Below are 115,343 nucleotides of genomic sequence, written 5' to 3'. Positions count from 1 at the left end.
CCGTAACCGGCAGCTCCGGCATCACCGGCTTCCCCCTCGTAATCGGCACTGATACCACCTATAAAGATGATAATATCAGCTTTCTTCGCCTGGGCGGCTACCTGGGCAAAGGAAGGTGCCCCTTCGAGTTTTTGAACGATCCCGACACCGGTAAGCGTATCGATCTGAATACTACTACCGAAACGTTTCTGCAAGCTCTTATACGGGGTAATGATCTCACTCGGCGTACCGAAATAGTTAGCCAACTGCGTACTTCCGTTATCCATATTCGGGCCGATCAGAGCAATACGCTTAATCTTGGAAGCATTCAACGGCAGGATATTCTTGTTATTCTTCAGTAATACCATTGATTTCTGCGCCATCTCATAAGCATGTTTCTTATGGGCATCGCTTTCGATCACTTCCCGGCCGATAGAGGCATAAGGAACCCTACCGGCAGGATCGTACATACCCAGTTTGAACTGTATCTCGAACAGGCGGGCCAGAGAAACATTGATCTCTTTCTCGGAGATCAATCCCTTTTCAACCCCCTGCTGTAATTTTTGATAGAGGTTGCCACATTCAAGGTCTGTACCGTTCAGTACGGCATCGACTACCGCTTCCGTATCGTTGCTATGCGTTTTATGATACTGGGCGAAGTCGCTGACTGCCCAACAGTCGGATGTAACGTAACCGTTAAACTTCCACTGGTTACGGAGAATGTCCTGTAACAGCTCATTGTGACCACAACAGGGAGTTCCCTCAAAACGGTTATAAGCACACATGACACCGTGTACTTTCGCCTTGGTCACCAATTCGCGGAAAGCAGGCAGATAAGTATCCCACAAGTCATACATGGAAACGCGGGCATCATAGGAATGGCGGTTATGCTCAGGGCCGCTATGAACGGCATAGTGCTTGGCACAGGCCACAGCCTTCAGGTAGTACGGATCGTTACCTTCCAGGCCGCGAACGATTGCCGATCCCATTTTGGCCGTCAGATACGGGTCTTCCCCGTAGGTTTCTTGGCCACGTCCCCAGCGGGGATCACGAAAAATATTGATGTTGGGTGTCCAGTAAGTCAGTCCGCGATAAATATCTCCGGTCTTGCCTTCCCGCAAGTCTTCGTTGAAAAGGGCACGGCCTTCCGAAGAGGTCATGTCTCCCATCTTCTGAAGGGCTTCCGGATCGAATGTGGCAGCCATACCGATCGCCTGGGGGAAAACAGTTACTTTTTCTTTTGTACGAGCCACTCCATGCAGGGCTTCATTCCACCAGTTATAAGCAGGGATACCCAAGCGGGGAATAGCCGGGGCGGCATGTTTCATCAACTGGACTTTCTCTTCCAGAGTCAGCCGGGAAATAACATCCTGCACACGTACATCCAAAGGTAATTCCGGATTGCGGAATGGATAGTCATACGTTTGTGCCGTCAGGCCGCCCCAAAAGAGAGCGGCCAGTAACATGATACTTTTCAGTTTGCTTTTCATGTGATTGCCTATTTTATTTGGTTACTTCTACAATAATCTTGCTCTCTTTCAACCCATCCGATACAGCAGTCAATTCGATAGGTTGTCCGGAACAGTCACTGGTGACAAGTACCTGGACATAGCCGTTAAAAGCATTCCGGTGTACATCGCTGCCGGCAGGGAAGACATCCGGTTCCTGACTACAAGGATTACCATTACCCACTCCCAGAATTTTGCCGTTACGGACATCGAAGTGAATTCCGTTTTCAGCAGTAGGCACTACACGTCCTTTGGCATCCAATACTTTAACGGTTATGATTGCCACGTCGTTACCATCACCTTGGATAGAAGAACCGTTTTCACTGACCAGTTGCAGAGAAGCCGGCTTTCCGGTAGTTTCCACCAACTCGGTGTATTTCTTTCCGTTCTTCTTCCCTTTGGCCAACAGCTTACCCGAGGTATATTTAACACGCCAAGCAGGAATATCAAACTTTTCAACCGTCTTTTTGCCCAGGCTTTTACCATTCAGGAACAATTCCACCTCATCCATATTGGTATACAGATGTACATCGACCGAATCCGTACCGATTCCATTCCAATGCGGAAGCACGTGCAACACCGGTTCTTCCGTCCACCAAGCCTTGTAATACCAGAATGCATCTTTCGGGAAACCGCAATAGTCTAATATTCCGAAATGAGAAACTACACCCGGCCAGAAATGCAACTGCGCCTCGCCTCCATAATCGAACCCGGTCCATACGAAAGCACCGGCAACAAACTTGCGTGCATCGACATAACGCATCCATTCTTGTGCACGTGCTCCCCATCCCGGAACATCACGGTCGTAAGCCTGGTGGAAACCTTTCTTTGCATCAGTCTCATAAATACCACGCGTCATCACCGTACTTGCCTCTTCGGTGAAGATACAAGGTAGGTTCGGAAACTTTTCATGTACGGCATCGATATTGCCTATTTTATAATAATTAGAACCTTGTACATCTACGGCATAGGTAAAACCTTCCCCCCAACTACCGTTCATGGCTGCCGTACACGGACGAGTAGGATCCAGTTTGCGCTGGACGGCTTTCATGCGCTCAACAATCATACGCCCCTTCTCTGTTCCCTGTATGGCAGGCTCTTCGTTTCCCAAACACCAAATGATAACAGACGGATGATTCCTGTCGCGGCGAATGATTGTCTTCAGCTGGCTCAGACCTTCATCACTGGAGCTCAATACACGCAGTTCATCCATGACCAGCATACCCAGCGTGTCGCAAGCATTCAAGACAGATTCCGTCGGAGGATTATGGGAGGCGCGGTATGCATTTACTCCATACTCTTTCAGACGGGCGATTCGCCACGCATTCAGCTGGTCCGGAACAGCAATCCCCACACCGGCATGGTCTTGGTGGCAGCATACCCCCTGAATCTGTACTCGTTCGCCATTGAGGAAGAAACCTTCGTTGGCATCGAAACGAATGTCACGGATACCGAAAGAGGTATCGTAGCTATCGACAACTGCCCCATCCAACAAAATATCAGTATGCAACGTATAAAGCGTCGGAGTCTTCAACGACCATAAGTCAACCTGCCGTACATCCATGTATGTTTCCACCTCTTTCGTTTCCAACGAGGGTAAGGTAAGGGTTGTACCAGACTTGTTTACTTCTTTCCCTTGACAGTCGATTATACTGTTTTGCACAATAAGATCAACCGATTTACCACTTTGGTTCGTCACTTCTATCTGTGCCTTCACACGGGCTTCCTTCTTTTGCAGATCCACTTCGCTGGTGACAAACGTCCCCCATTGCGGGATATGCACGGGAGCCGTGCGGGTCAACCATACATTCCGATAGATACCGGCACCTTCGTACGACCATAATTCGGAATGAGTAGCGTCTACACGGACGGAGATCACATTTTCCGCATCCTTTTCATAATTCAGGCATTCCGTTACATCGAAGACCAAAGGCACATAACCGCTCTCACCGCGTCCTAAATAGACACCGTTCATCCATACCTGTGCATCACGGAAGATACCTTCAAACTCCAGCGTATATCGGTCCCCTTTTACCAATTCGGGAGTAAACCGTTTCCGATACCAGCCCACACTGTTTTCGGGTGCACGTCCGCCCAACTTGCGGTATCCTTTCATCTTGAATTGCTCTTGGCTATATCCCAAAGCCATCCCCCAGTCATGAGGCAAAGAGATCTTCTCCCACTTGCTGTCGTCAAACCGTTGCGTATGAGGAATAGCCAAACGTGATTCCTGGTCTGCATCCAACATAGTCGACTCCTGTAAAAAGGCAATCTTAGAGAACGACAATGCCTGCCCATAATTAAAATCCTTATTCGGATCGGCCGCATGCCCTTTAGCAAAAAGCCAATCCTGATTCAACAACTCTTTCTCCCGCTGTGACTGGGCACCCAGCCAAAAGCAGGGGAGTAATAACATCACTGTAAAAATCAATCTTTTCATTTCTCTGATCTATTGTTTCTTAAATGTATTAACGGCATACCTCCACCTGCTCGGTCCGGGTGATGCCATTCTCGTTATAAGTATCTATCGTGAAATAGTAAGTTACTCCATTATTTAAACTACCGATTTCCAGCCGGGTATCTCCCATCACTTGGAAATTTGAATATAGTTTATCTTTAGCGATACCATAGCGGACAATATATCCTTGTGCATGCGGAACTTCATTCCATGTCAGCACCGCTTTACAACCGTCTGTTTCATCACGTCGTACATCAAACTCATTCACCGGGCGCGGCTTACTACCCTGGCCTTTACCAAAGATTCTCAAATCGCGGACAGACAAGTTGGAAGATACGGTATACGCCTTATTCTGTAATTTAATGTACCGGGCTTTGAAGGGTTCTTCAAATTCTATATAGTCGTGGGGAGCATCCGTCTTCTTTGTGCTATAATCCACCACTGTCGACCAGTCTTCTCCATTGGCCGATGCATAGATTATATAACTCTGGTATACACGGGGCACATATCCTTTCTGATCTGCACCGTATTCATCAAAATTAACCTGAATGGCATGGACAGATGAAAGTTGTTGCAGGTCTACCTGTAACCATTCGGTATCGTTGTTCGACTTCGCAACCCAGGATGTGCGTGAATCCTCATCCACGCTGTTTTCTGCCGGATAACCATCCAGCGAGGAAGATGCAGTTATTGTCTTCTTATAAGAAAGTAACATCCAACCGGGTTGATCCATCCCGGAAGTTTGTTCCTTGCCTCCGGGTAAGTACATCGGATAGTCTCCCAGGTAAGTATTTGTGAACATATAACCGTCTTTATCGAAGCCGGCCGGGAAGAAAGAAATCCTCCGTTCGAACATATGCCTGACAGAGATAGAGTTTGTTGCCGCTTTCCAGTAATTTTCATTACCGACGGTAAACAGGCAACCATGTCCGGCTCCTCCTATAAATCCGGTCGGTTTATAAGAGACCGGGCTATTTTCCATATAGGTAAAAGGGCCTGAAGGCGAGGTACTGACATATACTCCGTCCGCATACGATTTCCATTCCGTTCCCGGAGCAGCATATTGTAAATAATATTTACCCTGATGGGCTGTCATCCAGGCTCCTTCGATATAAGGACGACGAGGGAGTTCATTCAATTCGCCGGTTCGTTCCCAGCCCCTGTTTTCCTTATCGCTATTAAAACAGTCGATAATCCCGGATCTTGCATCCAACGTATTCAGATCCAGCACTTGCATACGGATCGGATCGACCGGGGAACAGCCATGATACATATACAGGTTGTCTCCCTCCACATAAAAGGCAGGATCCCAATACGACAAAATTTCCTTCACAGGCTCCCACTCACCTTTTTCGGGCTGGGATGAACGGTACAGCATCCCTTTTCCATGTGTGGAGCCGACATAATACAGGTAGTCATTATGTACAAAAAGACCCGGTGCATAATCCTCTATCGGCAGGACGGAATCGGTTATAAAAACATGTTTCCAATCTGTAAAATCATCCGAATACCAATAACCGGACGATTTGGATGCAAACAGGTAAAATTTGTCTTTGAAGGGAACAACAACAGGGTCAGCAGCTTCACGAATACCCTCACCTCCATCTATTTTCATAAAACGGTAATTCAGGTTAACCGGATTACAAAAAGTTTTAGGAGACTGGGAGATCTTTGCTTTGATCGGATAGGAACCCTGACAACTGATCAATAAAGGAGCAATCATAAAGGTTAGCAATAAACTTTTCATACTTCTTGTATAAATTAAGTCTTATTATTATGTTTTCCAAGTATCTATGAGCGCAAATATACAGACTATCAATTATATAAACAAGAATTTAGTCTATATTTACTGTATACACAACAATATCTATTTCAAAGAAAATAAAACTACTGTGCTAAATACAATAGCACTACTGTGTTAGTAGTTATGGCACAGTAGTGTTACCACATCTGACACAATAGTGCTACCATACTTAGCACAGTAGTATTACTTCTAATAGCCTGCGGCCCGGTGCAGCGGATATGATTCTACTATCTTTCCGTCGACAAGCCTATGTAGTATCCAGCTGTTACCATCTTCTTTTGCTTCCAACCGCCAGTCGTAAGACGGGTCACGCAACAGTTTCTTGATCTCACGGGGGAAAGCGTCGGCATGGCGGGCATCCTCCCAGGTACGGATTGCCTGGAATATCTGTTCTTTCTGCGGACAACTTTCCACGTCTTTCTGGTTGATAGCCAAAAAGTAAGTAGCTCCGTAGCCAACCGATATGGCTTGTACATGCTCATATTGTTCGACGGTAGAGGTGTCCTTTATGGCAAAGTTTCCTCCGAAAGAAACCGGGTAGTAATTGGAATAAGTGACATCGCGCAAGTCTTTTCCCTGACTGGTAGCACTTCCCCATTCGCGGGTATCGATGTCATAGAGGTTACGGCCGCCTCCTACATTCCATACACTCTGGTAATGCCATGAACCTTCCGACAAGGTAGCACCGGAAAAACGGATATAGGGAACTCCCAACTCTTTTGCCCGTTCGAACATTTTCCGGAAGAAACGTTTAGCCGAATAGTACCCGTGACCATTATTGAACAGAAATTCCTGCCCGTCAAAGTCATACAGGGTCACTCCACAATGATAAGCAACATCGGCATAATATTCAGCAATCTTATCCTGAAGGGCCAGATTCGGGATGATACCTTCGTAGCCGTAATTGATGGTCACCTGTAATTTGTAGACTGTATCATTAGCCTTATGCGCAGCCGGTTTAGTTCCCCAATATCCCCTGGTTACATTCTTCAAGGTATAAGGAGCTGTTTCAGATACACCCAGGTAATGGATCAATTCACCGCCTATCTTTACCATATTCAAATCTTTACAATGTCCTTCCCAACTGGCTATTTCTTCCAGATAAGCAGGATCGTCCACGATAATAACGGTATCTTCGGGAGAGAGATCTTTCATCAATAAGCGTTTCTGCTGGTAACACAAGCTGTCGCTCGGGAAAGGGCTGGCATCCATCGTACCCGGTGCCAGCGAGTTTGTTATATTGACACGTCCTAACATGATACCTTTCTCTGCCGCCATGTCGGCAAATTCACGGTGGGATTTGTTACCCGAATTGAAACGGAAAGGTTTCTTTTCCTGATTCCTTCCGTCCAGATAACCTTCATTGGCACGATCGGGACGCAGGAAACCCTGGTCGTAGGCATGGATAGCCGGAAAACCTAACTTTGCCGTATAGGAAATGATACTGTCGTACTGGTTTCCGCTGGTCATTACATCGGGCGAATAGGCGGCCGGATCTTTTATCCATTTACCGTTTACGGTAGGATAAGGCAAACCTTCCGACAGAACGATATTCTGTATCACATCCATCAGGGCCGTACTGTCAGGACTCCCCCAAAGGGCAACGGAAGAACCTATAAAATTGACACCCGGTATGGGTTCCACATCTATATGATTAGGAATATTAGCCGGCATATTCGGGATAAGAGAATAAAATACCTGTCTCTTTTTCGCACGGTCGCGCGAATGATAATTCAGAAAGATACGTCCCAGGCTGTCTACCATAGCAGCATTACCGTACATAATACGGTAATAGGGTTCTTTATTGGCATAGAAAGCTACATCGCTAACTCCGTCACCACCCAGAGAAAACACCTGTCCTTCATGCAAATGATCCGGCAAAGGAAAACGTTTGGCATCAGGCGTATGGATTATATATTGAAACGGCGCTGCATCTCCTTCGAGATCGGATGTCCCGCCCAGCGTATTATCATCCAGGGCAAGCATACCGATACTATAATTGACCACATCGCTGGTATCACGGGCAACACCTATTATTTCACCTAAAAGATTGGTGATATTGGTATAATAGGAGCCCCATTGAATGCCGTCTATACCGTTTCGGGGTTCCAGGCTGTTTAAGGTCAGTCTGAAATATTTACCGGTAGGTTGTAAGGCTACGGTTGCCACCGAACCGTTCGGGTATTCGAGAGTAAAACAATCTGTGTCTGCATTATAAGTAGCCTTTTGAGGAGTATAATACACATTCTTTTCACTATCGTACAACGACATCAGCGGAGAGGGCTTATCGGCAGGACTGAACTCACGGTTCGGAGACACAGTCGTATTCTTCATACTTGTGATATATCCCTTGTTGTTAATACCGATACTGAAGTAGTCGGTCTGGAAATCCCATGTCTTTTCGGTCGTACAGCTGAATAGGATCATAGATGCAGTCAGGAAAGAGAAACTTTTCTTATACATAATTATTTTAATTAATTTGTTTTCAATTTATAGTTCACCGTCTTGCCTGCTTTCACCGTCACCTTATCTTTCCATTGCAGGAAAGCGTTATCCCCCAGGGGCAGGAAAGCCTGTTCGGCATTCTCGGCAAAGATCGTCACAGTGGCGTCATAGACGGTAGGGTTAGTTATTTGTATGACCATCTGCTTGTTGCCGTGCTTCACAACCTTTGCCTCTACATGGTCGAAGATATACAACGAACCAAGGTCGGTACGGACATAAATCCCGGGAATTTCCAAGGCCATCAGTGCACCGTTTGTCTCGTTCCAGCCTGTCTGACCGCCATCGCCACGTGAGCCACGGCTATCGGCGTCACAATAGGTCAGTCGCTCCGTAATTTTTCCATTCGGCTGAATACCTTCGGCATGCGCATGGATTACATCACGTAGCAGTTCGGCATACGAAACATCACCGGTCGAACGATATAGCTTGAACAGGGCATCACCGGACTGGGTACAGAAACCGGGAGCACCATGTTTATTCTGCGTGCTGGCCCATACGGCTCCGGTCAGGTTAGCTCCCAACTTTGCCAACGGAGTATTTTCCGGTAAACGGTAAGGGAAAGAGACTGTCCATGTGGCACACAAGTTAGCCAGGTCAGCCGATCGTTTCAGATATTCATCTGCTCCTGTCACTTCATAAAGGGTCATAAGGGAAGTTGTCAGAGCAATAACCGTTTCCGAATCGGCATTCTGAAGAATATCCCCGCAACCGCCCGAAGTAAACCCGACCAAGGCAAAGTTTGCATAATAATCGATTGCTGCTTCCTGCGCAACTTGCAGATAAAGCGGATTGTCAAAATAAACAGAGGATAAGGCCAGGCCTGCTACTGCCATAGCACCACTTGTCGTATTGTAAACGGCAATATCGCCGGATTCTACGTCCAGGTAATTACCCCATGTCTCATGTTTTTTCCAGGTATTGACAAAGGCATCCGCCAACAAACGCACATTGGTTTCCCATTCCGGATCAATAGCATTTGCCTTACCCTGCGTTTTCAGCAGCATAAACTGTTTAACCATCCAGTATAGGATATCCCCGTTCTTGCGGGTCAGTCCGACTCCCGGATTATTGGCTGCGGCATCCCGGTAAAGGACTTTTCCGTCCGCTCCCAGCACATCATAATAATAACCGCTTTTCCCTTTGGCACGCGGCAAGGCGAAATCGAATGTATTCTTTACTTTCTGCAAATGCTCCGCATCACCCAGAGCCAGTATCGGATAGGTATTCATCAAACCACCGATCCAGCCATACGACATCCAATTGGCATTCTCCGGACAATAGTATTGCCATTGGTCACCAATATAATAGCGGTCATCGATATTCTTCACCATGCGGGTCAATACTTCACTCATCGGCATCAGGTTACGGGGGGCTTCTCCCTGGATATGCGACTTACGTTCTTTCATAAAACGGGCCAACAGTTCGGGAACATCTTTACAGGGAAAAATGACTTCCGTTACCCGGATAACGATCTGATCGCCTTTTTCTACCTGTATCCCCCGATCGGGGCTTTTACTGAAACCGATAAATTCGGGTTTGCGTTCACGTACTCCCGGGGCACTGATTATAAATGAAGCCACACTTCTGTCAGGAGTTTCCTCCACAATCAGGGCATGATCCAGAACCTGGTTATTCCAATCGATTCCCTGGTCGGTCAACAGGAATGTACCTTTTTGTTTCGCCCGGTCCAGGATAGTGATAGCCGGAGTGGCCGTATTACTTACATTCACCTCCAGACGGGAATTGGCTCCATACTCAGGGGATAATTGAGGGATAGGGTTTGAGGTCAATGCCAGGTCTTTCCGGCGATAGTCCGTTTTGTCCAGTCCGGTTGCATATTCACGGTTGACAATACGCTGCCGGTTTCCGTTATATACGGAGGAAGGAATCATAACGTAATTATCGCTCGTCCAACCGTATTGATCAAAAGCCACTGCCACTCCGGCATCTTTCATATCCCGTTTGGCGGTAAAGGTGAAAGTATATGTTTTTCCCTCATTTACAACAGTTTGTTCCATACGGACATCCCAACCTGCAGTTGCACTTATCTCTCTACTTTGTTTCAATTCTGCTTCATTATATGTACACTCCAATAAACGGATACATTTATTCTCATTCTTTATTTCCGGGAGCCACGAAGCCTGTGCAGCAGCAACTGCATGCCCCTCCGGAAAAGATACAAAAAAGACAAACAATGCAACAATCAATTTACTTTTCGAATAAGAGTTCTTCATGTCTTCTAATATAAAAATTAAGAGCAAAAGTCTTTGGGGTATCTTTAAGATCCTATCAGAATTTCACCTTATAAGTTTCAATTGCGTATTTTCCTAGAGTGATATCTTGAACCGGCTCCAGTTCCTCTTCAATCAGATTCGTACGGATTACAGCTTTAGGTTGCACGCCCATTTGTAAACCTACTTTTTCTTCATTAGCCGAACAATTATACATACGAATAATCAGGCTATTGTCATCCTCGCATTTTTTCAGTGCCGTGATTTTCACATTCGGATTGTTTACGAATACGAAAGAATATTCCTCCGGCAAAGAAGCCTTTTGGAAACGCTCCGGATTGTAAACGGCGACCAGAGGAGTATTGGCAGAAACTCCGAATTCTTCCCTGGCCTTATCGCCTGCCGGATGCGAAGTTAACGAGAAATGATAAGAATGGTCTCCCGGTTGGAAAAAATCATTTCCTTTATCATGGCAACTTCTTCGGGAAGCCAATAAGATCGGTTGCAAAACCGGATAGTCGACCGGATCGTTAGTCGGATCGATATAATCGGCAACAGCCACGGAAGAGGATAAAGTTAGCGCACAGTTTTCTCCCGCTGCACTTAACCAGTTGCCAATACCACGCGGATGCTGTTTGCTGTTTTCCACATAATAACGTTCGCCGGCAGCTCCCGGTAACTCGTCTTTTCCGACAGTCAACGCACCGAAAGGTACTTCGTAAGAAACGGCCGATTGTTTGAAAGCGACAGGCCACATCAAACGATATTCACGAAACATGACACCCTCCCAGTTCAGCAGATCAACATCCATATCAATCTTCTTAACCTGATGATAAACCCGTAAGGTCTGTTCAATCACGGCATTACGGATCGGAGTACGCATCTTATAAGAGGTAAAAACCGGACCATTCTCTACCAGTTCCCAGGCAACGGCATGGTTGGATGTCTTATCGAATCCTTCCATATCCGGCTGTTGTACGGCATCGAACTCACCGGCTCCGTTGCCGTAAGAATGCATGGTTATCACTTCACCACCTAAAAATTTCTCCGTATTCAATAAAGGACATCCGGTTGCTTTGTCGTAAATCTGCCGGATGCCGCCATCTACCAGCTCGATTGAATAATAGAAATTCTCCACCAAGGTCGTTTTCCGTGCTTCCGTCAGTTTTTCCATTCCCGCCGGATTCAGATAATAGGTTTTCAATCCCATTGAGGGCATATCAGCGGCAGTAAAGGTAAGACGAGCCTTCTTGATGGAACCATCGCTATAATAGCAAACATCGGACAATTGAGATGCTATATTTTTCCCATGACTATCCTTCAGCTGCAAATACCGGGCATATCCCGGCTGAAAAGCAACATCGACCTGCACGGGAGCAGTTCTGCCGAAAGACAAATTATTAAAGACAACGATCGGATTCCCTTTTTCATTAGAAGTCTTCACAGAAGAGGCCAGATAAAAAGCTTGCTGATCTACGATCTGTTCAGCTCGTGACAAAGCGAATTCATATTTTCGAAGAAAAGTATTGTCCGTCATAACTCCTCCGTTGCCGCCCCATCCATGATCCGGATAGATTTTAGCCTCCCAGGCTTCCTCCAATTCCCGGGACGGATACCGTTCAAATGAGCCGCGAACCATCGCCGAATAAGATGACATTTTCTCTGCATCGGGTAATAAGACATCACCGGCACGGCTGGCAGTCAACGCTTTTTCATGCGAAGGTCCATGAATATATAACCAGACATTCGGACGCTCTCCCTGAACAACCGGCAACGCAGAAGTAGAATGATCCAACGTCTTGAAGAAATCGTCCGCCGTTGCATATTTAAATGAAGGCAAAGATACTTTTGTCTTTTTACCGGTTTCTTCATTTTTTATATAACGAATCCGATTCCATTTATCCATCAATACAGGACAATTTTCAACCGGCTTCCTATCCCACGACAACTCGTAATTCAACATGGCCGGCATCACGGTCGGCACCTTTTTCACATCGTTATATTTAGTATACCATAAGATGGATTCCTTACCGATTTCTTTAATAGCCGCTGTATCTTCTTTTCCCAATACATTGTAAAAATAAATATAATGTCCCGGCGTATATGTCCTGACTTTCGAACCGTCGGGTGACTGCCAGTAGAACAACCCTCTTTCGTGACGACTGATAATCAGGTTGTCGATACCTGCCTTCTTCATTATCTGCGGCATTTGCAACGTGCGCCCCGGTACATCTACATTAAAATAGGACAACGGAGCATAACCGTCAAAATTCTTTTTCAACCAACGACTTCCAAGGTAAAACTGCCGGGCCAATGATTCTCCCGAATACATTTCTTCATAAGGCTGAATAAAAGTACCTCCCACACAAATGCGCCCTTCTTTCATATATTTAGCAAACAAGGGCTGTGTCTCCGGATGACGATGAATATATTCTTTCAGAATAGATGTTTGCTCTATATCCATCCTGAAATTGGGATCATCGGCCAGACGTTTCAGAAACGGAGTAAGCCAAAGCGTATCCCGGTCTGCTATACAGGCATCAAGATGGTTCAGCCAGGCCAGATCCTGGTGCGTCGTGGTGAACACATAAATATTTCCCCGGCTTAACGGCGAATCCGACAAATTCTTCAAAAGTCCATATGATTCATTGTCACATGAATAAGTATCGTTCAGTAGTTGCGCCTTAACAGATAAGGACGACAAAACACATAAAACAGTGAGTACAATTCCTTTTTTCATCGTGGTTACTTTAATACGTCTTCAATTATTGCATACAAACGATTCCTTTGCAAAGGAGTCAAATCCAAATAGGCACAATCCTGTTTATGAGTATCCGATTTTTCAACAATAATGATTTCAACCTCCGGATCCATAGCGATATTGTGCCAGGTTCCTGCCGGAATATTATAAGTGACTCCCGGCTTCATTTTTACACATTCAAAATGAACATCTTTATCGTCAGGTTTTGCCGCTATCAATACAGCCTCCCCTTTAAACAGAATAAAGACTTCATCCGTAGCCCGGTGAACTTCGATCTGGTCGATATCTGCCAAACCGTGTTTTGCCACATGATTCAATTGGGCAACCTGCCACCCTTCCCTGATAAGAAACGGATTATATCCTTCCTTATCGTGATAATATGTTTCTATCATCTCTTCACCTATTGATTCTGTAAACGCATAATTTCCTCATAAGATCCGTATTTACGGGCAGCTGCAATAAAGGCTTCAAAGTTCTCCGCAGGCGTGTTTCTTCCCATAGCACACCCGGAACTGATAATATGGCTTCTACCTCCCGTAGCTTCCACCAGTTTCTTTACTGCGGCATCCACTTCAGCCGGCGTGCCATGTACCAGCGGGAAGCTGGGATCGACATTCCCCATCAGGATTGTCTCCATCGGGACAAGTTTACGTGCCTCTTCCATATCAAGCTTCCAGTCGACTTCCAGAATCCGTGCTCCGGTCTTTCCCATATCCCCGATGATGGCATTCGTATTACCACAGATATGAAGGGACAAAGGTATTCCGTAGGACTGCACCTCCTCCGTCATTTTCTTTTCGGGTTCCAGAGCAAACTGACGATACATATCCGGCGAAATCAGGTTCGGACCAGCCAGAGCATCACCAATAGAGGTGGCATGGGCTCCGGCATCTTTCTGAGCTTTGGCAAAAAGGACACTTGCCTGCCGGCAATACTCGATCACATCGGCTATTAATTTAGGATCTTCCGTCAGCAGGTCCATCATAAATTGAGTAGTGCCCCTTAACATACAAGCAATACTGAATGGTCCTTGATCGGCACGTCCCATGATAAAGACATGATCGCCGATAGCATCGACCAAGGTGCGAGTGGCTTCAAGCCATTCGTTCAGACGCCCTGACTTTAATGGATCCGGCAAAGACAAATCGTAAATATCACGCAAGTTCTTCAGCACAGGTTGTTCTTCATCGACCGTTGCCGGTTCATCTTCCCGGAAAATCACCTTCGCTCCGATCGCTTCGGCAATCGAGGCATCATCGAAATCGATCACACAACCGTCGTATCCATATTTTTCCTGAGACAAGATATGTGCCTGTGCCATCTTCCGTCCGTTCTTGTTCACATCGCTGATTTTCAACCCGGCTGTTTCGACAGCATACATAAAACTTTGAGGTATCACAGGAAGCATATCAGGTACTTCTCCATTCAGAACAGCCATACAACGCTGTAAAGATGTCATTTCTTTCATAATCGTTCTATTTATATAAATATATCATTTACCTCAGATGAATCAGTTGATATACCTTACTCTTATTTTCTTGTGTTTTCATGGAATTAATCTATATTACAAATTCTACAGGAGTATCTTCCCATGTCAGTCCGTAATCTTTAGAGATCCGGAAACCGACAAACGGGCCTAAAGTACCCCAGTTATATCCGCTGGGGTATCCATCCAGGCAATAAGTTCCATAATACCAAATGCCATTGTGCACCAAACTGCCACACGGATAGCGTCCGCCATAAGGAGCCGCCGAACCGGTCGTGGCTCCCAATGGGATTACTTTCAAATTTAACGGGTCATTCCCTACGATTTTGGCCTGACCGGTCATAGCCTTCGGCCCCGTCGCAGAAAAGACCAGTTTCCATATACCCCACGTACCATCTGTAAAAGGCGAATACAACGTATCGTTCGAAGCCCATGAAGGATACCAGGTATCCGCTGCCGTATAACTTACGGACTGTCCTTTAAACTCTGCAGCCACCAAATCTGAAGATTGCCCGACAGGCGGCGTCTCCGGGATTTCATGAGGCCAGAGATAAGGGCCCCACGGACGAGATTCCGGCTTGATCACTTTTGTCTGATAAGATGTTTGTGCCAGCAAAACAGCCTGACACAATACACCACCTAAAAAAACAACCCATTTTCGTTTCATGGCATCAATCTTTAATTTACTATTAGACTCATTGCTAGATATAAGCCATCCAGTCATTAGGTAAAATTGGTTTCGAGCAACACATAAATTATTATTTTAGATTAGGCCATACTTTTATTCGTTTAGAAGAAGGTACATTTTCTATCGGTCCCACAATCGGAGAGGCAGAACGGTCATTGCCGAAAAAGTCTTTCTCTAACTTGAAGGGAGTTCCATCAGGGTTCTCAAACGGGAATCCTGTCAACTGCGTAATACCAAGACGATCCGCATCTATACTCTTTCCTTTAAAAGAAGATAACTCCTGCAAACTGATGTCGCTTACCAGATACACCTCACCTTCAGGGGTTTCCTCTACTCTTAATTTGGGGTTGACTGTTTTCTCCACCCAATCCTGCGTCTTATTCGTCATCGGAAGAGAACCGTTCAGGAACAGATTATTCTCTGCATAAATAGGACGTTGTGACACATCAAATACGATCATACCATATTTTAACTTACTGTTGTCACCTCCAATAAAGATATTATTAAAGAAACGATGGTCACCTTCTGTAATAGTCCGTATCCCTTTCACCTCGGTTGAATGGTTCAAATGATATGGAGTGTAACGTTGGTCGTCCAAACGGTTGATGTCCCCTGAAAAGAGATTATGCAAGTATGCTCCACCATCTGTGTTTTCCTGTATTGTGCGAGGTGAAAGAGAGATGTTGTTATCTACTACATAAGGTCCATGAGACACTTCGAAAAACAAATCCTGTATCAGATTATTGTATAACAGATTGGATGATACCCGTGCACCTTGCGCCATCCAATCCAACCAGATTCCATACTGTCCGGTTTTATGAATCCGGTTATGATGAATATAAGTATCTATAGCACCATGCAATTTGATACCCGCCATTTCGGCTCCGCCAAATTGTTGCTTTACCAGAATATTGTAGATATGATTTCCGTAAATTTCGCTGAACGCTGCCCCCATACTACCACAGATACCGGTTTGCTCACAATCAGAAATGATGTTATTCCGAACGATATGAGATCCTACATTGTCCTTACTCCATCCACGACGTAGAGTGTTAAATATAACTTCTACATAATGTAATGTACCATCGAGGCGTTTGTCGTTACATTCCAGATTATGCCCACTGCTTCTCTCTTTACCTAAAGTAATACCGTTGGCACGGGAATTCTTAATGACATTATTCTCAATAATCCATCCTTTACACCAATGAGTAGCGATCATACCAACCTGCTCGGCTGTAGGAGCAGCCCACTGTGTGGCAGCTTGACTAACGTGAAAACCGCGAATCGTGATATAATCCAATCCCTCGCGTGTCGGATAAAAACAAGTGGGACGAACTGAAACCTCTACCGTTTCCTTATTCGGATCGACAGTACCAAAATTCGCATAAATGGTTGTATTATCCGCATCTACTTCTGCAAACCATACATTCGTACAGCCCTGTGGATCACGAATCGTACGGAGCGTATCCGGTGCAAACACCTTATCCAGACTGAATTCTTCATAAAGCGAAACATCGTTCAAATACACATCTCCCGTATGATGAATCCGTTCAGACCAAAGCCAGTCGCCATACAAACGGTCATTAAACGGATTGTAATTACCAAAGAATGAGTTAGGCAATATCACCTTCCATACCCCTTTCGCTTTCTTTTCTTTTTTCCAGTTTGTGACTAACTCAGAGCCTTTAATCTCCGCTTTTTCACCTTCAGCTACTCGATACAGGATACGTTTACCTTCCCGTTCCCCTCCACTCAACGGATTTACCCATTCACGGTAAGTCCCATCATGTACTGTAACCGTATCTCCCGGCAAAGCTTGCTGGGCAGCCCTATTGATCGTTTTGAATGGAGAAGAAATATCTCCGTTATCAGCATCACTTCCTTTTACTGAGACATGGTATTCTTTAGCAGATAAAACATTTCCACATAAACAGAATATCGAGATTAAGCATAGTACTTTTTTCATGGTTTGAATATTATAAACTATTACACTGATTTAATCACACAAATATAGAAGCAGCTACTCCTATTAAAAATAGCAAATAGCTGCTTATTTCGTGGATTATTATTGCTCCTTTCGGGGAGTAAACCGATAAATTGTCCCCGGAGTCGTTGAAATCTCCAGATATTCTCCGGACATCTCCGTTTGTTTTCCATTGCTATCGACCAAGACATTCATTAATGGCCAGGGATTCTGCAAACACAATTTTCGCCCTTGTTCGCTTTCGATTGTAACCGATGGTATCACTCCGTCCTTCAACTCGGAAGAGACCAGAAAGGCACCTTCTGTCCTCAGATGATAGAATTTAGCATCTTTATCTTTCGGCCAAACAGCAAAGACTCGTATAATATTCTGGTTCCCCATGCATAACATTTGATTGATAGTATTGGGTACTGTACTCCAGTTCTCGATACCATGCGGATTTTGAAATTGAAATCCATTCGGATAAGTATGACGGGAGTATTCATTCAGATGAGCCAGAATACTATCCGGATCATATCCAATCCGGACGGCTGCCGGAAAGAAACTGTTGCTACCATTGAAGTCTATCCAGCGTTGCATTTCCGTAATTGTGTTATGGGCTATCTGCAATAAAGACGAATCACTGGCAAGACCGATCTGGCCGGCCGGATAAATATGCTGAATACCTAACGTATTATCTCCCCACCAATCTACTCCGTTCTCTGTATAGCGAAAGACTGTCTTTCCATTCCGTTCCTGATAGGAGTAATCGGAAAGATGCTCATAAACATCACGCCACTTTGCCTGACGATCCATATCTATTTGCAGGAAGTCACTCATATCGATAGCCGTGTTCATCACCAGACGAACGAGTCCAAGAGACAAGATCGGATTTTTTGTTCCGATTGTTCCTTCATGGATTGCATCATTATAGATGACATAGCGATCTCCTTCTTTCTGCAGATAGTTCTCCCAGAAGGTAGCAACTCCTTTGACAAACGGATAAAGTTCATTAGCAATTTCTTTATCCCAGGTATGATAAAAATACATCGCCATATTTATGACAGCGTAAGCCGAATTACTTTTCTGTCCCATAAAGAATCCCTCATCTTCAACTTCACCGTGGTCGATCCAGCCTTTAAAATAAGTATCCATAAAAAGAGAACGACGAGTCGTTTCAATCCCCAATGGTCCGGCCCCTACAGGAAGTAAAATACCGCCGGGGATACCTGTAACTTTTTCTGAGTAATAATTACCACGCGGTATCTGAGCTAACATCGATTGGATATAGGGGACAGCCTGTTCTAACCGGTTTGCCTGAAAAAGTGCATAATAAGGAGCCATATGGTTATAATTCAAATGATAGTCTCCATTCCAGAAAGGCCATTCCTGTGTAATCCAGGTTCCAAAAATAGAAGGAGGAAAAAGTTCGTCACGACTACAAGAACCCGTGCCATAGAGAGAAACATAATATTGCTTTTCTATTATACTATCGGGAATACTGACATAAGATTTCTCCCAATAAGTATGCCACCAATCCTTATGCCGCTGTTCCGCTTGCTCTAAACTTTTAAGGGAACAGCCCGATATTGTGCGAAGTACCTCTGCCTGACAATTTTCACTTTTAAAATTACTGGAAAAGGCGCAAACAATATGTACCGGCTGACCGTTTTTCAGCGTAAACGTATTATCCCGGCTTTCCTTTACATCCATAGCAACCGCAGCACATGTCTGTATATCGACCGAGTCTTCGAAAGCGCGAGATATGTAGTAAACACCTTCACTCGTTTCTCCTTCTTTCCTGATGTCGGGGAAAACACGCTCCAAAGGCGGTTTATTCAGCATTTCCTTTTCCCCGAGAAGAGATAAGTTGACCTGTCCCTGAAGGGTAGTATCCCCTTCCAAAGTCAGTTCTAAAACGAGTAAATCATCTGAGGCACCGACATAAGTTTTATAGCGGACAGTATAACCGGGTTGTGTGAAACAGCCGGTCGTAATGGCATCATAAAGCGATTGTTCCACCTGATAACCTGCTCCTTTTAAAGCCGGGACAGATAATTCGACCTTTCCCAGGACACAGGGATACGATTCGTCCAGCGCAGATTTCAGACGCCAGAAATCATTCCGGGCCAGATAAAAAGTCTGTGCCTCCGGTTCTCCGGCAATAGTCACTCCGGTATATCCGTTCCCCATTAGAGGAGCGTCCACTGAGGAGCGGGCAGGAATACGCCGTGGCGGAGCGGTAAAATGCACGGTATGTTTACCTACAATATCTGCTACTTCATCTGATAGTTGTTCTTTATTTCCACCACATGAAAGAAAAAAAGAACTCATCAGTACCCAATAAAAAAGTCCCCGGGAACAGGTCTTTCTACACATATCTTACAATTTAAAATAATTATTTCTATATGATCAAATCTTTCAGAAATTCACATCGATAGGATATTGTCCATATTTATTGACCGTATCTATCAAACATCGTACATTATCCGTTGGTATCAGATCATGGATACTATGGTCTGTCGAGATTATATATCCTCCCTCAGTTCCTGCTTCTCTTATGCATTCCAGTACTTCCCGGCGGACATCTTCCGGATTGGAAGAAGCCATTGTTACTTTGTTATTGATATTACCGATAGGTGTCAGCTGACCTTTATACCTTTCCTTTACTTTTTTCAGATCCATACCGGCAGCTCTTTCAACCGGATGAAGTCCATTGATTCCACAATCGACCAGATCATCCAGAACATCCCAGATTCTACCATCGTTGTGCATGATTACCGGCAGTCCCAACTCTTTAATTCCGGCAACCAGGCGTTTGAAGTAAGGGATGAAAAAGGTGCGGAAATCATCCGGAGAGATCAGTAAAGAATTCGTTCCGCCCCAGTCGTCAGAAATCTGTACACAATCGATTCCTCCCTCATCCGCTGCCAAACGAATGGCTTCGAGGGTCCATTTTAATACGGCTTCATTTATTTCATGAACCATTTCCGGATCTGTATACATGGTAATAGCCAGCGTTTCAAAATCCATAATATACCACGACAACATAGTAAACGGCCCCAGAACTCCCAGCATAACAGCCAGATTTTCCGTATTGGCAGTTTTCACATCCTTAAGGATCTTGATCCGGTAAGGAGTATCGACCGGTGGCAAGCTGTATTTTTCCCAGTCTTCACGGCTTTTTACAGGAGTATCGATTTGTGCAATGATCGGCCAACCGTTCTTCTGATAGGTTACCCCCCATTCATCTTTATAAACTTCATTCGGTTCATGAGGTGTTTCTTCGATACCGCAAAAACCGTTAATCGGTGTCCAGATGGCATCGATCCCCAATCGGGTAGCCAACTTTGCCTGTGTTTTTCCGTCATACAAGACGGTTGTATATCCCAATAGTTCCTGCATGAGTTTTAAACTGAAAAGATGTTCCGTTATAGGAATTCTATCGGGTACTCCTCCCGCCAAAGCGATTAAAAAACGTTCTCTCGATGTCATATTAATTTGATGTTAACTGGTTTAAGATTTCTACCAACCGCTGAGGTTCTTCCGTGTAATAATCGACTCCTATTTGCCTGGCAAAATCGCTGCTCACCGGCGCTCCGCCTATAAATGTTTTCACTTGAGGAAATTCAGCTTTTATTGCATTATTTATCGTTTCCATATTTACCATTGTCGTTGTCAACAAAGCAGACATTCCGACAAAAGCATCCGGGTTTTCTCTAACAGCATCCACAAATCTTTCTTCCGGAACGTCTACCCCCAGATCGATAATCTCATATCCGTTACCTTCCACCATCATACAGACAAGGTTTTTCCCTATATCGTGTAAATCACCCTTTACCGTACCAATGATAAGCTTTCCTTTCCGTTTGACAGATCCGTCATTGAAATATTTTTTCAAATGTTGCATTCCTCCGCTCATAGCTTTCGCACTCATCAAGACCTGCGGCACAAACACTTTGTTTTCCTTAAACTTTACACCGATACGATTCATACCTACGATCAAACCTTTTGTTAGAATATCATTCGGAGAATATCCTTCCTCCAAGGCTTTTCGTGTCAATTCATCAGCTCCGTCTTCTCCTTTCATTGCCGGAGGATAAGGTGTTTTTGCATTGATCTTACCTACTTCAACGCAAAGCGCTATTCTTTCTAATGTGTTTTCCATACTATTCTCCTATTTATTTAGTCAATTGTTCTCTTCTTCTTATCTCTTTTACGGCATCGACCATTGCGTAAAATCCTTCTATCTGCATATAATCAGGTATTGAATTACCTGATCCCAGTCCATATCCGTTTGCCTTTTCACGGAACCGGGCACCTTCTTCCAGCACCTTGCTGAAAACCTGATCATACGGATTTAAAATCAGATAGTTCATATCGAATCCTCCGAACAGCCCGATCTTATCTGCATAGTTATCGATCCATTCATCAAAAAGGCATATCTGGTCTTCATTCGAATGCTTGGCATCTATCCCGTTCTTTAGAATATCAGGCATGATCTCCTTGATATTACCGCAACAGTGCAGCAGGAACTTTTTGTTTTTGCGGTGTACTATATCGATCACCTTTTTATGCTGAGGCAAAATGAACTGACGGATCGTATCCGGTTCAAGCATAGTTGCCGTACGGTGTCCCAAATCATCTCCCATGCGATAAAAAACAAAAAGATCGTCATAATCTTCCAGCATTTTAGTCCATAGAGTTTCATACAATTCACCAATCTTACAAAATAAATCAGCAAAAAGTTCCGGATCAAGATATTGCATTACGCAAAGGCTTTCATAGCCAACCAGATCCTGAGCCGTCTCAAAAATTCCGTATCCGCAGCCTCCATAAGCTTTCATTCCGACCGGCATCATTCTCCGGATAGATTCCAGACGAGGACCATATGTTTCCCAGAAAATACGTGGAATATCGTCAAAGGGATATCTTTCAAAATCATCACGAGTCTGGATAGGGCCAAGCATTCCCCCCAAGATAGCACCATGACCAGGTAGGATCTCACAGATAGCAGCTTCATAACTGAATGCATCATAGGTATTTTCCTTCCAGAAGGATATGTATTTACTAAAATATTCATCCAGTTCAGACTGGCTTTTACGCCCATTCAATGACAATTCTTCCCCAATACATTTAGAGACGAAAGGGGCATCGATATTATGCTCGTACAACGGCAGGTAATCTGGTCTCTGATTGTATAAGACCTTCAAAATATTTCTGTAGTCGGGTTCAAATGTATTCATATTTCTCCTTTATTTTAAAATGAAACTAGCAGGGGCATAAGCTCCCAATTCAAACTCTATCTTTCCTGATTTAACCGATACAGGTTCGCCTTTTATCTCTCCCCGTAGATTGACAGGAATTGCCTGGGTCACTTTCAATCCAGCCGGTAAACGAAGTGTCACCCTACCGGATTCACCTGCCTGTTCCCATACACGTAACAGTGTACCTTTATTTCCGTCCGGGTCCTGTCCGAAAGCAGTTACCAATATTCCAGAACGGGATACCTGTATGCCAGACTGTTTATCAGGTAGCACTCCATCACGATTCCCTTTCCCTGCCGTAACAACCAGCAACGGATTACGGGTTTCCATTGCATTTTGTGTAAAAAGGCGAGAATTTTCATCCTGACTTTTCCTTTGATCCAATGTCCAGATACGTACCCGCGAACTCCATGTGCCGGGATACCAATATCGGAAATTAGTATTCCATTGATTGTTATACAGATTAACATATACGACTGGTTTTTGGGGAATAAAATCGTATGTAAATTTCCAACAACCGGGTTCGCCCAAACTGATTAGCGGATGATCCAGCGGACATACTGCAACCCCCGAACCATCCGGATCTGTTATCGTCACTCCATTGCCTACTGTGTATAGGTGACGATTGGCTCCTGGTAGAATATCTGTCGCCGGATTCATAACACCCAAAGAACGATGAACACGAAATTCCGGTTCATTAATTTTGAACGGGAGACAAAGCCAATCCGCTTCCGGCCAGTTATCCCTCGGTTTATCATGAATAGTTACTTCCATATCAACATAAGGTTCACCCTGATATAAAGTAACCCGAAGAGTCGTTTTTACAAGATGGTTGGAAATATCTCCCGGCATTACCAATTCTGCCATTTGCTTATTCCCGACAGTAGAAACAGATAGTTCTCCGTTCCCTGATAAAACGGCCTTGTAAGGGACCTGCTTTTCTGAAACCATTCCAGGTTTATGCAGACCGGGATGCATCCAGTCTTTGGCCCGTCCCAGTTGATAAGCCTTCGTGTAATCCAACGACTGTTCCAATGTAAAACGTTCATTCATATACCGCCCCAACCCTTGGTCTACATCCTTATCCACCCATTCGCGGCCGGTTCGTTTATCAATCAGCGAACTTATTATACCTTTAGCCGGGTCTAATGTTATTTTGAAGAACTCATTTTCTATCGAATTCATATTCGGTATCGTTTTTTTCGGAGAGGACACCGGAATAGGATATGAACGATACCCGCAAGGTGGAACATTTTTCACATCTATTGTCTTCCCCCCTACTTCAACCACACCGGAACGAGCCCACGGCAACGGGTTATAAACAATAACAGAGTTATCCTTTCGCCTGACAGAAGCTGTCAGATATTCCATATTGGCGGCAGAAAGAGAACGGGTTCTTTCCGAAGCATCACAAATATAACCGGTCTTGTCTTCCCAGGATGCCTCCAGATTTTCATATTCCCCGGAGGATAATTCCTCAAAAGCCTTACCATACGCACTAATAGATTTGGAACCTCCCCAGGTATGCTCTCCGTACAAGGCTATCTTTTCATATACATCTGCTACATCCTGTGCTATAGGAGATGTCTCTATTCCCCAGGATTTCAATTGAGTATTCAACACTTCCGTCGATGCGATCCGGGCATTTACCTCTCGGGACAAACGCGAACCTTCAGGGTCACACATGATTCCATGCACCCAGGTATCCGGCATTTCCCCTCTTACTACAGGTATTTCGGGGTTTTCCTTTATAATAGCATTATAAAAATCATCCATAGTTCCCATACGGATTTTTACATCCGGCATTTTTTCCTTTATCTCATTAAATAAGGATTCTATATATTCAGCCGTTGGCGGTCCGGAATTATCCATAGTCACCATTATGGCCGGCCATACCTTGTAAGGCCATTCAATAGGTGGGATTAGATTTTCCCCCAACATATAATCTATCGGACTCAACCAATCAGAACCTCTACCTAAAAAAGTACCATACACCGTTGAATAAAAAGTCAGAACTTTCGACTTATCCGGCCCTTCCCACCAAAATAACCCAGGAGTATTTACAAATGCACTTGGCCAGTTACAACCTATATGCAGAAATTTCACATCCGCATTCGCCAGGACAGTAGCCAAGGCTCCTCCATGGGAAGGGACATCCGTTTGCTTGCCGGAACGAGAAAGTGCAAGACCGTATTTTCGTGTCAATTGGGATGAAAATATCATCCCACGGGCCATACATTCTGCTTCACAAGCATCCGACTCAAATGTAAAAGGCAATGCATGTGTAATAATTTTACCAGACAGGAATTTCTCGTCCAGTTTTTCTTTTCGTTCCTTTGTTTGTCCATTCCAATCTTCCATTGTCTTGTATAGAACCCATCCGGGTAAAGTCCAGGCAAACTGTTGTTCTTCGGGTACATTATCTGAGCTATCCATAATATCCAAAGCCTTATCAATCATAGATGTCCGATAATAATCCACGACTTCATCTACCCGGTGTGTATAGCCAATGTCGAAATGTGTTTTGCAAACAACAATGATCTCCTTTACATTCGGATTGTACCGGCTGACCGACTGCCCCTCTACAACTAAGTTTGAAATACCCAGTAACAAAACCAATGATGTAATCTTTTTCATCGCAGGAATAATATTGATTTTTAATCAGTAAACCAAGTTTACTACTTTGTTAATATGATCGATACAGGTTGATAGGCCTGCAATTCAACAGAGAATTTATTATTTTCAATAGAGAACGGCTTTCCGATTGCTTCCCCCCGTAAATTACAGAATTGAGCAGAACGATATGATTTTCCGGGTAACGTAACTGTGCATTTACCCCTTTTACCAGCCTGTTCCCAAAGTCTCAGTAAGTCACCTTCACCATCTGTATTCGGCCCAAAAGCCGTAACCAAAACCCCTTTTTCTGACAAAGTAACACCCTCGGAAGAGACTGGAAGCTCGCCTCCTTCATTTTCAGTATATGTTGCCATCAAAGGGACACGTGTTTCTTCCATCGGTGTAATCAAGGAAGCCTCATTGGTGTATTTATCGACCGACCATAAATATACCTTTGCAGAGAAACCACCTTCTATCCATTCTGTAAAATTGGTTCCCCACTGATTATTGAACAGGTTGACAAAGACATTAGGCCGTTGCGGAATAAACTCTCCGGAGAAACGGTACAAGCCCGGACGATCCAGACTTACAGCCGGAGCATTCGGTGTATTTAAGCCAAACCCTTTCCCCTGGTCATCGATAACAGCCATTCCTGTGTTCAGAAAGAAATAATCGTGATTAGTATTCTTTACAAAATCGACGGCCGGATCAACAACACCGCCGATTCTACCCAACCTAAATGAAGGATTCGATAAATTGAACGGGAAAGCAAGCCAACCTCCTTCCGGTTGGGGCTCTGCCGGTTTATTTCGTATTCCCCAACAGATTTCCAAATAAGGTGAATTTTCCTCTAAGGTATAAGTTAATGTATAATCATCTCCGGCAACAGTCCGGCAAAATGCGGTAGCACTAACAGAATGGACAGTCTGCAAATATTTGACTTTATTCAATTGCCCCTTTATCATCTCATATTTCAGGTTTGGATTTTCCGGCCGTCCCATTTCCTGATCAGCCCAACCATGATGCCCTGGTTTCACATAACGCGCATTATAGCGGTCGATTTCCTCCTTCCCGAATTTTTCGTGGATATATTCTCCGAATCCGTATTCACTCTTTTCATCGACCATTTCTTTCTGCTGTTGTTTATCCCAAACAGAAAGCAATGCACCGTTTTCCTTGTTTATTTCTATTTTAAAATAGCTATTCTCCAATATTGCATTCGTTTCATCAATACGGGAACTTCGGGAATCTTCAGGAAGCGGAGTTGTCACCAGCGTATATGTTTTATAACCTAGGGAAGGAACTTCTTCTGCACAAAAAGTTAAATAGTTATTGTCGTTGTATGCCGGTATAACTTTCCCTGTCGATTCATCTTTCAAAGCATATACTTCGAAATTCTTCTGATATACTCCCATATGGAAAGAAACCGAACCGGAACGTTTCCAGGGAAGAGGATTATATACCACTATTTTACGACCTTTGAGGACTATGTTCTGAGCAAGTTTTTTCAAGTCCTTTCGTAAAGAAGGAACAACAGAAAGCTCAGTTTGATGTACCCGGCTACTTTTTTCATACCAGGAAGTTTCTATAAAATCGTACTGGCCTTGTGCCCTGGCAATAGTAAAGTCGTCTCCATATTTCCAGGACTCCTGATGACCGTGGCTCATTGCCAGGCCAAAAGTATGTTCATCAAACAATAAAGATTGTTCGATAGCCTTTTCAACATAAGGTTCAACAGGTTCGGAAGTTATATTCCATTGCTTCAGCAAAGTGTTCAACGTTTCCGTATTATAAATGATACGCTGCATGGCCTTATTGGTCTTTACCTCTTTCGGCATCGACATATATCCATGAATCCAGGTATCAGGCATATCTCCCCTTACAACAGGTAGTGATGGATTTTCTTTCATCAAAGTATCATAAAAATCCTCCAACTGGCCGATTCGTATCCGAGCATTGGGGGCTTTTTCACGAGCTTCTCTCAACACGGCTGCGACATCTTCCGGGGTCGGAGCACCTGAATTCTCATGTGTATGTATCATTGCCAGCCAGGTCTTATATTTCCAGGTTGCCGGAGGTAACACACCTGAGCCGTAGTATTCCGCCCAATTAAAGGTTAATAATCTTGAACCATCCGGCCCTTCCCACCAGAACAAGGTTGGTATATCCGGAGATACAGACCCTGGATTACATCCGATATGTAGAATCTTCACACCGGCTTGTGTCAATAACGTCGGTAGTATCCACGAATGACTGGGAACATCAGTCAGTTTAGCTCCCCGCACCAGCGGTTGACCATATTTTCTGTTTATCTGCGAAGAATAAGACATTCCCCGTACCAATGTTTCCAGATCACTCGATTCTGTCTCAAAAGTAAACGGAAGCGCATGAACTTTGAAACGTCCGTCCCGCAAAGCTTTTTCAATTCCGGGTTTATAAGCTTCCGAGGTATTTTCCATAATATATTTCATCGGCCACCCGGGGAGAGTCCAGACAAATTGATCTTCTTTAGGTAACTTCCCTGTTTCCTCTACCGAACGTAATGTTTCATCCATCATAGAGGTAGTATATTTCTGCAAAATAGATTCCGACCAGTCGGTATAACCAATGTCAAAATGCATTTTGAAAACAATGATTATATCTTCTACAGCTGCTTTATCGGCTCCTTTATCCACATCTATAGCTGCGATCTGAGCCTTTAGTGAATATACAGATAGTATGAAGATACATACTGAAAGAATAAATTGTCTTTTCATATTTCATGGTATTATGTTTCTTTTCACACCCAACTTTACCGGTTAAGTGAAAATAGAAAAAAAATAACAGTATCGAGTCAAACAACACATTAAAACACTATATACCAAAAGCATACAGTATTCTACCCATTTAATCGATCTTGTTACTTATTTTGTTTGCAAACATATATGTCTTATCAGAAATAAACAATGACCTTTATTCTGATTTTCTTACACAATCTTACGATTAATGTGTTTTTTAACTGTATGCCGGCAAAATCAGTTTTACCTTTTCATCTTCATTATCAGATGTTTCTAATTTTTCAATTAAAATACGGACTGCTTCACGTCCTATTTCTTTTATAGGCAAAAGTGCTATATGCATATTGGGTGCCAAAAGTTCAAAACTAGGAGTACTATGCAGACACGCCAGACCTATTTTACTGACATCTATATTCCGTTTATAAAAATAACGTAATCCCTCCATACCTAAATAATGCGTAGTAAAATAGAATCCATCAACATCCGGCTCCGTTTCAAAAATAGTATCCAATACACGAATAATATCCGATTCATATTCATTTCGTGATACTTCACCATATAAGTGAGGGGAAATAAAACAGTCATGCTCAGTCAGAGCAGCCTTGTATCCTTCATATCTCAAACTCATGGTAAAGAGTGCTGACGCCGTAGTTATAATAGCAATCTTTTTGCGCCCTTCATTAATCAGTTTATTAACCAGATTGTAACTACATTCAACATTGTCAATAATAATATAATTCGTATTCAATTCCGGAAAAAAACGATCTATTAAGACAAACGGATATTTTTCTTTCATCAAATTCTCCAGCTCCCCTTTGGCATAGTTTGTCGGAGCGATGATTAATCCGTCAATCTTCTTTGATCTTAACATTTGAATTATATTATTCTCTCTTACCGGATTAGACTCTGAACTGCAAAAAGTGACAGTATACCCCAGCTGCTCAGCCACAAGTTCAACTTCCATAGCCACTTGTGCATAAAATGTATCTCCAATAAAAGGAACAATCAGCCCTATAGTTTTAGTTTTACCCGAACTAAGGCTTTTGGCAAGATAGTTAGGCTTATATTTAACTAGCTTAGCATAATCCTTTATTTTTTTCTGTGTAGCCGGACTTATCTTCCGTTCATCGCCATGTCCTGACAAAACCCATGAAACCGTTGTCTTTGAGAGATTAAGAGCTTCTGCAATATCCTTAAGAGATTTTCCCATCTGTTTTTAATTTAGGTCACTTAACCGATTAACTTCGGATACAAATATATCGTTTAATTTGATATTCTCCAATAAAAATAAACGAACCTCTCTCCAAACAGCAAAAAGGAAGTTTCCTCCCGGAAACTTCCTTCCCTTTTTGGTGTGTCCATCAATTATGTTTAAAAATAGGATCTAAAATCCAACTGTAAATAATATTATAAGGTGATTGGTGTTCCGTTATAAAAGTCCAGTATCTTGGCACGGAAGATAAAGTTATACTTCGATTGCGTTTGTTCGGCAAGGCTCTGTGCATACTTCGTCTTCGCTTCGCTATATTCGAAAACCGTACTTTTGCCTGCCCCATAACGCTCTTCCGCATAAGAGAATGCGATCTTACTTGCATCCACCGATTTGTCGGATGACACATATTTTTCCTGTGCTGCCGTTGCATTATAATAAGCCTGCTGGATCTCTTTGTAAAGTGTCTTTTTGCTGTTCTCCATCATCAACTCGCGGTTATGGATATTGATGCGGGCGGAACGAACACTGTTGCGTACCTGAAAACGATTGAAGATAGGAATACTGAGCGAAAAGCCGACCGACTTCTGTCCGTTATTCTTCAACTGATCGCTAAAAGAAGCATTGTTATAATCGCCATCACCGAAATTGTGATAGTAACCATTGCTGTAACCTGCACTGAAATTCAGTTTCGGATAATATCCGGCCTGAGCTACTTTCAGCATCTTCTTTTGGCTTTCGAGCAAATACTCCTGTTCCTTGATCTGTGGTTTGAAACCAACAGCATGATCGTACACCTGATCAGGCGGGATGATACTGCTCATATATTGCTCCACAGCATCGCCTGTTTCCGGTTCCAATATATCGAAATTCTCACCGTCACGTTCCAATTCCAGGCTCTGAGCCAGATCTAGTAATGCCAGTTTTACGTTGTTTTTCGACTCGGTCAGTGTAACCTCATCCTTCGCCAACTGCGCTTTCATGTCGTAAAGTTGAGAAACAGGCACTTTACCGGCATTATAGAGTGCTTCGGTTTTCGTAACCTGCTCCGAACTCAGTGCAACCTGCAACTCGGCGATCTTTAGCATTTCTTTATTATAAAGAGCTTGCAGAAAATAGGAAGCCACGTTTATGGACAGGTCTTCCTTAGCCTTATTCAAGGTTTCGAAAGAAGCTTTCAAATCTAGTTTCCGGGCAGCGATATCGCTGGGGATCTTCAAGTCAAGCAAAGGCATACTCAACTGGATACCGGCCGTCGTATTTGCCGAGTTGCGGTCTACGATCAGACCGTCTTTCGATTCCGAACGGCCGAAGCCGAAGTTTTCACCGACACTGGCATTCAAACTGGGTAACCAGCTATATTTGCTGGTGTGCAGATCCACTTCACGGCTTTGCTGTTCCAGCTCCCTTTGTTTCAGGTCTATATTGTTTTCGATAGCGTAGCGGATACATTCCTCCAGCGACCATTGTTTAGCCGTTTCCTGTGCTCCGGCAGGGAGACAGAAGAGGAAAGATGCCAACGCTACTGATGATATTACTTGTTTCATAGCTTATTCGTTTATTTCTATTACTTATTTGCAGATACAATACCGCCACGGATCTTATCATTTTCCGTCAGACCTTCTTTCACTTCAATCTTGATACCGTCAGACAAACCGACTGTTACAGGACGTTTCTCGAATAACTGTTCCGGCTTTTCCTGTTTTACGATCTGTACGAAAGTGGAATCACCACTGAACTCCACGCAGCTTTCAGGGATGGTCAAGACATCCAATGCACGTTTCAAGACGATCTCAGCATTCGCACTGTATCCGGCACGGATGAAAGCATCTTCCGGCATCTGGACGGCGGCCTTGATCTCGAACAAAACAGCACCGTTTTCTTCCGTACCTTTCGGTGCTACATATTCCAACAGGGCATTGAACGAACGGCTATCCAACGCTCCGACGGTCAACTTGATCGGCATTCCTTCATGGATACGGCCAACTTCGGTTTCATCCACCTTTCCACGGAAGATCATATTATTCATATCTGCCACAGAAGCGATCGTCGTACCGTCGTTGAACGTATTGGACTGGATCACGGAGTTACCTACTTTAATAGGAACATCCAGAATCATACCCGTAATAGTAGAACGCACTTGTGTCGTACTGGATGAAGCAGACCGGCGCGAAATACCTTCGCGGATAATCTCCAATGCATCCTGTGCATTTTCGGCTTCTTCCTGTGCTTTCTTATAGTTAGACAGAGAGGTTTCATAATCTTCTTTCGCGATCACTCCCTGTTTGTGCAAGCCTTCATCCCGCTTATAAGTAGCCGTGATCTGCTCCAGGTTGATCTTAGCCACACGCACACGTGATTCGGCACTGTTCAACTGAACCATTTCCGGGATCACCTTGATCCTTGCAATGATCTCGCCCTCCTTTACCATCTGGCCGGCCTCTTTCAGCAATTCGGAAATAATACCCGACATCTGCGGCTTGATAAGGACTTCATCGCGGGGTTCTACTTTTCCGGTAGCTACGGTTTTCGTTTCTACGGAGTCGCGTTTAGGTGTTACTACTTCATAAACAGTAATGACAGGTTGTGATTTTTTCCACAAGAAGTAGAAAGTGCCGATCACCGCGGCTCCCACCAATACTAAAAAGATGATTCGCAGGACTTTCTTTACGATACGATTCTTCATAATTTATCTAGTTTATTTTAATTGACAAATGATATACTGTTATTCTTCTCTGATTGCATCAATAGCCTTGATCTGCATGGCACGCCAGGCCGGGATCAGACCAGCCAGCAAACCACTGATAAGCAAAACGACGGTTGCGGCCACTGCTGCTCCGATATGTATCTCCGGATTACTGAAGAAAGTGCCGTTGTTAGAAGCGTCTCCGCTACTTGCCATCATCCGGTTCACTACATCCAGCAGGAATACTCCGCAACTCAGCCCCATCAATCCGGCCAGAGCCGTAAGCAACAAACTTTCGCTCATGATCTGGGAAATGATATCGAAAGGCTTGGCTCCGATCGCACGGCGTACACCGATCTCACGGGTACGTTCTCTCACGGTCACCATCATAATATTACTCACCCCGATGATTCCCGCCAGCAAGGTTCCCATACCGACCAGCCACACCAGGATATTGATCCCGGTAAAAAGCATATCGAATGTCTCGAACTGTTTGGCTATCGTAAAGCTGCTGACAGCCTGCGGGTCGGTCGGCGAGATCTCGTTCTGCAGCTTCAACACCATCGTTATATCCTCCACCATCTTGTCGCAGGAATAACCATCCTCGGCCGTAGCACAGAGGAACCAGAACTTGTCTCCCTGGTTAGCCACCTGCTGCAAAGTGGTAAAAGGCGTCATGATACTTTCTTCCGTACGTCCGCCGATCTGTACACGCGGTTTGGGTTTTACCACCCCGACCACCTGGTAATAAATTCCGTTTACACGGATATATTCGCCTATCGGATCTTCGGCCGGAGTAAACAATACCTCACGGACAATACTACCGATCACACATACTTTTCGTTTTTCCAGTACGTCGATCTCGTTCAGCAAACGCCCTTCCAGCACATGCTGCGTCTCGATCTGAAAATATTCCGAGTGCACCCCGCGTACATTATATGTACCGGCTTTCTGGCCTCTCACCACATTATTCTGTCCGCCCCACGACATGGCCATCGGCGACAGGTAACTGACACCTTTCACACGTTGGCGAATGGTTTCCAAATCGCGGTTGCGCATCTGCCAGTAACGGCCTTTCTTATATCCTTTATAAGCTTCCCCGGTACGTTCGGAAAAGAAAAATGCAGAGTTCGTCGCAAAGCCATCCACATTCTTCAGCACGCCATTCTTGAACCCCGTACCCGACCCCAGCAGGATCACAAGCATCAGGATTCCCCAGAACACACCGAAACCGGTCAGAAAACTTCTGGTTTTATTGCGGGTGATCGTCACCCATATTTCCACCCAACGGTCTATATCGAACATATCTTTCTTGTTTTATTCGTTTCTCATGGCTTCGATAGCCGTAATTTTCACTGCTTTACGTGCTGGGAAATAACCAGCCAGCACACCGGCCACAATAATCAGGGCCGTAGCCGACAAGGCAATACCCAGGCTTACCGTCGGATTCAGGAAGATACTCATATCGTCATTCGAAGAGGCCTGCCCCATATTATTACTTTCCATCACGGCATTGATCCCTTCCGTCAACCCTACCCCGGTAATCATACCGAAGTAGCCGAAGACGGCCGTTATCAGGATCGACTCCACGATGATCAGTTTCAGGATAGAGAAAGGGGTTGCCCCGATCGCTTTACGGATACCGAACTCGCGGGTTCTTTCCCGTACGGTGATCAACATGATATTACTTACTCCCACGATACCGGCAGCCAATGTTCCGATTCCGATCACCCAGATAAACAGGGTTATCCCGTTCAGCATTCCGTTAAACATGGCAAAGTCTTCAATCGTACTCCACATACCGATCGCCCGTAAGTCTTCAGGATCAAAGCGATGCCTTTTTCCCATCTGTGCACGGAAACGTTTCTCGAAAGCCTCATATTCTTCTTTGGAACTGATACCGTCGAGAGAAAAGATGATATTATCCAGACCATAGCCCGAACGGTAAAGTTGTTGTGCCGTAGAAAAAGGAATATAAGCCGGAGCATTGTTATTGTTATCCTCATCGGTATAGACACCGATCACCTGATAAGCAATATCACTGGCATTCACATATTTACCCAGCGGGTCTTCTCCACGGAACAAGACTTCCTTCATCCGGGGACTTATCACGATCACTTTTCGCTTCTGCAATATATCCACCTCATTGACAAAACGCCCGTTGCCCACGGTCATTTCAATCTTGTCGATGATCGCCTTATCCGGATGGACACCTTGCAAAGAATAGGTATTATATTCCTCCTTATATGAAAGCGTATCGCTCTGGTAAAGTACGCCCGACACCAGATTCACTTCAGGATTTTGCTGTCTCAAAGCCACCAGGTCGTCATCCTTATATTGTATACGCCGGTTTGTCTGCATCCCCTTGTAAGGTTTGCTGGCATAACGGGGCCATGTTTCCACACGGTTTCCGGCCCAACGGTCGAAGTTTTTCATTATACCGTTCTTCATTCCGTTGCCCGCTCCCAGCAAGACGATCAGCATGAAAATCCCCCACGCCACGGAAAAACCGGTGAGGAACGTACGGAGTTTGTTCTTTTTGATCGTACTCCAAATCTCACGGAAGTTATCAAAGTCGAACATATCCTTTTCCTTTTTCTATGTTTTCAATCAAACCGTCTTTCACACGGATGATTTTTTCAGTCGCATCAGCTACGGATTGCTCGTGGGTAACGATCACCATAGTCATACCTTCTTTATTTACGTTACGCAAAAGCTCCATTACCTCTACCGTGGTAACACTGTCGAGAGCACCGGTAGGTTCGTCGGCCAGAATCACCTGCGGCCGGGCAATCAGGGCACGGGCAATAGCTACACGCTGCTTCTGTCCCCCGGACATTTCATTCGGCATATGCTCCGCCCAATCTTTCAGGCCGACCATATCGAGGTATTCCATTGCCATAGCATTTCTTTTCTTGCGGTTTATCCCCTGATAATATAAGGGAAGGGCGACATTCTCCATCGCATTTTTAAAAGAGATCAGATTAAACGACTGGAAAATAAAGCCGATCATCTGGTTACGAAGTTCAGCTGCACGGGTTTCGCTCAGGTTCTGAATCAATTGTCCATTCAAATGATAGGTACCGGTGTCGTAAGTATCTAATATCCCCAGTATATTCAATAGTGTCGATTTTCCCGACCCGGAAGCCCCCATGATGGAAACCATTTCCCCTTTTTCTATCTCCAGGTCTATACCTTTCAATACATGTAGCGGAGCACCATTGAAATACGTTTTGTTAATTCCTTTCAGCTGAATCATAATATCTGTCATTTCTTTTTATTATTAGACGTACACATTGCTAAAAATGTTACATGTTTAAGGAACTTTTTTTCATTTCTACGCAACAAATGTATGCTTATATAAGATACCTTGTATCGCAAGGTACTAATTTTTAATTCATATTAACTATTACTTTTATCGATATGTAAGAATACGTAAGTAAACACATCAATAAATAAACGACCTGATACTATTTATACTGCATATCCGCTAATATAAAAACAATGAGACTTTTTAAGAATTCTCTTTTTTAACATGAGGTTCAATCATTTTACTCCCTTGTTTATGAATAACTTATTGCTTTATTTATTATATTGGGAACGGAACAAATCAGCGGCTGATAATTATCGGCCGTATGGTTGACAATTATCAGCCAAGCGGCCAACGATTATCAACCATACGGCTGACGGTTATCAACAGCTGATTAGTCGCCATACTAATTTGAATTAGTATGTATAGTAATTGGGATTAGTACGCATAGTAAATAAAAATTCATCGAAATCCTTTTGTATATTTGTACCCGCCGAAACAACCAAAGCGGCGATTCCCGTGTTTTTATTACAGATCAACAAACAAGAAGAAGATTATGAGACTTACTTATATCTACCATAGCGGATTTGCCATCGAAGCGGAAGGATATGCCATCCTGATAGATTATTTCCAAGATACGGGAAAGACACCGGACACAGGCTTCGTTCATGACGAACTGCTTCACCGTCCCGGTACATTATATATATTATCGTCACATTTCCATCCCGACCATTTCAACCCGGAAATACTCGAATGGAAAAAGATAAAAAAGGATATCAAGTATATATTCTCCAAAGACATACTGAAAAGGCGCAGGGCTAAACCCGAAGATGCGTTATACCTGAAGAAGGGAGACGTGTTTGAGGATGAAAACATCCGCATCCAGGCTTTCGGTTCTACCGATGTGGGTATTTCTTTCCTGATAGATTGTGATGGGAAAAAACTTTTCCATGCTGGCGATCTGAATAACTGGCATTGGAAAGATGAATCGACACCTGCGGAAGTGGCCAAAGCAGAAGGCGACTACCTGCATGAACTGAATACACTGGCCGAAACGACCAATCATCTGCATCTGGCCATGTTTCCTGTCGATCCGCGTATCGGGACGGATTTTATGCGGGGAGCCCAGCAATTTGTCGACAGGATAAAGACAGACGTTTTAGTCCCCATGCATTTCTGGGAACGGCCGGCCGAAGTAATGGCTTTCGGCCCTTACGCCGAGTCGAAAGGCTGCCGTTATATCTTGTTGTCCGTACCCGGAGAAGGCACTGATTTTTAATTTATAAAGAAAACAATCATGGAAATTAAAAGTAAATTCGATCATTTCAACATCAATGTTCTCGACCTCGACAGAAGTATCGCTTTCTATAATAAGGCACTCGGGCTAAAAGAACATCACCGCAAAGAGGCACAGGACGGCTCTTTCGTCCTCGTTTACCTGACGGACGATCAGACGGGATTCCTGCTGGAACTGACCTGGCTGAAAGACCGCAACGCCCCCTACGAACTGGGAGACAACGAAAGTCATCTCTGCTTCCGTGTAGCCGGTGATTACGACGAAGTACGCAAATTCCATAAGGAAATGGACTGCGTATGTTATGAGAATACGGCTATGGGGCTATATTTCATCAACGATCCCGACGATTACTGGATCGAGGTTCTGCCAGCCAGATAAAAGACAGCATACCAATCATCTTGCACCAAAATTGTATCAGCCTTTTACCGGCAATACAATTTTGGTCAACCGTTCTTCATACGTCTGCTCCTTCTTCTTATAGTAAAATTCATAGGCCGTACCTTCGGGTTCATATCCCTTCTGCATGATCCAGGCCGTCATTTCCCCATACAGATAATCCATTTCATCATAATCGCCTTTGAACAAACAATGGACTACTTTCGTTTCAGGGATGATGCGTGATTGCAGGCTCTCGTTACCTTCCATCCAGGTAGAAAGAGGGAAACAGATCTCTATATCCAGATTATGTATATCCAGATCCAGGTAATCGTAGTAAATAATAAAAGGGACATCGGTCATATATACTCCGGTCGGCCGGAGAAGTGACAGTGCGACTTCGCGTTTTTCGGCAAACAGCCGTTCCATATCTTTATAGCTGGCTTTCATGCGGGCCGATAAAACAGGCTGTTCCGCCCGGACCATGAGCCGTATATCTGAAACCTGTGGCATAGTGTTATTCATTAATGGGTTAAGAATTTACCAAAGGTAAAATAAACATTCAATGAAGCGGTACCAGAATGCAGAAAAAAACTGAAAATGACATATTTTGATCCAACCTACAAGCAATCTTTCATTTATTGTAATAGATGAAATAAAACATCATTACGCATTTTTTTAAAGAAAATCATTGCAGCTAACCATATTCCTCTTATATTTGCTTTCCAGAAAAACTCATTATTAATCATAAATATAAAATCATGGAGAAGCCTTATGTAGTAGGTATTGATATAGGCGGTACCAATACTGTTTTTGGAGTAGTAGATGCGAGAGGTACAATTTTGTACAGTGGATCAATCAAAACAGGTAAATATACTGATATCGATGAGTATGTATCAGAACTTGGTCAAGGTTTGCTACAAGTAATCGATCAGGCCGGTGGTCCCGACAAAATCAAAGGTGTAGGCGTAGGAGCTCCTAATGGTAACTTCTTCAACGGCTGTATCGAATTTGCCCCAAACCTTCCGTGGAAGGGTAAAATTCCTTTGGCTCAGTTGATCAGCGAACAAATCGGTGGTATTCCTGTAGCATTAACAAATGATGCCAACGCTGCTGCGATTGGTGAAATGACTTATGGTGCAGCTCGTGGTCTGAAAGACTTTATCGTAATCACACTGGGAACAGGAGTTGGTAGCGGTATCGTTATCGGTGGTAACCTGGTTTACGGACACGATGGATTTGCCGGTGAATTGGGTCACGTAATCATGCGTCGTAACAACGGACGTCCTTGCGGTTGTGGTCGTCAGGGATGTTTGGAAACGTATGCTTCGGCAACAGGTGTGGCTCGTACAGCCCGTGAATATCTGGAAATCCGTAAGGACGACAGTTTATTGCGCGAACTCGATCCGGACGAAATCACTTCAAAAGATGTATATGAAGCAGCTATGAAGAATGATAAGCTGGCTCTTGAAATCTTCGAATTCACAGGAAACATCCTGGGTGAAGCTTTTGCTGATGCTGTTGCATTCTCAAGCCCGGAAGCAATCATTCTGTTCGGCGGTCTGACCAAGGCAGGCGATCTGATCATGAATCCGATCAAACGTTCTATGGAAAAGAATATGCTGAAAGTATACGAAGGTAAAACTAAACTGCTTTTCTCTCAATTGAAAGAAAGCGATGCAGCTGTACTCGGTGCCAGCGCATTAGGTTGGGAAGTAAAAGAGTAATCGTATTTCAACGGGGTTCAGCCCCAGATCGAGGGCGGCTTCAGGCCGCCCTTATTTGTTTATATACATTATATATATATTAATAATATGAGTCATCCTTTACATCAGTTTATCTATTGTCCGAAATGTGGTGCCAAAACATTCGTCGAACGTAACGAGAAGGCCAAAATGTGTACCACTTGCGGTTTCGTCTATTATTTTAACCCCTCATCGGCAGTAGCCTGTTTTATCCGTAACGCAGCCGGGGAAGTTTTATTGGTACGTCGTGCGAAGGATCCGGCCAAAGGAACACTCGATTTGCCGGGAGGTTTTGTCGACATGCATGAATCGGCTGAAGAAGCAGCACATCGCGAAGTGAAAGAAGAAACAGGACTGGATATCACCGAATGCTGTTACCTGTTTTCTATTCCTAACCTTTATCCATATTGCGGTTTTGAAGTACACACGATAGATATGTTTTTCGAATGCCATGTAGAAAACTTCAACAACGCTCATGCAGAAGACGATGCAGCTGAAATTGTTATTTTGAAAGAGGAAGAGCTGAAAGCGGATGACTTCGGATTGATATCAATAAAGAAAGCAATTGAAATTTACAAAGAAAACAATCGTTAACTTCCATCTTTTTATCTATCAATTGACAATTAGGGGACGAAATATTTCGTCCTTCTTATTTTCCGTATTACAATTTCTCTACCACATCCTACTTATTGTTTTTTTATAAAAAAGAAGATACATAACCCTAAAAAAAGCCATAGTTCTAAAAGAACTCCGTACTAAATATCCGGCGCAAATATATTAATAAATTATCAAACACTGTTATTTTACGTCAAAAAAAGATATATTATGCTTTGTTTTTAACAACTTCAACAATAACAAAGAAAATAATCAGCATTCAATCTGACTACAAATCTTATCCTTTGATTATATTCATATTGTACATTTTGATATCATTATAAATTTGTATGTTAATCGTAATATCCTCCTATTCATATTAAACAATATTTATTAATGCCAGATAGATAAACAGAAAGTAATTCATATGAACCAATGTTATAAAAAAAAGCTTTTAACCTTACTTAACCAATAGAATACTATTGATAATTAGATGTTTTCTGCTTACATCACACCATAGTTCTTTTAGAACTAAGATCAAAAACATCAATAAACGTCAAATCTAAAGCAACTCCACTAACACTAGTATTATTATCAATAAACTCATTAATTATGTTGAAACACTTCAAACCTGTCAGCTTAATTCTTGTCGCAGGAGCAATAACACTTCCTACAAGTGTATATGCAGACTTAGCGCCAGAAAAGCACGAAACTGCTATTACCCAACAAAGTGGTAAAGTAAGCGGTGTTGTAGAAGATGATTTCGGACCTGTTGCCGGAGCATCAGTAGTGATCAAAGGAACCACTCACGGTAGTATTACCGATATGGATGGTAAATTCAACCTGGAAGGAGTAAAAAAGGGAGACATTATCCAGATTTCTTTTATCGGATATGCTACTCAGGAAGTCACCTACACTGGCCAATCTTCATTAAACATTAAACTAGCAGAAGACACTCAGAAGCTGGACGAAGTTGTCGTAACAGCTTTGGGTATCAAGAAAGATGCCAAGAAATTAGGTTATGCCGTAAGTAATGTATCATCTGAAGAATTAACCAGAACTGGCGGTTCAAACATTGCAACCGGACTTTACGGTAAAGCTACCGGTGTACGTATTCAGGCTGCTCCTGGTGGCGGTACATCAGCGGTATCTATCTCCGTTCGTGGTCTTTCTTCTATCACGGGTAATACTCAACCGCTGATCATCATGGACGGTGTACCTCTTCACAACAGTAACACCAACAATGATGGTTACTGGGGTAACCAGCGTATCAACTCCAACGGTATGGTAGATATCAACCCCGAAGATGTCGAAAACATCTCTATCCTGAAAGGAGCTGCCGCTTCTGCCCTGTACGGATCGGAAGCTGCCAACGGTGTTGTGATGATTACTACCAAAAAAGCTAAAGCCGGTTCAGGTACTCAGATTGACTTCAGTGCAAATGTAAGTTTCGACAAAGTGGCTTATATGCCTGAAATACAAAAGGAATACGGTCCGGGTTACGATAACTCACAATTAGGAAACGATAGTCAAGAAGCTTTAACTGGTTTCCGTCAGTTACGTGTAGACCGCAACGGTAACGCAATTGTTACGCCGAACCGTGAAACTTATTATTCGTGGGGGGCTAAATATGATCCCAGCAAAATGGTTACTTACTTTGACGGTACACAGCGTGCATTCGCACCGATTGACAACAACCAATGGGCAGATATCTTCCGTACCGGTGTAAACCAAACTTACAACCTATCGTTGACCAACAGTTCCGAGAAAAACAACGTACGTTTCTCATACACTTACAACGATGTAAAAGCTATGCAGCTCAACTCTAACAACCATAAGCATAATTTCAACTTAAACGGAACATTCAATGTAACCAATACCATCAAGTTGAACTACACGGCCACTTATCAGAACCAGTTCATTAAGAACCGCCCGTATCGTATCAGCCGTTTAACCAACAACTTCAGTGGTATGTTCGGTGGCTTCACCGATGTTGCTTACATACGCGACCATACAGTAACAAGCCTTGGTTATCAAAACAGCACATCATCGTATAACGGTGGAACAAGCGATACATTAACACCAGACGAACAATTCCTTTATACCCCAATGGGATCTACCTCATTAATGAGTGAATACTTCTGGAACATTATGGGTAAAGAACAGTTGGAAGAACACCAGCGTTTCATCGGTGCAGTCAACCCGACTTGGGAAATCATCCCTGGATTAACATTGAACGGTCGTGTAGCAGCCGACTTGACTGTTGACAAGATTGAAAACAAAAACCGTGCAGAAAACGCACATGTATTCTCTACCAACGGTCAGTATAGCGACTCTTATGGATTAAATAACAGCCGCTACCAGATTGTTTATAGCGATGTGATGTTGATGTTCGATAGAACATTCAATGAGCTTCATAATGTAACAGCCAACCTAGGTTGGACAGCTCGCCAGGAATCTTATTACAAATCGGATGTTAGCACCAGCCAAGGTCTGACACAAGAAAACTGGTTCCACTTGAACGCCTCTGTCGGCACAAAGAATGCAAGTATGACCAAACAAGATTTGCTTAAAACAGGTGCTTTCCTGACTGCCAGCTACGGCTACAACGGCTGGGGATTTCTGGAAGGTTCTATCCGCCAGGAAAAGACCTCTACCCTGAAGAAAGGCAACAATTCATTCTGGTATCCTTCTGCCAGCGCCAGCGTACTCTATACGGAATTACTTAAAGACCAAATGCCAACTTGGTGGAACTATGGTAAAGTACGCGCTTCTTATGGTATTGTAGGTAATGCCCCTGAACTTTATCGCGCCGTTTTGGCATTCAAACAAGAATCATTGCTGAGAGGATCTACTTACAGTTATAATTACATTGATAAGAGTATCGGTAATGAAAGTATCAAGCCGGAAACCAAGTATGAATTTGAAATCGGTTTGGAAAACAAATTCTTTGGAAACCGCTTAGGCATGGAATTCAACTTCTATAGCAATACCATCAAAGACCAGATTCTTCAAACGACCAGTGCCGCTTCTATGGGTGCACAGAGCATGTTGATGAATGTAGGTGAGTTGAGCAACAAGGGTGTTGAATTTAGCGTATACGGTACTCCTATTGAAAACAAAGATTGGAAATGGGATCTGCGTGCAAATGTAGCTTGGAACAAAAATACAGTAAAAAAGTTAGCTGATGGTTTGGATGTATTAAATCACTCGGATATTGATGGTGGTGCAGCCTCGCTTGAATCACATGTAGGCGAATCTATGGGTGACTGGTATACTTATACTTGGAAAACAGACGAAAACGGCAATTACATCGTAGGCAGCAACGGTTTGTATATAACCGATACATCCGAACGTCACAAAGTAGGTAACGCCATGCCAAAAGTTACCGGAGGTTTCGGTACAAGTTTAAGCTATAAGAACTTTACTTTGGATATGGCCTTCGACTTCCGTTTTGGTGGCGATGTATTGAACACACCTTGGCAATACATGATGGCTGTAGGTAATATTACCGACGCCGTAGGTGTTCGCGACCATTCCACAGGAGGTTTATTCTACTACTGCGACACAGAAAAAATGGACGACAAAGGTTCTATCCATATCGTTAACCCAAGTGAAGTAAGCAACTACAAACGAGGTGAAACGATGATAAACGGTCACTATGTTTGGGACAACGGTTTGATCTTGCCGGGTGTAAAAGAAGACGGCACACCAAACGACATCATTGTAACTCAAATGGAAGCAAACGTCAGCCAATATGGTTGGGGTACAGGCGCCAGCATGAGTTATCAGGATGCTATCCAAAAGAACAGCTACATCAAATGTCGTGAAATCAGCCTGGGTTATACACTGCCGAAAGACTTGACCAAGAAGTTTGCTTGCAATAACCTGATGGTTTCAGCTTTCGTACGTAACCCGTTCTATGTATATCGCACATTAAAATTGTTCGACTCTGAAACAACAGACGGTACAAACTGGATTTATCAGGCACAATTAGGCGGTTCAACGGCCAGTGCACGCACATTCGGTTTCTCTGTTCGTGCAAACTTCTAATTTACATTTTATTAAATCAGATTAAAAAGAAGAATTTATGAAAAAGATATTTTCATTGTTAGCAGGAGGAATCGCACTAGTATCGCTTGCCTCATCATGCGCCGATTCAGCGTATGATGATAAGTACGCAGATCCTTCTCAAACAACAACAGTAGGTGTACCTCAGGTATTTACCGCCGTAATGTTTAAAGGGAACACCTGGATGAACCCGATTTATTATCGTCATTGGGTACAATCAACCACCTCAGGTCTGTTCTCCGGAGTTATCGGTACAACCAATTCGCGTGCTCGCTATATGGGTTCCGGTGAAGGACGTTACAATGATCGTTGGAAAGAATTTTACGATATGCTAACCCAACAGCGTTTGTTAGAATATACTTATGAAAATCTTTCCGAAACAGAAAAGCCCTCAAACATTGTATTCTATTATCTGGGTCGCACACTGGTTGAATCACAATTACATGAAATGTTGTCCATATTCGGAGATGTACCTTTCAACGGTGCAGGTACACTTTGGAGAGATGGCGATTACAATGCAGCCAAAGAAAAATGCGTTTATGATGACGATGTAGCACTTTATAAGCAGATCCTTGTCGACCTGAAAGAAGTCGGCGACTATTTTGCCAGTGGCAATGTAAACCAGATTGGTCTTACCTCATTAAGCCGTCAAGACTACACGATCGCGGCCGGTGATGCTACATTATGGCGCAAATATGTCAACTCACTCCGTCTGCGTATTGCTCTTCATTTGTCTACTGCCGGCGATTGCACAGCAGAAGCCCATGCTGCCATTGCCGAAATCCTGAACAATCCGGGACAGTATCCGCTGATTGACAACAATACGGAAAATATGGGTGTGACAGCCAATACCCAGAAGGACGATTTCAATTTCGGTAAAAGTTTCTCACAAGCGCTTCGCTCAGGTGGTATGGCTGCTTGTTCACAGACTATTCTGGATGCTATGAACTTGCCGACAAACGGTTTACCTGACGAAAATACCGACCCACGTCTGGAAGTTATGTACGATTGCAACCCCGATGGACAATACATCGCTTATGATGTCATGATGACCGAGGCTGAAATCACAACCTTGAAAGACCAAAAACAGAAAGAGTATGTAGAAAGAGGTATGACACAAGCCAATTATTTCTGTGAAATCGACACAATCGCTGCCGCCGGTTGGGCTACATATCAAGGAAACGAAAACATATTCGGCCTATGGTTAAGTGCAGCCGAAGTAAGTTTCAGCAAAGCCGAAGCTTATTTGATGGGATATGGCGTGAGTACCGATGCCAACAAGGCGAAAGCAAACTTCATTGAAGGAGTGAAACAGTCTACCGAATACTATTGGGACATGAAGGAAACCAGCTCGCTTCATAAAGAAGGCAACGATAGCTACAGAGGATTCCGTCCATTGGTTAGACCAACAAACGATGCTATTGCAGCCTACGCCGAAAGCATCTGGAAACCGACCCAGGAGGTTATCTGCACGCAGTTATGGCTGAACTTCGGCTTCATGAACAAGCTGGAAGCATGGAACGTAGTACGCCGTACAGGTTATCCTGTAGTTGAATTTGCAACAGATAACCAGGTATCTGGTTTCCCTACTCCTCCTAACCGTTTGCCTTATCCAAACGATGAGTTGACTTACAACAGCGAAAACTGCCAGGCAGCTATCGCTAAAAACTATGAAGAGCCAAGTGGTTATTACACCAACCTCTTCTGGGCTAAGAAAACTTATTATAAGATGGTTAGATAATCAACAAAAATATCTCCACACAATTATATAAAACATAATTGATGGTAAATGTGGAAACCGAAACCGCCCCGAAGTGATTCGCGGCGGTTTTTATTTATATACTATAATTAGCGTTGTTCATCATACACCCCGAACTCAGCAATTGAAGCCTGCCCATTGGTGTTCTCTATTTCTATTTTGACTTTGTTTCCCCAAACACGGTCAAAACGATGCACTTTAACTTTATCAGCCTTATCTCCCGAACAGATCTCTTTCCAGATACCATCCGTTTCATATAATAAGCGATACCGTTGTATACTTCCCTGAAGATCGGTTATTGTTATCATATTGAAAGAATGGCATTTATCCAGATCCACTTCCAACCAGGGGGTTGCTACAGCCTTGTTCGACCGCCAACTGGTTGTAAAATCATCGTCATTTCCAAAATCCATAATCCACATATCCTCACTCCAACTGGAATTAGCCGGTTTACCTTTGGCTATATTCGTTGCAATTATTGGGGCATCATAAGCCGGAAGTTGGGGTACGGCTACATCGTCTTTCCAGAGTTCTCCGATTTTCTTCAATCCCTCAACAGCATTCGGATCGATCAGGCCGTCACGGTTAGGAGCCACATTCAATATAAAATTGCAATAAGCCTGATTGAATGGTTCCAGATTATCCTTTACAATCGTAACGGGATCTTTTACAGGCGATACCGGAAAGTTTTCTTTCCAGAACCAGCTCTTATTGATCGGTAAGCAAGATAAAGCGGGTAGTTGGTTCGTCTCTTTTGAAATATGTTGTCCGGCATTCTGCTCATACGATTTTATATCTGTGTAGAACAAGGCATCCTTCGGATACTTGGCGGCATTCAGATCCATCACCAGGCAATTGGGCTGAAGTCTTTTTATCAACCGGTACACTTCCTCAAACGGTATTGTCTCATAGGAGATACGCGACCAGGGAGCGTCCCAGCCATCAATGATGATTGCAGTTATCTCCCCATAGTTGGTAAGAAGTTCCGTTAACTGCTCTTTGACCATTTCGACATGGGCTTTAGTGATAAAGCCGGGACGCAGTTTATGATGGGTATCGAGTATGGAATAATAAAGCATCGTTTTCAGTCCTTCCTTACGGAATGCTTCGGTATATTCTTTTACGACATCACGTTTGAGCGGACTATTCATCACATTATAACCGGTCGTTTTCGTATCCCAGATACAGAAACCACTATGATGTTTGGTCGTCAGGCATCCGTAACGCATCTTAGCGGCTTTCGCAGCTTTGGCCCACTGCCCGCAATCCAGCTTCACCGGATTGAAAATGGCCGGACTCGCTTCCGGATCCGCCCAGTCGTCATCCATAAACGTAGGGATATTGAAGTGGATAAACATACCGAACTTCAGGTCGACAAACTGCTGCTGCAAAGTCTTTAAATCCGAAATTCCACTTGTCGGTTGTGCTTTTAATCCCTGCACTGCCAGACTGCATAAAAAAGCGAGACACAAAAGAATAGATACATTTTTTCTCATAACTGTTCCTTATTAAAATATTTGCCGGTTTCTCCGAAAAGTCAACCGGCAAATATACCTTTTTATTTTACTGAATAATCGTTATTTCAATAACCATCATTCTGTTTCAGGTTCTTGTTATTCTTGATCTCGTTGGTCGGGATCGGGAATAACAGTTCCCGTTCGCTCAGAGCCGGCCCGTAAGTGAATTTATGGCCAACATAGTTATCAAACTTTCCGGTTGTCAGATTCAGCACCTTGCGGGTACGAGCCATATCAAACCATATCTTATTTTCAAAAGACAGTTCATGATAACGTTCTTTCCAGACTGCCTGGCGAAACTCATCCTGCGACAAGCCGCTAAGACCTTTCAGGTTTGCCCGCTGCCGCACCTGGTTCACGCAGGAATATGCATCGGCTGAAGGACTTCCATCGGCTTCATTCTGTGCTTCAGCATACATTAATAATACGTCTGCATAACGAAGCAACGGATAATTCAAACTGCTTTTCGCCGTATTCAGGTTCGCATCCATATCGAAGAACTTAAAGATATGATAAGCACCGAACTTAACGATCTCTTCCCTGTTCGCATTCGAAGTAAACTGGGTATAATAGAATTCGCCTTCCTCTGTCCGCTTATCTCCTTCTTCATAGGTATTAATAAATTCATCCAGTACGACTATCGAACCTGTTTCAGTCGAGTAGTAGGAAATATCCATATTATAAGGCAAATATAAGCTTTGGAACGGACTTTCCACTATTCCCGACTGATATTGGATCATAAAAAGATGTTCCCCTTTATTTTCCATTTCAATATTATGCAGATCGCCGTAGGAAGAAAACAGCTTGTAACTACCGTTATCTATCACTTCCTTCGCCTTGGATGCAGCCAGCGAGTAATATTCCTTCCCCTTTTCCAACGGATAACCAGCCATTGTCAGATAGACGTTTGCCAACACGGACTTAATAGTAGCCATTGTTACTTTGCCACTTTCATCTACCCAGGGCAACTCTGATTTTTCAGCTTCCTTCAAGTCGGAGATGATCTGGTTATAAACTTCCTCAACAGAAGCCTGCTGCGGATATAATTCGGGAGAAGAAGCATCTACCGGTACCAGAACCAAAGGTATCGACCCGAACAAACGAACCAGGTTAAAATAGTTATACGCCCGGAGAAAATAAGCCTCACCCAGACATTTTTTCTTTGTACTGTTATCCATTTCGATACCGGGTATATAGGTAATTGCCAGATTCGCATTCGCTATTGCACGGTAAGTATAGTTCCACCAGCTCTTGCTGTATTCGTTGTCGGAGTTATTCACCACCAGTCGGATATTATTGATGTTGACATTCTGGCTCACTTTCGTTCCGGCAAGTCCGGTCTGGAAATCGGTCATGAAATAAGGGTTACCGCCATAGTCGCCATTGGCCGAATATCTTAAATCCTGATAAATCGAATTCACTACGCTGCGGGCGTGTTCTGCCGTTCTGAAATAATTCTGCTGGGTAAAATTAGACGGGTTCGATTCATCCAGAAAGTCTGTACAACTACTACACCCCAGAACCAGCGATACTATCAATAGTGCATATCTTGTTTTCATAACTTAATCGTATTTAGAATTAAAAACTAACATTCAGCCCGATGGTAAACGTACGTGGTTTCGGATAACCGAATACAGTTATACCCTGGGCAAAGGTTTGTGTGGCATCGGATACTTCCGGATCATAACCATTGTACTTCGTGATCAGGAAGAAGTTCTGCACACTGCCGTATATCCTCAGGTATTTTACATAGAACTTATTGGTCAGTTCCGAAGGGAATGTATATCCCACTACCAGGTTCTTACCACGCAGGAACGAGCCGTCTTCTATAAAATGAGAGTCGATATTCGTTGTATATCCAGCACCGGTCGGCCTGATCTGGGCAATCATCGTATTCTGGTTTTCAGGCGTCCAGGCATTCAGCACGGTCTTGTAGCTGTTGGCTATACCTGTACGGTCTTCTGCCGAGTGTTTAGAGATATCCATTACATCGTTGCCAAACATATATTGCAGGTCGACAACCAGGTCGAAGTTTTTATAACGGAACGAGTTGGAGAATGTTCCGTAACCGTCGGGAATACCCTTACCGATGATCATACGGTCGAGGTCATTGATCTGTCCGTCGTTATTCCTGTCCCAAAGTTTCAGGTCACCCGGGCGAAGGTTATATTTAGCGGCTTCCGCAGCTTCGTCCGTACTCCAGGTACCCAGGCGTTTGTAGCCGTAGAAAGAACCTACCGGTTCACCTACACGGATGATATTATTGCTGGACGACAAAATGTCCGGCCCCGGATAAATATCATCGCCACCTTCGCTCAATGCCAAGACCTTGTTCTTATTGAAAGAGATATTGAAAGTCGACTCCCATGTAAAGTTCTCATTCCGGATATTCACCGTATTGATAGAAAACTCGAAACCTTTATTACTCATACTACCGATATTCTTTGTGATAGAGGTAAAACCACTGGAAGCCGGCACCGGTGCATTCAGCAACATATCCGTCGTTTTCTTATAATATACATCCATTTCCAGGTTGATCCGGTTATCGAGCAAACCGATATCCAACCCAGCATTCACCTGAGAAGTCTTTTCCCATTTCAAATCCGGGTTAGCCAATGAGGAGACTCCGATACCGGAAGCTTTGGAACTACCGAATACAGTCGTGTAATTTCCTAAACTTCCCTGCGAAGCATAAGCACCCGTTTCCGAGTTACCGGTCAAACCATAACTGGCTCTCAGTTTCATGTTGGAGATCGCCGTTACCGGTTTTAAGAATGCTTCTTCAGAGATACGCCAGGCAGCACCTACAGACGGGAAGAACGCATACCTGTTCGACTGGCCGAATTTGGAAGAACCATCCAGACGAGCCGTTGCCGTCAGTAAATATTTACTTTTAAAGCCGTAATTCACACGCGCAAAATAAGAGTTCAAACCATAGGCGTTCGCATTGGATGCAGCCGTAGGAGAAGTTCCTATTCCCAGGTTATTATACTGGAAGAAGTCATCTTCGAAACCTGTTGCAGAGGCTGTAGCCGATGCGTTATCGACATGCTGCCAGGACAAGCCGACCATACCGGTCAGCGAATGCATACGGGCAAACTCTTTATTATAAGTCAGGTAGTTCTCAAACTGCCAGGAGTTATTTCTATTATTATTAACAGAAGCGCTACCATTGGGTGAAGAGATCCAAATCAGCTGACGGCCACCATAGTAACCGGATTTCTGGTTAATGATATTAGCACCTAATACCGAACGGAATTCCAGACCGGGCATCAATGTAATATTAGCATACACATTACCCAGCATTGTCTGTGTCTCCATGGTGTAGTTACGGTCTTTAGCTACCTGTACGGGGCTGTTGCCACCTTCCATTCCCGGATAATCGTTATTTCCGGCGAAAGTACCATCCTCATAGCGAACCGGCAGGAAAGGCAACGCCTCTACTATCTGGCGTCCTACGGTTATACCGCCATCGCCCATAGAGTCGGTCTGGCGTTCCTGTTGGTAAGCGTAACTTAAGCTACCTCCTACCTTCAACCATTTGGTCAGTTCGCTATCCATAAAGAAACGGGCGGAATAGCGTTTCAGATAAGACTCGATGATCAGACCGTCTTCTCCTCTGAATCCGACAGACAGGCCGTAGCTATCGCCCCCCTTCGTATTGGACACAGATATCTGGTGTGTCTGGGAGAAGGCATTCCGTATCGTTTCATCCTGCCAATCGGTATCATACAACGGCCGGCCGTTTGAATCGAACAACCTCGGATCGGTTCTTTTCAGTTTCGGATCCTTATAACTGCCATTCTTCCATCCATCAGGATCAAACTTCTGTGCATTGGCATAGGCCAGTTCTTCCAGTTGTAAAAACTCCGAAGCATTTAGGACATCCAGTTTCTTAGGAAGGACACCTATACCGAAGTCTGTATCGTAACGGATGGTTGTTCCCATCCCTTCACCTTTCTTGGTGGTAATCAGGATCACACCGTTGGCTCCGCGTGCACCGTAGATGGCTGTTGCAGATGCATCTTTCAAAACCTCTACCGATTTGATGTCATTCGGGTTCAGGTAATCGATCGGAGAAGTTCCGTTCGTCAATGTACTGACGTTCAATATAACACCGTCCACAACATAGAGCGGATCATTCGTTACGCTGATGGAAGAATTACCACGGATACGAATAGAAGCGCGTCCGCCCGGACGGCCTGAGTTGGTGGAGATATTCACACCGGAAACCCTACCCGACAAAGCCTGTCCGAAAGAGGTAACCGTACGTTGTGCCAAGGCATCTTCCTTGACGGAACCGGATGCTCCCGTCAGGTCACTTTTCTTCATCGTACCGTAACCCACCACAACGATCTCGTCAATATTCTGAGTATCTTCCTGTAAAGTGATCTTTAGAATCGATTTATTCCTGGTACTTATTTCCTGCGACAAGTAACCGATATACGAAACGACCAATGTGGCATTATCCGGTATCTCAAAAGCAAACTTCCCGTCTACATCTGTCATATTCCCGATAGTCGTGCCTTTTACCAATACATTCGCTCCGATAACGGGTTCTCCATTGCCGTCGACCACAACACCTGATATCCGGCGACCGGCCTGCTGCTGTTGCTGCAGTGCGATAATATTATTTTCCTTCGAGGATAAAACGATATGGTTTCCTTGGATCATATACTCGATGTTCGTATCCTCGAACAATTCGTCCAACACCTGGCTTACCTGTTTATCCTTTACTTTTACGGAAACTTTACGATTTACATCGATCTGGTTGTTATACACAAAGAGATACTCTGTCTGTTTCTCTATTTCAGAGAATATCTTGTTTAACTGCGTACTGGATTTACTGATGCTTACCCGCATATTCTGCGAATGAGTTGTAGAAGCGAACGAACAAAATATACAGACTAATAACAGGAATGTAGTTATTCGCATAATTCTGAATAGTTGTTTAAGGTTGGGACTTTTTAGGCAATAATGTCCCTGTAAAGTATTTTTTTTCATACATTTGTTGTTTCAAAGTAATACAATTTAATGAATTGTGTTATAGATTCTTGCCGGTTGATGCGTCACCATCAGCCGGCATTTTCGTTAACAAGGATTTTTTATGTCATAGGCAAACAAGATTAAAAGGTTAATACTAAATTGGATCAGTTTATATAAACGATATGATTCTCACGATCCCGTTGATAGGTAAAATGAATATTCTTCTGCAACAGGCTCAGTGCGTAATCCACTCCATCCGTTTGTTTGAATTTACCGGTATACAGATATTGAGTGACTTTCTGATTGTTAACTACAATAGTCAGGCCATAAAACTTTTCAAAGTCTTCCATAACCACTTTGAAAGGCTCGTCGACAAAGCAGATCAGGCCTTCTTTCCAACGGTACCGCTCATAGTTACTGACTTTTTGCGTCAGTAGCTTCCCGTTTGACCGATATACCTTATTATTAGGCTTCAGCGAAACGGCCTGTGTCGGATCGTCGAGCATCGAGACCTTTACACTTCCTTCCATCAACACCGTTTCAAATTTATCCCGGGAAGAATAAGCATCTATATTGAACTTGGTACCCAGTACCTCGACACTACATTCTTTGGTATTAACGATAAATGGCCTTTTCGAATCTTTTGCAACGTCGAAATAGGCTTCTCCATCCAGCTTAACCTGACGGTTTTCCTTATTGAAGGATACCGGATATTGTATAGTGGTCTGGGCATTCAGCCAGATATTACTGCCGTCAGGCAAAGTTACGTTTACGCATTGACCGGCCGGAACCGATATGGTCTGCATAGCGATCGGCCCTTCCGTTTTTTCCGATTGCCAGAAGTAACCGAGGCCAAAGGCAACGACAATCATTGCGGCAACTCTCAGGAACCGGGCCACGCCACGACGCAGGAAGTATTGCTGTCTGCCGGCCTGTTGCTGTACCTGTTTATCCTCCCCATGCAATAAGACGGCATTATAAAGCTTCCGCTCTTTCAAAAGAAATTGCTTATTGCCCGGATCTGATTCCATCCAGTGCATGATTGCTTCTTTCTCCTCCAGCGTAGCCGCTCCGGCAAAAAATTTATGTAATAATTCTTTTTCCATTTTTCCTGTTTCTGTCTATATAGAAATCGGGAGAAGGAAGTGCCTAGTTAAAAAATGGAAAAAGTCACAATTGGTAGAGTAAAAAGGGAAGCAACACATAATAATCCTTGAGATTGACGCGCAAAGCTGATAATGCTTTAGCGATATGGTATTCTACTCCTTTCGCGGTCATATTCATTTCCTCGGCTATCTCTTTGCGGGTTTTGTTGGCAACCCGGCTCATGATGAAAATACGGCGGGTCTGTTCCGGCAACTGCTCCAAAGTCCGGTTGACTATTTCTTTTATTTCATTGGTGAAAAGCTCTGTCGGTTCACAGACTTCCAGGGAAGATATTTGAATGTTCAATTCCCATTCGGCCACATTCCTGATCCGCTGAGATACATCTTCCTGAAGCTGTTTACGCTTCAGGTGGTTCAGGCATTTATGCTTAATCAATGTCAGGATATAGGCAGGAATATTGGAGTCTTCACGCAGGATATCCCTCACTTCCCAGTAATCCATAAAAGCTTCCATTACAAAGTCTTCGGCCACTGTCAAATCTTGCACATACGAATTTGCAAAGCTGATAAAGCGGCTTTTATAATCTTCAAATAGCTGATTTAATTTCTTTATGTCTTCCGATCCCTTCATTATGCCCTTTCATTCGTAGAAAGCGTAAATATAGAACATTTTTTATTCTTCTTTAGTAAAGAACGTCTCTCTTTTTATTCAGGCCGATTTGTTTATGAAATCAAATATTAATTCTTTTTGTTAATAACTTACTAAGCATTTGTATGTTATTCTTTATATTTGCAACTTAGAACTAACAGAGACTGTTTAATATCTGTACATTAAAGCGAAGGAGTGATGAAAAGAATACTTATTCCACTGTGCCTGGTGGTAGGAAGTCATGTGGCTAGCGGGCAACGGTCGTACCAGTTTGAGGCACCGGACCGATTGTTCGTAGAAGGTAAAGAATTGTTTAGTTTAAAGAATTATCCGGGTTGCATCGATAAGCTGGAAGCTTACAAGCAGCATTCGAAAGATGCCGACCTGATCCAGGAAGCCAACTATATGATCGTATATGCGGCTTATGAGCAGGGACGACCTAATGCCGACCAACTACTGAAAGATTACCTGGAAGACTATCCGGCATCACGCCATAGTGACGAGGTGAACTTCCTGATCGGTTCGGTTCATTTCGGACGTGGCGAATATCAGAAGGCCATCTTCTGGTTCAATGAGTCGAACATCGACATGCTGAGTCCGGAACAACAGGAGACTTACAGTTTCCGCCTGGCCTACTCACTGCTGCAAAACGGGGAAATGGACAAAGCGAGAGGATATTTCTCACGCATCCAGCAGGTCGGGACACAGTACCGCGAAGCTGCCACCTACTATGTGGCTTATATCGATTACGCTACCGGCAAGTACAACAATGCACTGGTCGAATTCAGCCGCCTGAAAGAGATGCCTGACTACCGCGAACAGTCATTATATTACATCACGCAGATATACTTTATACAGAACAAATACGACAAGGTGATCAGCGAAGGGGAAGAGCTTCTCTCCTCTTATCCGAACAGCAAGAATAACAGCGAACTTTACCGCGTTCTGGGTAACTCTTACTATCATCTGGGGAATCAGGACAAGGCGATCAACATGTTAAGCAAATATGTATCGTCTACCGACAGCCCGTTGCGAGGCGACCTGTATATCCTCGGTGTTTGCTATTATAATAAAGGTAACTACAACAGTGCAGTCAATGCCCTGTCGCAGACCGTCCGCCAGGATGATGCACTCACCCAGAATGCCTATCTCTATCTCGGACAATGTTATCTGAAGCTGAACGACAAGAACAACGCCCGTATGGCATTCGAAGCGGCAGCAACTTCTTCATTCGACAAACAGATCAAGGAAACGGCCATGTTCAACTACGCCCTCCTGATCCATGAGACAGCTTTCACCGGCTTCGGCGAATCGGTTACGATTTTCGAGGACTTCCTGAATGACTTCCCTAACTCCCAATATGCGGACAAGGTGAACGACTACCTGGTGGAAGTCTATTTAACGACAAAGAACTATCAGGCTGCCCTGAACTCTATCAATAAGATCAACCGTCCGAGCACCAAGATACTGGAAGCCAAGCAGGACATTTTGTTCCAGCTCGGTACACAGGCATTCACCAATATGAAACTGGACGATGCGGTAGACCTGTTCACCCAGGCTATCAATCTGGGTTCTTATAATATGGAATCGCGTAACGATGCTTATTTCTGGCGCGGAGAGTCTTACTACCGCCAGGGTGAATACCAGAAAGCTATTTCAGATTACCGTACGTATCTGAACAATACCCGTCAGCGCAATACGGATATGTATGCCCTGGCTCATTACAACCTGGGTTACTGCTACTTCAAACAGAAACAATACGGAGAAGCCCAGAACCGCTTCCGCCAGTATATCGACCTGGAAAGCAACCAGAATGCTCCGGCTCTGGCGGATGCCTACAACCGTGTAGGCGACTGTCTGTATCAGAACCGCCAGTTCGCACAGGCCGAAGAAAATTATTCGCGTGCCGCACAACTGCAACCTTCCGCCGGAGATTATTCAGTCTACCAGAAAGGCTTCCTGCTGGGCTTGCAGAAAGATTATAAAGGAAAGATCAATATGATGGATCGCCTGATCCGCGACTATCCCGAATCGCAATATGTAGATGATGCCCTTTTCGAAAAAGGACGTTCTTATGTATTGCTGGATAACAGTTCGCAGGCTGCCAAAGCGTTTGAAACATTAGTGCAAGAGTTCCCGCAAAGCAGTCTGGCACGTAAAGCCGGTATCCAGCTGGGTCTGCTCTACTTCAACGACAACCATCCGGAGAAAGCGGCCGACGCCTATAAAAAGGTGATCAGCAATTATCCGGGAAGTGAAGAAGCCAGAGTGGCGCTGCAAGACTTGAAATCGGTCTACATCGACCTGAACGATATCAATGCGTATGCCAACTATGTAAACTCCCTGGGTGGCAATGTCCGCCTGGAAGTAGGCGAACAGGATTCACTGACTTATATTGCTGCCGAGAAACTGTTCAACCGTGGCAACAACGAAGAAGCACGCCGCAGCCTGATCAACTACCTGCAGACATTCCCGGAAGGTGCCTTCAGTTCGAATGCGAACTATTACCTGGCAAGCATTGCCTTCAGCAAGAAAGAATATGACGAAGCACTGCAGCGCTTCCAGTCGGTTATCGAAAGTGGCGACACGAAGTTCCTGGAAGAGGCGGTTGCACGTACGGCCGAAATGCAATATCTCACCAAAGATTTCCCGTCTGCACTGGAAAGCTTCAAGCGTTTGCAGGTCATTGCCGAAAATCCGGAAAACAAACTGGCTGCCCGCCTGGGTGTTATGCGTTGTGCCTTACAGACCGGACAACAGGAAGAAGCGCAACTGGCCGCCAACGAGTTGCTGAAAGAATCGAAGCTATCACCCGAAGTGGAAGCGGAAGCACGTTACATTCGTGCCAAAGCTTATATCGACCATAAGCAGCCTGCAAAAGCTGTCGAAGACCTGAAAGTACTCAGCCAGGATACCCGTACCGTTCACGGTGCCGAAGCGAAGTATCTGCTGGCACAGTATTTCTACGATACGAAGGATGATAAGAACGCAGAAAAGATCCTAGAAGATTTCGCCAAGAACGGCACGCCTCATCAGTACTGGCTGGCACGCGGCTTTATCCTCTGGGCTGATATTTATATCCGCCAGGGAGACGACCTTCAGGCACGCGCTTATCTGAACAACCTGAAGAACAACTATAAGGGTGACGACGAAATTGCCGGCATGATAGAAGACAGATTAGGTAAACTAAAGCAATAATAGAATACAATGAAGACTATATATAATGTAAAAACACTGTGCGTCGTTGCTCTGTTGGGAACAGCAGCCACAGTCAATGCACAGGAAGATACTTCGAAGAAACAGAATCTTGACCGGGAAATGACGCTCGAACGCGAATACGATCCGTCGGTTCAGGATGCCAGTAAAGTCAACACCCTGCCGGTCATCAAGGAGCCGACAGTGAAGAAGATGCCGATCGACTATGCCGGCTTCACGGTTCCGGCCGATCCGGAAAAGGAGATCAGCCTGCTTCCTTCAGGCAATATCATGACGGATATCCTCTACAACAAACGCCGCGGTTATTTCAACTTCGGTGCCGGTACGTATCTGAATCTGAATGGCGACCTGGGATACCACATCCTCAGCACAGATAAGGATCAGTTGAATATCTGGCTCTCGCACCGTTCCACCAATGGTAAGGTGAAATACCTTCAGATAGACGAAAAGGTAAAAGCAAAACTGAACGATAACCTGGGAGGTCTCAACTTCAAGCACAACTTCGATAAGCTGGCGTTGAAGATGGGGGTTAAATACGGGTATTCAGGATTTAATTATTATGGCTTCCCAATGTATTTAGACCCGAGTTCAAGTGCTATTCCCGAAATATTGAGTGACATTGAGACAAACCAGGTGGCTCAGACGATCAAAGCGAATGTAGGTGTCGAATCGAAAGAAGATGCTCCGGTAGGCTATCTGCTGGATATAGGCTATACTAATTTCTCTTATAAATATGGAGCCGGAGAATCTTTCGACGGCCCGACAGAAGGAACATTCAATCTTAATTTCGGATTAAATGCCGGCTTCGGAGGTAATCAAAGAGTCGGATTGGACGGAAACTTCCAGTACTTCAACTATAGTTTGCCGAATGATATGAAGATACCTGATGGTGAAAAAGCCGGATACACGTATTATTTTGATAATTTTGCAGCCGCAACCTTAAGCCCTTATTACAAGATAGAAGGCGAAAACTGGCATGTCAAACTGGGAGTAAACGCAATGTTCTTCAGCGGAGAACATAAAGAGTTCATGGCATCTCCCAATATTTCGGCTGACGTGGAAGTAGCAGACAAAACTGTACTATACCTGAGTGCTAACGGCAAATTGAAGTCAAACAGCATGTATGACTTGTTCCAGGTAAACCGTTATACTTCTCCAGTTTCTAGAATAACTCCTTCACGGAACTGGCTGGACGGAATACTTGGGATCAGGAGCGGCGTAGCACCGGGATTCTGGTTTGATGTTTTCGGAGGATATAAGATCACAAGTGACGATTATTTCTATGTTCCGGCATTTCAGAATACAAAGGATAATTTCGGAAACCTTTGTTACCCGTCAAACTTAATGGACTCCAAACAACTGTTTGTCGGAGCCAACCTGAAATACAGTTACCAGCAACTATTTGAAATATCCTTAAAAGGAGTTTACAATAACTGGGACGTTGAATATTCTGAAGATCATTCAACAGGTTTCCTCAACACACACGAAGCTGAAGCCTACGGAATGCCGGAAATGGAAATCACAGCCGGTGTAACCGTCCGTCCGATCAAGAACTTATCTGCATCGTTGGATTACTACCTGGCCACAGGACGTAAAACTCCGTTAGGTCTTGATTATATTAAAATGAAAAATATCAACGAACTGAACCTGACCGGAGCCTACAACTTCAACGACACCTTCGGCCTGTATCTGAAGCTGAACAACGTACTGTTCCAGAAATACGAACTTTATTACGGTTATCCGTTGCAGAAGTTCAGTGCGATGATCGGAGTGAATATTAATTTCTGATCCGACAAAAGAAACATAACAGAGAAGGAGAATCCGATATCGGGTTCTCCTTTTTTATTCCTACTTTTGCATCCAAATAAGACAAACATGCAAGGAACAAAGAACCTGACACAAGGTCCCATCAAACGCCAACTATTCAACCTGGCATTACCTATCATGGGGACTTCTTTTATACAGATGGCTTACAGCATCACCGACATGGCCTGGGTGGGACGCCTGGGTAGTGAAGCCGTTGCCGCCATCGGTGCCGTAGGTATTCTGACCTGGATGACCAACTCGATCTCCTTACTGAATAAAGTAGGTTCGGAAGTGAGCGTAGGACAAAGTATCGGTGCCCGCAATGAAGAGGATGCGCGGAGTTATTCTTCCCACAACCTCACCATCGCCCTGCTCATTTCCATTTGCTGGGGGTTACTTCTTTTTGTGTTTGCCAATCCAATTATCGGGATATATAAACTGGAAGCTCCTATCGCAGCTAATGCGGTAGAGTATCTGCGGATCATTTCTACCGCCTTCCCTTTTATATTCTTGTCTGCCGCTTTCACGGGCATCCACAATGCTGCCGGATTAAGTAAAATCCCGTTCTATATCAGTGGAGCAGGACTTATTATGAATATGATACTCGACCCGGTATTTATCTTCGTGTTTGACATGGGGACTGCCGGAGCGGCCTGGGCTACCTGGTTATCGCAGGCTACCGTATGCGCCCTGTTCGTCTACCAGCTGAAATGGAGAAGCAAATTACTGGGCGGCTTCACCTTCTTTGTCAGATTAAAGAAAAGTTATTCGAAAAGGATATTGCAATTAGGATTACCGGTTGCCATGCTGAATACGCTGTTTGCCATCATCAATATATTCATGGCCCGCACGGCATCTACCTACGGAGGACATATCGGGTTAATGACGCTCACCGCCGGAGGACAGATAGAAGCCATTGCGTGGAACACCTCTCAGGGATTCAGCACGGCATTGAGCGCATTTGTCGCCCAGAACTATGCCGCATCCGAGAAGAACAGGGTGTTGGAAGCTTATCACACGACGTTAAAGATGACTACCGTGTTCGGTATTCTCTGTACGTTATTGTTCGTATTCTATGGCAGCGAAGTATTCTCGTTGATCGTTCCCCAGAGAGAGGCCTATGAAGCCGGAGGTATTTTCCTGCGGATAGATGGTTATTCCATGTTGTTCATGATGCTCGAAATAACCATGCAAGGATTGTTTTACGGAACAGGACGGACGGTTCCACCTGCCATTATCAGCATAACATTCAACTCATTGCGTATCCCGATGGCGATCGCTTTATCGGCTATGGGATTAGGTGTTGTCGGCGTCTGGTGGGCTATCAGTATTTCCAGCATGCTGAAAGGGGTTGTTTCATTTGTCTGGTTCAGGGCATTGCAAAAGAAAATATTGAAATAAGGGGAAGATTACCAAAGCACCAGCCCTGGCATGACGGAATAAAAGTTCACATTTTGCCAGATGTGAGTCTTTGATAATAGTCCACTTTCTAGACATGAACTATCTTTTTTTATCAGAGCGCCTGCTCTGTCATCCCGGGCTCGACCCGGGACCTCATACTCTACCAGTAACCAACCAGTAGGATGAGATGGCGGGTCAAGCCCGCCATGACAGAAAGAGGGTTGGCATCATAGGATAAAAGCTTATCCTTTCCCTAACTTCGAGCGCGAAGCCTAATTGTCAATTGTCAATTATCAATTGTCAATTGAAAAAGTTCACCTTTTTCTACATTTAGTTCATATCTTTCTATATTTTCTCCTTTATCTCCCATACGTTATCCTTTATCTCTGAATGCACCAACAAAAGTTTTCTAAAATAAATCCTTCATTCATTCAGCACTGTAGATATACGGTTGATTATCTACCATTTATAGCTGAATGAATTTTCAACTAAATGAAGGATATTGCTTTATTTTTAGATTAATGCTTCATATTTCTGTCAGGAATCAACATTCTTCTTAGCTCACATCTTCAGGCAAAGAGTAAAGCTGAAGTAATGAGTAATAATGGGATATATAATATCTTATTAGCATGTAAGTTAGTACTTTTTCATTGTTTGTCATTTGTCGAACACTTGTAGCACAACTGTCGAACAAGCGTTTGACAGCTGGCAAACAAGCGTTCGACAAATGACAAACTGAAAAAAAGAAAGGACAATAGTGCTAGAAAGTCACTACCTATGTGTCAGAAGGAAATAGGCTAACAGATAACCGATCGGTGTTAACTCGTCCTTTTTATAATACCGGAAGCGACCATTTATGAATGAAAAATCTAAAAATCCGGTATAGATCCTTCAGCCCAATCAATTTCCTTCAGCCATAAACAATAGATAATCAACTGTGTATCCACAGCACTGAATGAATGAAGGATTTATTTTAGAAAACTTTTGTTGTATAAATAAGGATACTCTCTCCTTTTTCCCTGTCAGCGAAAGGGATGCACCACTCAGGCATAGCGTCCACATGGCGATCGTCTTCTACCAGCCAACGGATGTTCAGATAATGGAATTGTGACACCAAAATCGGCAACAAAGGTACAGGTTATTCTGAAACAGCAGTGGATTTTATATAATTGATCAAAGATTTGTATAAATGGTACAAACTATTCTTTACTTTTGTCGGCAGAATATAATTACATAACAAACATAAAAGACATGAGCAATTCATTTAAGCCGGCAACCCTCTGCGTGCAAGGTGGTTGGCAACCGAAAAAGGGGGAACCGCGCGTACTCCCTATCTATCAGAGTACTACATTCAAGTATGAAACCAGCGAACAGATGGCTAAATTGTTCGACCTGGAAGAAAGCGGTTACTTCTATACCCGCCTGCAAAACCCGACAAATGATGCCGTAGCATCCAAGATCGCCGCGTTGGAAGGCGGTGTTGCAGCGATGCTGACTTCTTCGGGACAGGCTGCAAACTTCTTCGCTTGTTTCAATATCTGTGAAGCCGGCGACCATATTGTAAGTGCAACCGGTATCTACGGAGGTACTTATAACTTACTGTCCGTTACATTGAAGAAACTGGGTATCGAATGTACTTTCATCGATCAGGATGCCAGCGAAGAAGAGATCGGCAAGGCTTTCCGTCCGAATACAAAGTTATTGTTTGGCGAAACGATCTCCAATCCGGGCGTAATGGTGCTGGATATCGAGAAGTTTGCCCGTATCGCCCATAGCCACGGAGTGCCTTTGATTGTCGACAATACATTCGCGACACCAATCAACTGCCGCCCGTTTGAATGGGGGGCCGACATCGTAACGCATTCTACTACAAAATATATGGACGGACATGCTACTGCTGTCGGTGGTTGTATCGTCGACAGCGGCAACTTCGACTGGGAAGCACATGCCGACAAATACCCGGGTCTTTGCCAACCGGACGAATCTTATCATGGCCTGACTTACACAAAGACTTTCGGTAAAATGGCGTATATCATCAAGGCTACGAGCCAGTTGATGCGTGACCTGGGTTCTATCCAATCTCCGCAAAATGCGTTCCTGCTGAACCTGGGACTGGAAACGTTACACCTGCGCATGCCACAGCATTGTAAGAATGCATTGGCTGTAGCTAAATGGCTTCAGAACTGCGACAAGGTTGCCTGGGTCAATTATCCAGATCTGGAAGGTAATAAGTATTACGAACTGACAAAGAAGTATCTACCGAACGGTTCTTGTGGTGTACTGTCATTCGGCCTGAAAGGTGGACGCGAGGTTGCCATCAAGTTCATGGATAGCCTGAAGCTGGCTGCAATCGTTACTCACGTAGCAGATGCACGTACTTGTGTACTTCACCCGGCAAGCCATACACACCGCCAGCTGACTGACGAGCAGTTGAAGGAAGCGGGTATCGCTCCCGACCTGATCCGTTTCTCAGTCGGTATCGAAAGTGCGGACGATATCATTGCGGATATCGAACAGGCGTTGAAGCAGTAAAAATAAACAGATAAAGCAGGAGTCGTCTTCTATGGAAGGCGACTTTTCTATTAAACATAATGAACTCCGTTTCCGTGAGCTCTTTAAAAACAGAACCCCGATGGTAATAAATACCGCCGGGGTTGTTTTTTGTCCATTTTCTCCCTTCACAGGGATACTCACGGATGAACTTTATTTTATTTTTATTACTAAAATTCAGCTTCCAATCTGTTCACCTTCACAGGCTACTCACCCTTCCCCGAAGGGAAGAGTAGAGAAGCTATTTTCATTTAATTATTCTTTATTCTTATTTTACAATTGCTTTAACAGCAGCTTCACCTTCAACAGCAACTACAGCAACACCAGCAGGAGCAGCGATTGTAGCATCGTCAGAAGAAAGAACTGTGTTAGCGATTGTCTGACCAAGAACGTTAGCAATAGTAACTTTCTTACCAGCAGCGCCCTTGATAGTTACAGTACCGTTACCAGCAATTACACTTACAGTGTTAGTTGTGATATCTTCAGTATCTGTAGCGATTTCATCGTTAGCAACGTGTTTAACATTGAAGATCAATGCATCATCATTACCTGTAGCGAATTCATCAAACTTAGAGTCACCTGTTGACAATACCAAGCAACCGTTCTGCATCTTCAACCAAGAAGCCTGCAACGGAGCGATATCGCCTTCACCTGCACCTGCAGTATACAAAGCACCCGGTCTTACACAATCCTTCATAGATTCAATCAAGAAAGCTCTGTCTTCTTCTTTTTCGTTTGAAGCAACTTCTTTGTTCTTGAAACGCATTGACCAAGTTACATATTTGTGATTATCACCTGCCAAGTTATAGATATGATTTACATAACCGTTAGCTTTCTTAGCAACTTCTTCAGCAGCCTTAATAGATGCAAAGTTGATCTTGTCATTTGCTAAATCTTTGAATTCATCTCTTAAGATATAAAGAGTATCCTGAACACGGATTGCTTCAACAAAACCTGCACGATCATATTTCTTCCAAAGAAGATCTTCGTTTTCTGCTGCAAAGTTATGGAAGTTGATCAAATATTTACCTCTTTCGAAGCTAGGAATAGCCGGTTTTGCGTGAACGCAATGATCAGCATCAGTTATATTACCATCTTTATCTACGTGAGGACCAGCTTCCTGGCAAGGTTCACCAGCAACACCTTCAAAGTCATGACGATCAATAGAAATCAAATATTGAGGTTTGATATAACCAAGACCACGATTAACCCAAGCTGTATCAACGATAAATGCTAAACCAGAAGTAGCTTTATCTGCTGTATAAATACCTAAGAAATCGATACCTTCTTTCATGAAGTTCGGGTTAGCTTCAACCTGTAAGTTTTCACCACGATACATTTCAACGAAACGTAATGAGTCTGTAGCATCACCTGCGTTGCCTTCCAGTAATTCAGAGTTGAAACGACGATACAACGGAGTTGTAGACGGTTCTACAGTGAAAGCAGAAGTTCTTGATTCGTTCAATAACTGAACTTTCAAACCTGCAGTCATACCATCATCAGCGATACCCACTTTAGATGTAGTTTTGATATCTTTAATATAAGCTTTATGATTAACTGCATCATAATCTGTTTCTACAATTGCATAGAAATGTTTTCCATCGAAATGGTTATTTTCTTTGAAGAAGAAAGTATCAACTTCTGCAGTATTATAGTTAGCAGCCCCCATAGAGAACTTGCTACCATAAGCCTTAACCAAACGGTTAGCTTTGTCCTTAGCTATTACATAATTAGTTCTTTCCAATTGTGCAAGACCAGGAATCTTAGCCAACACAGCAGCATTTACTTCGATACCATATTCAGCAGTTGAACCTTCAACCAATGAATATTCGTTAGCATCCTGTTTTACATATACTAAAGAGTCTTTACCTGCACCGTTAGCAATCCAGTAATCCTGAGTGAACGGGTTCAAATAATTGAACTGATATTTTGTAATCTGCAAATCCTGAGAAGGGATGTATTTATAACCTAACTTCTTATCTTTGATGATAGCAGAGTCAGTGATCTGAACAAAAGTTGCATTTCCCAGCAAATTGTCACCTGTAACAATTTCACCTTTGTCATTCAGTTTCAACTGAAGATTAGCCCAATTTTGAGCAGCAGGGAACTCACGGTTCACAACTTTAATAGGAGAAGTAGACTGTGATACAGCAGAACTTAATGTTTTTGTAATAACCCACTGATAAGCAGGCATATGCAACGGATCTTGTTCATCTAACGTTACCCATTCAACTACATTAGTTCCAACATTAGCATTTTCATGGATAGGAGCAGCTAATACCTGACCTTTAGCATTCTTAATGATATACAAACCATTAGCCAAAGAAGTCTTATCGTTTGTAGGATTACAACCCTTTACTCCAAAACCAATATGAGTATTGATAGGTCTTTCACCGATTGTAGCGATTCTATCAGCAACTGTAAAGTTCTGAAGTTTAACGAACAATTTAGAAGGATAAAGATTAGCTGGGTCTGCATCATCTAATCCAGTATAACTATCACCATAGTTATAGATAGTGCCTTTAGTTGTACCATCAATTTCGCTCCACCATGTTTCAGCATTTTTGTCAGATTTGTAACGAACCTGTTTAACCTGAATATACAAACTATCAATAGAAGGTTTGTAAGTGAATAAAAATTTGTGTTGATCAGCTAATTTAGAATTTTTAATACTATCATTAGTTTCTTTAGTTGCATCCGTCCAACCAAATTTCAAGAATTGAATACCTACACCGTTAGCAGCAGTATCAACCTTCAAATAAGAGTTCGCATTAGCTTTAGATGTTACATAAACGAAGTTATGATCAGTAGCTGCACCACCATCAAGTTCTTTTGCTACAAAAGCTGTAGTAGAGAACGGGTTTACATCAGCGTTTGCATCCAGATGAAATGTAAGAACATCCTTGTTATTTTTCAGGTAACCATTGATCTCGCTTGCACTCAACACATAAGTACCTGCATCATACACCGTAAATTTAAAAGCATCAGCTTCACTTCTAGCAGCACTAGCAAGAACTTTCTTTGCCTTAACAGCACCATTATCATTTACCAAAACAAGTACATGGTCAGCTTCCTGATAAGTAAACATAGGTTTTGCTTGTTCCAACGCAGTCGCATAAGTACTTGAAAAAGCCCAACCACCATAAGTTTCACCTACTGACAAAGTATCAGCAGTCATATCACCTACAGTCAATGTATTAACATCAGCTTCAGCAATAGCCAAAAATTCACCAGTACCCTTATTTATGAAATCATAAATAGGTTCTTTACCTTGTCCTTGTTCTGTGATAGTGATACACCATAAAGAGTTTTGTAGATTAGAAATTGCATCCGCGCCTTCAACAACATATTTACTGTCTTTAATAACAAGTACGCTATCGGCGTGCACTCTTAATTGATAAACTCCATTCAATGCTGCTTTATCTAATTTGGAGATAGCAGCAGCATCTGTCCCTGTGACAAAACCTGTAATATCAGCAGCATTCACAGTTGTGAAAGCAAAAGCAGATAACAAGCCTGTACACAAAAGCGTAGAAAACTTTTTGTTCATAATCAAAAATTTAATATTAATACTAAGTAATTCTAAGTTCTATTCTATATAATGCCGACTTATCTTCTATCGGCTTGCTTGTACGATCGTCAAATACTTCAGCAAAAGTAAGCAATAGTTTTTTATCCGCAATTATTTTCACTTATTTTTTTTCTCTGTCATACCCTTTCTTATCAATTGAATAGCTTAGTTTGTACAAAAGCATAGGGTTCTATCACAAACCTCGATTCTACAAGTCTCTTATTTCAGGCCGGCTTTTCGCTTTTACATTGAATTCGCTTACTACAACAAGGAAAGAGAGAGGTTTGCAAATAGAGATGAAAGATTGCTTATATATAATGTACGCATACATTAATATAATACAAGGAAACTTGGCTTAGTATCCTACAGCGAAAAGTTCTTTGCCACCCTATACACCCATTGCATCGACAAACGATGCAATACGGAAGAAGGCATTTCTTCCATTAGCAGATCTTCACGGAACTCGCGCAGGATCAGCCAATCCGCCTGTTTCACCCAATGACGGAAAGAAGAGTTCGGTTGGTGAGTTTCGGATAGATGTAATAAGGCATCCAGGTCGAAACGATCGGCGATCACTCCGGCTCCCGATAAAGAGGCATCGTAAGCATTGCATGCCTGCTCGATATGGGTGGGTACCATCAATACAGGCTTATTCAGATACATCGCCTCACAAACAGACTCGAAGCCGGCTGTGGTTGCATAAGCTTTCGCTCCAGCCATGTACTTAACGAAACGAATATCGTTCAGTTGATGAAAAGAAAGGGTATCGTCTACTTTGGTCGTTTCTTTCGCACCTCTTTTATCCCAGAAAATGTGCATCGGAACATCAGGATGCTCAGTGTGCCACGCCTTTACTTCTTCACTAAAGCCACTATTCAACAGATACCCATGCAAATAATTTCCTTTACGCGAAGTCCTGCTCATCACTTCTTTACGCAGCAAAGGGGGAACTACGACAATCTTATCATTCGGGACTTCCCGCATCTTCCGGAAAGATAAAGCCAGTTTCTTCGTTGCACCGATAGCTGTCACACGGGTAAAGAATTTCAACAAAGATAAAGAGACTGGATTCAATTTCGGGAAGGAGAAATCGGGATGCAGGAAAAGGTATTGATGGGCGATACAGATCATAACGGCCTTCGGACGGGCAAAAAGATAAGTCAGTCCCGTCAGCAATTCATAGAAATTGACTACCACATCGGCTCCGGTCTCTTTGATCATCCGGTCGATATAACGGATACTACCTATATATTTATGTAAACGCAACAGATTATAGCCGATACTACCCAACAAGTTTATCTGCTTGTTCTTTGCCGTAGGCAGGAAGTTTGGACTTTCGAAATCGTAGAGCGGTGCATTGATCTTCTCCGTAAAGAATTCCGGGATACGGCGGGCCGGACTTTTCCCCACCAGTACACCGACTATCTGATGCCCCTCATCCGTCAGTTTCTGACGAAGAGATAAAGCTTGGGTAAGATGTCCCCGGCCCTCTCCCTGTATGATAAATAGTATCTTCATATTACTTCTGCGTATAATGCGTTTCTTGAAACGGTTTCCTCATCAGACTCATATTCAGCCTTATTGTAAGTAACGATACCCCATTCACCTTGCTCATTCTCCACCAGGGCAGTCATACTTTCCACCCAGTCACCGGAATTAAGATAATGGACGTCTCCATACCAAACATTGGCTGCCTGATGGATATGGCCACAGATAATACCGTCCAACCTCTTAGCCTGGGCCAGTTTCACCAGCTCCCTCTCAAAATCGGAGATATAAGAGACGGCACTTTTCACCCGATGCTTTACATGCTGGGATAGAGAGAAATAAGGTTTACCCTGTTTCTCACGATTCCTGTTATAAATTTTATTCAGCCATAACAGAAAAGTATAGCCGATATCACCCAGCATGGCGAGCCAGCGCATATTGGTAGTAACCGTATCGAAGATATCGCCGTGAGTCACCAAGTAACGCTTCCCGTGGCTGTTCAGCAGATAATCTTTTACTATAGAGATATTGGAAAACCGGAACGGAACCAGTTTATCGAGAAAGTCATCATGATTACCACGCACATAAATGATTTGCGTCCCTTTCTTCTCCATCATTTTCATAAGCACTTTGAAGAAATCGGTCTGAGCCTGTTTCCAGCGCTTGCCGGACTTTTGGAGTTGCCAGCCATCGATAATGTCGCCATTCAAGATCAGGCGGTCGCAGTCGATATGCTTAAGGAAATTGGTTACTTCTTTTGTCCTCGAGTGTTCAGAACCCAGGTGAATGTCAGAAAGCACAACGGTCGGATAATATTTTCTTAGTTTCATACGTAAGATATTTACACTGTACAAAAGAATCTGTTTGCTGTTACAGGGATACAACAACGGTATGAAGATGCTTTTTCTTTTTCCGCTGTAAATGATTACATTTGTTCCCTCAAATTAAAACCCAATCGTTTTATGGATATTAACTCCCTCCCTGAGAGAGCTAAGAAAGTAGAAAAAGAGACAAAAGCTTTTTTCAAATCAATTAAGAAGAATCGTTTACGGGTACTGGATGATACGGTTCATGCCATCCACGAAGAGGTGTTCGACTCGATAAATTGCCTGGAATGCGGTAACTGTTGCCGTACGCTGGGCCCGCGTATTACCGACCGCGACATCGAACGGATTGCACAGGCATTACGTATCAAGCCGCACGAAGTGGTAACACGCCATTTGCATATCGACGAGGATAAAGACTATGTATTCCGGTCGATGCCTTGCCCTTTTCTGGGAACGGATAACTATTGCAGTATATATGAGGACAGACCGAAAGCTTGTCGCGAGTACCCGCATACGGACAGGAAAAAGTTTTACCAGATACACTCGCTGACAATTAAGAATGCACAGACTTGTCCGGGTGTTTTTGAAGTATTGGAACAGTTGAAGAGGGAGCTTTGATAGCATACTGTATTTACAATTATGATCAGAAAAATTAAAGAAACGGATTATCCTCGTTTGATAGAGATTTGGGAAAGTGCAGTGCTGAATACACATGATTTTCTTAAAGAAGAGGACTTCTTATATTATAAGAAACAGCTTCCTGTATATTTTCAATATGTCACCCTGGTTGGATTTGAGCAAGAGGGAATCTTAGCCGGATTCATGGGAATTGCAGAGGAAAACCTTGAAATGTTATTTGTCGATAACGAGTACCGGGGCACCGGAATAGGGAAAAAACTGATTGCGTATGCGACAGCTAATTTACACGTAACGAAAGTAGATGTGAATGAGCAAAATACGCAAGCTGTCGGTTTCTACAAATATATGGGATTCAACATAGTAAGGAGATCCGAATTAGACGGAGAAGGTAAAGAATATCCTATCTTGCACATGCAATTATAGTGTTGACCGGACATTTCGACTTATAAAAAAGGCAGCCGCTTGAAACAAGGGCTGCCTGATTGTTGTTAGAATTCTTTTCAATTAATCTTCCGCCTGAGTAGCTTCATAAGCCTTCAACAGCTTATCCTGTACATCGGAAGGAACAAGTTCGTAAGCGGCAAACTTCATTGTGAATGAAGCACGTCCACCGGTGATAGAACTCAAAGAAGTTGAATAGCTAGACATTTCCTTCAGAGGAACTTTAGCCAGCAACTTTTCAAATCCCTTTTCGCTGTTCATACCCATAATGATAGCACGGCGGCCTTGCAGGTCACTCATTACATCACCCAGATAATCGCCAGGTACGGATACTTCTACGTCATAGACAGGTTCCAGGATCTTTGGCCCTGCTTCTTTAAAGGCAGTACTGAAGGCATTACGACCGGCCAGCATGAAAGAAATTTCATTACTGTCTACCGGGTGCATCTTGCCATCATAAACAATGATGCGCACATCACGGGCGTACGAACCGGTCAACGGTCCCTGTTCCATACGTGCCATAATACCTTTCAGAATAGCCGGCAAGAAACGTGCATCGATGGCTCCACCAACGATACTGTTAATAAATACCAGCTTACCACCCCAGTCCAAATCAATAGTTTGCGTATCACGTACGCTAATTTTAAATTCCTGTCCGCCAAAACGATACATATCCGGAGCCGGCATACCTTCGTAATACGGTTCCACAATCAGGTGAACTTCACCAAACTGACCAGCACCACCGGATTGTTTCTTATGGCGGTAATCTGCACGGGCAGCCTTCGTGATCGTTTCGCGATACGGTATCTTCGGTTCGATATATTCGATCGGCAGTTTATCATTATTTTCTATTCTCCATTTCAATGTACGCAGGTGGAATTCTCCCTGACCGGAAACAATCGTTTGTTTCAGTTCTTTGGATTGTTCGATCACCCATGTCGGATCTTCCTCACGCATACGGTTCAGGATCTCCATCATCTTTTCAGAATCCGATTCATTGACCGGCTTTATAGCACGACGATACTTAGGATCCGGATATTTGATGAAGTCGAAACGATAGTCGCAACCCTTACCATTCAGCGTATTACCCCGGCGTACTTCTTTCAGTTTTACTGTTGCACCGATATCACCGGCCACCATTTCAGTTACCGGATTACGTGTCTGACCTGCCACAGAGAACAACTGGGCGATACGTTCTTTCGAACCACGGTCGGCATTCAACAAGTCATCTCCTTCTTTTATTTTTCCTGATATCACTTTAAAATAGGAAACCTGGCCGATATGGGGTTCCATCGTTGTCTTAAAGAAGAACAAGCTGGTCGGTCCGTTTGAATCGGGAGTCACTTCCACACCATCGGTAGTCACCGGGCGAGGCATCTTATCTGTACAAGGAACTACATTTCCAAGGAATTCCAATGTACGGCGCACACACATATCGCGTCCTGCACAAACACAGAATACAGGGAACATGCCACGGGTCACCAGACCGGCACGGATACCTACACGCATGTCGTCTTCGCTCAAAGTTCCTTCTTCAAAGAACTTTTCCATCAGCATATCGTCATTTTCGGCTGCCGCTTCCACAAGAGCTTTGTGAAGTTCCATTGCTTTGTCCATTTCCTCTTCGGGGATTTCCAAAACATCAGGCACGCCGCCTTCCGGTTTCCAACGGTACATTTTCATCTTCAATACATCGACTACGGCATTGAAAGAAGCCCCCGTACTGATCGGATACTGAACCTGAATGACTTTACCACCATATTGATCTTTCAACTGGGCAATAGTTCCATCGAAATCCGCTTTGTCGTTATCCAACTGGTTGACAACAAAAATAACGGGTTTATGAAATTGTTCTGTATACCGGAACTGGTTCAATGTTCCCACTTCCACACCATACTGGGCATTTAAAACCATCAGTGCCGTATCGGTCACGTTCAGGGCTGAAACCGCTCCACCGATAAAGTCGTCCGAACCCGGACAATCGATAAAGTTCAGCTTTCTGTCCTGCCATTCAACACTGAAAACGGTTGAGAACACTGAGTATCCATACTCTTTCTCAACCGGGAAATAGTCGCTCACCGTATTTCCTGCGTCTACAGTACCGCGACGTTTTATAACTCCACCCTCGTAAAGCATAGCTTCAGCGAGAGTGGTTTTCCCAGAGCCCGAACTTCCCAAGATAGAGATGTTCTTAATTTCGTTTGTTTGGTATACTTTCATGATATCAGGTATTAATTGAGTTTAACAATAAATATCAACCACGTGAATTACTCACGAGGCCGCAAATTAGAGAATGTACAGGAAAAATCCAATCATTACAGCCCTGTTTGAGAACTATGTTATGCAGCAGACTATGATTTCAGGAATAGATTCCGTACTTTTGCTATTAAATATATGTATAGTATGGCAGGCCTTTATATCCATATTCCTTTTTGTACGAAACGTTGTTTGTACTGCGATTTTTTCTCCAATACGGAGATGAAGTATAAAGAGCCGTACCTGTCCGCCGTGATCCGTGAACTGGAATTGCGGAAAGATTATCTGGAAGGTGAGCCTGTCGAAACCATTTATTTCGGTGGAGGAACCCCTTCCCAGTTGCAGGCGGCAGATTTCAGCCGTATCTTTGAAGCGATCCACCGCCTGTTCGATGTCAGCCCTTGTGCAGAGATTACGCTTGAGGCCAATCCGGACGATATGACACCCGGATACGTTGCTGGATTACAAACGCTTCCCTTCAACCGGGTCAGTATGGGCGTGCAAAGTTTCAAGGAGGAAGACCTGCGCTTCCTTAATCGGCGGCATAACCGGGAACAAGCCTTGCTTGCGGTGGATTTATGCAAAAAGAACGGCCTGGAGAATATCAGTGTCGACCTGATCTACGGACTTCCGGGACAAAACCTCGAAGAGTGGAAGCAGAACCTCGACACAGTGATCAGCCTCGACATCCCTCATATCTCCGCCTACCATTTAATATATGAAGAAGGAACTGCCCTTTACAAGCTGAAGGAAGCCGGAAAGATCACCCCGGTGGATGAAGACCTGAGCGTAGCACTTTTCACTTCACTGATCGACCAGCTGACGGCAAACGGTTATCTTCATTATGAAATATCCAACTTCGCCCGTCCCGGCATGCTCTCCCGACACAACAGTTCCTACTGGATCGGGAAAAAGTACCTGGGCATAGGGCCGTCCGCCCATTCCTATAACGGACAAAACCGCCAATGGAACATTTCCTCGTTACCGGGTTACCTGCAGGCCATCAAGAAAGGAGTACCGGATATCGAAATCGAAAATCTGGACATAAATACCCGGTACAACGATTTTATTATCACCGGACTTCGCACCATGTGGGGCATCAAATTTAATGAAATTCAACAACAGTTCGGAAAAGACAAATTAATCTACTGTCAAAAACAGGCCGCCCCTTACCTCAAACAAGGATTACTTATCGAAAAAGACGATACCCTGACGCTTTCGCGCAACGGAATTTTCATATCAGATAGTATAATGAGCGATCTTTTATGGGTCTAATTTTAACAAAACAGGCCTCCGAAACAACGAAACACGGGGTTATTCGTACAAATTCTGCACATTTTTACTATTTTTGAGAAATAAATTATACAACGTATTAAACTATTATCTATATTTGCCCTGTCAAAAAGCAGCAAATAGTGCCATATTTATATATAATATCAGGTTGCAACGGAGCAGGGAAAACAACAGCGTCCTTTACAATACTTCCAGAAATGTTGAAGTGTAAGGAGTTCGTGAATTCCGACGAGATAGCCAAGGGGCTTTCCCCTTTTAATGCAGATAGTATCGCCGTAGCTGTAGAAGCAAGCCGAATTATGTATAAGCGCATTAAAGAACTCATCGCAGCAGGTGAGACTTTTGCAATGGAAACTACGCTCGCCACCCGGTCAGTCGCAAACCTGATCAGGGAAGCACAAAGGGAAGGATATTATGTTACATTGTTATATTTCTGGTTGAATACACCGGATCTGGCAGTGGAACGGGTAAAAATGAGAGTGGCAGCCGGTGGTCATAACATACCGGAAAGTACTATCCGCCGTAGATACGAGGCGGGTATTCACAATCTTTTTGAACTATATATCCCCATTAGTGATTATTGGATGGTAACAGACAATTCTATGTCTCCGATGGAAGTAATCGCCAAAGGATTCAGGAATGATAAAAAAGAGATATATAATTCGGATATTTACACTAAACTTGAACATCATGAGTGAACAAGAAGTAAGAGAATTTGAAGAGAATATAGTTAAAGGTGCCAATATAGCTTTTCAACGCTTAGTTAACCAGAAAAAGAAAGAAGACGGAGAATTAGTCTTCTCACGCAACGGATATATTTTCCGTGTAAAGGCAGCTGACCTGGAAAAAGGCATATTTTAATTATATTAGGATATAAAAAAAGCGAGTGATCTTTCGATCATTCGCTTTTTTTATGGAATCAACTCCCGCTGGCCGGTTATTCCACCAGTTCCATTTCCTTCAGGAGATAGCTGGCTCCGGCGTACTTATCCATGATAAACAGGACGTAACGGATATCGACGATAATACTGCGCTGATAATCCGGCAGATACTGGATATCGCCACCAACCCCTTCCCAGTTACGGTCGAAGTTAATACCGATCAGTTCACCGTTGGCATTCAGCACAGGGCTTCCCGAGTTTCCTCCGGTGGTATGTGTCGTTGCGCTAAAAGCAACCGGCATTCTACCGTCAGGCATCTGATAACGGCCGAAGTCTTTGGCTTCGTACAATTCTTTCAGACGGGTCGGGACAACAAATTCCCAATTCGTAGAGTCTTCCTTTTCCATCACACCATCCAGCGTTGTCTGGCAACTGTAATAGTCGGCATCACGCGGACTGTATCCCTTCACCTGTCCGTAAGTCAGGCGCAAAGAGAAGTTGGCATCCGGGAAATTGGCTTTATCCTGATACATAGCCAGCAGGCCTGCTACATACCTACGGTGGGCAATGGCATAGCTGGCATCGAAGTCGGCCAACGCTGCATTGAGGTTTGCCTTTTCTTCCTGCACGGATTTAGCGAACAGGATCATCGGGTCTTGTTCGAGTGCCTTCACGGAAGGATGTGTCTTAAACTTATCGAAGTTTTCTTCGCTGCCATAGATCGATTTGTCGAACAGATAGTCAACGAAACGGTCTACATCTCCTTTGAACTTCTTGTCGATCAGAGCAAAGTAAGCCGGTTGCGACTTGGCAGGAACCAGGCGGCGGTATTCCTTCAGCATCACTTTGGCGATTTTCTTATCCACCTCGGGAGCATAATCTTTATCGGCAAAACGATGGTAAGCCATATCCAGCATACGCACCTGCTTTTGTTGTTCGTTGCGGTCTTTGCCTTTCAGGGCATCACAAACCGGTTGTATCTCAGAAGGGACTTTCGTAAATTCAATACCGCGAAGGATTGCTTCATCCAGCATCCAGCTACGGAAGCGCAAGTCTTTACGGTCGGATACGATCTGTTCGAGTGTCAGCAATGCTTCGGGATAATCCGATTCATCGTGATCTTCCGACCAGGCAATCAGACGATCCTGCTCTTCTTTCTTTACCTTCTCAAAGTTACGTTTCTTGATCGCCCAGTTACTACCGATAGCATTTTTATAGGCATTGGTCGATCCGGCATATTTGCTGGCGTACTGGATACGTACGGAAGGATCTTTCAGCATCTCGTCCAACATCACTTCCTGACGAAGATTACGGATATTGATACGGACAGCATTGTCGATATCGCGACGCTCGGCTACTTCCCAGGATGTATAGTATTTGTTTGTCCGCCCGGGGAAGCCCATCATCATGGCATAATCGTCTTCCTCTACTCCTTTTATTGAAATCTTGAACCAGCGCTTCGGACGAAGGGGAACGTTCGTTTCCGAATATTCGGCCGGATTACCGTTTGCATCGGCATAGACACGGAAAACGGAGAAGTCGCCCGTATGGCGCGGCCACATCCAGTTGTCGGTATCCGCACCAAACTTACCGATAGACGAAGGGGGAGCTCCGACAAGGCGGATATCCGAATAGATCTTCTTCGTGAACATATAATATACGTTACCGCCATAGAAGGCTTTGATCTCCACCTCTGTTCCGGGGTTATCCTGCAGGAACTGTTCACCGACCTTTGCCTTTGCCAGTCCGTTCAGATATTTGGGGGAGAGGAAGTTCATACTGTTCGGATCGGTATCCTTTTCGAGTTCCTTCTTTACGTAGTCGGTGACGTCTTCTATTTTGTCGATGAACGTCACGGTCAGTCCCGGGTTGGGTAGTTCCTGGTCGCGGGTAGTCGCCCAAAAGCCGTCGGTCAGGTAATCATGTTCCAGGGTACTGTGTTGTTGTATCTGGCCGTATCCACAATGATGGTTGGTCAACAACAAGCCATCCGGTGATACGATCTCGCCCGTACAGCCGCCGCCAAAGATCACGACGGCATCTTTCAGCGAAGCCGAGTCGGGACTGTAGATATCGTAATCCTGCAACTTCAATCCTAAAGCCTGCATCTCCGGAAACTTCTGCTGCTTAAGCAACGGAAGCAACCACATTCCTTCATCCGCCACCGCCGGCAACGACAGGGCACCTGCCAAAAGGGATAATAAGATTCTCTTCATAGTGTTTTATCGTTTAAATTAGTATTATTTCTTTGCCCATTGTGTATAGGGTTGTTTGGTAAGCATCGAGTTGTAATATCTCCTGTCGCCGCTTACCTCCTCTCCTATCCAGTCCGGTTTTTCAAAAGGTTCGTCTTCGGAAGCCAATTCTATTTCAGCCATGACCAGACCTTCGTTGGCTCCGTGAAAGACATCGACTTCCCAAGTGTGCTTGCCGGCCCGGACGAGATGGCGCACTTTATCTATGGCTCCCGGTTCGCAGAGCTTCAACAGTTGTTCGGCATCCGCTAACGGTATTTCCTGCTCGAACTCGTAACGGCTCAGGCCTTTGTCATCCGAAGGGCCTTTGATAGTCAGGAAACCTTTCTCCCCCCGGATACGGACACGTACCGTGCGACCGGGCTCGGAACAGATATATCCTTGCACAATGCGCTCCGAACTGTAAACATCAGTAGTGAAGTCGCCTTTAACAATGAATTTTCTTTCTATCTCAGTAGCCATATCTTTTTATTTTCTCCGGTTGTCAGCCGTATTTGAACGGCATGTATTTTATTTTACTCTTGTAGGAAAGTTGTTGCCGACGCTGTCGGCTATATTGCCGAGGGCGTCGGCTAAATTGTCGACGACGTCGGCAAAGCTTTCGAGGGCGTCGGCAACAGATTTCCTGCAAGGGTAAATACGATTCATCCGGTACTTAGTTCTTATTAATCAGGAGCTAATTCTTATTTGATGGTAACCATTGTGGCACCAAACCCGTATTCACGGAAAGAAGCATCCTGGTAATAGTGTTGTTTGTATCTTGTCTTCAGTTCTTTCTCTATGGCAGTACGAAGCACACCGTCCCCTTTTCCGTGGATAAAGACAATCTTCTGTCCTTTATGGCCCGCATACTTGCCCAGTATTTCATGGAACTTATCCAGCTGATACGTCAGCATATCCGCATTACTCAGGCCATTTGTATTGTCGAGCAACTCCGTGATATGCAGATCGACTTCCAGTACGGCACCATCAGACTTCTTCTTAACGATAGTCTGCGGAGCATGGCGGTCTTCACGGGCTTTCTGATACATCGCTTCCTTCAATTCAGCAGCGGAGACAAGCAACTCTTTCTCCGGAACGTCATTGCGTACGATCGGATAAACCATCGCTTCTTCTTCAAAGAAATCGTTTTCCATAAAACAGTGCTGTTTGTAGAACTTAACCGTGTCGAGACGCAATTCTACGGAGATAGAATTCTTCAGCGAGTAAGGTTTATCTTTCTTGAAAGCGATCAACTGTACGCATACGCGTTCAAGGTCATTCAGATCTTCTTTGCCAAACTCTTCCATAAAGATCTTTGTATTCGGCTCTATCAGACCGTTATAACGGCTTATCCAGCTATTGTTGTTCCGGTACATGTAGTTGAAAAACAGATAGTAATTGCTGTCATTCACAAAATAGGCTTCGTAAGCGCTGTCCTGCATTACTTTCGACGGTTCCATCGGCAGGTAAGCCAGATAGATGTTCAGGCGTTCACCTTCGGCTGTTTCTTCCACCTTCACTTCTTCCGGTTTGGGTTGCGGCTTCGGCATGGGCTGCTGAACCTGCGGCTGGGGTTGCACCCGCGGACGGTTAGAACTGTGTACCTGCATCTCATTTTCGCCGCCAACGACGACACATTCGCGGATCAGGGCCGGGATATCGAAACCGTCTTCGTCTTCCACCAAAACCTGATCTTTACCTCTAAAACTACGTACGATGCCGCCTCCTGTCGTATTCAGGAAACGCACTTTGTCACCAACCTTTATATTCATACTTATATTATCTTTATATTCGTGTCGACAAAGATACTTCATTATACCATAATATCATACAAATTTGTACTTTTGCAGCCGGGTTCAGTAAGATCGTACCCGGTAATTAAAGAAAGCAATGGTTACAAAAACTCAACAGATAAGCATCGAAGATTACAATTATTCGTTGCCCGACGAACGGATCGCCAAGTTCCCGCTGCCGAAACGGGATGAATCCAAATTATTACTTTACCGCAACGGAGAGGTGAGCGAGAGTATCTTCAAACAGATCACGGAGTACCTTCCGGAAGGTTCGCTGATGATATTCAATAATACCCGCGTGATACAAGCGCGGCTCTTATTCCAGCGTGCGACGGGAGCACAGATAGAAGTATTTTGTCTCGATCCTTCCGAGCCGCACGATTACGAACTGATCTTCCAGGAAACGGCAACCTGTTGCTGGATCTGCCTGATCGGGAATGCGAAGAAATGGAAAGAACCGTGCCTTTTCCGGGAGATCGAGATCGACGGACAGAAGGTAACGCTTCGTGCAGAAAAGGTGCAGAGTTACGGGGAGACACATCAGATCCGGTTTAGCTGGGATGGTGGTTTCAGCTTCGCCGAAGTGCTGGATGCCGCGGGTGAACTGCCTATTCCTCCCTACTTGCACCGGAAAACGGAAGAAAGCGACTTGAAGACTTATCAGACGGTTTATTCCAAGATAAAAGGTTCTGTTGCCGCTCCGACAGCCGGACTCCATTTCACTCCGGAAGTATTGGCAGAGCTGGAAGCCAAAGGTTTCGGCCGCGAAGAGCTTACGCTGCATGTGGGTGCCGGGACATTCAAACCGGTAAAGAGTGAGACGATAGAAGGGCATGAAATGCATACGGAGTTTATTTCCGTACGCCGCAGTACCATCGAACGTGTCAAACAAAATCTCGGTAAGATCATAGCTGTCGGTACAACTTCCGTTCGTACCCTCGAAAGCCTTTATTATATAGGTGTAGCGCTCGCTTCCAACCCGGAAGCGACTTCCAACGAACTGGTTGTGAAGCAATGGATGCCCTACAACGAGGAAAATAACCGGCTGACGCCTGCCGATGCCTTACAGAATATTCTGGATTACCTGGATAAACATCAGCTGAAAACGTTGGTTACCGCCACGCAGATCATCATCGCCCCAGGCTATGAGTTCAAGATCGTCAAAGGCATCGTCACCAACTTCCACCAGCCCAAAAGCACTTTGCTCCTGCTGATCTCCGCCTTTGTCAAAGGCGACTGGAAGAATATCTATGACTATGCACTCGGACATGATTTCCGTTTCCTGAGTTATGGGGATAGTTCGCTGCTGTTATAATTAATGAATACAAGGTAAAGGCAATATCCTTTCAATCTATTCGTTATTATTTATTATAAAGAATTTCCGGTGATGAATAAGAAGATTACTCCCTATATACTACTGTTTTTATCTGCAATGCTACTGTTTTCCTGCAAATCAGCCAAGCTGAGTGATGCGGAAGAGAAGCAGCGCATTGGTGAATACTTTGAAGCAGCGGCTATCTACCGGAAAGTTTATACGAAAACGTCTCCCCAGAAAAGGGATTTACGCGGATATATCGCATACAGGATGGCAGAATGTAACCGGCTTATCAATAATACGCCGAGGGCGACAAGCGCCTATATGAACGCACTGCGCTACGACTATCCTGACAGCATTGTAAACCTGCGACTGGGACAGATGTACCAGAGAAGCGGCAGATATCCCGACGCTATCCGTTATTACAACGAATTTCTGAAACTAAACCCGGAAAGCGAACTGGCCCTGAACGGTATCAAGGGAAGCGAACTGGCTCCGCAATGGAAGCAGAACCCAAGCCGTTACGTCGTTAAACGTATGGAGAAATTCAATTCCCGCCGCGGCGAATTCTGTCCGATGCTATTCGGCGATGCTTACGACCAGCTTTATTTTACCTCTTCCCGTACACCTAAAGGAGCCGGAAAAGATAAAGAAGAAACGATCAGCGCCATCACAGGATTAAGAAACAACGATTTCTTCCTCGTAAAGAAGGATGAACAAGGTAACTGGCTGGCTCCTATCGAACTGGAAGATGAAGTCAACACCGAATTCGATGAAGGAACACCTTCCTTCTCGAAAGACGGCAACACGATGTACTATACTTATTGCGCACAAGATCCGGAAGGCCCGCGCACCTCTGAAATATACGTATCCACCCGTAGCAGTGCCAAATGGGGAAAAGGGACACGCGCCTCTATTGTAAAAGACTCTGTAACAGCTTTAGGACATCCGTCCGTCTCACCCGATGGAAAATACCTGTATTATGTATCGGATGCCGTCGGAGGCTTCGGGGGAAAAGATATCTTCCGTTCCAGACTGGTCGGCAGCGACTTTGGCCCGATGGAAAACCTGGGGCCGGAGATCAATACGCCCGGAGATGAAATGTTCCCGTATGTACGCGACTCCGTTACGCTCTACTTTGCCTCGAACGGCCATCCGGGCATGGGTGGTCTCGACTTGTTCAAAGCGACACAGGACAGTACCGGTAAATGGCATGTGGAGAACCTGAAGGCACCGATCAACTCGATGGGCGATGATTTCGGTATCACTTTCGAAGGGAAGAAGGAAAAAGGTTTCTTCAGCTCCAATCGGAATGACGCGCGTGGTTACGATCATCTTTATTCATTCGAACTACCGACCATCACCATATTTATCGAAGGACTCGTTTCGGATGTAGATGAATACCCGATCGAAGATGCCACCGTGCGTATCGTCGGCAAAGATGGATTGAATGTTAAAGTGCCGGCTAAGAAAGACGGCAGCTACCGGGTTGAACTGGAACGTGATATCCGTTATGTAATGATGGCCAGTGCCCGCGGTTACCTCAACCAGAATTTCGAATTGAAAACCGGCCCGGAAGAAAAGAACGAGACCTATATCGTGGACTTCTTCCTCTCCCCGATCAGTAAACCGGTCGTAATCGACAATATTTTCTACGACTTCGACAAGGCAACCCTGCGTCCGGAATCACAGAAAGCACTGGACGAAATGATCAAGATGCTGAACGACAATCCGAATGTCACGATCGAGTTGGGAGCGCACACCGACCGTAAAGGAACGGATCAATACAACGAACGTCTCGCCCAGCGGCGTGCCCAGTCCGTTGTGGATTATCTGATTGCCGGAGGTATCGACAAGGAACGCCTGGAAGCCAAAGGTTACGGCGAAAGCGTCCCGAAGACAATCAATAAGAAGCTGGCTAAAAGTTTCGACTTCCTGAAAGAAGGAGATGTCCTGACGGAAGAGTTTATCCTGACGCTGACACCCGAACAACAGGAGATGGCCGATCAGATAAACCGCCGTACAGAGTTCAAAGTGCTCCGGACAAACTACAATTTATTCTAACAACAAAAGTTATTCCGTTCTGCTTCGTGCCAGGATTTCGGAGAACGAGATGGGCCAGTCGATAGCGTTCATCAACGTCTCGAAGGCAACACGATAGTCGAACGGAACGACCATGTATTCGGAATACAGGTCGCACACAGCCATAGCCAGCATCATCTTCGTATTGTAATGTACCTTTTTCAGTACGCCGAGACTGGATAAAACAGACTCCTTGCGAGCCATTTCAAAGTCCTGTTCCGTCAGAAGGATTTTATCTTTCAGCTGTTTATAGTGAGGACAATCGGAGATAGAAACACTCTCACCAATACTTTCCGCGATATCAAGTAAAACACAGCAAACAGCAATCCGTTCTTTTTCTTGTGGATTCATACTTTTAATCTGTGCCGCCCCGTTTCCCTCGTTTGGCATTTTATATCATAAAGAAGCGTGGAAACTGTTAATCTATTATTCGGAACTGAGGTATCGCCAAACACCCATCGAACAAATAATAAGACAACAGCCCACGCCCTATTCTATATACATGAGTATATATAACAAGCGTGAGCGTTTAGTTGCCTATTATCCTTGTCCGACTTGAAACTTGGCGATTTTCAGTTCCAAAGATAATATCTTAAACGCTTAACTTACCAACAGATAACAACCGAAACTCAATGTCCGGCCAACATGTTGTGGCAGCAAAGATAGCGAAAAGCAATAAAAGATATTGTTTGCAAAGAATTATTAACAAGAAAAAAAGGGCACCGTAAAACGGTACCCTTTATTCATCAACAGGCAGGATAGTTCTACCCGTATATTTTATCACCCGGATTATTCGGCGGTGAACTTATAAATACATTCGCTGAAATACTTTTCACCCGGATTCAAGACAACTGTCGGGAAGTCGGGATGATTGGGAGTATCAGGATAATGCTGGGTTTCCAGACAGAAAGCACCGCGATGAGGATATAACACATCATGTTTGCCGGTATCTTTTCCATCCATAAAGTTTCCTGTATAGAATTGTATACCCGGTTCATTGGTATATACTTCCAAAGCGATACCGCTGGTTGGAGAATAAGCTTTTGCAGCCAGTACGTTCTTGTCACCGTTTGAGTTCAGCACCCAGTTATGGTCGTATCCGCGGCCTTTCTGCAATTGATCGAAAGGTTCGTTGATATGTTTGCCGATAGCCACCGGAGTACGCAGATCCAGCGGAGTTTCAGCAACCGTGCTTATGCCTGTAGGGATCAGCGTTTCGTCAACCGGAGTATAATTGTCGGCATTGATCATGATCTCCTGATCCAGCACATCTGAACCGGGAACGCCTGACAGGTTGAAATAACTGTGGTTGGTAAGGTTCACCACTGTTTTCTTATCGGTAGTAGCTTCATATTTGATATCGACTGCATTGTCATCCGTCAAAGTATATGTTACTTTAATATCCAGATTTCCGGGGAAACCGGCTTCACCGTCTTTCGACAGATAAGTAAGTTCCAGAGCCTGGTCGTTCAATTGTTTAGCATCCCACATGCGGGTATGATATCCCAGCGGGCCGCCATGCAGACAGTGCATACCGTCGTTAGCAGGAAGGGTATACTCCGTTTCATCCAAAGTAAACTTAGCCTGGTTGATACGGTTGCCGTAACGTCCGATCAGGGCGCCATAGTTACCATCTGATTTTACATACTGATCTACATTGTCATAACCAAGAACAACATCGGTCATTTTTCCGTTTTTGTCGGGCACCATGACAGAAACCAAGCGTCCGCCATAATTGGTAATGCACGCTTCGGCACCGTTCTTATTCTTCAGCACATATAATGCCGTTGGTTTACCTTCTACCTCTGACACGAAATCAGACTTCAATAACCCGGAGAGTGTAGCCTCTTCTTTCTTTTCGGCGCACGACAGCAACAAACACATTGCCATGACAGCCATACATAGTCTCTTCATTTGAAAATTAATAATTTAAAGTGTACATTTCATAGGATGGCAAATATACACTTTTATCTGAATAGTAGCAGCCTTAGAAAAGATAAAATTGTTCCAATAAACAGAAACCTCCCCGGAAATAATCCGGGAAGGTTTGTTTTTGTCTGTTTTTACTCTTCACAGAGTTCGAACAGAAGAACTTTATTTCATTACTTTAGTATTAATATCTACCGCTTGTTCGCCCTTCACGGGATACTTATTGTAAGGACGATTCGAAAACCGCCCTTACGACGCGCGGTAAACAATTTAGAATTATTTGATTATAAATAATTACTTCTTATTTTACGATTGCCTTTACAGCGGCTTCACCTTCTACGGCAACTACAACTACACCTGCAGGAGCAGCGATTGTAGCGTTATCGGAAGAGATTACTGTGTTAGCAACTGTCTGACCAAGTACGTTGCTGATAGCAACCTTCTTACCCTGAGCACCAATCACTGTTACATAACCGTTACCTGCGATAACTTCGATAGAAGAAACTCCGACTGCCTCGTTAGCTACCGTTTCGTCAGGATCAACAGTGAAACGAGTAGCGCCAGCCAAGCTTGAACCTAATGTCAAGTTACCATTGATGTTGATTACATAAGATCTTGTTGCTTTATTACGGATTACATAAGTATCATCATCGTCACCAGATTCGATTACCTGGAACTTGAAGTTATTCAGACCACCTTTAACACCCTTAACAGCGTTGGCTTTTTCTGCTACAAATGTAGATTTACCATCTATCATTGTCTTCAATGTATCCGTGTCAACTAATTGACCAGCCTTGAAGATCAATCTTGTAGCTCTATTATTTGAACCTGTAGAACCATTCTCGAATGCATACTTCTGCCAGCTAGTCAAACGATAGCTTTCAGCAGAGTCTTTTGCAAAATACATGAAGTGATGTACTCCGTCTATTTCTTTAGAAATATAGAATGACGGGATGTTCTTGTCTGAATCTACTGTATCCAGTCTGAATGTCATTGATTCAGCAGGTTTCAAGATACCAGCCTTATCTGCATTCATATTTACATAACCGAATTCGTTTTCAAATGCAGTTGTCTGTGCAATAGGATTCAATGTACCGTATACTTTCTCCTGTACCATGAAAGTCTTTACTGTCGCATTGTAAGTACCTTCATTAAGATAGTAGTCGCCCCAAGTCCATGCACTCTTACCAATATTTGCCTTTTCATTTACTTGGCTAGCACCTTTCAATGCGTCCATTGCTAAATATTGAGCTTTAGCATTCGGAGTACCAGCAGTAGTAATAAAGTCATTTGTAGCAGCTTCATCAAACAAAGAAACAGAACCATCTGCATTATATTTGATAATGTGAGCAGAAGGAGTAGTAGCCAAACTACCGGATTTCAGATAATATTCATCATTTTGATCCGGAGCAAAGTATCTAACATTGTAAGAATAGTAAGCAACTGTATCCTTTTCGATAGCAGATGTCTTTACTGTACCATTTGACAGATAGATAAAGTCGTTCAAAATATTAGTTACTTTATCTTTACCATTGCTTTCTTTCACACGGATCAACTCGAACTGATCAGCTGTTGTTGCAGTTACAACTCGACCAGTATACTGAATTTCATCATCTGTATTTCTTGTTGCAGCAGCGAACAATCTGTCTTCAGACTCAGCAGTCTTAGCAAATTCGAATGTATACAGACCTTCTTCGCTTTCAGCTGTTTCGAATGTAGCAAATTTGTCCACATTTTCTTTCTCGATCAGCTGAACCAGCATACCTTTGAACGATTTTTTCTTAAACTTCAACTTACCATCCTCGTCTGTTGCAACCTGGATGTTTTCCCATGGCAATTCTTTATCCGGATAGATCGTATAAACATTGTCACCCAAAGCTTCTTCTTTATACAATACAGCAGAGAAGGGAACTTTTGTTTGACGGTTAGTTGCTACAAGAGTTTCATAATTACCATCTTTATCGAAGTCTTTCACACCTGAAAGAACGAACTGATACAAAGGATCATTTTCGTTTGCATTAGGCATCGTAACTGCTCTCCAGGAATTTGACGGTGAAGTTGAACCGTTAGATTCAACAGTCAGATACTGACCATATTCAGAAACTTCACCATCTTCTGCATCAGCACCACTGATAAACTTAATAGCATAGATAGCCGGAGTTGCATCTTCGTTCAACAATTCTGTTACATCAGCAATGTTTGAAGAAGGAACAGCTTTCACGGTAGCAGCTTTTGATGTATTAGTAACCAGATAAACGATATCTGTTGTTGCATCATCCACATTATTAGTATTACTTACTACACTAATTACGACACCCTTAGCTGCATGTGCATCATCATCCTTAAGATCCAGACGAGCGTTCTTTACAGCCAAGTTGTACTGGTCGTTCTTAGCTAATGGATCGGGAACAGTAATAGCAAAGCAAGCATTACCTACAAACACATCAGCATTTGAAGATTCCAAAGTTCCGTCATACTTATTGTGTGCTTTATTTGTTTCTGCATCGTAGAAGTTCATATCAGAACCTTTAACTGTAGCTAAAGTAAAGCCAACACCATTTTTACGTTCTGTATTAGTAATCTTTGTAAAATCCTGCGGATCAATAGCGATGAAAGTTGCTTTCTGGAATTCTTCTTTTGTTGTGATTGTGTTATTAGCAAGTGTTTCTTCACTCAATCCACTCCAATCTGTTGCCAGATAAGTACCGGCAGGAATTTCATAATAATTTCCGTTAGCAACCCAACCGATAGAGTCTCCAAGTATAGTAGGATCACTATAATCCATCTTAACTCTGAATGCTCTTACATCCTGATTGGCAAAGATATTATCGATGATAGTTTTATCTTTTTGATCAGGGAAAGAGAATTGGAAGCCTTTGCCGCCTTTGATATCGTTCAGTTCATCCACAAAGTCTACAGTACGTTCTGCAAACGTAACGAAAAGAAGGCCGTAATGATTTCCTGATGGATCTCCAATTACCCACCCCCCTGAATTTGCCATAAAGCCATTGGCTCCATTTGTCGTCTTATAAGTATAGAGGGTAGAATTTTGAGCAATTCTGGTCTTACTATCATTGCCCTGCCCAACACAAAAAGTTGAACCAACAGTATTATCTAAATCTAAAGTCAAAGCATCTTTAGAATCACTTACTGTTTCCTGAATTGCACCATTCTTTACAGTCAAATAATACCCAGTATTCTTACTCTTCAAGCCATAAAGCCAAGAGGCTTCAGTTGCACCCACTGCTTTGTTGTCCTTTTCAGTCAACGTCCAAACAGCTGTTGTTTCATCAGTGATTGTAACATTATCAGCTGTGATTTTTTTTGAAGAATAAGTAATTTCCCCTAATTGATTCTTTTCAGCAATAAGGATATAATCATTTGCATCAACTTTACCATTATTATTCGCATCGCGAACAACAATATAATCACCCGAGTTGTCTTTATCAGCGGCAGTTTCAAAAGCCTTTACGACAGCCAATGGCTTGTTGTTCAGCTTTACCTGCGCATTCAAAGCACTAAACGACGAGCCTGCAACCAGCATACCCGCCATCATAAGCGTAGAAAACTTTTTGTTCATAATCAATAAATTTAATATTAATAATAGTGTTACTAAAAACTCCTTTATAGCCCCGTTCTGAGGGCATGTCATATCAAATGACTAGAAATAACGGTCGTTTATTCTCGTCACACTTTATAGGGAGTGATGCCTTTGTCATAAAAAGAAGGAATTTCATACTAATCTTTCTATCCGGTTGATAAGAAAGCATATAGGTCAGGAAAAAAATTAATCAAAAGGATTGCAGGTTTAAAACTTATGAGTACTTTTGTTGACGAGAATAAACGACCGTTATTTCTAGTCATACACTTTGTATCATTCACTCCTTACTTTTCAATATATAATATAGCTTTTTAGTCCAGGTAATTCACTGGAGAATTATCATATGTATATAACAATGTACGTGCGTACATTAATATATAGGATCGATTAATAAGTACTTGTTTTCCAAAGGCTTTAGGGTTACTTCTGTTGTTATGGGGAGAACTAAGCATCCAGGTCAGCATTCTTAAGGTTTAAAGACGGGACAATTATTGGCTTTTCTCAGGACTTTTAAAAAAGAAAGGATAGCATTACATATACGCAAGGCATGCCTTACTTTTATGTAAAGTTAGCCTTACATATTCGTAATAATAGCCTTACTTATTTCAATATTAGCACTTTCATGCTTAGATATCATATACTTTGACCTTAAAGATAAGGACGTTTGGGCTTAATTGTTACAGAGTTGATATAAAAAGGACTAAGGAAGTCCATAAGTAAAACAAAAGAAGCCATCCCTGGGTTATGCCCGGGACAGCTTCTTCAGCCATATTTCATTCCCTAAAAGGAGTAAAAGGGAACAAAACAGAATTACTTCTTAATAATACGGACAGTCTTCGCTTCACCGTTATCCAGAACGATACGAACCAGATAATAGCCGCTACGCAGCTGGCTCAGGTCGATTACCTGCTCCGGATTATTTATTACCTTCTGTATTCTACCGGCCGCATCGATCACAACGATAGCGTCTACAGGAGAATTGGAAACTACTGTTGCATTATTTTCAACCAAAGTAGGATACAAACCTACGCCCTGCAGGGTGATCGATTCGTTACCCACAGTTCCCAGCTTCACATTGAAGGTGACAGAGTCACGACGTGACAGGTGGTTGGTCGACTCAGGCACTGTGATGTACAACTTCGTTAGACCTTCGTTTTTACCGATCACGTGTACACCTTCGATATGATTTCTTGTACCGGCGACAGCTATATTTTCAACGGTATAGCCGATCGTTGCCGGAGATTCACAGGAAGCGTACAGCAGGACGGAGTCGCCCACGGTAATCGATGTCGATTCGACAGACCATTCAAGTCCAGCATCTGCTTTCGCGATATTCAGCTTACCGGGAACCAGTGTTACAGCGTAGTTGTCTTCATCTGAACTCAGACAGTCGATAACCAAGTCGTAAGCACCTGCGTTAACGGGGTTAACCAAGGTCTTTACGGTGTAGATGAAGTTTAGAGCATCCGGGTTATCGTTGCCTACGAAGCCACTATAAGTAGGTTTCAATTCCGGTATTTCATCTCCGTAAACGATATCTACTGTATCTGCGCTGATTGTCAGCATGGCTTTCGATACGGTCAGGGTTCCGGTTTCACCAACGATTGTATAGTTCTCGCCCGGATCGCCACCATCAATATACAGGGTGTAGTTGCCTGCTTCCGTTATGGAACCAGCTACTTTTACCGAAGGAGCAGAAGCGGCTTTGAAGTCGTCGCTGCCGATGAAGCCCGAATAAGTATATTCGAATGGTTCAGGCAATGCTTCGCCATAAGCGATCAATGCGTCTTTCGGTTTAACGATGACTTCACGCGGTTTGATCTGCATCTTTTCTTTGCGGACAAGCAGGTCGGAACCGTTATGTTTTACAAAGATGGAGATGTTGTACATACCGGCGTTGACAGGCAGGTCGTAATCACCGTTGTAAGTGATGATCGGAGTGTAAGTTGTGATACCCTTCAGGTCGGTCAGTTGCACGTCGGCTGCTTTTCCGTTACCGTCATAGTCGAATACCATGTTACCCAGGATCACGTTGAAGTCTGCTTCATTCTTCAGACGCAATACTTTGAATACTTCCGACTTCAGGGCTTCCTGCTGTCCGGACTCTGCATTGTAGCGGGCGGTGATCGTTACACCTTCGTCGCTCGTCAATGCTTTTGCACGCAGATACCAGATGCTTTCCACCTTTTCCACCTGGATCAGAGCCGGGTTGGAAGATTCGTACACGATCTGGGAGCCTTCGGCAATTACGGTAGAACCTTGCTTAACGACTGCATTCAACCGCACAAGGTCACCTACGATCAGTTCATTCTGTATCGGAGTCCAAACCATTACATAGCTGTTATCCGGATATACCTGATAACGGGGCTTGCCTACAATGGTGATCTCATAATTGGTATTTTCCTTGTTGATGGCAGAGATGCCGGTCAGTTCGTACGTACCTACCGGCAGCACGCCTTCCGGACGGTTGTTGATAACCAGGTTCTTGATACGGTTGCCGACAGCTACGGTAGCCGTAGAGTCGAGACTGTTGGCCGATTCATCCAGCTTGAAGCCTTCGTAAGAAATAAACTCTTTCTGGACGTCGGCTTTGTTGAATTCAGGATCAGCCGAACCGAATGCTCTCTTGATCGTATCCAGACGGATAATCAGCGGAGCTTTCGCCACTTCCAGACGCACGCTGTCGTTCGTCATCGTACCCGGAACCAGTGTATTCATATTGAGTTTATAGTTACGATCCTTAGCCTGGAACGGCGGCTGGATGAACTTGTCTTCCGTAACGACCTTGATATGCAGGGTATCGTTGTATGAACCGGCATGCAAGGTATTGTCGGCAGCAACCGGTTTAACGACTACCTTCGGCATAAAGTCGATGATGTCGTCGGGAGTTGTTGTTGTCTGGTACTTAGAATCGAAGCTGGCGAGACCACGCTGTTTAGCGGCATCGTTCGGTTCAAATGTCCAAGTAGTATCCTTATCGGCTTCACCGTATACGCGGTCTACGATCACTTTCCAGATAGCCAGCTGACGCTGGTTGATCAGGAACGAACCGTCAACCGTTTTGAATGCGTAGTTCAGAGAAGATACTTTGTCGGCGTTGTCCACTTTAGCGACATACACGCTGTCTTCCTTCTGATTCGGTTTCTCACGCTTCAGGCTTGCTTCCGTCTTTTCGGTTGCTTTACGGCCTTCATAGTCGAAGTATCCGGCAAGCGGGGCAACCTTGAAACCTCTGTCGCCTTCGGCTGTTGCGGAGATATAATTCACTGCCTCAGCAGCTTTGGAGAAAGCATAGGAAGGAGCTACCGCCGCCGGTTTCTCTGCTCTCTTCTTCAACCAGAAGAAGCCGTCAGGATTAGGTTCGCCATAGATCTTCTGCATTACTTTCACCGGCTTTCCATCTATGGAAACTTCCGAATAGGCGTCGAATACAGTGATCGTGATCGTATCTTTCTTCACTTCGTATTTACCGGCAGTGATTACCTGGACATCGTAATTCGATAATCTCCATTTAACATCACTTACCGCCGCTTCCGTCAGTTCGTAGCTGTAAGTACCGACATCACTTTTCGGCTTATTCACCGCTGCCGATATTGCAGTATGGGTAACAGCCAGGTTGCCAGTCAGTAATCCGGCCAATGTCTGATCGTTCTTCAGTACACCATCGGTAATAAGAAGCTCACTACCCGGAATAGTCTGGATATTGGCTTCATCATACAGACGGGCACTGTCGGGAACAGCCAGGGTAAGAGGAGCTCTTTTAACTGTAAGCAAACCTCTTCCTTCGGGCCATGCATCCGACCAAACCAGCAGGTTCAGCGTGTAGTTAGCAGCCTGTCCCCCACTAAGTCCGATCACAAAAGAGCCGGGAAGGGAAGCTTTATTAGCTCCGCCATATGTTACGTCCGGCAGGACATTCACTTGTGAATTGGAAAAGATCGCTTCCGTATCACCATTCACAAAACCGCTAAACACAAAGTCTTTGGCAGACCAGGGTGTTGCCGGGTTCTCATCGCCGTAGAAACGGCTGGTGTCGCGGGCTGCAATATTCAACGTTGCCGGGTTCACCGTTAAAGGCAGGCTTGTAAAAGCACCGGCCCTGTTGCTGACAAAGAAGACTACATTCGGATTTGTATACTGAAAATATTCAGTCAGGTTATTGGCTACGAAACCTAATGTCTCGCCACCGCTGACTGTCGGAGTAGCCGAAAACTTCAGGATATCGATCGCCTGTGCCGAGTTCTTGAACGTTACGCCTGTACCGATACTACCATATTCACTACCATCTCCATTGACATAGAAATAGTTGAAACTCGCCCCATCGATACCCGCAGCAGCCGTAGCCAGATCCTGGCCATACGTCATCTCTACCGGCGTATTATTATTGAAACTTACATACACAGTATCGGGTACAGCCGTTTGCGCCTGCATGATACCGCCTGAAACAAGCATCAGGGGAAGCAGCATAAGCTGCTTCCTCGATGTTAATATTGATTTAATATATTTCTTCATACTAAATTAGTTTTACAGGTTACTTCTTAATGATCTTCACAGATTTGAAGGTTCCGTCTTCCAATGTGACATTGAGCAGATAGATACCTGATCCAAATGAGGACAGATCAATAACAGATCCCGGTTTGCGAATAACTTTCTGTAATGTTCCGTTCACGGACAGCAACTCTACTTGCTTGATCTCAGAAGGAGCAGCCACCGTTACGTTGTGGGTGAACATTCTCGGATATACATCGATCTGATCTGCTACGACAAGCTTTTCATTGCCTACCGACAGATAGTCGTCGTCTACCATGATCGTCACTGCTACAGGTTCAGCACCGAAGTAGTTCTTGTTACCGTGCTGCATAGCTGTAACCGTTACGATACCGGAAGTAACCGGAGTCAGCCACCAGTTGTCACCAATCTGGTTCACATAAGCAACTGCATCGTTGGACGAATTGAAGGAAACCGGAAGTTTACTTGATGCACTGGCTGTAAGTAATACATCGCCACCATCTACATCTATTGTCGTTTCAGGGCTCCAACTGATTTTCTGTGAAGCGGGAACAAGGATGTATTTACCGTCTGTGTAAGCCACTTCGTAGTTGTCGGAAGTGTAGTTATCAGCAAATGTGATCGGATAAGTACCTGCATCGGAAGTTTTTGTTACAGTCGAGCTGATACGCGGGGCAAAGCCGAGGTTCTTCAGCGATTCACCGTTCACGAAACCAGTAGCCGTATAGGTCAGGTCTTCCAGATCCTTGCCATACACCGTTTCCTTGTTGTCCGCCACGATAGACAGAGCCGCTTTGCTAACAGTCAGCAATCCGGAAACATAGGTGATCACGTAGTTACGTCCGAAGTCCTGGGCAGAATACGGAGTCAGCTTATAAGAACCGGCCTTGCCGCTGTATGCTTCCACGCGAACCACCGGAGCCTGGCCAACCAGGAAGTCTTCACCGTTCATGAAGTCATTCTTATTATAATCGTACGCATTTGCATAAGACGGCATTGCGTCGCCATACTTGATGCTGAAGCTGCGGGCGGTTACCACTACCGGCTTCGGAGCGATGATCATCTTGTTCTTCGCCGTGTAAGCATAAGTTACCGAGCCAAGCGTCGCTTTTACCGTTACATTATATATACCAGCATCCACCGGAGCATCCTGGGTAGAAGGATAAAGTGTCGGAACAGAGCCGAACTGGTCGCCTTCATAATAGATACTGAAGTCAGGGATCGCCTCACCCGTTTCCACGTTCGTTGCTTTTACGCTTACGGCTCTCGGAGTGGCATCGTAAATGCTGGTCACGTTGGAAACGATTACGTTGATCTTCGCTGCATCCCCTTCCGGAGCGATTACCTTGATCGTACCTGTTACAGGAGTGGCATCTTCGTAGGTATCGTCGCCGTCGGCAAATACGGTGATGGTCACCAAGTTGTCACCTTCCGTACGCACATGGCCGGTTACAGAATAAACGCCTTTCGATACTTCAGACAGGATCACGCGTTCGCGATCGTTGCCCGACAGCTCGTAACGGATATCGTAGATAGACGGTTTGCCGTCGGCTTCCGATTTCAGGTAAGCAGACAATTCCACTGTTTCGCCTACCGGGATCACCAAGTTGCGCTGGTCTTCCGGCCAGATGATAGAACGTTTGATCTTATCGATCGACAAGGTTCCGTTTTCGTGGATCACCGTATAGTTACGTGCCACACCTTCTGTTGTGAAGTAGATGTCGTAAGAACCACGGGAGTCTGAGCGTGCATCTGTCGCCACCTTCGGCATGATAGAGAATACATCCGCCAGGTTTTCATATTCATTGTTCTTCAAACCGATATATTCGATCTCAAGATCCGGGTTGCCACCACCGTACGGACGGCTGTAGCTACAAGCACGTACTGTCAGCGGAGCTTTTGTTACCGTCAGGCCTGCATTAACCAATGTAGCACTTGCGATATTGAAGTTCGGCAGCAATGTTGCGATCTGTGCAGCGGCTGAAGAAGTAAAGCGCAATTCGTAAGTACCGACATCCGTTTTCTTATTGACACCGGACAGGTCGAGCCAGCTTGTACGGGCCACCTTATCGGCATTCAGTAATTGGGTGATCTCTACCTGGAAGGCTTCCGACAATTCACCTGCAACAGCTACATATACATCGGCATCTGTCGTTTCTTCACCATATTCGCGAACAACGGAAACAGTGATCGTTGCGTCGGTTGCAGTCAGCGGAGCCGGAGTTACCGTTACAGTCGCCTGTGTTTCACTAGCAGCAAACTTAACACCGGTTACCGGAGTAAGCATACCCTTCACCATCGCTTCAACGGCACGGATCTGGTAGTCGCCTACCGGAGCATCCGCTTCATAGACATTTGCCTCAACAGGCAGGATTGTTTCGAACAGGTCGATCACATTCTTGTCTGCCAGTAATTTAGCGGCAGTCAACTTCGGTTCTGTTGCAAATACAAGTTTAGCACTCAGGTCGGAGTCTTTTGTTACCTCTGTTCCATATACCTTCGTATAAGTATCCTTCGCGGCTTTCACTTCTACGGTTGCCGGAGTCACTTTGAGGTTGGCCAGATCGGTATCCAGCTGGATCTCGAAGTTACCGATAGCAGCTTTCAGGGTGGAAGCGTCTATGATACGAAGTTTGAATGTACCCTGGGTTACATTATTCTTAACCGAGTCGACTAATACACTATTCAGCGTATTGCCGTGGAACTGAAGTTTATCGTTGCGGTACAATGCCCAGTGCAGTTTATTCGTACTGAACAGCTTATCCCAACGGACTTTCGTCATTGCAGCGGTCGGGTTTTCCGGATCTTCCACCAGGGAAACCAGGCTAAAGCCGTAATCATCAGTCGCCAGCGTCAGGTTAGTCAGATCGTAAACAGGGGCACCGCTCACAATCGTCCAGATACCTTTAAGCTCTTTCTCGTTGAATGTCACTACAACACCCGGAGCAACAACCTTCACTGCATTAACGGCAGTAACGACTTCCGTATCAGGTTCGGTTGTAACTTCCGCACCTTCAATTGCATAAACGAAGGTATAGTCGGCAGATGTCAGATTGACTGTATAGTTGTAATCACCGATCACCGGATTCTGTTTATCCAGTTGCGCCTTGGTAGTAACCAGGTCGACAACTAAGGTATAGTCACTCTTGATCTTGCTACCGTTCAGAGCCACGATATCATCATAGATCTGCTGAACGATCTGGTCTTTTGTCGCCTTACCAAAGGTGAATACAGCTTTCGCAGCAGTTCCTTCTTCGGCTGTTGCAGCCAGATAAGTAGGCAATGTGATAGTCAGTTTACGTTGACCGATCTGCACAGAGTTCTGTACATTATGGAAGTTGCTTCCGAATTGATTGTCAAGCTGGAAGTTTGACAACAATGCCGGGTCGAGCACATCCACTCTGTAACCGTAATCACCGTTCTTCGGCATCGTTTCCGTTGCTTCCGCAGTACAATCGGCAGTTGTCAGCATCACCTTGAACAGGTCTGCCGGATTTTCGAAACAACTATAACTGCTTAACAGACCTTCGTTGGCAGCCAGGAACTGACTGAGGATGTCTGCTTCGATAGCCGCTTTCCGTTTACCGTAACGATAAGTGATATCTGTCGGGAAAGTGAATACCACCGGAGCTTTGTTTACTACCAGTGTCTTCGTGCCGGTTTCTCTTATTTCGATATTATCGGTTACCTTCTGAACGAATGCAACTGAATAAGTATAGGTCTTAACGGCAGTCGTACCTTCTTCTTCTATATTATTAATGGTAACAGTAAAGCTCTTCAGAGGTTTCACACCAGCCTTAGTTACCAGTTCGAAGAATTCTTCGTTTGCCGGGTCTTCCAATACCGCTTTCTTTACAGAATCGAGCAAAGCTACTTTTGTATTGATGTCATTATAAGTAACATTTACCGTAGGCAAAGTGAGCGTACGTTTCGCTTTCACGATACGCAGGGCCAACTTGGCAATTACATCGTTACCATTCTTGGTCAGATGGATACTGCTTGGTGCCGTATAGTTTAATGTATAGTATTGTGAGAACTGCGTATTTGAGCCTGTCACCACTTCGTAACCATACAAGTCGGAAACCTGCGGATAGCTTTCGCCGGCAATACGTACCGGGACATCGCCTGTAGAAGTTTCGTTATTGATCAGATAGGTTTTTACGCCCCAGTTATTCAGGTCGGGAACCGTTACACGGTCTGCACCCGGAGTCAGTCTGAAGTCATTTATCAGATCCAGTGCATACTCGTCGGCAGTCTGTCCGAACGGACGTTCCCACAGAGGCAGTTGTACGTTGATCGGCAACGGATATTCGGCCAGTGACTGTCCGTTATCTGTCAACCGTACGGAACGGAGATAAGTAGCGGTTGTATAACCGAACATTGTTATCGGAACGATAATGCCACCATCTTCATTCGTCACTTCAATCTTCTGGATATTATCATTAGGATTGAATACCACCGAATAAGAGTAAAGATCTCTACCGATTGCCGGAACTAATGTTACGCTGGAAATATAAGCCCCCTTCATATCCGGGTTCTTCAACAGCAGGTCGGCCATGATCGCTTTTTCGATCATTTCATTAGAAGCGCCTTCCTTCTTGAACTCATACTTGTAAAGTTTCACTTGTGCGATCGGACGCGGAGTGATGTTTACGGTTCCATTGAATGTAGTCGAGCTATGCGGTTGTCCGTTCACCGTTACTTCCGAGAACAGGAGATCCAGGTCTGCACTTAACGTTACCCGGTAAGTAGCCGTACCCATATTTTCCCTGATCCGATTATCCGTGATCTGTACATTCGTTATATATTCTGCTACGTACGGATTTGCCAGATAGATGTATTCACGAACCTTATCGGCCACCTGTGCTGGGGTCATATCTTTCACATACTGAACGGTATATTCACCGAATGTAAAATCGATCGCCGGACGGGGAACGATTGCAATGCTTCTTGAATAAGTGATCTCGATAGTTGTCCCCTTATCAACGACATTAATACGCTGATTAGCCGGAGTTTCTATTTCCTGCAAAGTTGCGCTCTTTGTGATGATGATCTTATAACCGAACGAGTCGTCTGTTTCCGCGATCGCATTCTTATTACCCAGGTCATTCGTGATCAGGCGAACAACGAATGTTTCATTACCCAGAACACCTGCATTACGAACCAACAGATCACTCTTAATACGGCGGATAACCGCATTCGGAAGCATGTCTTTTTCGTAAGCAATCTGGTAGTTACCCGGATAAGCCAGGGAATGCGTAGTAGGCAATGTAGTTACAAACAACAAAGAATTATTGAATGTACAAACGTTACCGTTAACAATCAGGTTGGAAGAGGAAACATTTCCATCTGTAACAAAGTTCAGATTTGTCTTTGTCAGGTCACCCTGTACAGTTACCTTATATCCTAACTGGCTGTTATCGGCCATGCCGGCAGAAACGGTACCAGCGGTCACCTCAACCTGAGGAACCAGATTCTGATCGACCATATCCGGATTTATATCCTGGATCAGTCGCTTCAGCATGGTAGCTACAGCCACATTATCCGTATAATCACCTATGCGGATCGGGCTTGAAACGAAGTCAGGCAGTTTAACCGCCAATGTATTCTTTTCAACCGTAATCGCATTGACGATATCATAACTATGCTGCGATGTATTAAAGTTTATGGTTGCCCCTCCCACACCGGCAGAGACATTATTTCCTTTGCCATAATTCGGTAAAAGCACAACACGATAGCTATATACCCCTCCCGGAGCCAGTCTGCCGGCTGTTACCTCATTACTGAAATTAGCATCGGAATATACTTTTATCTCCGAGACAAAGTCGGAAGGATTAATATTGTTACCGATCAGGTTCTTCGCCCTGTTCAGATTAGTATTGACAGCCATCTTACCCAGGCCGCCCACATCTTCTAAAAATACAGGGAATGTAGTATTAGTGATCGGTTTTTCTTTCACTTTCAGCTTTACTGTCGAGATATAGGAGCCAACAGCCAGCTGTGTACAATTACTTAAAGCCGGAGTATAGGCAAACTGTTCTGTCGGAGGAAACGTAAGTTGCACGTCGTATTCTCCTGCATCCAGACTATTATTACCTGTATATAATATAGACGAACCGTCTTTAACCAGATAAACCGAAGCATCATTAAATGAAACTCCGGCCATACCCAAGACCTCTATTTTAGTACTCAGGTCGTTGACTGGCGTACCATACACATAATTCCCCCAGTTTGACGGGAAATTCAGATTACCGACAGATTGCCGGGCTTTGATCTCGATAGCATTTGTTACTACCACCTGCTCATGATCCAATATGCCGAAAAGCGTGACGGGAGTTATATTCCCCGTACCGATCGCCCGTTCAAAATTCAACGTAATGGAGGTGGAGGAAGTCACTTTAAAGGTATAGTTATAACTTCCGGCTACCAAATCACCGGTCTGATCGCCACCAGTACCTCTGATAGTAACATCGGATATCGTTGCCGTCTGATCACTCTGGTCGACAGCTTCCTGCAATAAACTTTGGATATGGGATTTCAGCTGCTCCGCATTTGCGTTACTGGTTCCTTCATAAACTGACAGGACATCTTTTACGGGGACATAGATGTCGGCTGCAACTGCTTGTGTGATATACCCTCCCAATAATAGTATCAATATAAGTAGTCGCCTACTCACATCGATTAAGTATACTTTGTTCATACGCAATTATTTTAATTAGTTTATACTTCAATCAATAGATAGTAAGTGCTTATAATCAAGTTGTATAACATAATACAAACCCTGACAAAAGAAAACTCCGCCAGGGTTTGTATCCGCTTTCATTCTTCACAGAGTTAGGGCGGAAGAATTTATATTTCATTACTTTAGTATTAATACCCGCTTTTTCGTCCTCACGGATTAGTTGGTGTCAGGTAGAGGCGTACTGCCGCACGCCTCTACATCCGCCACGCGGTTATTTGAATTTAAATTATTGATTATAAACTTCTTTATATCAATAGTTATTCATCGTCTTACTTAACGATTGCCTTAACAGCTGTTTCACCTTCGATCGTTACAACAACGATTCCAGCAGGAGCGTCGAATGTAACCTTGTCGGAAGAAACTACCGAGTTAGCAATAGTCTGACCTAATACATTGCTGATAATAACTTTCTTGTTAGTAGCATTCAGGATCGTTACCTTACCCTGGCCACCCAGAACTGTTACAGCAGTTGTATTGATAGATTCGTTAGAAACCGGATTATGCTCATCAGCTTCATCGAAGTAGATGTCACCCGTAGAGGTAGCAGTCTTAGATGTTGCGAAGTCATAGAAGTCTTCCGACGGAATCATTTCCTCACCACCCACACATTCGTTGAATGCACGTACACGAGCCGTGTAAGCTGTTTGCGGGATCAGGTTATGAACAGCTATTGAAGTTGAGGAAGGATCAACCTTGAACGATTCTTCACCGTCGAAGTTGATATCATCCTGCCATTCGTAATAAGCAGTCGGCAATGAACCTACTTCAGTTCTCCAGTCACCTGTATTGAACTCACCACCGTTGATCGGCATACCCGGAACAGGTTTTCTAACCATCCATGTTGCAGGAGTATCGAACAGATAGATATCGATCTGGTGTTCGTCAGTCTGGAATCCTTCCATCAGGCGGATTGTATATTTAACCGGTTTCGTGATATCGGTAGTCAGTTCCATGTTGTCCATCTGGTGGGCAATCGGAGCATAACCCCAGTTTCTGTCGATCGGTTCAGTATTACCCTGCAGTTTGAAGTTGTCTACGCTAACCTTAGTAACTTCTTTCTGCGGTTTACCTGCTGCATCTGTATATTCTTTAGTTACTTCCAACCAGTAGTTAACTTTGTTATCACGGTGGATCACATCGCCTGTTGCGTTGAACAATTCAACCCAGATAGTCTTGCTAGCATCGTCGGCACGAACTTCAGACATGAATACATCTTCAGAAGTGTACTTCGGAGTGAAGCGACCTACAGCAACCTGATAATATTGAGCACCCGGAGTGGCTGTCCACTTGATACGAGCATCGCTACCACCTACGTCACCCGGTTCCATATCCTTGATATAAGGCATTTCAAGACCGGCAGTAAATGCCAACGGCAAGTTTTTCTGTACATCACATACAGCAGCCAGAGACAATGCGTTTTCTACATCGCAAAGGTCTTCTACGTTCGGAGTTGCACGAACATCGATCTTAGCAGCTACGTCACCACGAAGAACATTGTTCACCAGGTCGTTTTCGCCACCTTTATAAGTATAAGGAGCTTCTTCTGCTGTTGCAGCCAGTTCCATAGATTTCTCACGGATGAACAGTTTCACTTCTTTTGCTTTGTTTGTTCCGAAAGTGAACAAGTCAGAAGCGCTCAACAAGTTGATTTCCTGTTCAATCTTAGATTCTTCACCATCAACAGTAGTACCGTAATGCGGCAGGTCACGACCCTGGATATAGAATACAGAATCTTTAGATGCGCCACCGTTTACAACACCGAACTGGAATGCTTCGATCTTATTCTTACCTGCTGCGTCAGAGCTGAACCATACTTCAGGAACTTTCACGTCACCCTTGATACCGGCTGTCAGCGTATCGTTTACGTTGATTCCGTAAGGAGCCCAGATACCGAATTTAGCCCATCTTTCGTCATTGAAAGTCAGATTACGTTTGTAATCATCCAAGTCGAAGAAGTATACGCGGTTGTAAGCTTCTGCTTCAGCAGCACGCTGTTGCGGAGCCAGACGGATAGAGTCTTTCGCATAGTAGCGAGCCCACATACCCTTTTCAGAACCACTAGTGATTGTATCGATAGTCATTTCAATACCGTCGCGATCTTTCGGATCGAACTTAGCAGAAACCAGAGCCAATACTTCACCGTATTTGTTCGGAGAAATCTGAACCTTTGTACCTACTGTGTCTACCTGACCATAAGCTTCACCGTTCAGGTCGCCCAGAACTGTTACTTCATAACCGAATGCACCGGCCTTGTTAGAGAATACTTCCATATCCACCGGATCAGTGATGTTCAAACCAGCGATGATGAACTGACCGTCGCGTACCGGATAGCAAGTATTTACATAACGAGTCTTGTAATCCTTACGGAACATTTCGTTATAGATGAAGTTAGGAGCAGGAACCCAGCTTTCTGATGATCCGCTATCATCTATATTAAGAGCGTTCGGAATATTTCCGCCACCGCAAGAGTTGCAGTTACCGAACTGTTGAGTCAGGAATGAATAGAAGCTAGTATAAGAACCGATGATCTTATCTGCATTCATTGTAGTGATCAAACCTCTGTCGGTAGTACCGAATGTATAGAATTCGTTCCAACCTTTATTGTTAGCTGTAGTTGCACCGAACTGAGCTACGTGGTTGAATACGTTAGGAGTACCTTCGAAACAAGAATTCCAGCTTTCAGCAACGATCGGAACCAGGTTCACGTCATTGTAAGGAACATACTTAACAGTCATTTCAAGACCGTTTTCTTCTACATACTGTACAGCATAGTCGTCATCCAGATCAACCTTATAAACCAAAGTATCACCAACGCTCATACCGATAAACTTACCGAATGTAGCACCGCTGTATTCTTCGATCGGTTTTTCCTGAGTACCTTTCTTCACATATACTTTCGCAAAGTCAAGGCTTTCACCTGTGAATACGAATGCATTTGTATGATAAACAGCATCGTCTACACCTTCAAATGTTTTAGAGAACTGTTCTTTGAAGATCTTGATAGAAGCAACTGTTCCACCTTCTACGTCCGGTTTCAAACCTGTAGCAAATACCTTCACTGTGTGAGGTCTTGACTCATATTTGTAATTATCCCATTCGTCATACGGAGCGAAGAAGAAGTCCTTACGATCGATCTTTTCGAAGTATTTCAGTAATTCAGAGCTCATTACGCCCATAGCGTGGCTTAACAGAGACTGGTCGGTATCCTGGAACCATACGAATGTATTGTTTCCGAAGATCTTGATCGGGCCTGTATAAACTGCATCACCTACTTTGTTGATCAGATCCTGACCGCTGTAAGTATAAGTCGTACCAGACAGTACATCTTCATTTACATTATATCTTGCAACAGAAGCATCGTAAACCAGACGCGGAGCGATTGTATATGTTTCGTTTACATATTTAGACTCGTCGTCACCGATGTTCACATCACCACGGTGATATTTGAAGATTGCATTGATACTGATGATATCCGGATTGATATTACCTGCGCAATCAATTACATCAAGTTCCGCATAATTACCAACTTCTTCAGGGTAATCACTAATACAACATTCAGCACATCCATTTTCTTCCAACCATGATTTCCAGTCGGTATAGCTATATCCTGTAAGTGACATCGGCAAGAAACGTCCTGCATAATAAGTTGAGTCTTTCGAACCTCCTTCATTTACAAACACGATCTTCCAACCTTTGATATTCACATCGTCATCATAACGTCCTGTTGACTGTTTCGGAGCTTTGGTACGATTTTCCAAAGTCAGACCACCAAACAGAGATTCCGGCAATGTATAAGTAGTTGTACGACCAATTACCGAATTGAAGTAAGGCAAGTTCTTGAAGCTAACCTGTGCAGTCTTGAAATCCAGATATTCGTCGAAATGAAGATCGTTCAATTCGTTATATTCAGGAATAGAAGTAGCCTGAAGTTCGTAACGAGCTGTGTCTGAAGCTTCAGCAGTGATTGTAGACCAGATATAATTATCTTTGTCAAATGCTTTAACTTCCTGCGGAGCGAAGAAATAAGTAAAACGAGCACTTGATTTGCAATCGCGGTCGTCTGTAGCATCTGTCTGAACGAAATATTCACGAGGAATCAGATAAGTAACTTTCTTATCCTTACCAGGTGTACCCGTTCTACCGATCTTACCGTCAGCAACCATCTGATCCAAAGAAACCCAACCCTGAACTTTTGTCAAATCGCTTTCCTGAGAAATTTCCATTTCGTCAGCAATAAACGGATATATAACGTTCAGTTCATAATAAGCCAGTTCTTCTTTCGGAGCGGCGTCCTGATCTGCTTCAAAAAGACCATCACGATCAACACCGCTGAAAGTTGCTGTATACTCATTATTATCCTTATTATTCTTATACAATGTATTCCACAATTCCACAGTTGTTACCAATGTATCGGCAACACAGGAAGTATTACGTCCGGCACCCGCTTCAAACACTTTCGTATTTGCTGCACCGAAAGCTACATTCGGACGATTGAACGCCAAGCGAGCATTAGTGAAAACTGTCAACGGTTCTGTGTTCTTTGAGCCTGTAGAAGAAACTGCATCGTCAGCAACCGATTTAGCTCCCTTGAACATAACAAGAATGATCTTGTTATCCAGAGAACCTTGTTGCCAGGAATTAGCATTTGTATTATCAGCATCAGAAACATGCGCTTTAATATGATGTGTATGCGCTGTAACTACTTCATGATTGCTTGCCGTGAAAATTGCACGGTCACTAACCATCTGACCTACATATTCACCAGAGATATCATAAACATATACGTCATATGTCCAGTCGATCTTACGATTCACCAGATCAATATTACCAAAAGCACGAACGTCCATTTCAACACTTTCAACACCTGTCAAGCCTTTAGTGCTATACAGAAAGTCTACACGTGAACTGGCTGTCTGATTCTGATAAATACCCAAACCGGTATTGCCTTTATCATCTGTAAATTTCAGATATTCGGCAGTGTTCATTTCTTCGTGATTCTTAATATCCGAATAAGCCATTTCCAGATACTTTCCGGTAAATGGTTTCAAATAGTTAGGAGTATCACTGTCATCCAGGTTAAAGAAGGTAACAAAAGCACCATTCATTAAACCTGCATCCATCTTTGTGAAATCGATCAACGACTCATAGTTACCATAAGAAGTTGAGTTAGCTTCCCAATGATTGTGCACATTTACCTTGTCGAGTGGCTTGAAATTATACAAACCGTCACCAACCAGTGTCGATTCATCATCCCACGCGGCTTCGGTGCTCACACCTTCATACCATTTTGCTTTTATATTAGCATAGTCTTCCCCTGCTGCATTCAGCATCGGAGACAAGCCATAAAAAGCCATAGCACATAAAAGAGCGGCCGACCCGCCTTTTACCAAAGTACTTTTTCTCATACGTAAAACATTTAATTAATAAAATTATGATCTATACTCAAATTGATTATCATCTCATCATTTAGCTCATTTCAGCGATCTAACTGTGTAAGCCACAGGAAAAAGTCAATTAAGGGAACCGGTAAAAGCCTGTAAACAGGCATTATTTTAATCCTCAGCCAACCCAAATGGCGAGTTTAAAGGTTCCTTTTTTCTAGTCATGCGTTTAAGATTTGTTCACTTTTGTAACGAGAAGCGGGGATTTTGTCCTCATTTCCGTATCGTACTGATAAGAAAGCAGATAGAAAAGTGAAAAAAGTTCTGAAAAGGATTGTAGGTTCGAAAGGAATGCTTATTTTTGCTGCATGGAAAAAAGGAACGTTTTTTTTAGTCAGTCCACAATGCACCTCTCCTGTTAATTTTCAAAGCATGCATAATCATTCGGATTACCAGTTAAGCGGGGTAGAAAATAGGTACTGCTAGCGGGCGAAAGGTCTTTATAATAATGTACCTGTACATTAATATTAATAAATAGAAATCCAAATTTAGCCAATTAGCCAATCCGCTTGTTCTAAACTTTCTTAGAATTATATAATCATAAGATTGCCATCTATTCATTTTCAAATCATCTGTTCCTTATTTTCCTATTGCCCCAATCAAAATTACATGCCGAAGTAAATAGACATGTATATTTAGATACGTTTTTTAACACCTCCCTCCGCACCCTTATAAACCATCTTTCCTGACAATGTGAAAGCCGGAAAAAGCCGTTTTGGAAGATTGCTGTTGTTTAATACAAATCCCTTTCGTACTTTTGTATTCTACTAGAAGGATAAAAATGAAACAGTATTTAGATTTGCTAAATCGCGTATTAGCTGAGGGAGTTAGGAAGGAAGACCGCACAGGAACAGGTACCCAAAGTATTTTTGGTCATCAAATGCGATTCAATCTGGAAGAGGGGTTTCCTCTCCTTACGACAAAAAAGCTACACCTGAAGTCAATCATATACGAATTGCTCTGGTTCCTGCAAGGGGATACGAATGCGAAGTATCTGCAGGATCACGGCGTACGTATCTGGAACGAATGGGCGGATGCAGACGGAAACCTGGGACATATCTACGGATTCCAGTGGCGTTCGTGGCCCGACTACAAAGGCGGCTCCGTCGACCAGATCAGCGAAGCCGTTGAAACGATCAAACATAATCCTGATTCACGAAGGATCATTGTCAGTGCCTGGAATGTGGGCGACCTCGGAAATATGAATCTTCCGCCCTGTCACGCCTTCTTCCAATTCTATGTGGCGAACGGACGCCTGAGCCTGCAAATGTATCAGCGTAGTGCCGATATATTTCTCGGTGTTCCTTTCAATATTGCTTCTTATGCGTTGCTTTTACAAATGATGGCACAGGTTACAGGACTTAAAGCCGGAGATTTTGTTCATACGCTGGGGGATGCCCATATATACACCAATCATTTCGATCAGGTAAAATTGCAGCTTACCCGCGAACCGCGTCCTCTTCCCCGGATGGAGATCAATCCGGATGTAAAAAGCATCTTCGACTTTCAATTCGAAGACTTCAACCTGACCGGCTACGACCCTCATCCGCACATCAAGGGAGAAGTGGCCGTTTGAGATGTTGAAGATTAAAGACTGAGTATAATATTACTATATAAATTGATAAGTTTATGAGTACAATTTCAATCATTGCCGCTATTGCAGAGAACAACGCGATTGGTAAAGACAATAAGTTGTTATGGCGTCTGCCTGCAGATATGAGACGTTTTAAAGATTTGACAACCGGCCATGCCGTGATCATGGGACGTAAAACGTTCGAGTCGCTGCCAAAGGGTCCGCTTCCCAACCGTAAGAATGTAGTCCTGACAACTTTGCCGGAAGCAGGTTTTATAAACTGTTTCGCTTGCGAGTCGATGGGTTCGGCTTTGGATATTTGTGAAAAAGAAGATGAAATATTCATTCTGGGTGGTGCATTGGTTTATCGTCAGGCATTACGTATCGCAGATAAAATGTATATCACACGTGTACACGGAGAGTTTAAGGATGCAGATACCTTCTTTCCGGTTGTAAACTGGGAGTTATGGGAAGAAGTAGAACGCCAGGAGTTTCCTGCCGACGCAAAACATGCTTATCCATATACGTTCCTGACTTACATTCGTAAAAAATAAGTTTATCCCATATTTGGGTTCATGGGTTCATATAGTGGCATAACCTTCTGGTTGTATGCATCTTACTATATGAACCCATTTTCTTTTGCCTTCATTCCGCTTTCATAGGGCCTTCATAGTGCTTTCATATCCATCCTGGCCTGCTCCTTCGCTATGACACAAGATCTATCTATATTATCAAGAAAAAAAAGAATATCTTTCCAATTGAACAATCCCTACAACAAAAGTTTATCAAAATAAATCCTTCAATCCTTCAGCATTGCTGTTATCTTTCTTATAATCATTATTCTACAGCTGAAGGATAATAGTTTATATGAAGGATTTATCTTGAATTTTGATTTTTTGCATACTCTATTCTAACACATGAGTGCTGGCCTTTTAGTTCAATAGTCCTTTCTTCTTTTCTGTTTGTCAATTGTCGAACGCTTGTTTGACATATATCAAACGCTTATTCGACAACTGTAAAACAAGCGTTCGACAGTTGACAAATAATAAATAGGTTATATCTTTCATGTTAACAGGTCGTTATGTACCTCATTCTTACTTATTAATCCTACTCTTATTCTTTGCCTGAAAGAGTGGACTAAAACAAGTATTAATTTCAGACTGGAGTATGAAGCATTTATCTGAAAATGCAAACAGCTTCCTTCATACAGTAGAAAATCATTCAGCCGTAAACATTAGATAATCAAACATATAGCATTACACTGAAGGATTGAAGGATTTATTCTGAAAAACTTTTGTTGAAGTGCTTAGAGAAAGGATGTATGCCAACTCCACCTGTGACACTATAAACAGACTCATATATAGAAAAATGTGAAACAATTAGCGACTGCGCCGGACCCGGAGGGTTCGGCACCGTCGCTATAAACAGGCTCACCTCCGTCAAGAACTGAACACTCATATCTGTCAAGAACTGAAACATTAAGTGAAGACCTTGAAAGCTAAATGAAGCCCCTATGAAGGCTGAACGGCTTTCGGCACACTTTTTTCAATAGTTATTAATCTGAAAGAAATGCAGGAGAAGTCGTTTTAACGTTTTAGGATTTGTCCTTGTGTCCCAAGCCATAACAATATAAACTTTATCATTTCGGATATAATAGTAAATCTTATTCTTTTTGTTTACCACTAACTCACGTATAACTATATCTAACGGTTTATTGGCCAAATATACCTGACCGATTTCAGGAAAACTCTCTAGCAAAGCTATATCTTTCTGAATATTCCCCCAGGCAGTTGCAGCAATCGTATCTCCCCAACATTTCCTGATAAAAAGGAGTAAATTAAGCACACTCTCTTTTGCAAAGTCAGTCCAGATTATTTCCATCCCATCTTCTTATCTATATAATCCGTCACTTCAGTTGTGGAATACAATGGGCCTTCACTTTCTGCCACCTTCATTGTGTACTCGGCTACAGATTGTATCAAATCATCAGGCATTACATATTCTTTCACCTCTACTTCTTTCTGAGAAGTTAAAGCTTCAATGTAATCATGTACTTTCCGAAGCTTATCCTCACTTAGATTCATTACTTCCCGGAAAATACTTACTTTTAACGCATCTGTATTCATTACATCCATTCTATTTTGGTTCTATATCTACAAAGATAGAGATTATTTCTTTTCTACTCCATTATCGATTGAAACTTTAAGCAACTCTTTATCATAAGGGAACGCCCCTTCCACTATTACACCTTATTAACAACTACTTTACAACTTTTTACTCTTTCTTTGTATCTATATAGCAAACGATGTTGTTTAACAAGTAAATCCGTATAGATATGAAGATAAGAGCAATTTTGATTTCCGCGCTGATCGTATGTTGCATTTCGGCAGCGTTCATGTACACAAGAGCGGCACAATCGACAAATGAAAGTAAAATGATTGAAAGAGCCATTCAAGGCAAGAATACATCCCAACTGATCAAAGCATTGATCAGTAAGATGAAAGACCAGTTAGAAGTGAACGATGATGACTTCCCTGCGCTTATCAAAGAAGTGGAAAACTATGCAGCCGAATGTAAAGACCCGGCTTCCGCAGCCGTATTGTATTCGATGGTAGCGGAAATGTATAACAACTACTACATGCAGAACCGTTGGAAAATCAACCAGCGGACAGACCTGGTCGGTTACGTTCCCGAAGATATACGGGAATGGACTTCCAATCTTTTCACCCAAAAGGTCAAAGAAGAGCTAACCGCTTCCTTGCAACCGGCCGAGCTGTTACAGCAAACGCCGGTATCCGATTTCAAGACAATCCTCGAAACCGGGAAAGACACCCCTACCCTGCGCCCCAGCCTATACGATTTCCTGGCATTCCGTGCACTGGATATAACTCCCTCGACAGAGATATATGAAAAGCTGATTGCCTGGTTGAATACACAGCCGGATAAGAAAGCGGTAGTCCTTACCACTCTCGATTATCTGCAATTCAAATATTCTTCCCTGCACCAGGAAAAAGAGAGAACAGAATATCAGGCCGCCCTCGACAGCCTGATGAAAGTATATGCCGATAAAGATTATTCGGTGGAGATCGTAGCTGCCCGGTTGAATTCATTTGGATTTGCCTACAACTATGACGATCCTGCCAAAATAGATTCTATCAAGGCAATAGAATACAACCTTTGTAAAGAAACAATCGCCCGTTTCCCGAACTACGACCGGATCGGCCTGATAAAGAACAGACTGGCACAAATGCAAAATCCGTCACTGCGGATCAATACGGAAAATAATATCTATCCGGGAAAAGAGTTGACTCTTAAGGTGAATTACAAAAATGTCCCCGAGATCACAGTCAGTATATACAAAAGCCTGAAAACACCTCAGCAGACAACATATTATAATGAAGCAGATACGAGTAAAGCGCTGGGTGCACTCGTTAAAAAAGTCACTTTCTCTTTATCACAACCGAACACATACACCGACTTGGATACAACCCTTGTTATCCCGATGGAGAACATGGGGCTCTATGAATGTATCGTCACCGTACCCGGCAAAGGGCTAAAGACAAACAATCTGTTTAGTGTCAGCCGCCTGGCTGCTGTTTCACGCAATATGCCGGATGGTTCCACAGAAATACTGGTGACGGACTATCTGAGTGGCAAACCGGTAAGCGATGCTTCCGTGACTTACTATTCCGGCAAACGCCGTAACCTGCAAAAACAAGGTAGCGTAAAAACAGACCGCGACGGATTAGCCGTTCTTCCCCGTCAAAGTGATATGATGGCTTATCAGGTCACACACCGCGAAGATGCCTATTCCATGCTGACGCTTTTTTATCCGAACAGTCGGGAAATGCAGAATAAAACAAAAAAACGTCCTCAACTGTCACTGTTCACCGACCGGGGTCTATACCGTCCGGGACAAACATTATATTTTAAAGGTATTGCTTACGTCAACGATACGCAAACACCTTATGCCGTTGAAGGAGAAAGCTATAAAATAACTTTACGGGATGCCAACTGGAAAGAGGTGGCTACCAAAACACTGAAAACAGATAAGTTCGGTTCCTTCAACGGAGAGTTTACACTGCCGCAACAAACACTTAGCGGAATGTTCACGCTTTCCACCGAATATACAAGCGCCAGCATTCGTGTGGAAGAATATAAACGTCCGACGTTCTTTGTCGAACTGCTTCCGATTAAAGGTGATATCTCTTTCGGCGACCGGGTAACGATCGAGGGTAAGGCACAAACCTTCTCCGGCGTTTCCCTGCAAAGCGGTGAAGTGACTTACCGCTTTAATAAACGACCTTTCTGGTTGCGTGGTTATTTTGGAGGAAACACGAACGAGCAAGTGGCAGAAGGAACTACAACCATCAACAGTGACGGCACATTCTCCGTTGATTTCCGTCCGGAGAAATCAACAGATGGATACAGCTTCTTCCCCTACCAGAGCTATGTCGTTACAGCAACCCTGACCGACAGTAACGGAGAGACACAGGAAGCTACATACACTTTCTCTGTTGGTGAAACAGGTATCGTCCTGAGCACCAATATCCCGTCGCAGATAGATAAAGATTCTGTCAATGCAACCGTTTCGGCACAAACCCTGAACGGGGAAAAACTGACTGTCAACGGTACTTATACGATCTATAAACTGAGCGATACCGGCAAAGAGAACCGATACGGACAGGAAGAATATAAAGAAGAGCAACAAGTTGGAGCCGGTAATTTCATTTCCGGTCAGACGATCGACAAAGAAGTATTCAAAAAACTTCCGGCCGGCCGTTATCGCATCAAGCTGGAAGCAAAAGACAGTAAAGGCCGTCCCGCCACTGCACAAGACGACTTTATCCTATACAGCCTGCGTGATAAAAGACCGCCGGTATTCACTCACCTGTGGTTACTGAATGAAAAGACAGATTGCCAGCCTGGCGAAGAAGCCCGAATAGTGTTCGGTACATCGGATAAAGATGCACATGTGTTATACGAACTTTACCAGAACGGCAAATGTATCTCACGCAAACAAATGGTATTGAATAATGAGAACCACCTCTTCCGTATCCCATTCCTGGAAAGTTACGGGGAAGGTATTGTTGCCAGCTTTACCTTTGTAAAGAACGGTAAGCTGTATACTACACAGTCGCAGATCAAACATCAGCAACCGGATCGTCGCCTGACCATCCGGCCGACAACATTCCGCGACCGTCTGCTGCCGGGTAGCCAGGAAACATGGAAGTTCCGTATACTGGATGCCGACTCTGTTCCCGTAGCCGCCGAAATTCTGGCAAGCATGTATGATGCTTCACTGGACAAGATACTGCCGTTCAACTGGTTCTTCAATCCGGAACGTTTTGTTTATCTGTATGCTCCAACCTTTAATACAGGCACAAGCATGGATCAGCGGACAATGTATGATGCCGGAGAGTTGAAACTAGCCAATATTCCTGATTACCAGTACGACCGTTTAAACTGGCAAGGTATTATGGACTTCAGAAACTATAGGATCCGTGGCGGAGGTATTATGATGAAATCTGCTGCCGCTCCGATGGTGGCACAGGCAGAAGTTGCAGAATATGCAGCAGATGATGCGGCATCGCTTACCGGAGGAGTATTGAGTGAGAACATGGTCGTTTCACAAAGTGCAGAAACAGAAGAAGGAGTAGCAGACAGTTATCAGGAAACATTACCGGTACAGGTTCGTGAAAACTTCAACGAAACGGCCTTCTTCTATCCTTCCCTGCTGACAAATGCAGAAGGAGACGTCATGTTGCAATTCACATTACCCGAAAGCAATACGACCTGGAAATTCCAGGCTTTGGCTAATACCGCCGATATGAAATATGGTATGCTGACCAAAGAGGTGATCAGCAGTAAGCCGTTGATGGTACTGCCGAATCTTCCACGCTTTATGCGTCAGGGCGACGAAGTATCCATCAGTACACAGGTGATAAACAACTCGAAAGAATCTATCTCCGGACGGGTTAGCCTCGAATTGTTCGATCCGGCAACAGACCAGCCTGTGATCTGCCTTACCAAATCGCAGAAGGCCTTTACATTGTCGGCCGACAGCATCACGACTGCTTCATGGACATTCCGCGTGCCGGAAACGATCAATCTGATCGGTTGCCGTATCGTGGCCGACTCCGATTCCGGCAGCGATGGCGAACAGCATTTAATCCCGGTTCTCTCCAATCAGATACTGATCACGGAAAGTACTCCGTTCTACCTGATGGGAGATAACGAACAACAGATCCGCTTGTCAGGAAACAAGGCAACCGGAACCCGTAAGCCGTTCAGCATGACACTGGAACTGACTGCCAACCCGATCTGGTATGCCGTACAGGCGCTGCCGACATTGACACAGCCGGAAAACGACAATATCATTTCCTGGTTCGCTTCCTATTACAGCAATACGCTGGCTAATTACATTGCCACAGCCAACCCGCGCATCCAGCAGGTGATCAGCCAGTGGAAGGCACAGGGAGGAACAGCATCCACCTTATATTCGAACCTGGAAAAGAACCAGGAACTGAAGAATATCCTGCTACAGGAAACGCCGTGGGTATTGGCTGCCGACAACGAAACAGAACAGAAACAACGCCTGTCGTTGCTGTTCGACATGAACCGTGCCGGCCAGCAACGCGAACTGGCTTTGCAACAGTTGCTGAAACAACAGAACGAAGAGGGTGCCTGGGGCTGGTTCAAAGGTTTCTACCCGAGCCGTGAAATCACCCTGCATATCCTGAAAGGTATGTCGCAACTGGTCGAACTGAGTGCCGTTCAATACGGACAGGAAGAAAAAGAAATGCAGATGAAAGCATTGAAATATCTGGATAAACAGATGCAACTGGATTACGAACGCCTGCAAAAAGCCGATAAGAACTGGCAGACAAGCGTACCTAACTCCCTGCAACTGGAATACTTGTTCGTCCGCAGTTCCTACCGCGATATCCCGGAACTGGGAGACGCCCGCGAAGCGATCCGTTTCTATACGACACAAGCAGAGAAAACATGGAGCAAACAGGGCCTTTACGGTAAAGGTGAAATTGCCCTGCTGATGCAACGGAACGGAAAGAAAGAAGTGGCAAACAATATCCTGGCATGGTTGCGCAAAACGGCAACCGTTTCCAACGAACAGGGTATGTACTGGGCTAACAACCGGAGAGAAAACAGTTTCTTTATCTCTCCGATCGATACGCACTGCCTGTTGATGAAAGTGTTCAATACGTTATCACCGAACACCAAAGATACCGACCGCCTGAAACAATGGCTGCTGAACCAGAAGCGTACCCAGAACTGGGAATCGGTTCCCGCCACGATAAACGCAATCTATGCATTGCTGCTGACCGGAAGCGACTGGCTGAATGAAAACAATACCTGCACCGTCAACTGGGGAGGTAAGACATACAGCACCGCCGAAGGTGAAACGGCAACAGGTTATCTGAAGGTTGTACTGGGTGAAAAAGAAATTTCTTCCGAAAGCAATTCCGTTTCCATCCGGAAGGAAGGAAATGCGCCTGCCTGGGGAGCTGTTTACGAACAGTATTTCGAGAACATCAATAAAGTGGATAAACGACAGGGTGTACTCAATGTGGAAAAGAAATTATTTATTGAGAGCAACAGCGGAACAGGTCTGCAGATACAACCGGTAACAGAAGGCAAGCTCCGTGTGGGTGATAAAGTGGTTGTACGCCTGACCATCCGCACAGACCGCGAAATGGATTATGTATTCCTGAAAGACCTGCGGGCAGGATGCTTTGAGCCGGCCGACCAGATCTCCGGTACGAAATTCAGGGATGGAGTGATGTACTATCAGTCGCCGACGGATGTATCAGAAAACTTCTTCTTCAACCGTTTGCCGGCGGGAACCTTCGTAATCGAGTATCCGGTTTACGTAACACGCACCGGTGATTATGCCGGAGGATTCAGTACAATTCAATGCCTGTACGCTCCCGAGTTTGTTTCACATACAGAAAGTGAGGCAATATCTGTCAGTTTTTAATTCTTATTCTCTATCTTTGTAACATAAACAATAGCTAAATAAAAAGTAAAATGAAACAGATTATTTTTATTTTTATGGCAATCCTGCTTGCTACAGGAATGGCTTCTGCTCAGAAAAAAGCAGTTATTTCTGCAGAACAAACCTCTCACGACTTTGGACAAATTAAAGAAGCCGACGGAAAAGTATCTGCTACATTCGCAGTCAAAAATACAGGTGATGCTCCGCTGGTTATTACTCGCGTAATTGCTTCCTGCGGATGCACGACACCGGAATGGACAAAAGAACCGATCGCTCCCGGTCAGAGTGGAGACATTAAGATTACATACGATCCGAAAGGACGTCCCGGCCCGTTCTCTAAAACGATTTCAGTTTACAGCAACGGTAAAACGGGTAGTTTTATCCTGACCATTCGGGGAGAAGTTCTTTAATACCAAACAAGCAAAACTAAAAACAAAGAATGCTGAATATAAAAAGACTGTGCTTTATTCTGTGCTGCATATTCCTGTTCACAGCGAATATAGCCGCACAGAACGGAGCTCAGATAAGTGCAGACGAACTGACTTACAACTTCGGAACGATTGCCGAAGCGGACGGATTGGCCAGTCATACTTTTGTCGTTAAAAATACGGGAGACAGCCCATTGGTCATCACCCGTATCACTGCATCCTGCGGTTGTACGCAACCGGAATGGACAAAAGCTCCTATTGCCCCGGGAAAGACAGGAAACGTGAAAGTAACCTACAATCCCAAAGGACGTCCGGGCCCGTTCTACAAAACTGTTTCTATATTCAGCAACGGTAAAAAAGGCAGCTACACGCTGGCTATCAAAGGAAACGTTACACCTAAACCGATTCAGCCCGCATTCATCTATCCCTACTCGATCGGTGACCTGAAGTTGCAGACCAAAACGGTTCTGTACAGCAGTATCCGTCCGGACGAGACATTGGGCGAAAAGATCAGTGTAAAGAATGAAGGCAAAACAACCCTGACTATCCAACAGGGAAAAGTTCCCCATTTCCTGACTGTGGAGATACGTCCTACTCAACTGGCTCCGGATGAAGTCGGTGAAATAACCTTATTGCTGGATGCCAAAGCAACTAAAAGAAAAGGACGGGTTACAACAGAAATTCCTTTAACGGTTGAAAGCATCGGACAAAAAGAAATTTCCGGCAAAATACATGTTGCTGCCAATATTATCGATAACTTTGGAAAATTATCGGCTGCAGAAAAGGCGCAAGCTCCTGTTGCACAGTTATCGGGAACATTGCTCGACTTCGGTAAACTGCCGGAAAGGGGTGGTTTCATCCCATTGATCGGAGGAAAAGTGACCGGAACTGTCGACATTACCAATACCGGGAAATCACCATTGATTATCCATAGTATCACGTGTGATAATGACTTGGTAGATATCTCCGGAGGTAAGAAAGAGATTAAACCGGGAGTAACTGCAACTTATAAGATTTCAGTCCGTCCGAGAGAGATCAAGACGAAACTGGAAGCGCTTATCAATGTTGTATGCAACGACCCGAACGGCCCTGTTCGCCTGATAAAAGTAACAGCAGAAAAATAATTATTCATTATGGAACATCCCGAAAACGACGATCTTTACAGAGGATTAAAGGTAAACAAGGGAGTAGCCGACGTACCGACTGTAAACCCGTATCTGAAAAAGAGACTCCAACGTAAAGAATATACCCCTTCCGAATTTGTAGAAGGGATACTGAAAGGTAACATAACCATTCTCAGCCAGGCAGTAACCTTGGTCGAGAGCGCTAAATACGAGCATCAGCAACTGGCTCAGGAGATTATCGAAAAATGTCTTCCTCATGCCGGTAAATCGGTGCGTATCGGTATTACCGGTGTTCCCGGTGCCGGAAAAAGCACTTCCATCGATGCGTTCGGTATGCATCTGATCAAGGAAGGACGCAAACTGGCCGTATTGGCCATCGACCCGAGTAGCGAACGTTCTAAAGGCAGTATCCTGGGAGATAAAACCCGCATGGAAGCCCTTTCACGGGAGAAGAATGCGTTTATCCGCCCTTCACCCTCGGCCGGTTCGCTGGGTGGTGTTGCCCGTAAGACACGCGAAACGATCGTATTGTGCGAAGCTGCCGGCTTCGATACTGTATTCGTTGAAACAGTGGGTGTCGGACAGAGTGAAACGGCTGTACATTCAATGGTCGACTTCTTCCTGCTTATCCAATTGGCCGGAACCGGGGATGAACTGCAAGGTATCAAGCGCGGTATCATGGAAATGGCGGATGGTATCATCATCAATAAAGCGGATGGCGATAATATCGATAAAGCGAATTTAGCTGCCGCCCAGTTCAAAAATGCACTTCATCTTTTCCCGCCTGCCGACTCAGGCTGGTTCCCGAAAGTATTGACTTATTCCGGTTACTACA

General features: G+C 44.0%; 66 protein-coding genes (2 of these 66 cut by a window edge). 23 read left to right on the top strand and 43 right to left on the bottom strand.

Translation table 11 applies throughout. The features are described 5' to 3' along the window. From HMPREF1536_RS14160 to HMPREF1536_RS14055, 22 genes are all read right to left on the bottom strand, one after another. On the bottom strand, positions 1-1,469 hold the 5' portion of the coding sequence (locus HMPREF1536_RS14160; protein WP_028729567.1) for a glycoside hydrolase family 3 C-terminal domain-containing protein. It extends 748 nt beyond the left edge of the window; 1,469 of the gene's 2,217 nt are visible here — the first part of the coding sequence; it begins with the start codon at positions 1,467-1,469; its stop codon lies off the left edge, out of view. A 13-nt stretch (positions 1,470-1,482) separates the two neighbouring features. Further along, a complete protein-coding gene (gene galA, locus HMPREF1536_RS14155; protein WP_028729566.1) occupies positions 1,483-3,927 on the bottom strand; it encodes a beta-galactosidase GalA in 2,445 nt (814 codons plus the stop codon). A gap of 28 nt (positions 3,928-3,955) precedes the next feature. Beyond that, positions 3,956-5,692: a discoidin domain-containing protein gene (locus HMPREF1536_RS14150; RefSeq protein WP_028729565.1), complete on the bottom strand. Its 1,737-nt coding sequence runs from the start codon at positions 5,690-5,692 to the stop codon at positions 3,956-3,958. Positions 5,693-5,938: 246 nt separating this feature from the next. Continuing rightward, entirely contained in the window at positions 5,939-8,212 is a 2,274-nt protein-coding gene (locus HMPREF1536_RS14145; RefSeq protein ID WP_028729564.1) for a hypothetical protein, read from the bottom strand. An 11-nt stretch (positions 8,213-8,223) separates the two neighbouring features. Continuing rightward, positions 8,224-10,488 (bottom strand): hypothetical protein, encoded by a 2,265-nt coding sequence (locus tag HMPREF1536_RS14140; RefSeq protein WP_225607932.1) that lies wholly within the window; start codon positions 10,486-10,488, stop codon positions 8,224-8,226. A gap of 55 nt (positions 10,489-10,543) precedes the next feature. Beyond that, positions 10,544-13,225: a glycoside hydrolase family 38 N-terminal domain-containing protein gene (locus HMPREF1536_RS14135; RefSeq protein ID WP_028729563.1), complete on the bottom strand. Its 2,682-nt coding sequence runs from the start codon at positions 13,223-13,225 to the stop codon at positions 10,544-10,546. A gap of 5 nt (positions 13,226-13,230) precedes the next feature. Continuing rightward, entirely contained in the window at positions 13,231-13,638 is a 408-nt protein-coding gene (locus HMPREF1536_RS14130) for a cupin domain-containing protein (protein WP_028729562.1), read from the bottom strand. Positions 13,639-13,646: 8 nt separating this feature from the next. Then, on the bottom strand, positions 13,647-14,714 hold the full coding sequence (locus HMPREF1536_RS14125) for a uroporphyrinogen decarboxylase family protein (RefSeq protein WP_028729561.1): 1,068 nt from the start codon (positions 14,712-14,714) through the stop codon (positions 13,647-13,649). Between the two features lie 91 nt (positions 14,715-14,805). Further along, positions 14,806-15,399, bottom strand: coding sequence for a hypothetical protein (locus HMPREF1536_RS14120; protein WP_147337509.1), 594 nt, complete (start codon positions 15,397-15,399; stop codon positions 14,806-14,808). A 91-nt stretch (positions 15,400-15,490) separates the two neighbouring features. Continuing rightward, positions 15,491-17,386: a right-handed parallel beta-helix repeat-containing protein gene (locus HMPREF1536_RS14115; RefSeq protein ID WP_052349909.1), complete on the bottom strand. Its 1,896-nt coding sequence runs from the start codon at positions 17,384-17,386 to the stop codon at positions 15,491-15,493. 99 nt (positions 17,387-17,485) lie between these two features. After that, a complete protein-coding gene (locus tag HMPREF1536_RS14110; protein WP_052349908.1) occupies positions 17,486-19,762 on the bottom strand; it encodes a glycosyl hydrolase family 95 catalytic domain-containing protein in 2,277 nt (758 codons plus the stop codon). A 42-nt stretch (positions 19,763-19,804) separates the two neighbouring features. Next, positions 19,805-20,878 carry a uroporphyrinogen decarboxylase family protein gene (locus HMPREF1536_RS14105; RefSeq protein WP_028729558.1) on the bottom strand — a complete coding sequence of 358 codons (1,074 nt, stop codon included), beginning with the start codon at positions 20,876-20,878 and terminating at the stop codon, positions 19,805-19,807. 1 nt (position 20,879) lies between these two features. Beyond that, positions 20,880-21,551 carry a corrinoid protein gene (locus HMPREF1536_RS14100; RefSeq protein ID WP_028729557.1) on the bottom strand — a complete coding sequence of 224 codons (672 nt, stop codon included), beginning with the start codon at positions 21,549-21,551 and terminating at the stop codon, positions 20,880-20,882. A 13-nt stretch (positions 21,552-21,564) separates the two neighbouring features. Continuing rightward, positions 21,565-22,629, bottom strand: coding sequence for a uroporphyrinogen decarboxylase family protein (locus HMPREF1536_RS14095; protein WP_028729556.1), 1,065 nt, complete (start codon positions 22,627-22,629; stop codon positions 21,565-21,567). Positions 22,630-22,638: 9 nt separating this feature from the next. Further along, positions 22,639-25,287: a glycoside hydrolase family 38 N-terminal domain-containing protein gene (locus HMPREF1536_RS14090; RefSeq protein ID WP_028729555.1), complete on the bottom strand. Its 2,649-nt coding sequence runs from the start codon at positions 25,285-25,287 to the stop codon at positions 22,639-22,641. 41 nt (positions 25,288-25,328) lie between these two features. Continuing rightward, positions 25,329-28,022 (bottom strand): glycoside hydrolase family 38 N-terminal domain-containing protein, encoded by a 2,694-nt coding sequence (locus HMPREF1536_RS14085; protein WP_028729554.1) that lies wholly within the window; start codon positions 28,020-28,022, stop codon positions 25,329-25,331. Positions 28,023-28,260: 238 nt separating this feature from the next. Then, positions 28,261-29,253: a LacI family DNA-binding transcriptional regulator gene (locus HMPREF1536_RS14080; RefSeq protein ID WP_028729553.1), complete on the bottom strand. Its 993-nt coding sequence runs from the start codon at positions 29,251-29,253 to the stop codon at positions 28,261-28,263. Between the two features lie 197 nt (positions 29,254-29,450). Then, positions 29,451-30,800: a TolC family protein gene (locus HMPREF1536_RS14075; protein ID WP_028729552.1), complete on the bottom strand. Its 1,350-nt coding sequence runs from the start codon at positions 30,798-30,800 to the stop codon at positions 29,451-29,453. 20 nt (positions 30,801-30,820) lie between these two features. Beyond that, positions 30,821-31,939 carry an efflux RND transporter periplasmic adaptor subunit gene (locus HMPREF1536_RS14070; protein WP_028729551.1) on the bottom strand — a complete coding sequence of 373 codons (1,119 nt, stop codon included), beginning with the start codon at positions 31,937-31,939 and terminating at the stop codon, positions 30,821-30,823. 39 nt (positions 31,940-31,978) lie between these two features. Then, positions 31,979-33,244 (bottom strand): ABC transporter permease, encoded by a 1,266-nt coding sequence (locus HMPREF1536_RS14065; protein ID WP_028729550.1) that lies wholly within the window; start codon positions 33,242-33,244, stop codon positions 31,979-31,981. Between the two features lie 12 nt (positions 33,245-33,256). Beyond that, a complete protein-coding gene (locus tag HMPREF1536_RS14060; RefSeq protein WP_028729549.1) occupies positions 33,257-34,522 on the bottom strand; it encodes an ABC transporter permease in 1,266 nt (421 codons plus the stop codon). After that, on the bottom strand, positions 34,509-35,198 hold the full coding sequence (locus tag HMPREF1536_RS14055; protein WP_028729548.1) for an ABC transporter ATP-binding protein: 690 nt from the start codon (positions 35,196-35,198) through the stop codon (positions 34,509-34,511). The genes HMPREF1536_RS14060 and HMPREF1536_RS14055 overlap by 14 nt, the downstream gene beginning before the upstream one ends. Before the next feature lie 607 nt (positions 35,199-35,805). Here HMPREF1536_RS14055 and HMPREF1536_RS14050 point away from each other — a divergent pair. Beyond that, entirely contained in the window at positions 35,806-36,528 is a 723-nt protein-coding gene (locus tag HMPREF1536_RS14050) for an MBL fold metallo-hydrolase (protein ID WP_028729547.1), read from the top strand. Positions 36,529-36,546: 18 nt separating this feature from the next. Further along, positions 36,547-36,924 (top strand): VOC family protein, encoded by a 378-nt coding sequence (locus HMPREF1536_RS14045; protein WP_028729546.1) that lies wholly within the window; start codon positions 36,547-36,549, stop codon positions 36,922-36,924. A 36-nt stretch (positions 36,925-36,960) separates the two neighbouring features. Here HMPREF1536_RS14045 and HMPREF1536_RS14040 read toward each other — a convergent pair whose 3' ends face one another. Then, the gene (locus HMPREF1536_RS14040; RefSeq protein WP_028729545.1) at positions 36,961-37,434 is read right to left on the bottom strand and encodes a GyrI-like domain-containing protein; all 474 of its coding nucleotides are present in this window, start codon (positions 37,432-37,434) and stop codon (positions 36,961-36,963) included. A 248-nt stretch (positions 37,435-37,682) separates the two neighbouring features. Here HMPREF1536_RS14040 and HMPREF1536_RS14035 point away from each other — a divergent pair, with 248 nt between their 5' ends. From HMPREF1536_RS14035 to HMPREF1536_RS14020, 4 genes are all read left to right on the top strand, one after another. Next, the gene (locus HMPREF1536_RS14035; RefSeq protein ID WP_028729544.1) at positions 37,683-38,648 is read left to right on the top strand and encodes an ROK family protein; all 966 of its coding nucleotides are present in this window, start codon (positions 37,683-37,685) and stop codon (positions 38,646-38,648) included. Positions 38,649-38,735: 87 nt separating this feature from the next. Beyond that, positions 38,736-39,260 (top strand): NUDIX domain-containing protein, encoded by a 525-nt coding sequence (locus HMPREF1536_RS14030; RefSeq protein WP_028729543.1) that lies wholly within the window; start codon positions 38,736-38,738, stop codon positions 39,258-39,260. A gap of 612 nt (positions 39,261-39,872) precedes the next feature. Further along, entirely contained in the window at positions 39,873-43,313 is a 3,441-nt protein-coding gene (locus HMPREF1536_RS14025) for a SusC/RagA family TonB-linked outer membrane protein (protein ID WP_028729591.1), read from the top strand. A 37-nt stretch (positions 43,314-43,350) separates the two neighbouring features. Then, on the top strand, positions 43,351-45,072 hold the full coding sequence (locus HMPREF1536_RS14020; RefSeq protein ID WP_028729592.1) for a SusD/RagB family nutrient-binding outer membrane lipoprotein: 1,722 nt from the start codon (positions 43,351-43,353) through the stop codon (positions 45,070-45,072). Between the two features lie 107 nt (positions 45,073-45,179). Here the strand turns inward: HMPREF1536_RS14020 and HMPREF1536_RS14015 are convergent, their stop codons facing one another. The 5 genes from HMPREF1536_RS14015 to HMPREF1536_RS13995 form a co-directional block, all read right to left on the bottom strand. Beyond that, the gene (locus HMPREF1536_RS14015) at positions 45,180-46,586 is read right to left on the bottom strand and encodes an alpha-L-fucosidase (protein ID WP_028729593.1); all 1,407 of its coding nucleotides are present in this window, start codon (positions 46,584-46,586) and stop codon (positions 45,180-45,182) included. 86 nt (positions 46,587-46,672) lie between these two features. Next, positions 46,673-48,166: a RagB/SusD family nutrient uptake outer membrane protein gene (locus HMPREF1536_RS14010; RefSeq protein ID WP_028729594.1), complete on the bottom strand. Its 1,494-nt coding sequence runs from the start codon at positions 48,164-48,166 to the stop codon at positions 46,673-46,675. Positions 48,167-48,185: 19 nt separating this feature from the next. Next, entirely contained in the window at positions 48,186-51,542 is a 3,357-nt protein-coding gene (locus HMPREF1536_RS14005) for a TonB-dependent receptor (protein WP_081693408.1), read from the bottom strand. A gap of 215 nt (positions 51,543-51,757) precedes the next feature. Next, positions 51,758-52,699, bottom strand: coding sequence for a FecR family protein (locus tag HMPREF1536_RS14000; protein WP_028729596.1), 942 nt, complete (start codon positions 52,697-52,699; stop codon positions 51,758-51,760). Between the two features lie 64 nt (positions 52,700-52,763). Beyond that, positions 52,764-53,330, bottom strand: coding sequence for an RNA polymerase sigma-70 factor (locus HMPREF1536_RS13995; RefSeq protein WP_028729597.1), 567 nt, complete (start codon positions 53,328-53,330; stop codon positions 52,764-52,766). A 216-nt stretch (positions 53,331-53,546) separates the two neighbouring features. Here HMPREF1536_RS13995 and HMPREF1536_RS13990 point away from each other — a divergent pair, with 216 nt between their 5' ends. The 4 genes from HMPREF1536_RS13990 to HMPREF1536_RS13975 all read left to right on the top strand — a co-directional run bounded on the left by HMPREF1536_RS13990 (position 53,547) and on the right by HMPREF1536_RS13975 (position 62,303). Beyond that, positions 53,547-56,546, top strand: coding sequence for a tetratricopeptide repeat protein (locus HMPREF1536_RS13990; RefSeq protein WP_028729598.1), 3,000 nt, complete (start codon positions 53,547-53,549; stop codon positions 56,544-56,546). A 9-nt stretch (positions 56,547-56,555) separates the two neighbouring features. Next, positions 56,556-58,352, top strand: coding sequence for a TonB-dependent receptor (locus HMPREF1536_RS13985; RefSeq protein WP_028729599.1), 1,797 nt, complete (start codon positions 56,556-56,558; stop codon positions 58,350-58,352). 87 nt (positions 58,353-58,439) lie between these two features. Further along, a complete protein-coding gene (locus tag HMPREF1536_RS13980) occupies positions 58,440-59,771 on the top strand; it encodes an MATE family efflux transporter (RefSeq protein ID WP_028729600.1) in 1,332 nt (443 codons plus the stop codon). 1,251 nt (positions 59,772-61,022) lie between these two features. After that, the gene (locus tag HMPREF1536_RS13975) at positions 61,023-62,303 is read left to right on the top strand and encodes an O-acetylhomoserine aminocarboxypropyltransferase/cysteine synthase family protein (RefSeq protein ID WP_028729601.1); all 1,281 of its coding nucleotides are present in this window, start codon (positions 61,023-61,025) and stop codon (positions 62,301-62,303) included. A 286-nt stretch (positions 62,304-62,589) separates the two neighbouring features. Here HMPREF1536_RS13975 and HMPREF1536_RS13970 read toward each other — a convergent pair whose 3' ends face one another. From HMPREF1536_RS13970 to HMPREF1536_RS13960, 3 genes are all read right to left on the bottom strand, one after another. Further along, positions 62,590-65,871: a DUF6383 domain-containing protein gene (locus HMPREF1536_RS13970; RefSeq protein WP_028729602.1), complete on the bottom strand. Its 3,282-nt coding sequence runs from the start codon at positions 65,869-65,871 to the stop codon at positions 62,590-62,592. A 384-nt stretch (positions 65,872-66,255) separates the two neighbouring features. After that, the gene (locus HMPREF1536_RS13965; protein ID WP_028729603.1) at positions 66,256-67,410 is read right to left on the bottom strand and encodes a glycosyltransferase family protein; all 1,155 of its coding nucleotides are present in this window, start codon (positions 67,408-67,410) and stop codon (positions 66,256-66,258) included. Further along, positions 67,407-68,210 (bottom strand): UDP-2,3-diacylglucosamine diphosphatase, encoded by an 804-nt coding sequence (locus HMPREF1536_RS13960; protein WP_028729604.1) that lies wholly within the window; start codon positions 68,208-68,210, stop codon positions 67,407-67,409. Before HMPREF1536_RS13960 ends, HMPREF1536_RS13965 begins: the two co-directional genes overlap by 4 nt. 132 nt (positions 68,211-68,342) lie before the next feature. On the opposite strand from HMPREF1536_RS13960, the gene HMPREF1536_RS13955 reads away from it, so the two are divergent. Both HMPREF1536_RS13955 and HMPREF1536_RS13950 read left to right on the top strand, forming a co-directional pair. Beyond that, positions 68,343-68,825, top strand: coding sequence for a YkgJ family cysteine cluster protein (locus HMPREF1536_RS13955; RefSeq protein WP_028729605.1), 483 nt, complete (start codon positions 68,343-68,345; stop codon positions 68,823-68,825). A 21-nt stretch (positions 68,826-68,846) separates the two neighbouring features. Then, positions 68,847-69,269 carry a GNAT family N-acetyltransferase gene (locus HMPREF1536_RS13950; protein ID WP_028729606.1) on the top strand — a complete coding sequence of 141 codons (423 nt, stop codon included), beginning with the start codon at positions 68,847-68,849 and terminating at the stop codon, positions 69,267-69,269. A gap of 81 nt (positions 69,270-69,350) precedes the next feature. Here HMPREF1536_RS13950 and HMPREF1536_RS13945 read toward each other — a convergent pair whose 3' ends face one another. Next, positions 69,351-71,507, bottom strand: a complete 2,157-nt coding sequence (locus HMPREF1536_RS13945) for an elongation factor G (protein WP_028729607.1) — start codon at positions 71,505-71,507, stop codon at positions 69,351-69,353. 183 nt (positions 71,508-71,690) lie between these two features. On the opposite strand from HMPREF1536_RS13945, the gene hemW reads away from it, so the two are divergent. From hemW to HMPREF1536_RS27895, 3 genes are all read left to right on the top strand, one after another. Next, on the top strand, positions 71,691-72,818 hold the full coding sequence (hemW, locus tag HMPREF1536_RS13940) for a radical SAM family heme chaperone HemW (RefSeq protein ID WP_028729608.1): 1,128 nt from the start codon (positions 71,691-71,693) through the stop codon (positions 72,816-72,818). Between the two features lie 140 nt (positions 72,819-72,958). After that, complete coding sequence (locus HMPREF1536_RS13935) at positions 72,959-73,534, top strand: ATPase (protein WP_028729609.1); 576 nt, start codon at positions 72,959-72,961, stop codon at positions 73,532-73,534. Then, positions 73,527-73,697, top strand: coding sequence for a hypothetical protein (locus tag HMPREF1536_RS27895; RefSeq protein ID WP_165359785.1), 171 nt, complete (start codon positions 73,527-73,529; stop codon positions 73,695-73,697). The genes HMPREF1536_RS13935 and HMPREF1536_RS27895 overlap by 8 nt, the downstream gene beginning before the upstream one ends. 76 nt (positions 73,698-73,773) lie before the next feature. On the opposite strand, the gene HMPREF1536_RS13930 is transcribed toward HMPREF1536_RS27895, so the two are convergent. From HMPREF1536_RS13930 to HMPREF1536_RS13920, 3 genes are all read right to left on the bottom strand, one after another. Then, entirely contained in the window at positions 73,774-75,933 is a 2,160-nt protein-coding gene (locus tag HMPREF1536_RS13930) for a S46 family peptidase (protein ID WP_028729610.1), read from the bottom strand. Positions 75,934-75,957: 24 nt separating this feature from the next. Continuing rightward, positions 75,958-76,434, bottom strand: a complete 477-nt coding sequence (locus tag HMPREF1536_RS13925; RefSeq protein WP_028729611.1) for a CYTH domain-containing protein — start codon at positions 76,432-76,434, stop codon at positions 75,958-75,960. 221 nt (positions 76,435-76,655) lie between these two features. After that, positions 76,656-77,726 carry a DUF2027 domain-containing protein gene (locus HMPREF1536_RS13920; RefSeq protein ID WP_028729612.1) on the bottom strand — a complete coding sequence of 357 codons (1,071 nt, stop codon included), beginning with the start codon at positions 77,724-77,726 and terminating at the stop codon, positions 76,656-76,658. Positions 77,727-77,844: 118 nt separating this feature from the next. Between HMPREF1536_RS13920 and HMPREF1536_RS13915 the strand changes: the two genes are divergently transcribed. Continuing rightward, positions 77,845-79,062, top strand: a complete 1,218-nt coding sequence (locus HMPREF1536_RS13915; RefSeq protein ID WP_028729613.1) for an S-adenosylmethionine:tRNA ribosyltransferase-isomerase — start codon at positions 77,845-77,847, stop codon at positions 79,060-79,062. Between the two features lie 72 nt (positions 79,063-79,134). Further along, positions 79,135-81,126 carry a PorE family type IX secretion system protein gene (porE, locus tag HMPREF1536_RS13910; RefSeq protein WP_028729614.1) on the top strand — a complete coding sequence of 664 codons (1,992 nt, stop codon included), beginning with the start codon at positions 79,135-79,137 and terminating at the stop codon, positions 81,124-81,126. A 9-nt stretch (positions 81,127-81,135) separates the two neighbouring features. Here porE and HMPREF1536_RS13905 read toward each other — a convergent pair whose 3' ends face one another. From HMPREF1536_RS13905 to HMPREF1536_RS13880, 6 genes are all read right to left on the bottom strand, one after another. Next, positions 81,136-81,495 (bottom strand): hypothetical protein, encoded by a 360-nt coding sequence (locus HMPREF1536_RS13905; RefSeq protein ID WP_028729615.1) that lies wholly within the window; start codon positions 81,493-81,495, stop codon positions 81,136-81,138. Between the two features lie 438 nt (positions 81,496-81,933). Continuing rightward, positions 81,934-83,058 (bottom strand): aldose epimerase family protein, encoded by a 1,125-nt coding sequence (locus HMPREF1536_RS13900; RefSeq protein ID WP_028729616.1) that lies wholly within the window; start codon positions 83,056-83,058, stop codon positions 81,934-81,936. A 316-nt stretch (positions 83,059-83,374) separates the two neighbouring features. After that, positions 83,375-86,653, bottom strand: a complete 3,279-nt coding sequence (locus HMPREF1536_RS28380; RefSeq protein ID WP_147337508.1) for a DUF6383 domain-containing protein — start codon at positions 86,651-86,653, stop codon at positions 83,375-83,377. Between the two features lie 831 nt (positions 86,654-87,484). Then, positions 87,485-91,186: an MBG domain-containing protein gene (locus HMPREF1536_RS13890; RefSeq protein ID WP_028729618.1), complete on the bottom strand. Its 3,702-nt coding sequence runs from the start codon at positions 91,184-91,186 to the stop codon at positions 87,485-87,487. A gap of 19 nt (positions 91,187-91,205) precedes the next feature. After that, positions 91,206-97,883: an MBG domain-containing protein gene (locus tag HMPREF1536_RS13885; protein ID WP_028729619.1), complete on the bottom strand. Its 6,678-nt coding sequence runs from the start codon at positions 97,881-97,883 to the stop codon at positions 91,206-91,208. 311 nt (positions 97,884-98,194) lie between these two features. Continuing rightward, complete coding sequence (locus tag HMPREF1536_RS13880) at positions 98,195-103,330, bottom strand: DUF6383 domain-containing protein (RefSeq protein WP_028729620.1); 5,136 nt, start codon at positions 103,328-103,330, stop codon at positions 98,195-98,197. Between the two features lie 817 nt (positions 103,331-104,147). On the opposite strand from HMPREF1536_RS13880, the gene HMPREF1536_RS13875 reads away from it, so the two are divergent. Continuing rightward, entirely contained in the window at positions 104,148-104,942 is a 795-nt protein-coding gene (locus tag HMPREF1536_RS13875; RefSeq protein WP_028729621.1) for a thymidylate synthase, read from the top strand. A gap of 53 nt (positions 104,943-104,995) precedes the next feature. After that, positions 104,996-105,493, top strand: coding sequence for a dihydrofolate reductase (locus HMPREF1536_RS13870; protein ID WP_028729622.1), 498 nt, complete (start codon positions 104,996-104,998; stop codon positions 105,491-105,493). 991 nt (positions 105,494-106,484) lie between these two features. Here the strand turns inward: HMPREF1536_RS13870 and HMPREF1536_RS13865 are convergent. After that, positions 106,485-106,820 carry a type II toxin-antitoxin system RelE/ParE family toxin gene (locus HMPREF1536_RS13865; protein ID WP_028729623.1) on the bottom strand — a complete coding sequence of 112 codons (336 nt, stop codon included), beginning with the start codon at positions 106,818-106,820 and terminating at the stop codon, positions 106,485-106,487. Further along, the gene (locus HMPREF1536_RS13860; RefSeq protein ID WP_028729624.1) at positions 106,811-107,074 is read right to left on the bottom strand and encodes a hypothetical protein; all 264 of its coding nucleotides are present in this window, start codon (positions 107,072-107,074) and stop codon (positions 106,811-106,813) included. The genes HMPREF1536_RS13865 and HMPREF1536_RS13860 overlap by 10 nt, the downstream gene beginning before the upstream one ends. A 200-nt stretch (positions 107,075-107,274) precedes the next feature. Here HMPREF1536_RS13860 and HMPREF1536_RS13855 point away from each other — a divergent pair, with 200 nt between their 5' ends. The 4 genes in view from HMPREF1536_RS13855 to meaB are tightly spaced (at most 50 nt apart) and all read left to right on the top strand, a layout consistent with a single transcriptional unit that may run on beyond the window. After that, positions 107,275-112,938, top strand: a complete 5,664-nt coding sequence (locus tag HMPREF1536_RS13855) for an alpha-2-macroglobulin family protein (protein WP_028729625.1) — start codon at positions 107,275-107,277, stop codon at positions 112,936-112,938. Positions 112,939-112,988: 50 nt separating this feature from the next. Next, positions 112,989-113,366 carry a DUF1573 domain-containing protein gene (locus HMPREF1536_RS13850; protein WP_028729626.1) on the top strand — a complete coding sequence of 126 codons (378 nt, stop codon included), beginning with the start codon at positions 112,989-112,991 and terminating at the stop codon, positions 113,364-113,366. Positions 113,367-113,395: 29 nt separating this feature from the next. Next, positions 113,396-114,508 (top strand): DUF1573 domain-containing protein, encoded by a 1,113-nt coding sequence (locus HMPREF1536_RS13845; RefSeq protein ID WP_028729627.1) that lies wholly within the window; start codon positions 113,396-113,398, stop codon positions 114,506-114,508. A gap of 9 nt (positions 114,509-114,517) precedes the next feature. Then, positions 114,518-115,343: the 5' portion of a methylmalonyl Co-A mutase-associated GTPase MeaB gene (gene meaB, locus HMPREF1536_RS13840; protein ID WP_028729628.1), read on the top strand. 272 nt of this gene lie beyond the right edge of the window; the window shows 826 of its 1,098 coding nt (coding positions 1-826); the start codon lies at positions 114,518-114,520; its stop codon lies beyond the right edge, outside the window.

The organism is Parabacteroides gordonii MS-1 = DSM 23371, assembly GCF_000969825.1.
Lineage (GTDB): Bacteria > Bacteroidota > Bacteroidia > Bacteroidales > Tannerellaceae > Parabacteroides > Parabacteroides gordonii.
The sequence above is the reverse complement of the archived record's forward strand: the minus strand, read 5'-3'. Positions and strand labels throughout refer to the sequence as shown.

Bases quoted from the DNA above. Each gene is read 5' to 3' on its own strand.
- galA (WP_028729566.1), bottom strand. From the start codon at position 3,927: ATGAAAAGATTGATTTTTACAGTGATGTTATTACTCCCCTGCTTTTGG.
- HMPREF1536_RS14150 (WP_028729565.1), bottom strand. From the start codon at position 5,692: ATGAAAAGTTTATTGCTAACCTTTATGATTGCTCCTTTATTGATCAGT.
- HMPREF1536_RS14145 (WP_028729564.1), bottom strand. From the start codon at position 8,212: ATGTATAAGAAAAGTTTCTCTTTCCTGACTGCATCTATGATCCTATTC.
- HMPREF1536_RS14140 (WP_225607932.1), bottom strand. From the start codon at position 10,488: ATGAAGAACTCTTATTCGAAAAGTAAATTGATTGTTGCATTGTTTGTC.
- HMPREF1536_RS14135 (WP_028729563.1), bottom strand. From the start codon at position 13,225: ATGAAAAAAGGAATTGTACTCACTGTTTTATGTGTTTTGTCGTCCTTA.
- HMPREF1536_RS14130 (WP_028729562.1), bottom strand. From the start codon at position 13,638: ATGATAGAAACATATTATCACGATAAGGAAGGATATAATCCGTTTCTT.
- HMPREF1536_RS14125 (WP_028729561.1), bottom strand. From the start codon at position 14,714: ATGAAAGAAATGACATCTTTACAGCGTTGTATGGCTGTTCTGAATGGA.
- HMPREF1536_RS14120 (WP_147337509.1), bottom strand. From the start codon at position 15,399: ATGAAACGAAAATGGGTTGTTTTTTTAGGTGGTGTATTGTGTCAGGCT.
- HMPREF1536_RS14115 (WP_052349909.1), bottom strand. From the start codon at position 17,386: ATGAAAAAAGTACTATGCTTAATCTCGATATTCTGTTTATGTGGAAAT.
- HMPREF1536_RS14110 (WP_052349908.1), bottom strand. From the start codon at position 19,762: ATGTGTAGAAAGACCTGTTCCCGGGGACTTTTTTATTGGGTACTGATG.
- HMPREF1536_RS14105 (WP_028729558.1), bottom strand. From the start codon at position 20,878: ATGACATCGAGAGAACGTTTTTTAATCGCTTTGGCGGGAGGAGTACCC.
- HMPREF1536_RS14100 (WP_028729557.1), bottom strand. From the start codon at position 21,551: ATGGAAAACACATTAGAAAGAATAGCGCTTTGCGTTGAAGTAGGTAAG.
- HMPREF1536_RS14095 (WP_028729556.1), bottom strand. From the start codon at position 22,629: ATGAATACATTTGAACCCGACTACAGAAATATTTTGAAGGTCTTATAC.
- HMPREF1536_RS14090 (WP_028729555.1), bottom strand. From the start codon at position 25,287: ATGAAAAAGATTACATCATTGGTTTTGTTACTGGGTATTTCAAACTTA.
- HMPREF1536_RS14085 (WP_028729554.1), bottom strand. From the start codon at position 28,022: ATGAAAAGACAATTTATTCTTTCAGTATGTATCTTCATACTATCTGTA.
- HMPREF1536_RS14080 (WP_028729553.1), bottom strand. From the start codon at position 29,253: ATGGGAAAATCTCTTAAGGATATTGCAGAAGCTCTTAATCTCTCAAAG.
- HMPREF1536_RS14075 (WP_028729552.1), bottom strand. From the start codon at position 30,800: ATGAAACAAGTAATATCATCAGTAGCGTTGGCATCTTTCCTCTTCTGT.
- HMPREF1536_RS14070 (WP_028729551.1), bottom strand. From the start codon at position 31,939: ATGAAGAATCGTATCGTAAAGAAAGTCCTGCGAATCATCTTTTTAGTA.
- HMPREF1536_RS14065 (WP_028729550.1), bottom strand. From the start codon at position 33,244: ATGTTCGATATAGACCGTTGGGTGGAAATATGGGTGACGATCACCCGC.
- HMPREF1536_RS14060 (WP_028729549.1), bottom strand. From the start codon at position 34,522: ATGTTCGACTTTGATAACTTCCGTGAGATTTGGAGTACGATCAAAAAG.
- HMPREF1536_RS14055 (WP_028729548.1), bottom strand. From the start codon at position 35,198: ATGATTCAGCTGAAAGGAATTAACAAAACGTATTTCAATGGTGCTCCG.
- HMPREF1536_RS14050 (WP_028729547.1), top strand. From the start codon at position 35,806: ATGAGACTTACTTATATCTACCATAGCGGATTTGCCATCGAAGCGGAA.
- HMPREF1536_RS14045 (WP_028729546.1), top strand. From the start codon at position 36,547: ATGGAAATTAAAAGTAAATTCGATCATTTCAACATCAATGTTCTCGAC.
- HMPREF1536_RS14040 (WP_028729545.1), bottom strand. From the start codon at position 37,434: ATGCCACAGGTTTCAGATATACGGCTCATGGTCCGGGCGGAACAGCCT.
- HMPREF1536_RS14035 (WP_028729544.1), top strand. From the start codon at position 37,683: ATGGAGAAGCCTTATGTAGTAGGTATTGATATAGGCGGTACCAATACT.
- HMPREF1536_RS14030 (WP_028729543.1), top strand. From the start codon at position 38,736: ATGAGTCATCCTTTACATCAGTTTATCTATTGTCCGAAATGTGGTGCC.
- HMPREF1536_RS14025 (WP_028729591.1), top strand. From the start codon at position 39,873: ATGTTGAAACACTTCAAACCTGTCAGCTTAATTCTTGTCGCAGGAGCA.
- HMPREF1536_RS14020 (WP_028729592.1), top strand. From the start codon at position 43,351: ATGAAAAAGATATTTTCATTGTTAGCAGGAGGAATCGCACTAGTATCG.
- HMPREF1536_RS14015 (WP_028729593.1), bottom strand. From the start codon at position 46,586: ATGAGAAAAAATGTATCTATTCTTTTGTGTCTCGCTTTTTTATGCAGT.
- HMPREF1536_RS14010 (WP_028729594.1), bottom strand. From the start codon at position 48,166: ATGAAAACAAGATATGCACTATTGATAGTATCGCTGGTTCTGGGGTGT.
- HMPREF1536_RS14005 (WP_081693408.1), bottom strand. From the start codon at position 51,542: ATGCGAATAACTACATTCCTGTTATTAGTCTGTATATTTTGTTCGTTC.
- HMPREF1536_RS14000 (WP_028729596.1), bottom strand. From the start codon at position 52,699: ATGGAAAAAGAATTATTACATAAATTTTTTGCCGGAGCGGCTACGCTG.
- HMPREF1536_RS13995 (WP_028729597.1), bottom strand. From the start codon at position 53,330: ATGAAGGGATCGGAAGACATAAAGAAATTAAATCAGCTATTTGAAGAT.
- HMPREF1536_RS13990 (WP_028729598.1), top strand. From the start codon at position 53,547: ATGAAAAGAATACTTATTCCACTGTGCCTGGTGGTAGGAAGTCATGTG.
- HMPREF1536_RS13985 (WP_028729599.1), top strand. From the start codon at position 56,556: ATGAAGACTATATATAATGTAAAAACACTGTGCGTCGTTGCTCTGTTG.
- HMPREF1536_RS13980 (WP_028729600.1), top strand. From the start codon at position 58,440: ATGCAAGGAACAAAGAACCTGACACAAGGTCCCATCAAACGCCAACTA.
- HMPREF1536_RS13975 (WP_028729601.1), top strand. From the start codon at position 61,023: ATGAGCAATTCATTTAAGCCGGCAACCCTCTGCGTGCAAGGTGGTTGG.
- HMPREF1536_RS13970 (WP_028729602.1), bottom strand. From the start codon at position 65,871: ATGAACAAAAAGTTTTCTACGCTTTTGTGTACAGGCTTGTTATCTGCT.
- HMPREF1536_RS13965 (WP_028729603.1), bottom strand. From the start codon at position 67,410: ATGAAGATACTATTTATCATACAGGGAGAGGGCCGGGGACATCTTACC.
- HMPREF1536_RS13960 (WP_028729604.1), bottom strand. From the start codon at position 68,210: ATGAAACTAAGAAAATATTATCCGACCGTTGTGCTTTCTGACATTCAC.
- HMPREF1536_RS13955 (WP_028729605.1), top strand. From the start codon at position 68,343: ATGGATATTAACTCCCTCCCTGAGAGAGCTAAGAAAGTAGAAAAAGAG.
- HMPREF1536_RS13950 (WP_028729606.1), top strand. From the start codon at position 68,847: ATGATCAGAAAAATTAAAGAAACGGATTATCCTCGTTTGATAGAGATT.
- HMPREF1536_RS13945 (WP_028729607.1), bottom strand. From the start codon at position 71,507: ATGAAAGTATACCAAACAAACGAAATTAAGAACATCTCTATCTTGGGA.
- hemW (WP_028729608.1), top strand. From the start codon at position 71,691: ATGGCAGGCCTTTATATCCATATTCCTTTTTGTACGAAACGTTGTTTG.
- HMPREF1536_RS27895 (WP_165359785.1), top strand. From the start codon at position 73,527: ATGAGTGAACAAGAAGTAAGAGAATTTGAAGAGAATATAGTTAAAGGT.
- HMPREF1536_RS13930 (WP_028729610.1), bottom strand. From the start codon at position 75,933: ATGAAGAGAATCTTATTATCCCTTTTGGCAGGTGCCCTGTCGTTGCCG.
- HMPREF1536_RS13925 (WP_028729611.1), bottom strand. From the start codon at position 76,434: ATGGCTACTGAGATAGAAAGAAAATTCATTGTTAAAGGCGACTTCACT.
- HMPREF1536_RS13920 (WP_028729612.1), bottom strand. From the start codon at position 77,726: ATGAATATAAAGGTTGGTGACAAAGTGCGTTTCCTGAATACGACAGGA.
- HMPREF1536_RS13915 (WP_028729613.1), top strand. From the start codon at position 77,845: ATGGTTACAAAAACTCAACAGATAAGCATCGAAGATTACAATTATTCG.
- porE (WP_028729614.1), top strand. From the start codon at position 79,135: ATGAATAAGAAGATTACTCCCTATATACTACTGTTTTTATCTGCAATG.
- HMPREF1536_RS13905 (WP_028729615.1), bottom strand. From the start codon at position 81,495: ATGAATCCACAAGAAAAAGAACGGATTGCTGTTTGCTGTGTTTTACTT.
- HMPREF1536_RS13900 (WP_028729616.1), bottom strand. From the start codon at position 83,058: ATGAAGAGACTATGTATGGCTGTCATGGCAATGTGTTTGTTGCTGTCG.
- HMPREF1536_RS28380 (WP_147337508.1), bottom strand. From the start codon at position 86,653: ATGAACAAAAAGTTTTCTACGCTTATGATGGCGGGTATGCTGGTTGCA.
- HMPREF1536_RS13890 (WP_028729618.1), bottom strand. From the start codon at position 91,186: ATGAAGAAATATATTAAATCAATATTAACATCGAGGAAGCAGCTTATG.
- HMPREF1536_RS13885 (WP_028729619.1), bottom strand. From the start codon at position 97,883: ATGAACAAAGTATACTTAATCGATGTGAGTAGGCGACTACTTATATTG.
- HMPREF1536_RS13880 (WP_028729620.1), bottom strand. From the start codon at position 103,330: ATGAGAAAAAGTACTTTGGTAAAAGGCGGGTCGGCCGCTCTTTTATGT.
- HMPREF1536_RS13875 (WP_028729621.1), top strand. From the start codon at position 104,148: ATGAAACAGTATTTAGATTTGCTAAATCGCGTATTAGCTGAGGGAGTT.
- HMPREF1536_RS13870 (WP_028729622.1), top strand. From the start codon at position 104,996: ATGAGTACAATTTCAATCATTGCCGCTATTGCAGAGAACAACGCGATT.
- HMPREF1536_RS13865 (WP_028729623.1), bottom strand. From the start codon at position 106,820: ATGGAAATAATCTGGACTGACTTTGCAAAAGAGAGTGTGCTTAATTTA.
- HMPREF1536_RS13860 (WP_028729624.1), bottom strand. From the start codon at position 107,074: ATGGATGTAATGAATACAGATGCGTTAAAAGTAAGTATTTTCCGGGAA.
- HMPREF1536_RS13855 (WP_028729625.1), top strand. From the start codon at position 107,275: ATGAAGATAAGAGCAATTTTGATTTCCGCGCTGATCGTATGTTGCATT.
- HMPREF1536_RS13850 (WP_028729626.1), top strand. From the start codon at position 112,989: ATGAAACAGATTATTTTTATTTTTATGGCAATCCTGCTTGCTACAGGA.
- HMPREF1536_RS13845 (WP_028729627.1), top strand. From the start codon at position 113,396: ATGCTGAATATAAAAAGACTGTGCTTTATTCTGTGCTGCATATTCCTG.